Source organism: Cellvibrio sp. KY-GH-1, assembly GCF_008806975.1.
Lineage (GTDB): Bacteria > Pseudomonadota > Gammaproteobacteria > Pseudomonadales > Cellvibrionaceae > Cellvibrio.
This window is the reverse complement of record NZ_CP031728.1, coordinates 2305025-2418092: the sequence shown is the minus strand read 5'-3', so window position 1 is coordinate 2418092 and position 113068 is coordinate 2305025. Positions and strand designations below refer to the sequence as shown.

Here is a 113068-nt window from a genome sequence, read left to right as displayed (position 1 = left end):
AGTTGCGGATAGCGGATATGCGTGTCGTAGAGCTCAATGGAGTTGTATTTTTGCGAGTTGGTATCCGTCGGTGTGGCGTAGGCCGGGTTGAAGTTAACCAATTGGAAGCGGATACCAAAGTCCTGGGGTTGTGAATAATGGATATGAAGTTCCACATCATTGAAGCCGCTTAGGTCAATCCCGCGTCCGGTTTCGTCACTGGTCAGAATGAAGCTGATTTCGCAGTAGGGCCACGCGTAACTGGAAGCGATGATTTCGCAATCCAGAATCAATCGTTCCCCTTCGCGCGTTAGTTTGGCAATAGACGCACCGCCGTTGCCGCGGTCATCAATGGTTTCGATACGCACGCCGGCATCTACACCCAGCACCAGGGTTTTCTGTGGACCGAAATACTGCAGTAGTAATACGACAAGCGTGATGAGAATCAGGACTCCGAGCAGCCTGGCTTTCGTAATATCTTGCTGAATGGCCATCGCAATTGATCAACCGCAGTGAGTGTGTTCAGGTTAGTAAAGCACAGTTTTTTTCCCGCTCAAAGCGGCCTTTGCGTGCTGAAGAAAATAATTACTTTTTTATAACTTTTATAGGAAGTTTGAATGCATATTGATGCTTAAATTGTACAGTTTGGTGGTAAAAGGTAACACCTAAAGTGCTGATTCAAAGTGACTATTTATTTGCTAATAGTCACTTTGACCAACGTTGTCATTAGGTGTTTTTATGGGTTTTTACTATGATCCAGATTTTCGCGGATGCTATTTAGCAAACCATTGCTGTCGGTGTCGTGAGGCAATTGCCAGAACATAATGCCGCCCAATTTGTGTGCGCGGAGATACTTCACCTTTTCACCCAGTGAACGAGGGTCATCAAAGGTTGCGAAGATTTTTTGCGTTGCACTGTAGTAATAGGGCGCTTTGGCAATATCATCCCAATGGTAGACAAACCCCTTATTGGAAGGGTAACGGGCTGGGAATTCCTTAAAGCCGGCTCCCTCAATGTGTGCGCCTGTCTGATACAAACCGTTATTGGTTAGGGCGACCTCCTTCCAAACGCGCGCATAAAACGCCGCACCGATGACAATTTTTTCCGGCGCTACACCCAGGCGCAACAAGTGCTGCACGGCATTATCAGTGGAGTCCTTTTGTTGCGGAGTAGAGTAAAGCGCGGTGTGGTGACCGGTATGTGGTGTACCGCCATTGACTATGTCGTAGGTCATGAGGTTGACATTATCCAGAAGGGGCATAATCGTTTTCCAATCCACGGCCGTTGCCAGATAGTGATCAAAACCGCCTGCCGCAAAACTTAATTCGTAATGCGTACCCAGCGCCTTGCGCAATTCGCGCACCAGTTCGCTAAAGTTGTCGCGGTCGTGCGCTGCAAATTTATGGCCCGGGAAACCTTCTATAGTGGGGTATTCCCAATCCAGATCGATTCCATCGGCCTGGTACTCCCGGATGATTTTCAGAGTGGATTGTGCAAATGCCTGGCGATTGGCTGCCGAGTTAAAAATATCGGAGCAGGTTTCGCAGCCGCCCCAACCACCCAATGACAGTAGTACCTTCAGGTGGGGATATTGCTTTTTCAACGCTACCAGTTGGCGCATGGCCTGCTGGTCTTTGGCTGAATCAAAGCCCAACTGATTGCCCTTCAAATGGAGAAAGCTGTAGATAATGTGCGTGAGTTGATTAACGTTGTAGCGGCCCAAATCTGACCCGTCGCCCATGTAATAGGCAATAACTTTTACTGACGGGGTGGGTTGTGCGTTATTGGGTGATTGTGTGGTGTTGGTGGATGGTGATGGATTGGTCGATTGGGTTGAGGTGGCGCTGCACCCAAGCAACACCAAACCGAGCGTCACCAGTAGTGCGCATCGAAAAACGGGCTTCATAAATACCTCGTCGGTTAGCTAACAGTTGTATGTAGTTATCGTAAAAACGCGAGAGGCTGCTGCAGTGGTTGGTGTCTGCGTTTCTCGATGGTGCAGATCACTCGGTTATATTACCCGTTGCGTTTGCCGCTACCAGACAGGTATCAGGTAAAGTTAAATAAAGATAAATGAGTCGTAGAGACCTGAATATTTGCTGGTTTGGGTCATTGCGTATCATCTGGCAGGCGAGTTTAATGCGCGCATTGCCAACGTCCTCGCGATTGAAATCACTATGCTCTATGACGATTTATCCCCTGTATCGCTCGATCAATTGCTTATTGCCAGTAACTGGCAACAGCAGTACAAACTGATTATCCAATGGGGGAAATTAATAGGTACTAAATTGGACATTCGCACGCCGGAAAATCTCATTCGTGGTTGCGAGTTACCAGTGTGGCTGGTTTGTCAGCAGCGGGGTGGAAAATTCTATTTTGCGTTTGATGCAGATAGCAGTGTAATTAAAGGACTCGCTGCGCTCTTGCTAGTGCAGGTGAATGACAGGTCGAGAGATGAATTACGCAATCTCGATTTGGCAGGAACCTTAAAATCATTGGGTCTGGAAAAACATTTAACCCCTTCGCGCAATAATGGTTTGAATGGAATCATTGCGCGCATAGAAGAATTGTTGGCAAGCTAATCTTTCTCGGTTTGCTTTGCCAGGTAGCGCTCAATCGCGCGCGCGGCCGCGAGCATGCCGAAGGTGCTGGTCACCATTACACTGGAACCAAATCCGCCCGTGCAATCCAGCTTTACTCCGTCTTCCAGGTGCTGCTTGGTTTGGCAGACGCTGCCATCAGGTTTCGGGTAGACCATTTGTTCATCGGAATACACTGCATCCACCCGAAATTTGCGTTTGGTGTCGCGCGCAAAGTTAAAGTGGCGATATAACTGCTGGCGAATTTTGTGCAGCATAGGGTCGTTCTGCGCGCGCGCCAAATCATCCACCGTGATTCGTTGTAAATCGCGCTTGCCGCCTGATGAGCCAATCACGATCAGACGAATTTTTACGGCGGAACAATAAGCCACCAAACGCGCTTTCAAGTGCGCTGCATCTATCGCATCAATAATCACATGGTGCTGCGTGCCTAACAGCTGGTGAATATTTTGATCATCGATAAAGTCTTCCACTGAATGAACAATAATTTCCGGGTTGATGTCGCGCAGGCGTTCGCTAATCACCTGATTTTTGGATTTGCCGAGGTTGGAATGTAGCGCATGGGATTGGCGATTGGTGTTGGTAACGCAGACTTCATCCATTTCAATCAGGGTAAGCTCACCGACGCCCGAGCGCGCCAGCGCTTCCGCCACCCAGGTGCCTACGCCGCCCAGCCCGACAACGGCGAAGTGGGCATTGGTGAGGGCGGGCAGCGCGTCCTGACCATAGAGGCGACCTATGCCGCTAAAGCGTTGTAAGTAGGCTTGGGTTAGAGGTCTGGTCATGATTTGCGTCGAGGTGATTAAAAGTGGCGGCTTTTTAACGGAGAAAATACTCAAATTCAAGGCCTTGGCGGGTAAATCGGTGAGACGCTGCTACACTTTTTAAATCTTGTTATTGAATTGGTTATAACAAACCTATTTGTGTCTCTGGAGTTTGGCCTCCGAGAGTCGATCAGATACAGAAAGTTGAGTGCTTCATGAGTAAAACAGCCCTGGCGACCGCCTATTTGATTGACGATGACAGCATAACGCTGGAATTGATGAGTGGCATTATCGAACCCATAGGGGTAGAAACCGTCTGCTTTAGTGATGCCGAGGCCTTCCTTTCTGCTTACAGTCCAAAGCCCTGTGAATGTGTGATTTCCGACATGCGTATGCCTGGTGTGAGCGGATTGCAGTTGCATAAAGTATTGCAGCAGCGCTATCCGGTGCCCCCGCCCCTAATTATTGTGACTGGTTATGCCGAGGTAAGTGCCGCCGTGGAGGCAATGAAGCAGGGCGCTTATGATTTTGTGGAAAAGCCCATCAACGGCCATCAGTTCCTGGAAAAGCTGCAAACCGCACTGTCGCTCAGTCGCCAGTTGCATCAGCGACGGTTGGATTTATCGGCACGCGAAGCGCGTATCGCCCTGCTGACCCCCAAAGAGCAGGAGGTATTGCAAGCCGTGTTGGAGGGGATGCCGAGTAAAGACATCGCCCAGAAGCTCAATCTGAGCGTGCGCACGGTAGAAAACCATCGCGCCCGGATTATGGAAAAGCTGCGTGTGAATTCCGCGATGGAGCTGATGCGCGATTTTATGCTGCCGGCCCGTTAAATACGGTCTGTGTGGCGCGATTTCTCTCTTGGTTGAGGGAGAGTGACGCGCACATCCGCTTTCTTGTTAACCCTCTTTTTTAGTTGCTAACCCCGCGAGCGCCTTCCCCTGTAAACGTTTCCGTCATTTGTGTTCGGTGCCATTGGAGCATTCCGTTCTCTACTAACCCGGCGGCATTCGGGGTAACTAGGTGTTTTCCCCTAATGGCGGTGAGTAATTCTACTCTCACGGCTTTTTTGCCAATCCCCCACACTGTGAACCCATAAGAGAGTGTTTTTTGAGGTCACACAGGTCGGTAGCGGGTTCATTCATCAGCGTTGTTAAATCGTTTGGAGATAGAGGAAATCATTTGTGAACACTGAGATCAGCAGCTTTGCCTTCCACAAAATCCGCGATTATGTGCACCGCACGGCGGGGATTGTGATTGGCGCCGATAAAACTGCATTGGTCACTGGCCGCTTGTGGCGCCGTCTGGAATTGACTGGCCACTCCACCTACGAATCCTATTTTGCGTTTGTATCCAGTGCAGCGGGCGAGCAAGAGCGCCAGGTCATGTTGGATCTGTTAACCACCAACGAAACCTATTTCTTTCGCGAACCCGCGCATTTTGATTTTTTGCGGAATCAAATCATCCCCGAGCTTGGTCCGCACAAAATGCGTGTCTGGTGTGCAGCATCGTCTACGGGAGAAGAAGCACACAGCATCGCTATGGTGTTGAGCGATACCTTGGGCAAATGCGACTGGGATATTCTCGCTACTGATATTTCGGGCAAAGTGTTGGAAACCGCGCGCGCCGGTGTTTATCGCGCTGAGCGTATCAATCATATTCCAAAGGACTATTTGCAGCGCTTTTGTCGTCGCGGTATCGGCGATTATGAAGGTATGTTAGCGGTGGTGCCCTCACTGCGTTCGCGGATTTGTTTTGAGCAACACAATTTGTTGCATGAACGCGCGAGCGACGAGCAGTTTGATGTTGTATTTTTACGCAACGTACTGATTTATTTTGACCAAGCGACCAAACAAAAAGTATTGGATAATATTTTGAAACGTTTACGTCCTGGTGGTTGGTTGATCCTTGGTCACTGCGAAAGTTTGCAGGGCTTGAATGTTGGGGTAAAAGTCATGCGTCCGTCAATCTATCGCAAGCCAGAAGTAGCACAAGCATTACTAAAGCGCCTAGCCAGTTAATCGTCAATGCGGTCAATGATTGACTGGCGTTAAGCGTGCGAGTTGTTTACAAAAAATTAATTCTGTCAAACAGGAATTTGCTATCCTCCCGGCCAACGGAGAAAAAGAGCAAGTTATGATTTCGCTAAATACGTCTACCCAATTGAGCCAAATCGAGAATCTGCACACTGATCTTTTGCAGCAGGGTGTCATGGTGGTGGATGACAGCAGCATGCACAGGTACAGCGCGCATTTATGTTTGCGTGCATTTGGTATTCATCAAGTGTATGAGGCGGCCAACGGTAAGTTGGCACTCGACCAATTGCTGCAGCTACAACATTTACCCGCTGTTATGTTACTGGATCTGGAAATGCCAGTGATGGACGGTATTGAAGTATTGCAACAATTAGCGCAGCTGCCCAAGCGCCCGGCAGTGGTGCTTGCAAGTAGCTCTGACGAAGTTCTGATAAGTGCGGTAGCTACCATGGCCGAAGCGCTGGGTATTCACTTGCTGGGTTCGTTCCGCAAACCGGTAAACCCGAGTGATCTCGCCGATGCATTGTCTCGTTATCACGCCGGAGTGTGCGTACTGGATGAGCACGCCGCGATTGCGATTGAAACTACGTCGGAGCAATTAAAACTTGCACTCGATCGCGCCAAAATCCAGGTGCACTACCAACCGAAGATTAATCTGGAAACCCTTAGCTTTGCCGGTGTAGAAGCCTTAGCTCGGTGGAAGAATGCGCAGGGCGACTGGATTCCGCCGGGAGTCTTTATCCCGCTCGCCGAAGAACATGGTTTGATTGGCGATTTAACCCTATCGGTGCTTGATCAAATCCTGATGGATATGAACGAGTGGTGGGAGTTGGGTCAATATGTCCCTGTGGCAATTAATCTCTCTGCAAAATCCCTTGCGGAATTTAATCTGGCGAATGAAATTATCCAGCGCGTAATTCGCCAGGGTATCCCCGCACATTTTATTACTTTTGAAATTACCGAGAGTGCGTTGGTAATAGATTTGCCTTCTGCGCTGGCTACTATCAGCCGTTTGCGGTTGAAAGGTTTTGGAATTTCTATCGATGATTACGGCACTGGTTTTTCCTCTATGCAGCAATTATCGCGCTTTCCCTTTTCTGAACTAAAAATTGACCGTTCGTTTGTCGGTGGTGCTCCGGCGCGGCAGTACCTGCGCAATATTTTGAAATCTGCTATCGATATGGGGCAGCGCTTGGGAATTACTACTGTTGCTGAAGGCGTGGAAACCGAAGCCGAGCTACACTTGCTTAAAAGCCTGGGGTGTAAGCAGGCACAAGGGTTCCTGCTGGCGCGGCCTATGCCCGGGCGCGAGCTGCTGGCGTGGGTCGAACGGGATTTGCAAAGTAAACTGGAAATATGCCAAGCATCGCACATTGGTTAGCGCAACGATTTCAATTTCTCTCGCGGGTTAATCCCACCCTGATCTTTGCAGCGCTCGCTATAGCGCTGCTGTTTTTTTTTAGTTCCCTCGCATTACGCCACATCCATGCAAGTCAAGAGCGCGTTATTCGCGAACACCTACTCACATCCCTCGGTTCATTTTCTGAGTTGGTTAATGTCTGGCAACAGCAAAATATTGCCGCCATTCAAATGCTCGCTGATTCCGCTCAGGGAAGGCAACTGCTGCTGAAAGTTCTCCAGGAAGAAGGTAATAACCCTGCTACCCACCAGGCTTTGCGCGAATGGATATATCCAATTTTGTTGGTGATGGGCTTTGACGGCTTTTCGGTAATTAATGAGCAGCGCATTATTGTTGCAGCAAGCACGCCCGGTTACGTTCGACAACCCGTGTTGTTGCCAGAAACCTTGGAAGTACTCAGTAAAGCCTTGGTAAACAAACCGGCCATTTCGCGCCCGGTCACGGCGGTGCGCCCAATTGAAGGGCCGCGTGGCCAACAGCCAGCGGGCACACTCATGCAAAACATGTGTGTATCTTTGGAAAATCAAGGTGATTCCCACGGTTTTTTTTGCTTGCGTTTTAATACCCAGACCAGCTTCTTTCCCATTTTCCTTAAGGGGTGGACGGGGCGCTCCGGCGATATTTATGCAATCGACCAACACGGAAAATTTATTACTCCCGCGCGCTTTGGTAGCAAAGCCAAAGAGTTATTAACGCTGGAGCAGCAGCGTGAAGCGCGTTTGGGCACACCCGTAAGCATTCCGACGGACGATAATGGCAATGCCCCCCTCACCGAGATGGCAGATTTTTTAATTAATCACGAAGCGAGTTTAGTGCGTGTGGATTATCGGGATTACCGAGGTGTGGCGGTAGTCGGGGCGGGCCGCTGGATTCCGGAAATGGAGTTGGGTGTGATAGTGGAGCAGGATCTGAGTGAGGCCATGACCCCCTATTACGCATCGCGCAATATTATTGTGAGCCTTACCGCCGGTGCCATGGCGTTAATTCTGATACTCACGTTTAGTGCGCTCGCTAATCGGCGGCGTCTTGCTGCGCGTGAAGGGCGCTTTCGTTCGCTGCTGGATAACTTGCCACCGCCGGTGCATATGTTGTCTATGAATCACCATGTGATTGTTGCTAACCCATCGTTTTGCAAACTTGTAGGAATCGATAAAGCGGATTTGCTCGGGCGCGAATTTGACAAGCTGCCGATACCCACCTGGCTACGGCCATTGGTCGACGAAGAATTGCGTTGTTCTCCGGAGTCGTGTCGGTACGATGAAATTGTTGCATTAACAACTCGGGAGGATGAAGCGCGCTATTTTCGGATTGTCCGTTTTCCGGTTGAGTACTCGCGCAATCAACGCCCACAGGCCATTGCCAGTGTTTGGCTGGATTATACTGATCGTGTGATAGACAGCCAGCAACTGGAAGCGGTGAATCAAAACCTGGAAGATTTGGTGAATGATCGCACGCGCGAATTAATTATCGCTAAAGATCAGGCGCTCGCCGCTTCGAAAAGTAAAGCAGACTTCCTCGCCAATATGAGCCATGAAATTCGCACCCCCCTCAATGCGATTATCGGCCTGGCGCATGTCGCGCTTACCAGCAATCCGGATACGCGACAAAAAGTGTACCTGGAAAAAATTCGCGGCTCCGGCGAACACTTGCTGGAAATTATCAATGATATTCTCAGTTTTTCGCGCATGGAAGCGGGTAAGTTGGAGCTGGATCACAGTGAATTTTTAATTGATCAGTTGATTGATAAAACGCTCGATTTGGTTTGGGAGAAAGCTGCGGCAAAAAAACTGGAAGTCAAAGTAGTTATAGATCCGCGCGTCCCCAAGCTTCTGCTGGGCGACTCGTTGCGTCTGGGGCAAATACTTATCAACTTCTGTGCAAATGCGGTGAAATTTACTGACAAGGGTTTTATCAGTATCAGCGTAACCCAGGTTCGCGATTGGGAGAAAAAAGTTGAGTTGTTATTTGAAGTCAGAGACACCGGCATCGGTATAGCACCGGAAAAAATAGAACAATTATTCCAGCCCTTTCAGCAAGTTGATGCTTCCAGTGCGCGCCGTTTTGAAGGTACGGGGCTGGGGCTTTCAATTTGCAAAAACCTCGCAGAGTTAATGGATGGAAAAATAGATGTAAAAAGTGTGTTGGGGCAGGGTAGTAATTTTCGTTTGCGGGTGCAGTTGGAAAAAAGTCAGGAAGCAGATATTCCGCTGGTATTTTCCGCTGCCCCCTTGGGTCGTTCACCAACCCAACACTATGCGCCGCTCAATTGCCTCATACTGGTGGTGGAAGATAACCCGCTCAATCAGGAAATTATTCTATCGTTGCTCGATGCTATGGGCGCACAGGCACGCTGCGTCGACTCAGGGTTGGCCGCCATTACGGCGGTACAGCAGGATAATTTTGATTTGGTGCTGATGGATATTCAATTACCAGGTATGGATGGCGTTGAGGCTACTACCCGCATTCGTCAATTGGAAAAGGGCAAGCGTCTACCCATTATTGCCATCACAGCTAACGCTTTGCCGGGTGACAAAGAATCCTACCTCGCAGCAGGCATGGACGACTATCTCGCTAAACCGGTTGATCCTCCTGAGCTATATAAATTACTGGAACAGTGGGGGCACAGCTGTCGCCTGGCCGATACGGTGGTTCCCCCGGTGAGCCGCTTTGAATTTCTATTTAATGGCGGTATAGATACCGAACGGGCTTTGCATCACCTGATGAATAATGAAGCCTTATACAAACGTTTGCTGGAGCGCTTTGCGCGCGAGCGCGCCGAATTCCCGGCACAACTTGAAGCTTTGTTAGCAAATGATTTACCCTCCGCACTCAATCAGGTTCACTCGCTAAAATCCCTCGCTGGCAGCCTGGGGATGTTACAACTTGAATCCATCGCTTTGCATCTGGAAGAACAACTTCGCGCCGGCGCACCGGAAGCGCAACAGGTAGAAAAATTGAATGCGGAATTGTTGGCAATGGTGGAGTTGGTGACTTTGGGGTTAGATCTTAAAAGTTAATCTGCGCTAGGTTTCAAAATTCTCCACCGCATTTAATGAGAAAATAATTTAGCTTGTGGCGACGAAAATGATTACAACGAAAAATCTATTGCAAGATATTCCCGCAGATTTGAAAAATGAAGTATTCGAGATAATTGCTGCGTCTGAATCGGTGAAAGTTGAGCGAATTATTTCAAAGGGGCAAGTATCTAGTGAGTGGTATGACCAAGATCAGCACGAGTGGGTTTTGGTGTTACAGGGGAGTGGTGAGCTGTTATTTGCAGATGGCACCAGTGTTCGTTTGGGCGCTGGCGATTATTTGAATATTCCCGCACATTGCAAGCACAAAGTCAGTTGGACGCCTCCTGATGAAGTGACTATTTGGCTGGCGATATTTTATTCCTGAGTTTCGTCCACCCGCGTGGATTTTCTAAACAGCACTAAAAACGTGTAGCGAGTACTGGCGTCCGGGGTAACATTGCTGGGGCTTTTAATTGAGGTGCGCAGAGCCCGGTTAAAGTCGCAATCGGCACCGGTGATATAAGTAGCCAATTGTTTGCGCAGGCTGGAGTGCTCTTGCGAGAGATCGATAGGGCAATCCCTGTTGGCAGCAGCGGAAACGCTGGCGAATTCCAACCAATCCCGCTCGCAGATAATTAACACCAGGCAATTAGTTTGGTTATCACAAATTTCCCGGTTCCAGTCCGAACAAAGTTTCTCCAAATCCTCAGTGTGGTGAATGGTCTGGCCAAGCTGATCCAGCTCCCTGGCAAACAAATCCAGCGGATAGTGAAATTTTATCTCTACCGAATAAATGGGTGCTTTTATATCAAAGCCTTCCTTGGTAAGGGCAAATAGGCCAATATCCCGCCGGCTCAGGTTAAGCGCAGATTTATCATTTGCCCGCACATAGCCTCTTGGGTATTCTGCAATGGCTACCGTGTCATTGAGGGTTTTATTTAAACTCCGAACGAGCAAATCCCGGATATGCATTTCCTGTTTTAAATAGTAAAACTGTTCGTTGATTTCGAATAAGCCTCGTGAAAATGCTTGGCTGTTTATCAAGTCGACAATGGCTTTATCAAAGGTTTCCATAATCATGTGCGCGGCTTATTGGCTTTATAATAGGGTGATTTGCTGGCTAATCAGGTCTTGCCGATCGAGTTTATAGCTTAGCATGTGATTAAAAATCATGTGACTATAAATCGTGCGACAGTAAATTACGAACAATCCGGGGCAATACTGACGGCCGGTTGCTATGAATAAAAAATGGATATTTGGTAAACAAACGTGACGTTATTGAAACTATTTCTTGTTCCGCTTTTTATTGCGCTGGTTGCTGTTTCGGGCAGAGTTTGGGGCGCCGGTGTTGCCGGTTTGTTATCGGGCTTGCCAATTATCGCTGCACCTATTCTGTGGTTTATTTATTGGGAGCAGGGCCAGGATTTTGCCAGCGCCACGGCGGCGGCTACAGTGAGTGGCATTATTGCCTTATCAACCTTTTGTTTTAGTTATGCATGGTTGTGCGGTCGCTATCAATGGTCCTTGGCGCTGTTATTTTCCATTACTGTTTATTTTGCGGTGGCGTTCTTCGTTGGTCAGTTGAGCTTACCGCTGGTTGGTTCGGTATGCGTGGCTCTTTGTGTACTTTTGTTGCAAATCATTTTTTCGCCCCGCTTGGGTCAGCAGCAGCTTGTGGCTGCTGCATCGACAAGTGAGATTCTTTGCCGCATGGTGTTTGCCTTGTTATTAGTTGTCAGCGTGACACATTTCGCGGCCTGGCTTGGCCCCACGTATAGCGGGATATTTGCTGCATTCCCCATTGCGGGCTCCACCATTGCGTTATTTTCACACCGCAATCACTCGGCCGCCCATGCCATAAGATCGCTTAAATCGATGATGCAGGGTTTACTCAGCATGCTGGTGTTTTTTTATATTGTTGCAATTGCGACCAGTAGCTTTGGATTTTCTACGGCGCTGTTGCTTGCAGCACTAACTGCATTGGTATTGCAATTTGGAATCATTTTGTACGCGAAATCGCTATCGGTGGGTAAGCGCTAATGAATAACATATCCTTTGAAGATTCTTGGATATTTCTGGCAATGAAATATGCCGAAAATGAAAGCCAGGATTATTACACCAGGTTGATTGGTTATTGCGATTCTATTAATCACGCAATACCTGCCTATGGTGATTTTATCGCGACTTATAATAAGTTGCTGTATATAAGCGCCATCAAAAATGAAGAAGGTATGGTGAAAATTTTAGAGTTTGGTAATGCTATTTATGAGGCTGCTTTAAAGAAGCGCGCACAGGATAGCCAGCCGTGGGAGCTTGTCGAGTTAATTTGTACGGAACTAAAGCCCTACAAACTTAAATCAGCTTGTCGCCAAGCGCCCTTATCGGAACAGGAATACCTTGCTGCGATTGATCGATATAAAAATATTAATCTTTAATAGCTTATGTTGTTATGTTAAATGGTGAACAAATAAAAATGGATAAGTTTTTAGCATCTTCTGAATACATAGATTGGGATACTCCCGCCGTATTAGAAAAAGCGCAAGTGCTTGCAGGTGGAGCTGCAAATTCTAAGGATATTGCGCAGCGATGCTTTGAGTTCGTGCGCGATGAAATCAAACACAGTTGGGATTACCAGTTAAACCCGGTGACTTGCAAAGCATCGGATGTGCTTGCCCATGGAACAGGCTACTGTTATGCAAAAAGCCATTTGCTTGCGGCGCTTTTGCGCGCGAACGGAATTCCAGCGGCGCTGTGCTATCAACGACTGACTATTACAGATAACCCACCATTTTGTTTGCATGGACTGAATGCTATATACCTTGAAGACTATGGCTGGTACCGTGTGGATCCGCGCGGTAACAAAACCGGTGTCAGCGCTGAGTTTTGCCCACCCATCGAAAAGTTGGCTTTTCCAATAGTCAAATCGGGTGAAGCGAACTTTCCAGAGATTTTTGCTGAACCGCTACCTGTTATTATCACCGCGCTTACGAGTGCGCGCAGTTATCAGGATGTAGCCAATAACCTGCCAGATGTCGTTTCAATTTGAGGAATTATCAACCATGAATATTATCCCTAAAGTCGGAATCAACAATATCAAATTGGGTATGTCCCGCGCGGAGGTGCAAAACCTTCTGGGCGCGCCAGCGCTTAAAGAAAATCTGGCCGAAGAAGAAATTTGGGAGTTTGAAAACGGGTTGGAATTTTCATTTCAACAAGAAGATAGCTTTCGTTTAAGTTCAATCACTGTCATTGCAGACTCAGCTTTGCTGGATTCAAAACCTATTGTGGGTATCACTGAAGAAGAATTGGAAGATATTTTTCCATCGTTCCAGCTGGACGAAGACTTCAAGCAAGACGGCAAAAGTTACTACGCCGACGACCTGCAATTAATGGCCTGGGTGTTTGAGGGTGAAGTTTTTAACATAATTATTTTCCCGGAATACGATGAAACGAGTGAATTGCCGGTGTGGCCTAAGTAGGTCATTCGTCCAGTAACAAAAAGGATTATTAAATGATTAACGGGTACAAAATTAGTGCCAATAAAAATGACCTGGATTTTTCAGTGGTCTATCAATTTATCGCCTCAAGCTATTGGGCGAAAGGGATACCACAAACGACCATGCAACGAGCAATTGAAAATTCGTTGTGTTTTGGTGTTTTTACTGAGCGAAACCAGCAGGTTGGCTTTGCTCGAGTGATCTCAGACTACGCTACCTATGCCTATTTGGCAGATGTTTTTATTCTAGAAGACCACCGCGGCAAAGGACTGAGTAAATGGCTTGTAGCAGAAATACTGAATCATGCCGATCTGCAGGGGTTGAGGCGTTTTAATTTAGTCACTCGCGATGCGCACGGACTGTATGAGCAGTTTGGTTTTGCACGGTTGCAAACTACCAACGGCTATATGGAAATTATCAACTCGACTATTTATCAACAAGGATGAGATACCAGTTTGCGGGCCGCTTTGTGGATTGAAATCGGCTCCGGCTTATTTTTCGGTGTATTTTTCTTTACGCCCCTTAATTTCTTCTTAACTTTGGTCGCTTTACCGCTTTGGTACAACTTTTAATCGGGTACATCGTTATGCGCCACCAAAGCCGCTTGCAGTTTCGTTCTATTTTTCGGGTGAAAGTTAGCAATCCCAAAACCAATGCACTTATTGGTTATGTGGGCGATGTTTCGGAGCATGGGCTTAAGCTGTTGAGCGATACGCCCTTCGCGCAGGGCGCGCGTTTGCCGGTGCGCCTGCGTATGCGCGTCAAAGAGGATGAAGTGTTGCAATTTGATCTGGACGTCACCTGCAAGTGGACCGGCAGCAACCCCAAAACTGGATATTTTGAGGCCGGCTTCATTTTGGAGCAGCGGTCAGCGGAATTCACCTTATTGGTCGAGAAGATGCGTGTGCAGCGTGGCGAGACTGAAAATGGCGATTACTCTCCGGCTTGATTCATAAACCAGTTTTTTTCCCTTTATTAATCAGCGGTTTGGCTGGTTATCCCTATTACTGCTTAGCCAGTTATGGCTAATACCTATTTCTGCATTTACACGACAACTATTGCTGAGGGTATATTTTTTGCAATTTCATCGTGCTTTAGGCAGTTTTTCACACAGGTGCAATCTATAAACGCTAACTTGCACAATCTGTAATTATCTCGCCGTCCCGGCATCCTTCATGGAGGTTGATCGCTATGCGTCATCAAAATCGTCAACAATTTCGTTCTTTGTTTCAGGCAAAAGTCAGTAATTCCCGCAATGGTTCGTTAATTGGTTATGCGCTGGATATTTCCGAGTCTGGCCTTAAGGTGATTAGTGAGTCGCCCTTTGTGCCAGAAGAACGTTTGCACATGCTGATACAAGTTCGAGGAAATGAAATAGCGCAGTTTGATCTGGACGCAACCTGTAAATGGTCTGGCACCAGTGAGGATACCGGCTATTTTGAAGGTGGATTTTGTTTAGATCACCCGCCTATGGCTTTCGCATCTATGGTTGAAGCATTGCGTAATGGACTAGAACCAAATGAAGAGAAAATGCGCTTTTCAGCATAGTACCAGGTGCTTTACTGCGTCACCGTTACAGTAAATTGTGACCTAATTGCCAAGGAGGCGAGAGGATGTCAGGCACAATATAGTCCTTTTCTATCATGGACATTTCAAAGGAAGTTGTATGACATCGAGAGCGGATATTGTTGACGGTGCTGAAGCGAATGGACGCAAATATGGCCTTATCTATACCAGGAAGTGCGGGTGGGTGGATTTGGGACATGCAAACCCTGCTGGGGCTTTAGGTCTTTGGAACCAGATATTAAATGAAGCCACTAATGAAACTGCGTCTGAAGGTTACTTTAAGATTTCCTATAAGCAAATGATGGGACGGCCCTATTTCAAAGTAGGGGTAAGTAAAAATTTTTATATAAAAAGTGGGCTCAGCATTGAAGAAAAGAAGACAGTAGCACTTGCAATATTTATGAATGTTTCACATGCGTTTGAATCTTTACAAACTGAGTTTCCATTCAATAAATTTACGAATAGCGGGTTTAGTGCAGAGGATCTTGTCTCCAATTTAATTGGGTTTTACCGGGCTATTGAGCCGAATGGAATGCATTTACAAACCTGTGAACCAGTCAGTAAGAAAATTGCGCTATCGATTTGGGATAAATATGGTGCAGTTGGCGATATGAAAAATTACTCCACTTTCCCTTATTTATTTCCTATACCTCCTGCGTCTGGTGGTCCTATGTCGGTACCACTACCTTTTTTTCTCACCAAGATTAAACCAGCAAAAATAGGGAATCGTTTTAGGGAGTCTAGATGACGTGAAGTGGATAAAAATTATTTCGGGCTTGCTAATTACTGGTGTGATAGCGGTTGCGTACATTGCATCGGCTTCGTTCTCTGAACATAGAGAGTATAAATCCTACAGTTTAGACTATTGGATTTTAGCGCCGGATAATATTCGGGAATTGGCGAGGCTTTGCAAAAATAACCCTCATTTTATCTATAGTGCAGCGGATGGGGTTAAACCGACGGCGACAAGTTTAAATTGCAACCTGATTGATGACAGTCTGGATTATTTGACGCGGAATAATTTTGCAAAAATAGGTGAATCTGCATTTAAAAAGGGTGGTCAGGAGTTTGATATTATTCGTAACGATAAGGGTGAAATAGTTGGTGTAACTATGTTGGAGTTTTTATAGTTTTTAGCGATTCCATCATTTTAGTCACTGCTACAGCGTGCCTTGCTGTAGCTGAAGTGACAAAGCATACAATCCTACGGTTTACCCCAAACTCCCCATAATATTAACGCCGACTTTTTCCGGTATTTCATTTTGCGATAACACATGCAAACCGGGACTAAACACGCGCGCATAACGCGCAAGTAGTGGACGCAATTGTGGCATTACCGCAAGGATAGGTGGGTGACCTTCCTTGCGTAATTTTTCTTTGACTACCGGCATAGCGGTTTGCAATTGGTTGAGCAGGTTGGGTTCGACGGGAATATTATCCAAACTTACTGGTCCCGCTTGTTTGGCGATACTTAGTGCGCTGAGTAACGTATTCTCCAAATTATTATCCAATACGAACACAGAAAGCTCGCTGCGTTCCCCGGCAATGCTGGTGACAATGTTGCGACGCAGTGCGTAGCGCACATCGGCAGATAGTAATACCGGATCTTTGGTGCTTTCACTGCCTTCCACTAGCGCAGTAGCGATGCTGACGATATCGCGCAGTGAGACTTCTTCCAGTAATAGTTGGCGATACACACGGTGTTGTTGCGTGAGGCTTAACTGGTGTTTTAATGCATCAGCCAATTTCGGTGCTTGCTGGGTCAAACGTTGCAGTAGGTGATCTACATCATCGTGTTTAAATACTTCCGGCAAATTTGCGCGAATCACTTTATTTAAATGGGTGGCAATCACACTGGCGCAATCAATCACCTGATAGCCCAAATTTAATGCGCGCGATTTTTCGGCCGGAAGAATCCATACCACCGGCATGCGGTAGGCGGGATCGGTTCCTAAAATTCCATCTATCTCACCGTAGAGTTCCGGCGAGGGAATTGCCATCATGCGGTCGGCGTGAATTTCAGCTCCGTCAATTTTTTCGCCGTTAATATAAATATTGTACTGCGCCGCTTTTAAACGCAGGCTATCGCGAATTTGTACTTCGGGTAACAAAAATCCCAGGCTTTCCGATAAGGTTTGGCGTACGCCGCGCACCCGCTGGGCAAGCGGCGCGCCAGCGGCTTGGTTGACCAAACCTACCAATTTATAGCCGAGGGAAATGGATAGGGTTTCTACCGCAGGAATATCATCCCAGGCGAGGTTTTGATTTTGTTCCTGCGCCATTGCCGTGGTAATGGCTTCGGCTTGTTCAAGCGGATCGGCCGGCGCCGGTCTCTGCGATATTCGCCAGGCAATAAAACCAATGAGCCCTGCAAAAGTAAAAAATGCCAGGTGCGGCATGCCGGGAATTGCACCGAGCAAAAATAAAATACCTGCGACTGTGTAAAGTGTTGTTGGCGACGCTAATAATTGGCTCTCAACCTGCTCGGTAATTTCAGAGGCTTCATTAATGCGGGTAACAATAATCGCGGCGGCCGTAGAGAGCAGCAACGCAGGAATTTGCGCGGCGAGGCCATCACCAATTGCGAGCAATGCAAATTGCTGGAATGCCTGGGCGGCGCTCAGGTCATACATAAACATTCCGATAGCAAAGCCACCGAACAAATTAATTAATAGAATTAAAATGCCGGCAATGGCATCGCCACGCACAAATTTGGATGCACCATCCATAGCGCCGTAAAAATCTGCTTCTTTGGCAACTTCCTGGCGACGTTTTTTAGCATCTTCCTGCGAAATTAAACCCGCATTTAAATCGGCATCAATCGCCATTTGTTTGCCGGGCAATGCATCCAGGGTAAAGCGCGCCGTCACCTCGGAAATACGCTCGCCACCCTTGGTGATAACGATAAAATTCACGATCATCAAAATCATGAACACCACCATGCCGACAATAAAGTTTCCGCCAATAACGACTTCACCGAAAGCTTCAATCACTTTACCGGCGGCATCAGTTCCTTCATGGCCTTCCAATAACACTACGCGGGTAGACGCCACGTTTAAACACAAACGCATTAACGTAGTAATTAAAATGACCGTTGGGAAGAGTGAAAAATCCAACGGGCTTTTGGCTGACACACTGGTGAGCAATACCAGAATCGCCACGGCGATATTAAAGGTAAATAAAATATCCAACAGCAGCGGTGGCAGCGGCAGGATAATCATCGCCAGTATCGACAAAATCAGCAGTGGAATTCCTATGCGGCCACTGCGGAAATTGGAGCTGAATTGTTGGAGTGGATTCATGGTTAAGTCCTGTTGGCCATGCTGGCCGGAATCGGAAGGTTGCTTGGCAAAATGGGTTTGTTACGGCGGCCCTGGCGATAGGCGCGCAGGTGCAAAATATACGTCAGTACATGAGCGACCGCTGTGTAAAGCGGAGCGGGAATTTGCTGGTTAATACGGGTGGTGTGGTAAATCGCACGCGCCAAAGGTGGCATTTCCACCACTTCCAAATTATTGCTGGCAGCGAGTTTCTTCATGTAGAGCGCGAGTTCATCCACGCCTTTGGCCAACACATAAGGTGCCTTGGCTTTTTTCAAATCGTATTTCAAGGCGACGGCATAGTGCTCCGGGTTGACGATAACCACATCGGCATCCTTGATCACTTTATTAATCTGGCGCTGCAACATTTGCCGCTGTAATTGTTTAATGCGGGCTTTGACTTCCGGGCGGCCTTCCTGGTTTTTGTGTTCTTCTTTCACTTCCTGCTTGCTCATGCGCATTTTTTTGAGGAAGAAGAAGCGCTGCAAAGGAATGTCAATAAACGAGAAAAGAATAAATACCACCAGCAGGGCGAGGGTGGTGTTAAACAATAAACTGAATGCATTGCCGATAGCGCCGGGTAAATCGCTGCGTTGCAATTCAATTAAATGGGAGCTGGCTTCAATCACCAACCACCAAGCCGCCAGCAACAGCACGGTGACTTTGAGCAGGGACTTTAATAACTCGGTCCAATTTTGTGCAGAGACAATCTTTCCCAAGCCTTTGATGGGATTCATGCGGCTAAATTGCGGCATAAAATTCTTGCTGGCAAACACCCAGCCGCCAGGCACTAATGACAGGCTCACAACCAGTATTGGTGTGATTAACAAGGGCAGCAGTACTTTAATAAACAGAATAATATTTTCTGTTAGTAACAGTTGCAGGTCATCCAAACGAATAGTGGATTCATGGAAATTTACGTAAGAAAGACGAAAGCTCCCGCGCAGGCTTTCCGAGTAAAAACCTATGCTGTATTTCAATACCAATAGCGTTGCCAACAGCGATATAGTGGTCGCCAGATCTTTCGAGCGTGCGACCTGCCCTTCGTCTTTACTCTTTTTGAGTTTCTGGGCCGATGCCTCTTCTGTTTTTTCCTGGCTACTGCTGTCGTCGGCCATTTATCAGGCTCCTTGCAGTGCGAGGCCAATAGTGTCCAGCAGCTCACGCGTTAAGTGCAGGTAGCTATGTGGCATATTGGGTAAGGTCAGGTAGATACACAGCAAGCCCACCAGGATGGTGATGGGAAAACCGAGTGAAAAGAGGTTCATGGCGGGTGAAATGCGGTTTAATAAACCGAAACAAAATTGCACCAACGCCATACAAAATACGATCGGCAGGCTGATTAATACCGCCGCCGAAAAGGTCCAGGCAATACCGCGTAAAAATGCCTCAATGCCGAGATAATGCAAACCACCGCCCACCGGCCAGTGGATAAAACTTTGGTAGAAGACGCTGATGATTAATAAATGGCAATCGATAGAAAAAAATAAAAACACCAGCAAAATAAAATACAACTGGTAAATAATCGATGACGATGAAACGCCGTTAGTAGGGTCGTTATAGCGCGCCATGCTCATCCCCATCTGCCCGGAAATGACTTCGCCCACCAGCATAAAAATGGTAAACACCAGTTGCAGCATCAAACCTAAAATCACTCCGAAAATAATTTGCTCGAAGGTGGTCATAATGCCTTTGAGTGAAAGGGGTTCTATCTCCGGTGGAACGGGTAACATTTTTCCTAAAGCAAACGTCAGTACCAATGCCAGAAGTACGCGCACGCGAATGGAAACACTTTTGTGATTAAACAGCGGCGCCATGCTCAGTAGTGCGAGCAAACGGCAGAACGGCCACCAATAGGCTTGCGCATCGCGCAGCAATTGGCTGAGTTCAAAAATAGGCGCCGTGGTCATAGGTGCATTCATTGGCGTTAGCCAATTAAGGTTCCGGCTTGCTGGAAAATTTGCACAAACAAATCGCTCAGGGTTTGCAGAATCCAGTTGCCGGCAAATAACAACATGCCGAGGGTGATTAGCAAACGCGGTAAAAAGCTCAGCATTTGCTCGTTAATTTGTGTCGCGGCTTGAAATATGCTCACGATCAATCCACCAATCAAACTCGGCACAATCAGCACGCACACTACCAAACCGGTGATATAAACCGCGTTGGCAATTAACGTCGTTGCAGCTTCCGGAGTCATCATGATTATCGCCCTGCAAAAAAGGAGAATTGAAATTGTTGTGCAAAAAACGTTGCTGAAAAACAACGCTAAAACGGCTGAATACTCGTCGTCAGTGTGCCGACTAATAGCGTCCAGCCATCTACTAATACAAACACCATTAATTTAAACGGCAGGGAGATCATCATGGGGGAGAGCATCATCATCCCCATGGCCATAAGCACGCTGGCGACAATCAGGTCAATGACCAAAAACGGAACAAAAATCATAAAGCCAATTTGAAAAGCGGTTTTTAATTCGCTCAATACAAACGCGGGCAGCAGGACAAAAAAATCCAGATCTTTTAATTCATTGGGGCGCGCCTCACCGGACAAGGCGATCATGGTGTCGAGCGAGCTGGCGCTGGTTTGTGCGAGCATAAAGCGGCTCAGGATTTGTTTTCCTTCACCCAAACTTTGTTGCAAGGTGATTTGATCCGCTTCAAAGGGAACATAAGCCTTGGTGTAAATTTCGTTGCCGACCGGGCGCATCACCAACAGTGTCAAACATAATGCAACACCGATTAACACCGGGTTGGGCGGGCTCTGTTGCAATCCAATCGCCTGGCGCAAAATCGCGAGCACGATAATAAAGCGCGTAAAGCAGGTCATCATCATGAGCATCGCCGGCAAAAAACCGAGCAACGTCATCAGTACCAGGATTTGCAGTTTGACGCTCATCTCCTGGCCGTTTTCGGTGTCGGTAATATTCAGCAAGGTGATATCACCGCCCGCTGCAAACGACGGCGAGGGCAGTAATAACAGGGCTAATGCCGTAATGATGTGGAAGCAACGCATCATGAAGTCAGTCCGCTCAAACCGGCACCGGTTAATTCCAGGATGCGCAGCCCGTAGTTGCCATTCATCACGACCACTTCCGCTTTGGCGAAGAGTGCACCGTTGACTTTTACATCGAGCGGCTCACCGGCAAGCTTGTCGAGTGCGATTACGCTACTGACATCCACTTCCATTAAATCCTTGAGCGGTATTTCAGTGGATGCCACTTCCAGGGTTACGTTCACCGGAATCTTGCCGAAGAAACTTAAATCCTGCTGCGGCGCTTGCGGTGTGGGTGCGGGCGCATCAAATGGATTGTTAAAAGGGGCAGACTCCTGCATGGGCGGCAAGCCCAGTTCGCCCGCGCTCATCAGGTTGTCAAAGTCGTTGTCATTGAATTGGTTATTCATGATGTTTTCACGCTCTCCAGAGAGGTTAAAAAGAGTGCTCCATCGTCTTCAAACATGGCGCCGCGAAAGAGTTTTTCCTGGTTAATTTCTACATCGCAGCGCTCGCGCATGCGCATCATCACTACGTCGCCAACTTGTAATGCCAGCACCTGAGACAGGGGCATTTGCAGGGCGGCGATAACACAGTTGAGCCGGATCGGCAGATGGATGATCTGGTTGATCGGGTTAACGCTCGCCGGGGCTGGTGCCGGGCTGGTCATGCGATTGGTCAGCTCATCCACCAGTTGCGTATCCAGATAAATAAAGATGGATGACTGCTTGTTGGTGATATGGCTGTGGTAGCGGAACTCGGCAACATATTCCCATTGGGTGTCTTCGTAAGCGTTTTCCCAGGGCTTTAGATCGCCAAAGGTTTCACCGCCGAGCAGGGCGCGCGCAAAAATCTGGGCCACATCTATCCCCAGGCGGCTGCGCATGCGCTGTTCGGAAACGCTGACCGGCGTATCCCCTTGGTTGGGCAGGCCTATGCCGCCGTAGTAACACTCAAGCACTTCAGTTAGCAGGCTGCGCTCAATTGCAAAACCCACCTTGCCCAAGGCGCCGCGATAGAGACATTCGGCATCCTCGGCGCGCGCTTCATGGACTTGTACGCGGGTCAGTTCCAGGTTGATCCGGTAATTGCGCAGGAAATAGTCGCTGATCACCCGTGGATACTTATTAGATATCTCGTGGATGAACTGCGGAATCTTGTGATAGGGGCGGCCCAGCTTGTGCGGCTTTAACCGTGTCAGCTGGTCGGCGGCTACCTTGTGATGAACTTTGGCGTTAATCGTCATGGTGCTCTTCACGGTTGTCATGATGTTGAACGTCTGTGAGTTGCCTTTCTATTTACCTGGCTGGTGCGTATTGCCGGCGAGCAATCCGTAACCAGTCAGCCCAGTCCTTTTGTTGCAGTAAATCCCGGGACGATCAGGCACTGCGTCAAAGTGCTGCTGTGATGATCGTCACGAAGGCGAGTATAGGAGGGGGTTCTGCCGGAGATTAAATCAATAGATATCAAAAGCTGTTTTTGAGCGGGTTTTAGCCCGTTTGATTTCATTTGAGATCAAATGATTTAGTGATTTGAAGGGCTGTTGCTAATGTTCGAACACATGAAGTGGTTCACATATCTTCTGGTCTTGCGTCACATGTATCTATGTCAGCCCATAGCGCGGCTTGAAAGATAAAGGCGACCGAAGGGAAGAAAAACTTTAATGAAAAACCAATGAAAGCCAATAAATTCATAGCCAAAGTCTAATAGATGATTCTATTAGCTGATCCTAATCAGACAGGAAAGGTGATGACGGTGATGTCCACAAACCAGGCGACAATCAACACTCGCTTCACAGGCCGCAATGATCGATTTGCCGATGAGCGTCTGTTTGACGATAAAAGCTTCAAGCGGGTTCAGGTGGCGGAAGTTACCAGCGGCGCCAAGCCCGCACGCAAGGTGATGATTCTCGGTCGCCCGCGCGATGAGGCCTATAGCCAGTTAACTGCCAGCCTGGAATACACTGGCTGCCCGTTAATTCACTGCGCGGAATTTGGCGAGCTGAGTAGCGGGCTGATTGCCAGTGCCAATATGGTGTTTGTGTTTGTCAGCAGCTTCCCCGGTTCCAGCCTGTTTGCCCGCGTGGGTGCATTGATCGCTGAAGCTCCTCAGCTAAGCATTATTCCGGTGGTGGAATACGCCGATCAGGAAAAAGCGGCCGCCCTGCTGGAAATGGGCTGTGTGGATTATCTGCTCGCGCCCTTTAGCAGTTCGCAACTCACACTCTTGTTGCAGCGTTTGGAGTCCGCCCTGGCTGCAGAAGAGATTTTTGTCACTCGCTCGCGCGCTGGCCGCCGGTTGTTGGCGATGGCCCAGCGTGTGGCCATGGCGAATGCGCCCATCCTGATCACTGGCGAAACCGGAACCGGCAAAGAGATGATGGCGCGCTACATTCACCGCTTTTCAGCCGCGGACGATGCCCCTTTTATCGCGGTTAACTGTGCGGCGATTCCCGAGCAAATGCTCGAATCCCTGTTATTCGGTCACGAGAAAGGCGCCTTTACCGGAGCCACGGCGGCCCAACCGGGCAAGTTTGAATTGGCCAACGGCGGTACTTTGCTGCTGGATGAAATCGGCGAATTGCCGCTCGGCCTGCAAGCCAAGTTGTTGCGCGTATTGCAGGAACAGAAAGTAGAGCGCCTCGGCGGCCACAAAGAAATCCCCCTGAATGTGCGCATTATCGCCGCGACCAACCGCGACTTGCCGCTGGAAGTAGCTGAGGGACGGTTCCGTTCGGATTTGATGTTCCGGTTAGATGTTCTGCCACTCCACATCAGCCCGCTACGCGAACGCAAAGACGATGTGCTGCCACTGGCCAGCCGCTTGATTCGCAAACACGCGCCCCATGAACAGCGCGACGACCTTTTAACCCAAGCTGCCTGCGATGCGCTGATTGCGCACAACTGGCCGGGCAATGTACGCGAACTGGAAAATATGTTGCAGCGCGCCCTGGTGCTGCGCAATGGCTTGTTTATCCAGCCACAGGATTTGGGCTTGCGTGCGCCCACCGAAGCCAACATGCCGGCAATAGCATCGATCAGCGCCGAAGTCAGTGGTAAAGCCGCGCTGCGTGCCAGCGGCAAATGGGCTGAATACCAACACGTTATCGACACCATCCGCCGTTTTGGCGGCCACAAAACCAAGGCGGCGGAAAGCCTGGGGATGACCCCGCGCGCGTTGCGCTATCGCCTGAATGCCATGCGCGAGCAGGGTGTGCAGATTACGTTTTGATCCTGTTTTATCGATGTCCCTATTCTCAACCAGCATTAACTGACGCAGCGTCAACGAGGAATAAACCATGAGTTCAATTGTGCAAGTTCAACAGGAATTGCTTGGCCGCATGGACCAGATCAAGCAGGCAGCTAGCGCCGGCGGCCCCGCAACAGCCCCGGCCATTGCGCCGGCCAGCCACTTTGGTGTGGATGGTGCGCTGAACCTGGGTCTTGAACGGGCTGCAGGCACAGGCAGTGTTGACGTGGGCAACCAGGAAGGATTTCGCACCGCGTTTGAGGATGTCTTCAAGGCCGTAGATGCCCAGCAGCACAAGGCAAGCGCTATGGCCGAAGCGGTAGATTCCGGTGCGAGCGACGACCTGGTGGGCGCGATGGTGGAAAGCCAGAAAGCGAGTGTGGCGTTTTCGGCCCTGATGCAAGTGCGCAATAAAGTTACCGGCGCATTTGAAGAAGTTATGCGCATGCCGCTGTGATTATCGGGTGAGATATCAACATGGTTCAATTACTTAAACATCGCTTGGCTGCCACTAATTTCAAGCTGAGCCCGCGCTTGTCGCTCATGGCTCTGGCGGGAATCGCGGCGCTGGTGGCAATTGGTACAGTGTTTTATTTATGGCGTGACCAAAGCGCCTATCGCCCGTTATACGGTGCGGGCGAAGCCTATTCGGCCGCCGATGTTATGCAGGTGCTGGATACTGAAGCCATTGCCTACAACTTACATCCACAAACCGGGCAAGTACTGGTACGCGAGGATCAGATTGCGCGCGCGCGCATGCTACTCAGTGCCAAAGGTGTGCAGGCCGAGAAGCCGGATGGCTACGAATTATTTGATAAGGAAGAGCCGCTGGGCACCAGCCAGTTTGTGCAGGATGTGCGCCTGAAGCGCAGTATGGAAGGCGAGCTGGCGCGCAGTGTGATGACCATGAAAGGCGTGGAAATGGCGCGCGTGCATCTGGCGTTGCAAGAAAATTCCTCCTTTGTCGTGAGTAAACGCGACCCGGCCAAAGCCTCGGTGATCCTGCAAGTGGCACCCGGTTACAAACTCAAACCCGAACAAGTCAGTGCGATTGTGAACCTGGTTGCCAGCAGCGTGCCGCAGCTTGCCGCAAAAGACGTAAGCGTAGTGGATCAACACGGCGTGCTTTTATCGCGCGGCCTGAATGAAACCGCCGGCCCGGTACAGAGCTGGGACTTGGTGAATGACTACCAAACCAAAGCCGTAACCAATGTGGAAGAAGTGCTGGCGCCAGTGCTGGGCGCGGGTAACTACCGCATCAGCGTAGCGGCGGACGTGGATTTCAGTCAGCGCGAAGAAACCCTCCAGTCCTACGGCAATAATCCTCGTTTGCGCTCGGAAATCACCCGCGATGAAAGCGTGCTGGATCAGCTCGCGCTAGGCGTACCCGGTTCCCTGAGTAATCGCCCGGTGCCGCCGGCCGAGCAGGAAAACCAACCGGCCGATGGCGCAGCGGAAGGTGAGGTGGCTGCTGAGTCAGCAACAGAAAACAAAGCGGCGACCTCACTGCGCAAAGAATCCAATCGCCAGATGGAATACGACCAATCCGTCACCCACGTTAAACACGCACCTTTTGCCTTGCGTCGCCAGAGTGTGGCGGTAGTGATTAACGCCGCGACTGCGCCGGAAGGTGGCTGGACGCCAGAAGCGCGCACAGAGCTGGAATCCATGGTGAAAAGCGCCGTCGGTTTTGATGAGAAGCGCGGCGACCTGCTAACCCTGAGCGTGTTTCCGTTTACCGCGACCGAGGCACCGGTTGAGGCGTTGCCCTGGTGGGAGAGCAATCAAGTGTACGACCTGGCGAAGATGGGAGTTCTCGGGCTGGTCAGCTTGCTGCTGATCTTTATGGTGGTGCGCCCGGCCCTGCGTGATCTGATTCGCTCCAACACCCAAGTGTTGATGCCTGCACCGGAACCGGCCTTGAACCTGGCGATGGAACGCACCGAACCCCGAACTTTCGCAGGCGAAACCGGCCCGCGCATTTTGGGCGAATTTAGCCCGCTGGCCGAGATCACCTTGCCGGCGCCTGGGTCGGGGCTGGAGTTGCAAATCGAGCACCTGCAAATGCTTGCGAAAAATGACCCTGAACGTGTTTCCGAAGTCCTTAAACAGTGGATAGGCCGAAATGAAAGAACCCTTAACCCAGCCAGTTGATCCTGCCGCCGCTAACCCGGCGGCGCCTAATGCCATTCAGCCCCGTTCAAACCTGCGCAATATGAGCGCGATTGAACAGGCGGCGATACTCTTGCTGAGCATGGGCGACAGCGCCTCTGCCGGCGTGTTGCGCCATTTTTCGCGCGAGGAAATCGTCAGTGTCAGCCAGGCCATGGCGCGCCTGAGCAATGTGAAACAGCCAATGGTGACCGATGTGATTGGCCGCTTCTTTGACGACTACAAAGAGCAGAGCAGCATCAAGGGCGCCTCGCGCAATTATCTGTCGAGCATGCTGGGCAAGGCGCTGGGTAGCGACATCACCCGCAACCTGCTGGATAGCATTTACGGCGAAGAAATCCGCGCAAAAATGGCGAAGATGGAGTGGATTGACCCCAAGCAATTTGCCGCGCTTATCGCGAAAGAGCATGCGCAAATGCAGGCGGTGTTCCTCGCCTTTTTGCCACCGGCCATGGCCAGCGAAGTATTGGAATGCATGCCGGCCCACACCCAGGACGAGCTGCTGTTTCGCATAGCCAACCTCAATGAAGTAAACAGCGATGTAATCGCGGAATTGGAAGAGTTGATCGACCGCAGCCTGTCGGTGTTATCGACCCAGGGGTCGCGTGTGCGCGGCGTGAAGCAGGCGGCAGACATCATGAACCGCTTCAAAGGCGACCGTAACCAGATGTTCGAATTGCTGCGTTCGCACAATAAAGACCTGGTGGGCAAGATCGAAGACGAGATGTACGACTTCTTTATCCTCTCGCGCCAAAACCAGGAAGTACTGCAAATCCTGCTGGAAGCGATTCCGCTGGAAGAGTGGGTGGTTGCACTGAAAGGTGCTGAGCCGGCATTGGGCAAAGCAATTGCGGCGGCCATGCCCAAGCGTCAGGCGCAGCAGATGGAATCGATCAATCGCCGCCAGGGGCCGGTGCCTTTAAGTCGTATCGAGCAGGTGCGCAAAGACATTATGGCGGTGGTGCGCGATATGGCCGCTAACGGCGAGATCCAGTTGCAGCTGTTCCGTGAACAGACCGTGGAATAAGTTCCGCGAACAAACCGTGGAATAAGTAACGCGTGGATTAGGTTCCGCGAAGAAACCCTAGAGTTAGTTGAGGCGAAAGATGACGGTAAAAATAATTAAAGATTCAGGTAAAGGCTGGCGCCCATTCCGCTTTCCCCCGCGCGTTAGTTTTAGTCAAAAAGGTATGGCGGGCGAGAGCTGGGATGCCGACCCGGCAGCCCTGCAACGCGCCATTGCCGATGGCTTTCAGGAAGGTTCAGAAAAAGGTTATCAGCAGGGTTTAACCCAGGGGCAAGAAGAAGGCATGCGCGAAGGTTTTGCTATCGGCCGCAGTGAAGGATTGACCCGTGGCCGCGAGGAAGGGCGCACCGAGGGGCGGCAGATGTTCGAAACCGCCAGCCAGCCACTCGACCAAATCAGCCAGCACCTCAATGCGTTTATGGAAGATTTTGATCGCAAACGCCGCCGTGAATTATTGCAGCTGGTAAAGAAGGTAGCGCAGCAAGTGATCCGCTGTGAGCTGACTTTACACCCCACCCAACTATTAAATTTGGCAGAAGAAGCGCTTGCGTCCATGCCGGCAGATCAGGGCGATGTGAACATTCATCTGCATCCGGAAGAGTACAACCGCATCAAAGACCTCGCTCCCGGTCGCGCCGCCAGCTGGCGTTTGGTCGCCGATGAAAAACTCGCGCTGGGCGAATGCCGCATAGTGACCGCGCAAACGGAAGTGGATATCGGTTGCCAACAGCGACTGGATGCCTGTATCGACACCCTTGCTGAACACATGCATTTGGCCGAAGTCTAGCGATGAGCCCTTCTTCAGAATCGGGGGGCGCTCCCGTCAATTCATCACCGCTGAGCGATTTCAAGCTCGATGCAGCCCTGGCATCGCTCGATAGCATCCAGCTTGCCCGGGTAAGTGGTCGGCTGGTGCGCGTTTCCGGCCTGTTATTGGAAAGCCACGGCTGCCAGCGGATGACTGGCCAGCGCTGCTATGTAGAGCAGGGCGACGGCAGCATGCTGGATGCACAGGTGGTGGGTTTTAACCGTGATACGACTTACTTGATGCCCTTTAAAAAGCCGCTCGGTTTAGCTGCTGGTTCGCGGGTGTTCCCGGCTGATGACGACACCAGCCTGCATATTGATGATTCCTGGCTGGGGCGCGTACTCAATGGCTTGGGTGAACCTCTGGACGATTTGGGCAAACTCAGTGGGCGTGACCCGCTACCCATGGAATTACCCAAGGTAAACCCGCTGCGCCGCCAACCGGTGTCTGCTCCGCTGGACGTGGGGGTGCGCGCCATCAACACCATGCTTACCCTCGGCAAAGGCCAGCGGGTAGGGCTGTTTGCCGGCAGTGGTGTGGGTAAAAGCGTGTTGCTTGGCATGATCACCCGCCAGACCAAGGCCGATGTTGTGGTGGTTGGTTTGATCGGTGAGCGTGGTCGCGAAGTACAGGAATTTATCCTCCATTCATTGGGCGAAGAAGGTTTGCGCAAAGCTGTCTTGGTAGTTGCGCCGGCCAATGAATCGCCGCTGATGCGCATGAAAGCTACCGAGCTGTGCCACAGCATCGCCGCTTATTTTCGCGATCAGGGCAAAGATGTTTTGTTGCTGGTGGATTCATTGACTCGCTATGCCATGGCGCAGCGCGAAATCGCTTTGGCATTGGGCGAGCCGCCGGCTACCAAAGGTTATCCGCCCTCGGTATTTGGCATGTTGCCGGAACTGGTGGAAAGCGCAGGCAACGGTGAAAGTGCGCGCGGCAGCTTAAGTGCGCTCTACACCGTGCTCGCCGAAGGCGATGATCATCAAGACCCGATTGTGGATTGCGCGCGTGCGATTCTGGATGGCCATATTGTGTTGTCGCGCCGCCTTGCCGATGTTGGCCACTACCCCGCGATTGACATCGCCTCCTCAGTGAGCCGCTGCATGACGCAAGTGACTGACAAGCCCCATCAACAGGCCGCACGCCAGTTGAAGGAGTACTACAGCACCTACGAAAAAATCAAAGAATTGATTCCGCTCGGCGGCTATACGCCAGGCATGGATTTAAAAACCGATCAGTCGGTGCAACTTGCGCCTGCCATCGAACGTTTTCTGCGGCAAGACGTAGGACAGGGGGCGGAGCTGGAACAGTGTTTGGCGGAATTGAAAAATATTATTCGTTAGCCTGGGTGATCAACATGAACGGCGGTAGAAAATAATGAAAGAACAATTGGATACCCTCGGTCGCCTCGCCAGTTTGCGCGCAACCCGCGTGCAGCAAATGCTGGGCCGCGTGACCTATCAACAAAACCTGTGCCAGCGCTATCGCAACAACATTACCGGCCTCACACGCCTGTGTGGTTTTACAGCGCCCATGACCACACCTTTACAGCGCGATAACCAGCAGCAATACAAAGGCACTTTGTTGCGGATGGTGGAACTGCAGCGCAAGGAATTGGCCGTCGCGGAGGAAAACCTCGCGCGTATCCAGCTCGAACTAATGAACGCCATGCGCAGCGAGAAAATCGTTGCTCATGTGATAGATGCAAAAATGAACCAATGGCAGTTGCTGCTTAATCAGCAAGAGCAAAAAATTCAGGATGGACTGGCTGGTCAGGGCTGGTGGCGGAATCAGGGGTAATCTATCCCAACTGATTGAAATCCCTCCCGGCCTCCCTGGCTGCGCGCCCCGTTTCAAAGGGAGGGGCTTGTCTCCCCTCTTTGAAACGGGGCGCGCAGCCAAGGGGGCTGGGGGAGATTAAAAAATTCACCGAAGGATTTAAGTTATTGCGCGGGGCAGTCGCCCTTAGGCAATAACAGGGTCATTTTCAGGTAAAGACCCGAGCAACGAACACAATTGCAGGACTCCATTATGGAAATCAGCAGAAACATCAAAGCCGGTTACAGTGCTCCCGCCGAGCCTGTCGCAAGTACCAAAACCGAAGCAGCTGAACAGCCCAAAGTGGCCGCTGCTGGCCCAAAACCCGAGCCGCGCTTGGAGCAATTGCAGGAAGCCATGCGCGCATTACCGGAAATCGATCTGGATCAGGTAGCTGCCATCAAAAAGGCATTGGCCAATGGTGAATTGAGCAGCGATGTCAAAGTGCTCGCGCACAGCATTCTCGCCTACCATCGCGGAACCGATGTATGACCCGCAGTGAGCAGCTGGTACAACTGGCCGGACGCGACATAGAACTGGATTGCGCCGACTACCAGGGCTTGCAACGTTTAATGCAGGGCCTGTATGAACAGCTGCTGGTGCGCAACAGCGCGCAAATAGAATCGATTAACCAACAAATTATGGTACTGGTGGAATTTATCCGTGCGCGCGCTGAACGCCGCCGTAAAATTCTCTCGGCGTTTGGTTTATCGCCTTCCGTTCCTGGTGCAATGGAAAAATTATTAATGCATTGCCCCATACCCAACCGTAACACCTACCTTCAGCGCTGGAGTGAACTGGAAAAATTAATCCAGCTCACTAAGTCACTCAATGAGCGCAACGGCAAACTCCTCGCCATGCACAATGACATTCTCAATCAAATATTGGGTGGGAATGCGGCAGCGCAGGTTTATTCGCCACGATATTACTAAATCAATTCCGATTTAAGCATTTCGCAGAATTATTTGCTAAACCCTAGCATCGTTAATCGATCCAATGGGCTGCTCACTCCCGAAAAATGCTCGCCCAATACGTGAGTATAAATTTGTGTTGTTTTTACATCGTTATGGCCTAGCAGCTCTTGCACGTTGCGAATATCACAGCCGGCCTGCAATAAATGTGTTGCAAATGAGTGGCGAAAGCTATGGCAGGTCACGCGTTTTTTGTCGATACCTGAAGCAACAACCGCTTGCTGCAAGGCTTTGCGGGCAACTGAATCATGCAAGTGATGGCGACAAAGTTCTTGCGTGACCAAATTTTTGGTAAGGCTTGCGGAAGGGAACAAAAACATCCAGGCCGCAGACCGAAATGCGTTAGGAAATTTTACGCCAAGCAGGTGAGGAAATGAGGGGCCAATGCCACGCTTGTTGTCTTCCCGCTGTATCTCTAACGCGTGTTCAATCGCCTCGCGCAACGCAGGCACCAGTGATTTTCCCAGCAACGTTTGCCGATCTTTATTCCCCTTGGCATCGCGCACGCAAATTGAATGATGGGTAAAATCGACATCTTGCACCCGCAAGCGCATGCATTCGGTAATACGTAAACCACTCGCATACAACAATTCAAAAATAAGACGATTTCTTCCCTCCAGCTGCGCGAGAATACGCACCACCTCATCAGGTGTTAATACTACCGGTAAATGCCGTTGCTTAACCGCAAGCGTAAAGCCCAAATCCCCAAGCTCTTGTTGCAATACTTTCGCATACAAAAACACCAAAGCATTAAGCGCAACTTTTTGGGTATTTACAGCAACGTTTCGCGCTACCGCAAGCCAGGTTAAAAATGCCTTTACTTCTTCTTTACCCATTTCAGCCGGGTGGCGTTTTTGGTGAAATAAAATGAACTGGCGAGTCCAAAACAGGTAACTTTTCTCCGTGCGAATACTATAACCACGCAGCCGAATTTCACCGCGGACCATTTCTAAAAATGGACTGTGCTTGGTTTTCATAAGGTTAATTCCCTTTAAGATACTTATGGTTGGATATACAGTATATTGTTAACCAAAAAATGCCAATGCGCAAATTTCGCCTTTACACTGCGCGATATCCACTTCCAATTCCACTAAAAGCCCCCTATATTCAAGACCTTAGCGGCCAGACATAAGCGCAATACGCGCATGCTCTGGAATATTAATGCGCACGCGCGTATTTCCTATTCCAAAATCCCTGTTGTAAAAGGTTAATTTGTTTAGCTTCAAACGCTTAGGCGAAACACATAAGGGATTTTCTGAGGGGAGATAGCGCGCATGCGCGGTATACAAATGTTACATTCTCTTGGAATTGAGTCTTTAGTCATATGAATGGCAGCGAAAATAAAATCAAACCAAATAACAAGGCATGGAACATACTTGCAGCTTTTCTATTAATATTTTCCTTGGGTAGCATACAAATTGTACTTACTGCTCAGCAGGACCTGTTTCACTACATATTCAACATTGCCACAGTAGCTTTTGTTTTTGTAAGCTCAATTGGCGTTTTTGGGTACTCAAATAATAAGAAAATATTTAATCAACAGTTTTGGGTGAAATACTTTTATATATACGGCTTATTCTCTGTATTTTATAACTTTCATTGTTTTCAGCATCACAGTCTACCCAGCACTAGTGCGTCAACAATCAATACAGCCTTAAATATCGGGGTAATATCAATGCTGACCTTATATGCTTTATATCGCTATTCATTCACAAAAAACTCATTCTAATTAATGTAACAAAGCAATCAAACGGATGGATTTTTAAGTTGCACTTTTGCCATTCCGCTTCGCTACATTTTACGGCAAAAGTGCAACTTAAAAACCACCGTTTATCGCGGCGTTAGAAAGGGAAAGTATGAGCGACTATTGTCCTTACTGTAAAGCCAGGATTTCTTGGCGTGGGCCAAGAATCGAGACTTCAAATGTTCGAAGTGGAATATTAAATCAACGGGAACCGAAATATTTTTGTAACACCTGCAGCTCAGAACTGGAGCTAGTAAGGTTTAAGCTAGAAACAATTTTTGAAATAATGGTTATGTTTGGAGTTTGTTTCATTTCTCTTGCCGGATTTTTTGGCTTTAATGCTAAAAGCATTCTAGGTTACTCTGTTTATACACTAATATTTGTATTGGCCATTGTATGGCTCTATTTAATTCATACACATCAGCACTATAAGCTCAAAGAATAGTTATGCTAGTTTCTATTTATCAGTATCATATAATAAAGTTAGCTAACATTTATTAATATATTAAATTTGAAAATATTTCTAACAAGGCGTTGCAGCACGCCACTTCGTGGCTGGACAGTTTGTAAGTTGCGCTTATGTGGTTTTGCTTCGCAAAAGTATTCCACAACACACAACTTACAAACTGCCGCTGAACTTGGCGTTAGAACTGTCACTATGGAAGAACGAATAATTTATTGGATTGTTGCACTTTTAATCTGGATTCCTCTAGTAACTGATCAATATTTACTAGAGTACAAATCTATTGAGGGTGTTGTCACCCATATTGCAGAGCCTATTCGTAGTCAAAAAGGCTTCAAATCTGTTTCAGTAAAAATCAAAGAACCAAACGCTTTTGCTAAAGAATATTCGGTGAACCCTTCGGTTGCTGAAATGCTTTCCATAAACGTTAAAGTAACACTTCATGAATCCCGTCTATTGTTTCGCGTTGTTGGTATAGAGCAAAATGGAGTTTTGGCTTCTAATCGTAATGGCGGAATTAACATGGTTATTTTAGGTGCCATTTTTTTGTTGCCGCTATATTTGCTTTCGCTATCTTTTTTATGGCTATATCGTAAATTTAAAAGGTTCTAACAAGGCAATGAACCGGATGGTTTTTAAGTAGCATTTTTGCCATTCCGCTTCGCTCCATTTTACGGCAAAAGTGCTACTTAAAAACCACCGGTTATCGCAACGTTGTAAGGTAAAGGTTTGCAGTTTTTTATATCGCACTTGGAAAGTTTGTAGACCGTAAGCACGCGCGGTTATCTGAAAGTTTACCTGCCGTTCGGTCTGGCCTATGGTCGGTTAGTCGTAGTTCACGTCCGTTTCATTGGCGTGCTAAATTCACCGCAGTAATAGTTGGCTGTGTGGTTGGAAAATTAATAGTCGCGCTCGGCAAAAGCTCCATCAAGTCTGTGCGCTGTAAGAAATAGGTTGGTGCGGTTTTCGTAAAAGTATGTGCGTTGTAGCATCGGCATACGTTAAGCTTACAACAAGTCGTTTAATTCGCGCACTGCGTGCGCTGGGACAGTTTGTAAGTCGCGCGTTTAAGCGAATCGCTGCGCGAAGTATTTCGCCAACGCGCAACTTACAAACCGCCCATTAACTTTGCGTTACAAAGGGCAAGAATTAAAAGCTACAGCTACGGAAACATCGAAGAAGGAAAAGCTAAAATTTCTTGAAGAGTGAAAGCTTTGGGTATTCCGCTTCGGCTAGTCTTCTATTCTTAGCCAATTAAAGAATGAGAATTTTTTTGTTACATGCTTCGGCAAGTGCGTGGTTTTTAGCAATTGAAAGAACGAAGGTTTTATTTCCACGTTGCTAAGCAGGTTTAGTTTTCTAATCGTTGTGGTATTTTTAGTTTTTTATTCATACTGCTTCGGAAATTTTGGTTGGCGCTCTGCGAGAAAAAGCGTTTTTAGTTTTTCATGAACCAAACCAAAAACTATTATTTGTAACAAGGCGTTGCAGCGGACGCTTTGTAAGTAGCGCTTATGCAATATCGCTGCGCGAAGTTTATCGCAACGCGCCACTTACAAAGCGCCCCTGAACTTAACGTTAGGCAGCATCATAAAATAGAGCATCGTTATGGTCGAATTCAAAAACGTTCCGGGCCGTTATTCAACTGACGAAGAAATGGCCAGTGCAAGGCAAAAAGCAGATGTAGATCATGTGGAAACCACGCATGGTAATTTCTGGTCAACATATTTGCATAAAAATGGTAAGTACTATTTAGAGTTCGATATTGGGAATTTTTCTTCAAAATTTGTAGCTGGTGAAATAACTGAATCAGAGTACATTGCTCTCAAAGGTGATTTCTCACTATTTGAAAAAATTAGAAATGCTGTAGATTTAAAAATGGTTATTGAGAAATAGTATTGAAAACAATTTACTTAATTATCTATTAAATCTCTATTTGGCTATTTCACCTTAATAGCAATATGCCTAACAAATCGCTGAAGCACCGCGCACTCCGTGCGCTGGACAGTTTTTAAGTCGCGCTTTTGTGGTTTTGCTACGCAAAAGTATTCCACAAATTCACAACTTAAAAACTGCCGCTTAGCTCGGCGTTGAAGCTGTAGAAAAACCCCAAAAATCGATTGTTTTTCGTTAAAATGGCGCATCCCCTCAGGAGTGCGCTTATGCCAAAGTTTATTCCTTACAATCATGATCAAAATGCGATGGTGGTGATTAATTTTCGCGACCAGTTGCAACCCGGCACCTTCGAGCACGCTATTCATTACTTGATTCATGAAAAGCTCGATCTTTCTATCTTTGATTACGCTTACAACAACAAAGATGGCGGTAGGCCTGCGTATAACCCTGCCATTTTACTCAGTGTTGTGTTGTTCGCTTACTCCAAAGGTATTACGTCCAGCCGCGAAATTGAGTGGTGCTGTACGAACAATATTATTTTTAAAGCGCTTTCTTGCGATACCGTTCCTCATTTCACTACTATCGCCAGTTTTATCAGTAGTCATCCGCAAGCGATTGAAGCGCTGTTCGAACAAATTCTGTTGGTTTGTCATGAGCAAGGATTATTGGGCAATGAGCTGTTTGCGATTGATGGTTGCAAAATGTCCTCTAACGCCTCCAAGGAATGGTCGGGAACATTTAAAGAATTGCAGCAGAAACGCGCCAAATTAAAAAAGTTGATTCGGCACCATATGCGGGAGCACCGCCGTATCGATAAAACCGAATCTGCCGATGCAGAAAAGCAAAGGCGCACCGCCCAGACAATCGAAACCTTAAGTAAAGCGCACGATAAGATTGATAAATTCCTAAAGACAGCAGCCCCACGGATGGGGCAGGCGAAACGGCCGACTGAAGTAAAAAGCAATATTACCGATAATGAATCAGCCAAGATGACGACCAGCAAAGGTACCGTCCAGGGTTACAACGGTATTGCAGCAGTTGATAAAAAGCACCAGATCATTATTGATGCCCAAGCCTTTGGCGCAGGCCAGGAGCACCACACCTTACAGCCTGTTATTGAAAGTATTAAGGTGCGTTACCAAAAACTGAAATTTGCGCACAATATCTATCGCAAGCAGACACTGGTTACAGCGGACACTGGCTTTGCTAATGAGGCCAATATGGAATACCTCTACACCCATAAAATTAATGCTTATATTCCAGATAATAATTTTCGCAGTCGCGACCCAAAATTTGCTGAGCAGAAAGCGAAATATGGCAAGCGCAAGCCCATCAAGAAAATAAAAACCCGTTATAAAGAAGTCATTCCGGCTAGTGAATTCCACTTTGATGCATCGACAAAAACCTGCATTTGCCCAGCAGGGGAAACCATGTGGTTAAAGCGTGAAGGGACGGATCGTTATGGCAAACATCAAAAGTTGTATTTTGAAGGAAGGCTCAGCAAGTGCCGGGTATGCCCGCTAAAGGAACAGTGCATGCAAAACCCGGATTCAGCCAATGATCGAACCGGGCATGGGCGGCAGGTGTCCTTTATTATTGATAAGGAAACCAAAAACAAATATACCGAATGGATGAAGTCTCGGGTCGATAGCGAATTTGGCAAAATGGTTTATAGTCATCGCATGTCCACGGTTGAGCCTGTGTTCGCTAATATCGGCACAAACAAAGGGCTAAAGCGCTTCAGTCTACGTGGCAAAGCCAAAGTTCAGGGGCAATGGCAGTTGTTTTGTATGATCCACAATATAGAAAAGCTCGCGAATTATGGTGATTTGACCAACGCGAAGCGAAAATAAGAACGAATATAGGCAAACAACTCGCTTTTTCAAAGCGCAACGCAATTAATGAATAAGAGCAATTGAAAATCCAAGAACAGTTAGGCAAAGTTGGCTAATTAATTATTAATCAATTAGCTGTAAGTAAATTCAGTGGTTGTTGGGTTTTTCTACGGCTTCGTTGAAGCTGTAGAAAAACCCCAAAAATCGATTGTTTTTCGTTAAAATGGCGCATCCCCTCAGGAGTGCGCTTATGCCAAAGTTTATTCCTTACAATCATGATCAAAATGCGATGGTGGTGATTAATTTTCGCGACCAGTTGCAACCCGGCACCTTCGAGCACGCTATTCATTACTTGATTCATGAAAAGCTCGATCTTTCTATCTTTGATTACGCTTACAACAACAAAGATGGCGGTAGGCCTGCGTATAACCCTGCCATTTTACTCAGTGTTGTGTTGTTCGCTTACTCCAAAGGTATTACGTCCAGCCGCGAAATTGAGTGGTGCTGTACGAACAATATTATTTTTAAAGCGCTTTCTTGCGATACCGTTCCTCATTTCACTACTATCGCCAGTTTTATCAGTAGTCATCCGCAAGCGATTGAAGCGCTGTTCGAACAAATTCTGTTGGTGTGTCATGAGCAAGGATTATTGGGCAATGAGCTGTTTGCGATTGATGGTTGCAAAATGTCCTCTAACGCCTCCAAGGAATGGTCGGGAACATTTAAAGAATTGCAGCAGAAACGCGCCAAATTAAAAAAGTTGATTCGGCACCATATGCGGGAGCACAGACGTATCGATAAAACCGAATCTGCCGATGCAGAAAAGCAAAAACGCACCGCCCAGACAATCGAAACCTTAAGTAAAGCGCACGATAAGATTGATAAATTCCTAAAGACAGCAGCCCCACGGATGGGGCAGGCGAAACGGCCGACTGAAGTAAAAAGCAATATTACCGATAATGAATCAGCCAAGATGACGACCAGCAAAGGTACCATCCAGGGTTACAACGGTATTGCAGCAGTTGATAAAAAGCACCAGATCATTATTGATGCGCAAGCTTTTGGCGCGGGCCAGGAACACCACACCTTACAGCCTGTTATTGAAAGTATTAAGGTGCGGTACCAAAAACTGAAAATTGCGCACAATATCTATCGCAAGCAGACACTGGTTACAGCGGACACCGGCTTTGCTAATGAGGCCAATATGGAATACCTCTACACCCATAAAATTAATGCCTATATTCCAGATAATAATTTTCGCAGCCGCGATCCCAAATTTGCTGAGCAGAAAGCGAAATATGGCAAGCGCAAGCCCATCAAGAAAATCAAAACCCGTTATAAAGAAGTCATTCCGGCTAGTGAATTCCACTTTGATGCATCGACAAAAACCTGCATTTGCCCAGCAGGGGAAACCATGTGGTTAAAGCGCGAAGGGACGGATCGTTATGGCAAACATCAAAAGTTGTATTTTGAGGGAAGGCTCAGTAAGTGTCGGGTATGCCCGCTAAAGGAACAGTGCATGCAAAACCCGGATTCAGCCAATGATCGAACCGGGCATGGGCGGCAGGTGTCCTTTATTATTGATAAGGAAACCAAAAACAAATATACCGAATGGATGAAGTCTCGGGTCGATAGCGAATTTGGCAAAATGGTTTATAGTCATCGCATGTCCACGGTTGAGCCTGTGTTCGCTAATATCGGCACAAACAAAGGGCTAAAGCGCTTCAGTCTACGTGGCAAAGCCAAAGTTCAGGGGCAATGGCAGTTGTTTTGTATGATCCACAATATAGAAAAGCTCGCGAATTATGGTGATTTGACCAACGCGAAGCGAAAATAAGAACGAATATAGGCAAACAACTCGCTTTTTCAAAGCGCAACGCAATTAATGAATAAGAGCAATTGAAAATCCAAGAACAGTTAGGCAAAGTTGGCTAATTAATTATTAATCAATTAGCTGTAAGTAAATTCAGTGGTTATTGGGTTTTTCTACGGCTTCGTTAGGCAAATGAAAAAATGAATATATCTCCTGAAAAGCTAAATGAATTATTAGTTTATTGCAAAGAATTTGCGGAAATCATGCTTAAAGATTCTGGTGAATTTTATCCATTCGGTGCTGTATTAAATATGCATAATGAAGTTGGTGCTGTGGGTGCGCACAACGGCAGTGAACATCCAAATTCAGTTGAGCTATATAAGCTTCTTATAGAGGCGTTTTCACAACAAGTTGCGAAGTCGGAAATATTAGCTGCTGCAATTGCCTGTAATGTAAACATTCCTGCAAAATATGAACCTGCTGCTACTGATGGAGTAAGGGTTCAGTTGGAATGTAATGGTTTTTCTAGGTATATATATTTTCCATTTAAGCTAAAAAAGAAAGGTCTATTTAAACGGGTTTATGAGGTGAACTTTCTCGAGCCAATACCTGTTGAAATTAACCCTGAAATATTTTGAAAATGCCTAACAATCGTTGCAGCATCGCAGATCCCAATTGTCACGGTGATTCTATGGTTTTAGAAACGTATAACGAAAAAACCTGCGGCTTTGAGCTTAGTGAATTTGCAGAGTTGTTTGAATAGTTCAAGCTCGGGGATAATCGGCGTCAAGACCGCGAGACAAATCGTAGACACAATTTGCACAGTACAGCTGTCCTCAGAGATACCTTGGTTGAATCAACAACCGCAAGGTAGGATTCAACAATCAATGCACAGTTGTAGTAAATAAATTGCTATTACCTGGAATAACAAGAGCCGTATGACGCGAGAGTGTCACGTACGGTTCTGTGAGGGACTGACGGGGAGGTTCCGTTGGTCTACTCGACTAGCGTCTTTGTGGTTTAGCGTTACTCACCTTACCAAAAAATCCAACTTCAAATTCGTTGAAGAAAGCGGTCTTGGGGAATGAAATACATCACTTCGCGTCAAAGAAAAAATATATCACCGCTTACCGGTTGTATTATTCAATTTGAAATGTCGAAGCTCTTTCCAAAGAAAAACGATTATGGAACGGCTTCATTTGATGAATTGGTTCCAGAGTTGGCGGCGTTGGGTATTCGTACCCTTGGAGAGTTTAAGGGGCTAATGAAAAAGCATCGTCGCCAACTTATAGCAATAGATCGGGATCGACTCTGTAGTCATGAGCAAAGTTTCTATGCTGAGTCTTTTGGTAAAGAGTTTGTGAAAGATGCCCTAAGGCGGCAGTATTGGTTCGCCTATCCCGCTTTGGTGCGTATAGCAGTAGAAATCGAATTCGGTCCGTCTGCTTCGCTGTCTGAAGAATAGCTCTATTAATTTAGCACAGCCCGCGGGCTACTTATTACGACGCCAAATCTCGGACTGTGAATCTGCGAATGTGCAACACAATGGTTAACCATGGTTCACGTGGTTGACGGCTTTAAATTTAATCATCCTCACCGTTAATAAAGTCGCAGCGCAAATTAAACCAAGAATTAATGCCGTCCAAAAACCGGGGGCGCCCATCGGTGCGGTAATCCAGTCTTTGAAGGTGAGGGTGTAGCCCAAGGGTAGCGATATTCCCCAGAAGGAAACCAGCATAATAATCATTGGAATTTTTGTATCTTTATAGCCGCGTTGTACCCCCATCATCGTCACCTGGATAACGTCGGCGATTTGAAAAAGTGCACCCAGTACAAATAATTGTGCAGCAATTTTTTGTACAGCTATGTCTGAAGTATAAAGGCTGGCGAGCCAGTCGCGACCTATGAATAGAATTAATGCGTTGGTACAGCCAATAGCGGCAGCCAATAACAGTGCGCTGCGAGCGAGCAGGCGCGCTTCATCCTGGTCTTGCGCGCCTACCAGGAAACTGATGCGCAGTGTGAGTGCGATGCACATGCTAAGCGGTAACATAAAAATCAGTGAAATGACATTCAACACTATTTGATGACCCGCCACCGTTTGCGCCCCTAGCGGTGCGAGAAACAAGGCAATCATGCAAAACATACTGACTTCAATAAAACTGCTCAAGCCAATGGGCAAGCCGAGCTTTAATAGGCGTTTTATTTCCACACGTGCCGGTGCCACCCAATTGGCGAGCAGATGAAATTGTTGATAAATCTTGCTGGTGTTTAAATAGATCAATAAGCCAGCCGTTGCCGCCCAGTTGGAGATGCTGGTAGCCCAGCCGCAGCCAATGCCACCCATGGCGGGTAATTGAAATACCGCGAAATCAAAACCGTAAATGAATATGTAATTGAGCGGCAAGTTGAGCAGAGTACTCAGGAGTGAGAAAAACATAATCACTTGCGTGTGCCCAAGCCCATCGGTTAGGCCGCGCAACGCTGTTAATAATAAAAGTGCGGGCACGCCCCATGCAAAGGCTTTTAAATAGCCGTCGGCAACGAATGCCGTTTTTTCATCCAGTTGCAGCAATTCGAGGACTGGTTGCAAATGGGTTAAAAATAAAATCATTAACACCATTCCAACCAAAGAAATATAAATTCCTTGCCAACAGGTGGGCATAATTTTTTGCCATTCTTCGGCGCCGCGGTGCCCTGAAATGGTGGGTTGCATAGCGCCGAGAATGCCGGCAAAAAATAACAGGGTTGGCACCCACAAGCTGGTGCCAATACCCACACCAGCTAAATCTTCCGCGCTGGCGTGCCCGGCCATGACAGTGTCTATTACACCATTAGCCATTTGCGCCAATTGTGCGATTAAAATAGGTGCGCCTAGTAATGCGAGTTGTTTCCACTCCAGCAGAATCCTAGCGAGAAGGCTAAGTTGATGGTTTGGCAATTCTTGTGGTGAAGCTGAGTGCTCTGTCATTGTCCAATCATTCGATAAATAGTGGAATCATACGCTAGCTGCGTTTGGCAGTAGAATAGGCTTGGAGTTCGATGGGTTTAGGAACACGAAAAGTTATTTTTCGAGTTCGCTAAATTCAGCTATTCTAGCCCACTCTTATTTCCAAGGTTATGAAAAGGTGCAATATGTCAGATCAGTTGGAGGCTTTGCTTCAACCTAGTTTAAATAAGCGAACCCCGACGGGTACCCTTTATTCAGCTGGTTCTCACGTAATCGTGGGTTTTTTTGGCGGCCCACTGGCTATGGTTTTATTTTCCATGTGGGGGGCTCACAAAATTCATCAGCTGGGGAATAAATTGTATTTGTACCTAGGGTGTCTGGCATTGGCCTTGATAACCTATGGTGTTTTATTCTGGTTGTTGATGCATGGATGGCCTGAGATTTTGAACTTGCGGTCGAGCTCGGGTAAATCAGCAGATCTGATCAGTACTCTGTTTGCAGTTGGATTGTGTGGGCTAATGTATTTGGCGTTAAAGGACTATTTTCGAGTCGGCGAATTAGTAGCTGACGGCGCTCCGTCCCCTTGGGTTGCGGGCGCATGCGCAGTTTTCTTTGGTTATGTTTTGAATAAGGCCCTTTTTATCATTATTCCAGGGGTGGGATTATGAGCGATGTTAATTATTCGGAAATCTATTCGCTCATTCAAATGCGGCGATATTCCCTTGCAAAGCAGGAAATTGCTACGGCAATGGCGCAGGAGCCAGGTAATGCCCATTTGTTCTATTGGGCAGCTTATATTGCCTGGTTGGAAGATGATGAGGATTATGGCCTTGAGCTAACTGAACGTGGATTGTCGTTGGCTCCTGACGATATTCAGTTGTTGCATATTCGCTATAAGCTCCTTGAAAGCGCAAAATTTTACGAGGATGCGGAAGAGATAATTATTCTGCTAATTCGATCATTTCCACGTAGTGCAGATTTCCTCAGTGATTATGCTCGCTTGATGCTCATTACATTTCATGTGAAAAAGTCCAGACTTTTATGCAATGAGGCCTTGCGCATAGACCCGGAAAATAATAATGCCAAAATAGTTGACTTGTTATTAAATCTGGTGGCTGGGAAGTTATCCAATGCACAAGTGCAACTGCAAAGTTTGTTGCAAGATAATCCCGAGAGTGAGCGTTACCTGCGATTATTATTAATGGTGCTGATAGATAGAAAGCAGTTTAAATCCGCGCTGACGTTGGTGCAGGAGTTGATTCGTAAAAACCCAAGTGACTCTTCCCTGATTGAGGTCGCTATTGATTTGCGCCGACTAACTCATTGGTCAGCGCTGCCCTTATGGCATATCAACCGATTTGGCTGGCCCGCTGCGATGGGGACCTGGGTTGGCTTTATTGTATTACTACAAGTCGATCGACACTCAGCAGTTCCTGGTATGGGTTATATAGTGATCGCCTATTTGCTGTGGGCTGTTTATTCATGGATACACGCGCCCATTATTGGCCGTTGGATTAAATTCAGAGGTATTTGATGAGTGATTTCTTAATAAAATTGAGCGAACAATTATTGGTCGATCCCTTTAATGAGGAGTTGCGATTTAATTTTGCTAAAGCTTTGTTGGAGGCTGAAAAAATTGCCGACGCGAAAGTGCAACTAGAACTGTTGTGCAAACAGAGTCCGAACAACCCTGAATACCTACGTGAACTGGATAAGTTAGTCAAACCTGCCGTTGCTGAAAAAACGCCAGCCAAACTGGCACTTGTTAGTAATCATTCATTACCGGATAGGTCCAATGTAATTAGTATCGCCAGCGGTAATTCAGTTAGGTTTGCCGATATTGCTGGAATGTCGGAAGTAAAAAAAGTTATCAAACGAAAAATAATTGATCCGTTTATAAATCCTGGATTGTTTGAGCGCTTTAAAAAGAAAACGGGCGGTGGAATATTGTTATATGGTCCGCCCGGTTGTGGTAAAACGATGATTGCCAGAGCTATTGCTACCGAATGCAAGGCTGCGTTTTATGCGGTTGGCATTAGTGATATTTTAAATATGTATATTGGACAAAGTGAAGCTCAACTGGCAAGTATTTTTGAACGTGCACGCAGTTCAAAGCCAGCAGTGATTTTCTTTGATGAGTTGGATGCATTAGCGTATTCCCGATCAAAGGCAAATAGCGATTGTACGCGCACATTGGTTAATGAATTTCTCAGTCAGTTGGATGGCGCCAGTGCTAACAATGATCAATTGTTGATTTTGGGTGCAACCAATATGCCTTGGGATGTTGATGATGCGATGAAGCGCCCCGGGCGATTTGATCGACAAATTTTTGTGCCACCGTTGGACGATGACGCCAAGGCTGAATTATTAAAAATTAAATTAGTGGACGTTCCCTGTGAGCCACTGAACTATTTGGAAGTGGTACGCTTATGCAAATATTTTTCCGGCGCAGATATGGATGGTTTGATTGAAGAGGCTAAAGATATTGTTATCGATGATATATCCTCTAGCCAGCAAGTACGTGAATTGCGTCAGGAAGACTTTATTAAAGCGGTGGATCGAATTGTACCAACTACATTAGATTGGTTGAAAACAGCCGGCAATTTAGTTAAGTACGGAAATGCAGGTGGTGTGTATAAGGATGTTGAAGCGTATTTACGTTCGGCTAAGCTTTATTAACGTATTATCCGTTTTAAGTTTGATTTATAAAGAGCTCCGCAGGCTGCTATTTAGGTGTGGAGCCCTTTAATTGTTACTTTCCTATCCACTGGATCATTGGCAATGCTGCTGGATGGTCTGCAATTTCAATACGGGTTTGGCTGGCATAGGCAATATTCAATTGCCGGAACAAGCTGGCATTGCACCAATCCAGGTTGAGGATATGCGCGATAATAATCCGTATCACACCGCCGTGACAGATCACCAATTGATGTGCTGTGCTGGTCTCGCTGTGAATTTTTTGCCAGCCGCGAATAACCCGCTCGGCAAAGTCTTGCAATGTTTCTCCGTTAGGTGCATGGGCCGTTGCGGGTGTTTCCCAGAACTGGCTTATGGCTTGCCAGTGTTGCTCGGTGAAATAGTCAAATGGAATACCATCCCAGTGGCCAAAATTCATTTCTTTGAGTTCGTCGAGAATTTGCAGTGGTAGTTGTTGCGCGAGCGAAAATGCTTTTGCTGGGCGTGCGCAGCGAATTAGTGGTGAACACACAATATGGCTTACTGGAGTTAGTTGGTGCAATGCATGAATATTGTGATCTAACTCCTTCAGACCTTGCGTGCTGCAGGCAATATCTGTATGGCCGTAAAGCGCGGCTGGGCCATCCACTGCGCCGTGGCGAATCAGGGTAATTATGCGTTTGCTCATGGTTGCACCTCTTTTAATCGCGGTTCTTTAATTGCTGCGCTTAAATTACCGCTTTTTAATTGCTGCCTTTCAATTGAAGGGGCAGACCTGCTGCAATAAAAAATACGCTATCGGCTACCTGCGAGATTTTTTGATTCAGGCGGCCCGCTTCATCGACAAAGGTGCGGCTAATTTCGCCGAGCGGAATTATGCCAAGGCCGACTTCATTGGCGACAAAAATAATATCCGCCGTAGGGAATTTAATCGTTTCTGCCAACGAATCAAATAACGCCGAAAAATCTTGTTTGGGGAAATGAAACAGCTGATTGTTGAGCCAAAGTGTCAGGCAATCCACCAAAATGGTTTGCGGTTTTTGCACTTCTTCTTTTAATACGGTAACTAAATCAAGCGAGCATTCGCGCACTTGCCATTCGCTTGGACGCTGTTGTTGGTGATGGGCGATACGTGCGGCCATTTCTGCGTCCGATGCGGTGGCAGTGGCGATATACAACACAGGTTTGTGTGTGTTGATGGCGAGTTGTTCTGCATAGCGCGATTTGCCGGAGCGGGCACCGCCAAGAATAAGCTGGATCATAATGCGAGTAACGTTCCGTAAATTGTTAATTCACTGACTTGTTGTACTGCGCCAAGCGTATCGCCGGTGTAGCCACCGATTTGCTGGTTTAAATACCACTTTGCCAATAGGCGCACTGTTATTAATGCTGTGAGTAAAGCACAAGCATGCGTCGGTGACAAAAATAACAACGCGGGCAGGGCGGTGAGCAACAAAATACTTAAATCAAATTTGCTTAATCGATTGGCGAGTGGCTTGCTTTTGCTGGTGTCGTTATCCGTTACATACTGCATATCGGCAATCAGGCTAACCGCTGTTGCGCGCGAAAGTGGGTAGGCGATAAGCAATGCAACAATAATGTCGTTGTTTTCGCTTAATAATAAATATTTTCCGATTAATGCCATGACCAATGCGGATGCACCGTAAGTGCCTATGCGGCTGTCTTTCATTATGGCGAGTTTTTTCTCGCGCGCAAATGCGCCACCAAAACCATCAGCAGTATCTGCCAAGCCATCTTCATGGAAAGCGCCTGTGAGTAACAGACTGAAGCTCATCGCCAGCCACAGGCTAATGGTTTCGGGAAATAGTTGTTGCGCGACAAAGAATGCTGCGGCAACTAATGCTCCAAGTAACCAGCCCACCAGGGTTAAATAGCGGCTGGATTGGTTAAGTTTTTCTGGTGAATAGTCCACCCAGGCAGGCATGGGAATGCGGCTAAAAAAGCCGAGTGCGAGAAAAAATAAATTGAGTTGGTTTTTCAAACTTTCACGCCTGCGCTTTCAAACGTTGCCATTTGATTATAAAAAGTCACTGCCGATTGAATCAGTGGCAATGCCAGTGCCGCGCCTGTGCCTTCACCTAAACGCAAGCCCAAATTTAACAATGGTTTCGCGTTGAGTAATTTCAACATTAATTGGTGACCGGCTTCGTGCGACTCATGGGCAAAAATCATATAGTCGCGTGCGTTGGGGTTAAATTGTACGGCGAGCAATGCGGCAGCTGTAACAATAAAGCCATCCACCAAAATAATTTTTTTAGCTTGCGCGGTAGCGAGCATAGCACCGCAAATTTGTGCAATTTCAAAGCCGCCCAATTCAGCCAGGATATTCAGTGGTGATTTATCGCGCACGCGCGCTACACCTTGTTTTACCAATTCAATTTTTTTGCTGAGTTGGTCCGCATTTATGCCGGTGCCCAGACCCACACATTTTTCTACCGGTTCGTCACTAATGGCGGCCAGAATCGCGGCGGCGGAGCTGCTGTTACCAATTCCCATTTCGCCAAAGGCGAGTAAGTTTGAGCCAGCGTTTATTTCCTGTTCGGCCAGCAATTGGCCGAATAGTAGTGCCTGACGCGCATGGGCTTCGGTCATTGCCGGTTCCTGGGCCAGGTTGCGTGTGCCGGCTGCAATACGCTGGTTGATCAAGGCGGATGGCTCCGGGTTGATCGCGTATTTAATACCGGCATCGATCACTTTTAACGGCAGGTGATTGGTGCGGCAGAAACAGTTAATGGCCGCGCCGCCGGCGAGAAAATTCTTCACCATCTGCTGGGTAACGCTGCTGGGGGCAATGCTGACACCTTCATCCGCAATACCGTGGTCAGCGGCAAATACCAGCATTAGTGGGCGTTCAATACTCAGGCGCTTGTGTTCCTGGATAAGTGCAATCTGCAGGGCCAGCGCTTCCAGTTGGCCCAAGGCACCCAGGGGTTTGGTTTTTTGGTCGATGTGGTTTTGTATTTGCGGGATCAGTTGGGTATTTAACGGGTTGATTTGCCATTCAATAGTCATAATCCGGTTCCTTTTTTTCCAGCCCGGCAAGTTAGCACATTCATTGCCAGGGAATGGTTAAAACTCGTGAGCTTTTAGGTGCGCCGCGCAAAACTCGGCGTATAATCGCGCCGCTTTTATCCCTTCGTGCTTATTTGTTTCCCTCTGAATTCGGAGCCTGCCATGTTTGAAGTTCTGCCCCTGCTGCCCAATGACCCGATTTTGGGGTTGAGTATCGCCTACGCTAATGACACTAACCCCAACAAGGTTGATCTGGGTGTCGGTGTATATAAGAACGATGCTGGCGTTACGCCGATTATGAAAGCCGTGGCCGAAGCGGAAAAACTGCGTATTGCGCGCGATACCACCAAAGCGTATACGCCGCCGGCGGGAGTTCCAGGTGCGAATGAAGTATCGACCCGTTTGGTGTTTGGCGCGGGCCACCCGGCGGTGGAGGCGGGGCGTGTGCGCACTGTGCAGGCACCCGGTGGGTGCGGTGCCCTGCGTGTAGCCGCCGAGCTGATTCAACGGGCCAAACCTGGCGCAAATTTGTGGGTGAGCACTCCTACCTGGGCCAACCATATCCCACTGCTCGGTTCCGCCGGCTTGAAATTGCGCGAGTATCCCTATTACGACTATGCGAGCCACAGCATCGATTTCACTGCGATGTTGGCAACGCTCAATGAAATTCCACGCGGTGATCTGGTATTGCTGCACGCCTGTTGCCACAACCCCAGTGGTGCGGATCTGACCCGCGCGCAATGGGATCAGGTGGCCGATGTGCTGGTTGAGCGCGGTATTATCCCCTTTGTGGATATGGCCTATCAGGGCTTTGGTGAAGGCTTGGAAGAAGATGCCTACGGCCTGCGTATGTTGGCGAACCGTGTACCGGAAATGATCGTTGCCAACTCCTTTTCCAAAAACTTTGGCTTGTACCGCGAGCGCGCGGCCAGCCTGAGCTTGGTGTTTGCCGATACCCTACAAGCCGATGCCGGTTTCAGCCAATTATTGAATGTTGCGCGCGGTATTTACTCCATGCCACCTGCACATGGCTCGACCATTGTAGATATCATCCTGCACAGCGATGAACTCACCCAGGTATGGCAAAACGAACTCACCCAAATGCGCCAACGCATCGCCGGTTTGCGCAGCCATCTGGTGCAATCCTTAAACGGTTTGCAGCAAGCGCGCGATTTCAGTTTTATCGCCCAGGAGCGCGGCATGTTTTCGTTTTTAGGTTTAACAGTAGAGCAGGTACGCAAACTGAAAGGCGACTACAGCATTTACATGACTGATACCAGCCGTATCAGCGTTGCCGGTCTCACCACGGAAAAAATGGATTACGTAGCCAAGGCGATAGTGGCAGTACTTTAATAGCCGGGGCTCAGAATCAAGCAGTATGAAAAAGGCCTAGAGGATTGCCTCCAGGCCTTTTTTTTCGATGATATTTAATAATCTCAAGGAAGAACCATTAGGTTTGTTATCGCCAGACTCCCATTTTTGTAGTGCAGATGTACTTACGTTGAGCACGGCAGCCAATACTGCTTGACTGAGGTGCTCGCGCAAACGCAAGGCTTTAATTTGTTGCGGGGATATTTCCCGTACTTCCAGGTTGCGCAATTGCTGGTATTCATTCATACGACGAGCGCTAATAACGCCAGCCCTGTGTAACCCCGTTGCGGTTTCCTGTAATTCATCCAGTAAACGGCTATTGTGCTTCTTCATAATGTATCTCCAGCAGTTCACCTGTACGCAGAACTTTTTTTAATTCCAGATCATTCATTGCTAAAAGATCTTGCGCGAGTTGCTGCAAATATTTCAGTTCGTGGGGAGAAATATTGTCGCGCTCATTTTTATTAAATCCAAAAATAAAAAACCAGCGATCCTTCAGGTGGGTGGCAATTAATGTTCTTGCTCCAGCGCGCTTTCCCCGTCCAGGAATGGCAATACGCTTTTTAAAAACATCCCCACCCAGTCGCGCATCAATAAGTCCTCGTTTCATTTCATTAACAGCATTGCAAAGTGCTTGATCTGTCAGCTCCGTAGCGCACCAGCGGTTGAATGTTCTGGTTTTAAAAAGTCTATCCATGGCTTAAATCCATTATCTTCCGTTTAAAAACTGTATCATCTGGTGATATAGTTTTGCAACCCGATTAAATCCTTATGCCCTCCTAACGGCGAGGCTGCTAAGCTCTCGCCTATGAACCGATTCTTCTCCCGTCACTATTTGCAGCGCTCTGCCACCGGTCTTGCCATTTGGGGTTTAGGCTGGTGCGTGTTGCTGTTGCTGGATCAGCATTTTGATTTGGCCAATTTGAGCCTGGTGTTGGTGCTGACATCGGCTATTGCCGCACTATGGTTACCCTTAAGCCTCACGCTGGTTGTGAGCATCATTGCATTGATGGCATTTAATTGGAGCTTTGTACCACCGCGTGGGACCTTTGCGATTGATTTGTACCAGCACGCGTTTTTGTTGCTGGCGCTGTTGGTGGTGAATGCGATTGTGGCGGGTTTAATGGTATCGCTACGTGAACAAACTCGCCGTGCAAAGGCTCATGCGGATGCTGCTGATGCACTGCGTCGCTGGGGAGAGCGATTGCGTGATGCGCAGGCACCGGTTGAATTAGTGGGCGAGTTACAACAACTCTTGACACAGCTTAATGGAGCGCCGGTTTTTATCGCGTTGGATAACACCGGTGATACCGTACCCTTAACAAATGGCGCAACACAATTAACTAAGGAGCAGTGCGATGCATTGCACTACTGCCGTGACAATAACCAGGCTATTGGGCCTGGCACTGGGCGTTACCAGGAATTGGCAAATATTTATTTGCCGTTGCGTGGCAGAAATCAGGCTGGTGGTGCAGCGATGTTAGCGGCGAGTTTGATTGAACAACCTGAACACTTTGCGCAGGCACAAGCGCTGTGCGATCAAATGGGCGCTGCCTTGGAACGGCAATACATGTTGCAGCGCGAACAGCGTGCGCGCGATCAAGTGCAAGCGCAAAATTTGCGCACTACTTTTCTCGCGGCCATCTCTCACGATTACCGTACACCGCTCGCCACTATTATGGGCGCGGCCTCATCGTTATTGGAACAGGATGAGCGTTTGCATCAGGAGCAGCGCCGCCAATTAACACAATGCATTTTGAATGAAGCAGATCGACTGCGTCGCCAGACCAGTAATATGTTGCAGCTCGCCCGATTAGATGGAATTAAAGCCGTTGGTGCCGCGATTAACGCGGATTGGCAATCCGCCGAAGAAATTATTGGCAGTGTTTTGCAGCGTGTTCCTGCGGATTATCACGCGCGGATTGAAACCCGGATACAACCAGATATGCCGTTGATCTGGGGCGATGCATTATTGTTGGCGCAGCTGTTGGAAAATTTAATCGATAACGCATTTAAGTACGGACCTGAGCGAGGCGCAATAAAATTAATCGCACGCGCAGATCAACAAACGTTGGTGCTCGTTGTGGAAGATCAGGGCCTAGGAATTGTGCAAAATGATTTTGAACAATTACTGGAAAATTTTCAGCGTGGCGATCATCGTCAATCGGGCGCGGGGATTGGCCTTGCACTCTGTCAGGCGATAGCGCGTGCCCATGGTGGGGAATTTATACACGCGAGTGCTGTTCAGAGTTCACGTTTTGAGTGCCGCTTACCCTTGCACACGCAACCGGCGATTTCCGGAGAACCTCGATGAGTTTGCGTTTATTGTTAGTGGAAGATGATCGCGAACTGCGAGGAGCCCTTCGCTCGTCATTGATAGTGGAAGGTTATGACGTTATTACTGCTGCAAGCTTGTCGGAAGCCCATGCAATCTATGGGCAAACACAGCTGGACGGTGAACATAAAACCCCGGCGTTTGATTTAATCCTGCTGGATTTGGGATTACCTGATGGCGATGGTAGCGAATTTTTGAATCGTTTACGTCGCCGTCAGAATACGCCGGTCATTATTATTTCCGCACGTGAAGCCGACGACCAAAAAATTAATTTGCTTGATGCCGGTGCCGATGATTATTTGGTAAAGCCTTTTAGTATCGGTGAATTATTGGCCCGTATTCGCGTTGCGATGCGGCATCGCGGCGCACATCTTCGCCCCGCTATTACTCGCTATGAATATGCGGCATTGTCTGTCGATTTGGCCAATCACAGTGTGACTAAAAATGGCGCGGCCATTCATCTCACTCCCACTGAATTTAACTTATTAGCGCGTTTGGTACGCAGTGCCGGGCAGGTGGTAAATCACCGCCAATTACTGCTGGATGTGTGGGGTCAGGAATTTATTGATCACACCCATTATTTGCGTTTGTATATGGGGCAGCTGCGCGCAAAGCTGGAACAAAACCCCGCGCGCCCTGAATTTTTATTAACGGAACCCGGTATTGGTTATCGTTTGTTAGATGCTACTGATATTACGCCTGGTTCAGCGTAATTAAAGTTCATACTTATGCGATCCTGATATCGCCTTGTACATACTGCCTGTGTATTCATTGCCCACTGCATATTACACAGGTAGTTGTTATGACAGACTCTTCCGTATCGACTTCATCACTAGCGAGCGCTGCCGAATCGGCGCTGCTTCATTCCACAACGCCCGCCAAACAAAGTCTCGCCGCACTCAGCCTGGCGGCCATCGGCGTGGTGTATGGTGATATTGGCACCAGCCCTCTCTATACCGTAAAAGAAATTTTTGCGCCGGCCACCGGTGTACCCTTGGATGCGCAACATATTATTGGTGCTATCTCTACCATTTTTTGGGCGTTGATGTTGGTGGTGATGATTAAATATGTGCTGCTAATTCTGCGTGCTGACAATCGCGGTGAAGGTGGCTCGCTCGCACTCACGGCGCTCGCTGCACAAACGGTGAGTAAGCAACCTTATTTACGGCGCGGAATTTTATTAATCGGTCTATTTGGTGCAACGCTGTTTTATGGCGATAGCATTATCACGCCGGCCATTTCTGTGTTGGGGGCCATGGAAGGTTTGGAAGTAGCAACCCCCGCACTCAAGCCTTTGGTTGTGCCAATTACGCTCGCGATTTTAATCAGTTTGTTTCTGGTGCAGCGTTTTGGTACGGGGGTTATGGGAAAAGTATTTGGGCCGATTGTCACTGTATGGTTTTTAATGCTGGCGGTATCCGGTGTTGCTCACATTATGGCGCAGCCGATGATTCTCACGGCGTTAAATCCGCTGGAGGCTTGGCAATTTATGACGGGACGCGGATGGTTCGTGTTTGCGGCGGTAGGTGCAATTGTACTGGCGCTCACCGGTGCAGAAGCGCTCTATGCCGATATGGGCCACTTTGGTCGCAAGCCGATTCAAATCGCCTGGACTTTTTTAGTGTTGCCATCGCTCGCGTTGAATTATATGGGGCAAGGGGCACTGCTCTTGGCGGATCCCGCAGCGATCGCCAATCCATTTTATAAATTGTTTCCGCAAACGTTAATTTGGCCTGCGCTGATTATCGCCACGCTCGCTGCAATTATTGCGTCGCAAGCTGTTATTTCCGGCGCTTACTCAATGACACGCCAGGCGATTCAGTTGGGGTTTTTGCCACGCATGGCGGTGCTGCATACCTCCGCGCGTGAGGCTGGGCAAATCTATATGCCGGCGGTCAATTGGATGTTATTGCTGGGCGTTATTGCTGTGGTGTTATTTTTTGGAAGTTCATCTGGCCTTGCGGGTGCTTACGGTATTGCGGTGACGGTCACTATGGCGACCACGACACTGCTCACATTTTTTGTGGTGCGTGGTCGCTGGAAGTTACCCTTGCCAATCGCGTTGGGCGCAACTGTGTTTTTTTTCGCGCTGGATATTTTCCTGGTTGCGGGTTGCGCACTGAAATTTTTTGATGGCGGCTGGTTTTCGCTGCTCGTCGCCGCGCTGTTATTTTTAATTATGAGTACCTGGCAGCGCGGCCGTGCGATTGTGATGCAGACTATTCACCGCGAGGGCGTGGAGTTGAAACCTTTTTTGCAAACCTTGCGCCCGGAAGAAATCCAGCGTGCCGCGCGCACCGCGATTTATATGGTGGCTGATGGCTCCACTGTGCCTCAGGCATTGCTACACAATTTAAAACACAATCAGGTTTTACATGAGCGCAATTTAATTCTCACGGTGCAGTTTGCTGACGAGCCCTGGGTTAGCGAAGCGTCGCGTATACAGATGGAAGTGTTGGGTAATAGTTTCTGGCGAGTAACCTTGACCTTTGGTTTTATGGATGCGCCCGATGTGCCGCGTGCACTGAAATTATGTGAGCAGCACGGATTAGTGGTGCCACACTTCCAAACCAGTTATTTTTTGAGTCGAGAATCAATTGTCTCTACGCCCGGCAGCGGTATGGCACCTTGGCGCGAACGGTTATTCTCAGCCATGACTCGCAATGCCGGCGGCGTAGTGGAGTTTTTCCGTTTACCCGATAACGCGGTGATTGAGCTGGGAACTCGGGTGCAAATCTAATCCCGCCACTCTGCTGTACAAGGGCGAATCGTGTGTAGGTTTGCCCTTGAGCATTTGAAATTGACTCCAGGGTCATCGATTTTTTTTAAATTAAACATTTCCTGCTAACAATCCTTGCTTCTAGCGCCCACCTGAAACCCGGTAAAAACGTGGCTCTGCACCAATTATTAAAATTTGCTATTAGTTTGTTATTAAATATAAATTTAACTAATTGATAGGGTTTGGGCTAAGGTTGTCTTGTCTTAAAGATCATCAACACTGGAGCAAGCAATGGATAACAACCAACCCAAATCGAGCGGTAAGTGCCCATTTTCCCACGGCAGCGTGACTGCTACTGGTCAATCCAATACCGCTTGGTGGCCGAATGCACTTAACCTTGACATCCTTTCTCAACACGACAGCAAAACCAATCCGCTCGGCGCTGATTTTGATTACGCCGAAGAGTTCAAAAAGCTCGATCTGCAAGCCGTTAAAAATGACCTTAAAGCCCTGATGACCGACTCGCAGGAGTGGTGGCCCGCTGACTGGGGGCACTACGGCGGTTTGATGATCCGTATGGCGTGGCACTCGGCCGGTAGCTACCGCACCGCCGATGGTCGCGGTGGTGCAGGTACCGGCAACCAACGTTTTGCTCCGTTAAATAGCTGGCCGGATAACGGCAACCTGGATAAAGCCCGCCGCATTTTGTGGCCGATCAAAAAGAAATACGGCAATAAGCTTTCCTGGGCTGATTTGATGATCCTCGCAGGCAATATGGCCTACGAGTCAATGGGATTAAAAACCTTTGGTTTTGCCGGTGGCCGCGCCGATATATGGCATCCGGAAAAAGATATTTACTGGGGCTCGGAAAAAGAATGGCTGGCGAAAAGCGGTGGTGAGGGGACTCGCTACTCTTCATCAGAGCAAGGGGGTCAGCGCGATCTGGAAAATCCTTTAGCTGCTGTAATGATGGGTTTGATCTACGTAAATCCTGAAGGCGTAGATGGCAATCCAGACCCATTAAAAACCGCGCAAGATTTGCGTGTGACTTTTGCGCGCATGGCGATGAATGACGAGGAGACCGTCGCCCTGACTGCTGGCGGACACACGGTGGGTAAAGCCCACGGTAACGGCAATGCTGCCAACCTCGGGCCAGATCCAGAAAGTGCCGATGTTGAAGAGCAGGGCTTGGGCTGGATGAACCACAAAACCCGCGGTATTGGCCGCGACACTGTGACCAGCGGTATCGAAGGTGCCTGGACCACTAACCCCACCCAATGGGATAACGGCTACTTCAAAATGCTGTTGAATCACGACTGGGAACTGACCAAGAGCCCAGCCGGCGCATGGCAGTGGAAACCGGTCAACATCAAAGAAGAAGACATGCCACGCGATGTGGAAGACCCCAGCATTCGCTGTATGCCCTTGATGACCGACGCCGATATGGCGATGAAGATGGACCCGGAATACCGCAAAGTTTCCGAGCGCTTCGCCAACGATCAAGCCTATTTTTCGGATGTATTTGCGCGCGCCTGGTTTAAATTGACACACCGCGATTTGGGGCCAAAAGCTCGCTACTTGGGCAGCGATGTACCGGCTGAAGATTTGATTTGGCAGGACCCAATCCCGAAAGTGGATTACACCCTGAGCGATGCCGAAGTTGCCGATTTGAAAGCAAAAATTCTCGCCAGTGGTTTAAGTGTGTCGGAATTGGTTGCAACTGCGTGGGATAGCGCCCGTACTTTCCGCAGTTCGGATTTCCGCGGCGGTGCCAACGGTGCGCGCATTCGTTTAGCGCCGCAAAAAGATTGGGAAGGCAATGAGCCTGCACGTTTGCAAAAAGTGTTGGGCGTATTAGCCGGAATCCAATCCGGATTAAGCAAAAAAGTCAGTATCGCCGATTTGATTGTACTGGGCGGCAGTGCAGCGGTTGAGAAAGCGGCGAAAGATGCGGGCGTAAATATCACTGTGCCTTTTGCAGCCGGTCGCGGCGATGCTACTGATGCGCAAACCGATGCTGAATCCTTTGCTCCGCTTGAGCCAATTCACGACGGTTTCCGCAACTGGGTGAAAAAAGATTATCTAGCGCAACCGGAAGAAATGTTGCTCGATCGCACGCAGTTAATGGGCTTAACCGCACCGGAAATGACGGTGTTAATCGGCGGACTGCGTGTACTCGGCACCAACCACGGTGGCAGCAAACATGGCGTATTTACCGATAAAGTCGGCGTATTGAGCAATGACTTTTTCGTGAACCTGACCGATATGGCCTACCAGTGGAAACCTACCGGTAAAAACAGCTACAACATTGTTGAGCGCAAATCTGGCAATGTGAAGTGGACTGCAACCCGCGTCGATTTGGTATTTGGTTCCAACTCAATTCTGCGCTCCTACGCTGAAGTTTATGCGCAGGACGATAACCGCGAGAAGTTTGTAAAAGACTTTGTGGCGGCTTGGGTGAAGGTTATGGATGCGGATCGTTTTGATTTGAAATAATGAGTAACAAAAAAGCAAAAGCCCGGTTAAACGCCGGGCTTTTCTTTTTAGGTGAAAAAATCCAATTTAATTCCGTCTTTTCAGCAAAAAATCGATGGAAAGCTTATCAGCGCCGTGGAGGATGATATACACAGTCCCCGCGCACCATATGCCATGTTGTAGCAATGCTGTGGCTGATAGGTCAGGTAAACTCAGGGCTGCAACCAGGTTTACGACAAACAATCCTGAAGCGGCAAAACGGGTGAATAAGCCCAATGCTAATAAGATCGGGAACAAAAGTTCACCGCCTGTGCCGAGATACGCCGCCGTTTCCGGAGGCAGTAGCGGAACCTGATATTCCTCTTCGAATAGAAATAGCGTTGAATCCCAATCGCGCAGCTTGGTTAGCCCGGAACGGAAAAAAATCTGAGCAATGTAAAGCCGGATGAGCAGATTAAAAAAACGTTTGCTGACCGCCAGAATGGGCGCTAGCTTTTGTTCAAAATGATAGTAGTGATTGATAATCATGAGATGCGATCCTTTAAAGCGTGGGTTGGTAATGGATAAAATTCTGCGATCCAGCCATTGGTTAGGGCGTTGGGCAGCCAGGAGGTAAAATCAAAGTCTGTGTTTTCTACGTCGGTGAGTGCGACGAGTAACGAGTTGCCTCTTAAAATCGAGCTTATGAATGTGTATTCGCTATGGCGAATTGGCGTTAGGGTAGCTTTCCAATATGGACGTGAAATAAGTATGCATGCCGGTGATGCACTGGGGGCGGCTAACTTTTCCCGCGCTCTTTCCGACCATTCTGAAAAGTCTTCATCCTCTTGATGCATTTTCCAGATTTCAAACGCAGGGTGGTAAGTCCATAGAAAACGAATGTTGGTATTGCATTTAATTCCGATCTGCGCCGGATTCAGCTCGCTGAGCAGGGTAATCGATGCACTCGCAAACCCGGTGCTCTCGGCGCGCTCCACACCGTGAATGCACCAATCCAGGAGCGCGGATTCGGGCAAATAGGCTAGGTGCGAAGTGGAAATTTGATTCGCAATAAACTCTGATAATTCTTCTCCCCATTCGCCCCAGTCGGAAAATCGATTGGGATAGGCGAGTAGAAACTCACGACTGAGTCCACTAAATCCCTCTCCGAGCAATTTAGCAACAGTTGGAAAACTAATGGCGAGCGCTCGTTCAGCTTGGGCCCAACGATTGCGTTGATACACCGCGATGCGTGGATTAAGTGAAAGACCGGGGCTACAGATTGCCTTCAACAAGGCCTCTTGCGCGTTGGGTGTGTTTGCCTCATTCATGATGTAAGGCCTGCTGCGCAAATTCGCGAATTTTTTTCGCTTCCTGCAATAATTTCTCCCAGGTGGGAAGTTGTGTATCCCACTCCAGTAATGTCGGGCGCGGACCAATTAGCGTTAGTGCCTGTTCATAGGCATTCCAAACCGGTGGCGACACTTCTTCACTATGGTCATCCACCATAATTTCTCCGGGTTCGACCGCTGCACAGCCGGCGAGGTGATATTCACCCACATACTCAGGAGGAATTTGGCATAACCAATTGTAGGTGTAATGATCAATTTGTTTTTCTTGTTCGTTAACTGCATTAACAACCAGATTGTTCAGGTCGATGAGCAGGCCGCAGCCTGTTCGTTTACAAATTTCTACCAGAAACTGCGGCTCGCTGTACTCACTGGAATGCGAAGAAAACCAATCTGCCGGTACGTAGCTGCAAATGTTTTCCAATAAAATTATTCGTCCTAATGCGTCTTGAACCTGGTTAATGTTTCGCTCAAATGCAACGAGCGATTTTTCGGTAAATTCTACGGGTAGTAAATCACCGCTGTGAATTGACTGGCCATTAATATCCGCAAGGGTAAAGGCGGCGTGGTCAGAAAATAGCAGTGGATCGAAGTGTTCATTGAGTTGCTTGATATTTGCCAAGTGTTTCGCGGATACCCCCGCGTAAGAACCTAGCCCAAGCGCGGTTCCGTGAATGCTCAGCGCATATTGTTCGCGTACATCGGCCAACACCTTGGCCGCTAGCCCACCGCGAGCAAAGAAATTTTCCGCGTGAACCTCAACAAAATCCGGTAGTAATGATGGTGATGGATTTTCATGGTTGAGTGCGGCTTGGTAGTGTTGACTACGTAGACCAACACCTACTGCGTGTGGGCTCAGGCGTCGCCCTGGTAATTGAGTAAACGTAGTCATGATTTCTGATCCTAAACAGGGAACGATAAAATTATTTAGCGGATTGTTGTTGCTTCAGTTTTATCTCTGCTTGCTCTTTTGAAAGTCCGCCCAGACTTTCGCAAGTTCCTTTGGCCACTAACATCCATTCACCCGGGTCATTATCTGTCGTTGCCATACCTGCACAGGAATGTGAGCCGCTCAGGTTGGCGCAGTCATTTTGCGCCGCTTTCGCGATTCCGTAGCACTTTTCCTTTCCGCTGTTATCCGCAAAGCTTGGGCTGCTCAAGCCGGCCGCCAATACAGCGGCGAGCGCGGAGGCAATAATTAATTGCTGTTTCATAGAATGTTTCCTTTTTGGCAGGGCTCTGCTGAATTATTTCAGCAGAGCAATGTGTGTTAATTACAGTGAAGCAGCCGGTTTGTCTTTAATGGTTGGCCATACTTCATAAGCGGTTTTTAAATTGCCCGGAACATCGGATAACCATTTTTCCTGAACTTGTTTGTTCAAGTTCAAGTAGAGTTTTCCTTCAACAATTCGCCACGCCGTTGGATCTACATCCAATTTTTTATTCAGCGCTACACCCATTGCACAGTGACCGCCAAACTGTGGTGCATATTTTTCAGGAGCGGCGCGAAACTTATCGCGATTCTCTGCACTTACAAATTGATAAATGGTGTTTTTGTATGTTGCAGTAAATTGAGTTGTGCCCTGGGTTGGTGTGCTTTTAGTGAAATAAGCAACAGTGTCGTAGCCATGGATAGCTACATCGTTTGCATCGGCATTTGCATCCGAGTCAGCAGCAAAACTGTGACCCGTTAAAAAAATACCTACAGCAATAAGAAAAGTTTTGAACGTTTTTGAGCTAGACATTTTTGATCTCCAGATTAATTTACGGTGAGTGCTAACTGCACAGGAGTCATATTGCCAATGATCAATTTGGTGTTGAATACCTAAAATTTGCAATTGATTGTTCCCAAAATTGAAATAATAACGGCGCACTGGTTGGGCTAACGCCATTTATTGTTACCCGGTTTATTGAGCCTGCTGACCTAAGCAGCGATTCGGCTATCCGCGCGCGTAGCGGTAGAAATAGGCGAACCGCTATCCGTTGAACTGAGCTTGCAGCGATAAGTTGAAATGCGTGTGGAAATAAGTGTCGGGATAGAAACGTGATAACTTTGTGATATGCGTGTGATGATTGCCCCTGATTCTGTGGGCAATCTACCTGTGCTAATAACATTCACAGGAGCGCACTATGAAAAAGAAACTTTTCGCTGGTTTAATCGCATTCACACTTGCCTCATCAACCTTTGCTGTCGAGTACAGCGTAAAAATTGAAAACCTGACTCACGGAACCTATTTCACCCCTCTTTTAGTTTCCGCACATCCCGCCGCGGCAACGCTGTTTACCAGCGGAATGCCGGCCTCTGCGAACTTGCAAACAATGGCCGAAGGGGGCGATATCAGTGGCCTTGACGCCGACTTTGTCGCAGCGGGCGCAAAAAATATCGTCAACCCTGCTGCCGGTTTGCTAATGCCAGGTAAATACACCATGGCTGATTTAGGTGATCCGGGCGTCGCTAATACACGCTTGTCGATTGCGGCGATGCTGCTGCCAACGAATGATGGCTTTGTCGCACTCAACAACCTCACTTTGCCCACGCAACCGGGCACTTATACCTATCTGTTAAATGCCTATGACGCGGGAACCGAAGCGAACGACGAAATACGTGGAAGTGGTGCCAAAGGCATGGCAGGGATGCCAGTTCCACCACCATTGGAAGCATTGGTAGGCAAGGGGGGAACAGGCGTTGCTACTACCGCTGAGGGTTTCGTACATATTCATCGCGGTGTATTGGGTGATCACAACCTTGGCGGCGGAACCAGTGACATAAATGCATCCAGCCAGCGCTGGTTAAACCCGGTTGCGCGTGTAACCCTCACGGTTAAATAAGGAGCGCTACCATGAATTATCAATGGTTTGGTTTTATTGGTATGGCGTTGGTGTTGAGCGGTTGTGGCGGAAGTGATTCAAAAACCAATCACACAACGTCTAGCACTATGGCGACGAGCAGCGCGATGGCGAGTAGCGCAATGACGAGTAGCATGATGGCAAGCAGCACTGAATCCAGTAGCAGTGCTCTGGCCAGTTCCAGTGCGATGGCAATGACCCGTTTGAGTTATTCAGTGAAAGTCACCAATCTCACAACAGCGCAACCTTTATCTCCCTTTGCGTACGCGCTGCACAAGGCTTCATTTAAGCCCTTCACCGTTGGTATGCCGGCAAGCATGGGTGTTGAAGTCATTGCTGAATCCGGCGTAACGGCGGATTACCTGAGTGAAGCGCGCGCCGATGTAGCTGTGATTATTGCCGATGCCACCACGGGGATGACCGCCCCCGGTAATTACAAAGAGTTCACGCTAACGGCCATGGTGCCCACGGCTGAAGAAAGCGAGTTTTATCTGAGCGTGCTGAGTATGTTGGTGAATACCAATGATGCGTTAACCGGTTTAAATAGTTTGGCTCTCAACCAGCTCGCGATTGGTCAGAGCCGAACGATTGACGCACTCAGTTACGATGCGGGGACGGAAAACAATACCGAACTTCAAGCCAGTATTCCGGGCCCCGCCGCCGGTGGTGAAGGATTTAACGCGCAACGTGATGACATTGCCAATCAAGTGACTCTGCACCCGGGCGTGATCACGCGCGATGACGGCAATACCGATTCTGTGTTGACCCAAATGCATCGCTGGGACAACCCGGTGGCGCGCATTACGATTACGCGTTTGGCCCCATAACGGCATGTTCGCCTGATGTTATAGGTTTATAACATCAGGCATGTTCTCTGCGTCGTGCATTTTTTTTAGCGCAACTGAAACAAACCTGCGCGTCGTGCATCTGTATCCGACACTTTTCAGAGGATTGATTATGTTCGCGTCCAAGGTTACTGCATTGCATCCAACACCCCAGCGCCGGTTCTTAGTGGTAGAAGATGAAACCGATCTGGGCAATCTGATCAAACTCTATCTGCAAGATTTTCAAGCAGAAGTCGTTGTGGTTGAGCGCGGTGACCTTGGTCTTAAAATGGCGCTGGAGGAACACTGGGATCTCATGATTCTGGATTTGCGTTTACCCGGTATGGATGGCTTGGATATTTGCCGTGCGATGCGCAGTAATGGCGTAGACTTGCCACTCATTATGCTAACGGCGCGCTCCACCGAGTTGGACCGTGTGCTCGGGCTTGAGTTAGGGGCAGATGATTACTTAACCAAACCCTTTAGCTCGCTGGAACTGGCCGCGCGTGTACGCGCATTGCTGCGTCGCAGTAGCCGCTCACCTCAACTAGACACGCAAGAGCCCGACACCATCAAGGTTAAACAATTGGTGCTTGATAAGCTCCAGCATCGTGTGTTGCTCAATAATCTCGATATTGAACTCACAGCGCGTGAATTTGATTTGCTGTGGTTTTTTGCAAGCCATCCTGGCCGCGTATTTAATCGCAGTGAATTATTAGACAAGGTGTGGGGCTATGGTCACGAGGGTTATGAGCATACTGTCAACAGTCATATCAATCGCTTGCGCGCGAAAATAGAACGCAACCCATCTGCACCGGAATATTTGCTAACGGTTTGGGGTGTAGGTTATAAATTTTGCGAGCATCAACCTCTATGAAACGCCTGGCCCCTGGTCTATTTTCCAATTTGTGCGCACGTTTGGCGCTCGCATTTGTCGCACTATTTTTAGTATTGGGCATTGCATTTTTAGCGCTCACCCATTGGAGCAATAATCGTTACTATCAAGAAGTAACGCAAAATCTGAATCAAAGTTTGGCCATGTATATTGTGCAGCGCGCGCCCTTAATTCAGAACGGTATTGTAAATACAGCAGCGATGACCGAATTAGCCACGCTGGTGATGACCGTCAACCCGATCGTTGAGGTATACCTGCTCGATCCTGGGGGCAAAGTACTCACACACACACTGCCAGCCGATACGCAAATTCGTGCGGAAATTTCCACTCAGCCTTTGCAGAATTGGCTCAATAAATCGCAACCCTTTCCGATTATGGGAGACAACCCGCGTGCAGGGCAGGGCGAGCGCGTGTTTTCTGTTTGGCCGGTAATGGATAACGAACATGTAGCGGGGTACCTGTACGTCATCCTTGGTGGACAAAATATGCAAAGCCTCAGTGAGTCGCTGCGCGGAAGTTATATTTTGAAACAGAGTCTCGCGGGGCTGGCAGTCATTTTGTTATTCGCCATTATTAGCGCCGTTTTAATTTTTGCGGTGCTTACCAGCCCGCTGCGTCAGCTCGCTCAGCAAATGGATAATTTTCAACACCAGGAATTGCATTTGCGAGAAACCACTTCTGAACCCAATACCAATATTCGCGATGAAATAGCCTATTTAAGTTCTGCCTTTACGGCCATGAGGAACCGCATTCAGGAGCAAATGCGAAAACTGGAAGATACAGATCGGCTGCGCCGCGAACTCATCTCCAATGTCTCTCATGATTTACGCACTCCGCTTTCGTCAATGCAGGGCTATTTGGAAATGCTGATGCGCCCCGCGATCACCGCCGAAGAGCGTCACGCCTATATGGACATTGCGTTCAAACACTGTCGCCGTTTGACGCAACTGGTGAAGGAGTTATTCGAATTAAGCAAATTTGACGCAGGGCGAATTACTCTGGAGTTGGAAAATTTTTCGCTCGCCGAGTTGTTGCAAGACGTTGTACAAAAATATTCGCTCACGGCGCAGCAGAAAAATATCGCGCTCTGTGCGCCACACACCAACGAGCTCTACGTGGTCAATGCGGATATCGCCTTAATCGAGAGAGTGTTGGAAAATTTAATAGACAACGCATTGCGCTATACGCCAGAGAATGGCCGGGTAGAAATAACACTTTCAAAAACCGCCAGTAGTGTGGAAATTGGTGTGCTCGATAATGGTATCGGCTTGTCCGACGAAGATATTCCCTACATTTTCGAGCGCTACTATCGCGCGCAAAAACCAGCGGAGCTTCATCAGCAAAGTACTGGGCTAGGCTTGGCAATTGTTAAAAAAATTCTGGAGTTACACGGTAGTGTTATCGTTGTAGAGTCCAAGCAGTATCAGGGAGCCTGGTTTAAGTTTCCGTTGCCACTGCAGCAATCGTTAAATAAAGCGGTTGCTTGATAGCTTGGAAAAAGAGGGGGCACTGCCCCCGGCAGTGCTTTTTAGGGCGCGTCTTTGGCCTTTAACCTGCCGCCTTGATCCAATTTTACCAGGTCGTCAAATCCGCCAATATGTTGATCGCCAAAAAAAATTTGTGGGACGGTTTTTCGTCCGGTTCGTTCCAGCATGGTTTCAAAATCAGTGCGCGATTGATCAACGCGAATTTTGTTGATGTTGGTAATGCCGCGTTGTTTAAGCAGTAATTCCGCCGCCGCGCAATAAGGGCAGGCTCCGGTTGAATAAAGGGTAACTTCCGACATGGGATATTCCTCAGATGTTAATAGAAAAAGGTTGTTAGCAATAAAGGGTGTTGGTTCGATAACAGCCGGGGGCTGATGCAATACTTCAGCAGCTTGCCGTTGTGGCCATTATTAATGGGCGACATTTTGGTAGGAATAGCCATAAACCTTAATAGATTATTCCTGAAGTAGTAATAATCACCTCATCCGCAATACCCCACCTATTTCCCCAATATGCTTATTATTCTCATTTTAGAAATAGAGTTTTAGATTTTTGACCTATTCTCGTTATTTATGGAAATTGGCAATCTGAGCGCATTACTTAACCCGGCTCGATTGAGGTTTCTATGACTGTTCATTACCTGAAAACACATCTCCCTTGCAGTTGTTGCGAAACCCACATGCCGGCGGCGCCCCTGGTGGTATTACCGAACGGCAAGCCTGCTATTCCCCAGCATTACCTGCAGTTTGAGCAAACGCTGTTGTCTCTCCAGGAAATTCTGCAAGACATCGAAACCTTGCCACAATTTTTATTATTTGCAGATGAGGATTCCGGTGGGCTTTATCTGCAAGTAGGCATGATTGGTCGAGAAAATTATGACCGTGGCGAAAACCTGCGTCAGCAAAAGTTGGTTTACGGACGCAAATGGCGAATCGATTCAAATACACCCACGTCAGAGATTATCCAGACTGCGTATCTCGCCGTTAAAAAGGCCCGTGAGCACGAAATACGTGAATTACTGACGCTGGTGGATCTAGCCAGTGGAAAAACCAGTGCGCCGTTCAGCACCCATCAGGATTTACCCTTGATGGCTAATAATTCCGAGCTTGTTCAGCCGGTGCCGCGTTTTACGGGGGATGAGTTGACGGTGTTACAACAACTATTAACCTATTGCCGGTTTGGAGAGCGTTCTATTGAGATAGTGGATCTGTTGCCGCACAAGCAGCATTTTATTCTCGATCTTAAACTTGGGAATACTCCTGTTGTGCGTCGCGTTGAAGGAGAAATGCCAGAATTTAATGAAATGGAATTTAGCGTGATTGTCGGCAGTTTAAAGCCTGAACAGTTCCTTCATGAATTAATGGAAACATTTATTCGTTTTAGCGATGTATTTGTGGCAGAAAATTTTCGCTACAAAGAATTCAAGCGCTTTAGTCGTGACGTTGATCCAGTAGGCATAGCGGCGCTATCAGTGGCCTCCCGGCCTTACGCCCGCGATATGGAAAATGCCCAATTTGCGACGCATTTTCGCAATCTGAATTATCAAACTGATGCGAGCCGTGTTCCCAAATTGGGGCAGGGCGCATTAGCCGATAAAAATCGTTCCGCTATTTTCAGCGTGAATAAATTACTGGGTCACTTGCCGGCCGATTTAATGGAAACCGGGCTTTCCGGTGTCGGCGTGATTGCCAAATGAAAAATATCGGGGCGTGCGTAGTGTCCGGCAACATCGAGACTGCGGCGCGCCTGAGTAACCTGTGCTACATCAATGTCGGCGTAAAAAACGCCTCGCTCGCAATTCCAGGGGCCAGCGATTATTTTTCCATTTGGGGCGACAACAAGTGAATCGCCAGGGTTAACCCACTCGTTAGGCTCAGGGTAAGCCCCTGTAAGTGCGAGAATGGGTTCGCTCAAATCTCGCGCTTGAAATGCATTGTTCGCGCTGATGACCCAGCAGCCACTTTCCCGTGCGATGTGTTGCATGGAGCTAATCCAAACGTCGCCGCTGTCGTACGTAGGCGCGACGTAGATTTCTATTCCCTGCGCATAAAGCGCATATCTCGCCAAGGGCATGTAGTTTTCCCAGCAAATTAATGTACCCAGTTTACCGGCGGTGGTTTGAATGGCCGAGAGGCTATTTCCGTTGCCTTGGCCCCATATCATCCGCTCTGCATTGGTGGGCATTAGTTTGCGGTGTTTGTTGATGAGTACCCCTTCGTTGTTAATAACCACCGCGGTGTTATAGAGCGTGGACTGGCTTCCGCACGCGTCGCGTTCATTGAGGCCGCAGATCAATGTTATGTTGTATTTTTTTGCGGCATTTAACACGGGGGCCAAGTCATCGTTACGGAGGTTACATGCTTGCTCAACCAATTTATTGTACAGCTCTGTGCAGGGTGCGCTGTCCGAACCTGGACGCAACCGCCAAATCCAAACCGGATAGCCGCCGATAAATGCTTCTGGAAAAACCAGCAGCGAAGCTCCGTTGCCTGAGGCTTCTTTGACAATTTCTACAATCTTATCAATGCACGCTGCTTTGTTTAAAAATAGTGGTGGAACTTGTGCTATGGCAATTTTCATGGTCGACATCCGGATTGTGCATGATAGAGCGATTCTACCGCTTATTTGTTTACGAATATTGATCTGGAGTAATTTTGAATATTTACTCTACCAACTATTTATTAGTTGAGTGATTTATCCGCCCGCAATTGTTCAACCATTAAATCGACAAAGCAGCGAATTTTGGCAGAGGCGTGGCGGCCTTCGCGGTGCAAAATGTGGATGGGCGAAGGTGATAATTCGTAGTCGCTCAAAATAATTTTTAATTCGCCGCGCTCTAATTGTTTCGCTATTTGATAAGACATCTGCCGCGCAATGCCGAAACCTGCAACCGCAGAATCAATGGCGGCATCGTTGGTTGAAACGTTAAGTCGAGGCCGAATACGCACGGTTTGTTCCTGATTAAATTTCCATTCAACGTTGGGGTTAACGCCACTCGCTGATGCGATTGTGTGTTCCAGTAAATCTTCGGGGGTTTTTGGGATACCCATGCGTGCCAGGTAATCGGGCGATGCACAGAGCACGCGCCGCACGGTGCCAACGCGAATTGCGCGCATGCTTGAGTCCGCGAGTTCGCCCACACGGATGCCGACATCCAGGCCTTCTTCCAACAGGTTTACCACCCGGTCCACATAGAGTGCACTTAGATCCATCTTGGGATAGCGATTCAGGTATTCAATCACCCCAGGCTGCACATACATACGGCCAAATACTACGGGCGCCGTGATGGCAATGTGCCCGCTGGGTTCGCCATTGATACCGGCGGCAGCGTCATCGGCCTCGGTTATTTCGCTCAGGATGCGTTTGCAATCCTCCAGGTAGCGCTTCCCGGCATCGGTGACCCGCACATAGCGCGTAGTTCGTGTCAGCAGTTTTACGCCGAGCCGCGCCTCCAGGTCTGCTACTGCACGGGTTGCAACCGGGGGTGATATCCCCAGTTTCCGCGAGCCTGAGGCAAATCCTTCGGTTTCCGCCACCGCCACAAATACCTGCATCTCTACAAATCTATCCATCGCATACCTCAGGGACTTTATTGTTTCAAAAATGGAAATAATGAATTGCTTATTGTGCGTATTCTTCTTCAGTTGGGCAATGGGCAAACTGGCTTCACTCGCTAAGCAATATCCAGCAAGGCGTTTTTTAAACCTGAAGTCTTAACCCTAATCAACGATTGAAATGAGGAAATATCATGAGCCGTATTACTACTGTAACTTTCGAAACCGCGAACGACGAACAGAAAGCGCTGTTGGAAGCCATCCAACAGAAATTGGGGATGGTGCCCAACTTTTTGAAAATTTTTGCGAACTCTCCTTCAGCGCTGCGTGCATTTTTAGGTTTGCACGCTATTGCTGGTGAGGGCAGTTTGGATCTGCAAACTCGCGAGCGTATTGCGCTGGTAGTTGCGCAAGAAAATTCTTGTGAATACTGCGTATCTGCCCATACCGCTATCGGTCGTAAAGCGGGCTTGACCGGCGCTGAAATGGAAGCGAATCGCGCGGGCACCAGTCAGGATGCTAAAGCCGCGGTGGCTGTGAAACTGGCGCGTGCGTTGGTTGAACATCAGGGCGATATCACCACCGCTGATCTGGTTGAAGCGCGCAACGCGGGTTACACCGACTCGGACATAGTGGAAATCATTACCCATGTTGGCATGACGTTGCTCACCACCATCTTAGGTAAAGCAAGCCGCGTGGAAATTGATTTTCCGAAAGTAGGCTTGTAATACCCTGGCTCAACGTTAACTCTAACTGCGATTATTATCCGGAGGTTTGTTATGGCTCGTGCATTTGCTGATATCACTTTTACCGAAAGCGTTAAGGCGGCGCAGAGTTTATATGGCAGCCGGGAAAGTAATCGCGGTTTTGAGTTGGCTGACGACCCGCGCAATACGCTGGGTGAAGCGGAGGCAGAATTTATTGAAGCGCGCGATAGTTTTTATCAAGCCACTGTTGGAGAAAATGGGTGGCCTTATGTGCAACATCGCGGTGGGCCTGTAGGTTTTGTAAAAGTTCTGGATGAGCGCACGCTGGGGTATGCCGATTTTCGCGGTAATCGCCAATATATTAGTGTGGGGAATATTAATTCGGATGAGCGAATCAGTTTGATTTTTATGGATTATGCAAATCGTCGCCGAATCAAAATTTGGGGTCGCGCCAAAGTTGTTCATGAGTCGGAAAATATGGAGTTAGTCGCGCGCCTGGAGGATGCACATTATCGCGCGCGAATAGAACGTGCAGTCATTATTCATGTGGAAGCTTATGAATGGAATTGTCCACAACATATAACACCGCGCTATACCGAAGACGAGGTGCGTGAGTTAGTAAAGCATTTAAGCGAGCAGCAGGCCGCGAGCGCCAAACCGGTTGCAGCACAGTTAACTGAGTTGGGCTCGGGCCAATTGCCCTTGGTAATTACCGGTGTGCGTCAGCTTACTCCGCGCATTCGAGCGTTCGAATTACGTTCAGTGGATGGCGGCGATCTTCCGCCGGTCACGGCAGGTTCGCATTTGAAAGTACCGGTCTTGATGGCGGAGGGAAAAACGGAGTGGCGCCACTACTCGATTAGTTCAAATCCGGCGCGGCGCGATATTTATGAGATTGCAGTACAGCGCGACGATAATGGGCGTGGCGGGTCGGTGAATATTCATGCGCAATATGCGTTAGGTTTGGTGTTGCAATGCGATCTTCCGCGCAATAATTTTGTTGCGGAGTTGGCTGCAAACAATGCGGTGTTGATTGCCGGTGGAGTGGGTATTACTGCAATAAAACCAGTAGTACAAGCTTTGGCCGCGAAAGGTGTTCGTTGTGAACTGCATTATGCGGGACGCAGTAAAAATGAAATGGCATACCAGGATAGATTGCAACGGGAACTGGGAGCAGATTATCACGGCTATTACGCCAGTGAGGGGCAGCGTTTGAATGTAGCGGCGACTTTGGAAAAACTACCGCGTGACACTGATGTCTATGTGTGCGGTCCGCAAAAATTAATCGATGAGGTTTTTGCTGTTGCCGCGAACCTGGGTATAGATAAAGCGCGAGTTTTCGCTGAGCGATTTGGCGTGCAGCACAAAGCGACAGATCAGGCCTTTAGTGTTGAAGTTCAAGGCCGAGATCAGCTTATCGCCGTGGGTGCCGATGAATCAATACTGGAGGCCATCGAAGATGCCGGGCTGCCGATCGGATCAGAATGCCGTGTTGGAAATTGTGGTCAGTGTGTGGTCAAAGTATTAGCCGGAGAAGTTGAGCATAGGGATTCGGTATTATCGGATGCAGAAAGGGCGGAGGGAAAAATGTGCAGCTGCGTATCGCGTGCGCTCAGCGACAAACTAGTGATTGCGCTTTAAAAACAAAAAGGCCGACGAATTGCTTCATCGGCCTTTTTTATATTTCAGTGCTCGGCGACTTACTTCAATTGGAATTCAAATTTTTTGAACGTGAAATTCATTTCTTTGAATGTCTCTGGTGGTGGATTGGGTGATGTATCCGTCCAGCCACTTACTTGTCCGCGTAACACTGCGTTGGTGCGTGTCTCACCGACTACAAGCAGATTATTGATTACCAAGTTTGCAAATGAAGACGCTTCTTTAGCTACATCGCCTTGAAAGTACTTGAAGCTTGTGGCAGGAACTGTAACTCTCACCCACTGATCTGCATAAATGTCCTGGTCGATTTCAACCGTTACCGTTGCACGTTGGTTATTGCTGGTTTCGAGAGTCAATCCAACGTTAACCTTACCGCCTTCGTTATTATCGATAAACGCGAGGTTAGTTAAATAGGTGCTGTAAATGGATTTGAGCGACGCAGGCGTGTGAACCTTGGTTTTTTCGCTATTTACGCGAAGGTCCACAACCAATTCTTTAATATCGCCAAACTTATGACCGAAAGATGTAATTGTTCTTCCGAATCCGTTGGCGTGTTGACGGTGCCAGTTGGCAATTTTCTTGACCAAAATTGAATTGATTGTGTCGACACCATTACAGCCGTTGGTTACAGCGGCATTAACAGGAATGTTATATGCGGAAGCGTTTTGACTGATATTGTCCCACTCATTTGGAATAGGCGTGCTGTTTACCGTTCCCACGTGGTTCCAATTGTAGAAGCTCAAACTGGATAAACTTTGGTTTTGAATTCCGCCATCGTAATCCGCAAAAATCGCAAAGGTTTTGTTGGCAGCGCTTACGTTTACGCCACAGTTGTCGATCTTCGCAATCGCATAGCCGTTAACGTTGGTCGCCGCTTGAGTCATTTCGCTGCCTTCGGCCAGGCTGGATGCACTGCTGCTGGAGGGGGCCATAGAGCTAGCGGGGGTGGAGCTCGCCGGCGCTGAGCTCGACGGTGTTGAACTCGCTGGAGCGCTTGATGATGCCTCAGAACTTTTGGCAGAACTGGGGATCGGGTTTGAATCGGGCTTGCTACTGCCTCCCCCACCTCCGCCGCCACAGGCAGTCAGGCCGGCAAACATTAAGGAAAGGGTGAAGGTTTTCATCAGGGATTGCATAGTAATTCCAAAGCTCCGTTGTTGTTATCGTGGGAGAGTTTCAGGGCTGTTAAGTGGGCTTGTTGTGCGTGGCGGGAAGGCGTCGTGTAAGCGCTATCTTTGCGAATCTTGCTGTTATTGTCAGATTAGATAAGGCCAGCGGCGGCACTATAACTCTTGTATGGTTGGTGGTAAATGGTATTTGTTTGCGCTAACAAAGATCGCATAAAAAATATCACGACGGTTTAATTTTTAGGATGCGCATCCGCTAGTTCGAGGTCGGAGGCCGGCCTTAGGCACCATAGTCAGAGGCCGGTGTGGGCGAGGTTATTGTTGCTGGCGTACTTTCTGTGGGTTGGGGTTGTTGGCCATGGTCATTTGGTCGACCACCAGGCGATCCGGGGCTTCGGCGTTTTCCGCGATCTTTTCAAGCTCCGGGTGATCCAATTTGAGTACTGCTTTCTGCAGAATCAGCGTATTGGGGTAGGTGATCAGGTTGCCATCTTCGCGCTTGAGGATCACATGAAACAGGGTGATTTCCACAATCACGCCGCGCATATCATCGTCCTTATCCAGCACTTTAATGCGATCACCCACTTTATAAGGAAAGCCAAAGAAGATGATCATGCTGGCGGTTACATTGCTCAATATCGACCACTGCGCAAACATGGCGATACCCACAACCGCAAAAATCGAGGATAAAAAAACCGAGATCTCGCTGTAGCCCAAGCCGAGGATTAAACACACCACGACTATGCAGCAGAACACCATGCCAATGTTCATCAGGCGCGTCATGTAAAGCACGCGTAGATCGCCCAGTGCGCGACGCACACTGACATCGTGAATGATTTTATCGAGCAACTTCGATACGGCGTAAAAGAAGAGCACGCAAGCGGCGACAATCAATAATTTGGAGAATATGCTGTGACTGGTAATTTGTTCGAGTGTGGCGAAAATACGATCCACAATAACACCTATGAGTTACAAAAAATGGTTTTGCCCGTCTTGGCTTTTGGTTGACCAACTCACTTGGGCTTGGTCAGTCAGGCGACGGCTGGCATTATAGTAAAAACCAGTGAGACTGAACGAGCGCAAAATGACATCCAGTGACTTTTCTCCCAAACATTCGCAGCCCAATCAGCGGCAACCCTTGTTATGTATTGCCCATCGCGGTGGCCCGCAAATGGGACCAATGCCCTTACCGGAAAATAGTTTGGCAGCTATATCTCGGGCGCTCACCCTGGGGGTGTATGCGGTCGAAATCGATGTATTTCAAGTCGAAGGTGAATTATTGGTTACTCATGACCGGCGTTTAGGGCGCGTGGTGTCAGGGCAGGGAATTATTACGGATCATTCGTTAGCTTATCTGCGCGAACAGCGCCTGGAAAACGGCGAGCCTATTCCAACGTTGCAGCAAGTGTTGGAGTTGGTAGGCGATAAGGCGCTGCTTAATATTGAAATCAAAGGGCAAAATTCTGTGCCGGCATTAAAACGTATTTTGCAGGATTATATTGCTACCCATCAGGGTAATTACGAGCAATACGCAATATCCAGTTTTGATCATCAACAATTGCACCAATGCCTGTGTGAAATGCCGCAGGTAAAGCGCGGTGTACTGATTGAAGGGATTCCGCTGGATTATGCCGCCTGCTGTGAGCCACTCAAAGCTTATTCATTCAATACCCATTTGAGTTTTCTTTCGCCCGAATTACTTCAGGATGCGCAAAAACGTGGTTTAAAAAATTGGGTTTACACGGTTAATCACACCGAAGATTGGCAATACGTGCAATCGCTAGGAGTGGATGCAGTGTTTACCGATAAGCCGGATAAATTAATGGAATTTAATCGTGCGTAACATTTGGATTTCCGGCATTTCATATATTCGGAGTACCATCAATTATGGCGATTCATCATTTTCATTGTTTGATTTTCCGCTGCGCGGCGCTTTTTTCTCAATATACACTTCCGGTTTTTTGATCGGTTCCAGGTCGATTAATTTATTAGTAATTCCTTCAAAAATAGTGCCCCACAACTCAGTGTTGGGTTTTTTGTTTTTTAAATAGCGAATGTATCTGGCGCCTAGCCAGATACAGGCAAAAAATCCAAACACCAACCCTAATAACACATACTCCCGAAAATTCATTTTCTGGCTCCTTGATAAACAAGTATTTGTCATTGATCGTCATATAAAAATCAGTGCTAGCTTCATATTGGGTAAGTCCCACTGAATTCAAGTGGGGGCGCCTTAGGGATATGGAACCACCTCGGTTTGAGTAAAGTGTAAAGGCGGATGAAGGATCAGGAGATCTGGGCTATGCTCAAGCGCAATCTGTGGTCGGTTATATCGCTACCGCAAGCTATAAAATATTAATAACAATCGAACTAAATTACCTTGGCGCGCTTACTTTAATAACACTAACTATTTTCAGAGCTGCTATGAAAACAAAGCGTAGGTTTACATGTTGGTCATTGTTTTTTGGATGTTGGCCATTAATGAGTGTGGTTTGGTTATCCAGCGGATTAGTTGCCTGTGGCGGTAGTGGCGGTAGCAGTAGTAACGGCGGCAATCATCAAGGCCAGGCATCCTCCTCTGTCATTGCTGTGGCATCGTCGGTTGCGCTTTCGTCGTCGAGTGCAGCAGCGACAACCAGCCAAATAACGTCCAGTGCTGTTGCGTCCGCAAAAAATCCTACGCCCGACTTAACCGCTGACCCGGCATTGCCGTTAAAAGGCAGCCCGGCCTACAACGACGCCAAAGAAGCGGTACGTTTTCTTGCGCAAGCGACCTTTGGGGCTACCGCAAAAGATGTCCAGCGAGTAATAAGCCTGGGCAAGAGTGGTTGGTTGGAAGAGCAATTCAATAAACCGCAGACCAAACACCTTGCGCTACTCGACAAACGATTTACCGAAATTGGTTTGGTGGTGCAGCCTGAGAAGGATGACAACGAAGAAGGCTATTTGCGTGATTTGCAGCGTAGCGATATCTGGTGGGAGGTCGCGCTCTGGGGCGATGATCAGTTACGCCAGCGAATTGCCTATTCGTTAAGTCAGATATTGGTGATTTCGAATGTCTCTGATGTGCTCTACAACGATACGCGTGGCATCGCCAATTACCAAGACATTCTAGCGCAACATGCTTTCGGCAATTATCGAGATCTGTTAAAAGCGGTTACGCTCAACCCTATGATGGGTGAATACCTAAGTATGATCCGCAATGAAAAAGCGGATACAACGCGCAACATTCGCCCTGATGAAAATTACGCGCGCGAAATTATGCAGCTTTTTTCCATTGGCTTGGTGCAATTGAATTTGGACGGAAGTATTAAACTGGACGCACAAAATAATCCCATACCCACCTATGACCAAACCACGGTTAAAGAATTAGCGCGCGTATTTACCGGTTGGAATATGGCCACGATCAACGAATGGTGGGAATGGACAGAGTCGGGGGCAAGCGAAATTTTGCCGATGAAGCCGTTCAATAATTACCATGATTTTAATGCGAAAGTATTATTCGGCAATCAGACAATTGCTGCCGATAAAACGCCGGAGCAGGATATCGATGCAGCACTGGATATTTTATTTTCGCACGCCAATGTTGCGCCGTTTATCAGCAAGCAACTCATCCAGCGATTAGTGACCAGCAACCCCTCGCCAGGCTACGTAAGTCGTGTTGCCAGCGTATTTAACAATAACGGCAAGAATGTAAAAGGCGATATGAAAGCAGTCATTAAAGCTATTTTGCTGGACGACGAAGCGCAAAATGGCTACAAAACTGCACCCAACACCTTTGGAAAGTTGCGCGAGCCGATTTTAAAAACGGCACACCTCTGGCGCGCATTTAAGGGAACCGGAACTCCATCCCAATTAAAGGGAGAAAGTGTTACGGGTAAGCGGGTTCGATTTTATGGATCTGGTCGGCTAATGGGACAGCGCCCCTTTGGTTCACCGTCGGTATTTAATTTTTATCGACCGGATTACCAGCATCCCGGTGAAATAAAAAATAGCAATTTAAATTCCCCTGAGTTTCAAATTCACACTGAAAGCATGATTATGTCGCAGGTGAGTACCTTGAGTAACGCGACCTTCTGGCGCGACACTCCCCACGATTGGCTGGAGCCAACCATCGATGGTTTATGGGATGCGTTTTCGCCGCGCTTGCATTTGGATCGTGAGCGCGAACTCACCAACAACCCGGCAGAATTATTAGATCATTTAAACTTGCTATTAATGGCGGGCCAGATGAGTCAGTCTATGTACGATGTTATCTTGAATCATCTAAATGCAAACAAAGTGGACCCAACCTGGGGGCCTGAAGGTCAAACCTGGCAGCGCGATACCATGATTTACGAAGCATTGTTTTTGGTGTTGGCCTCCCCTGAATATGCAGCGCAACGGTGATGCAATGAAACCTATAAATCGACGCATTTTATTGCGCAACGCTTGCTCCGTGGCTCTTGGCTCCGGTGCACTTTATGCCAGCAGCTCATTCGCTGCTGCCGGTGCTCAATTTCAGTTAGCGAATGCCCTCACGCAGCCCGCTGATGACTACAAGGCATTGGTATGCATTTTCCTTTTTGGGGGAAATGATGCTTTTAATATGTTGGTGCCGCGTAGCGATGCCGAATACAACGTTTATAGAGCCTCGCGCCAAACTCTTGCGTTGGAGCAGGGAAGTTTGTTACCGATCAATACGCCGCAAAATGCGAGTCTACAGCTCGGTTTGCATGCAGCCATGCCGCAGGTGCAACAGCTATTCAATTCAGGTAAGTTATCATTTGTGGCGAACGTTGGTGCGTTAGTGGAGCCGGTTACTCGCACTAGCTATCAGAGCAATAAAGCGCTATTGCCACCACAATTATTTTCCCACAACGATCAGCAAACCTTTTTACAGAGCTTGCAATCCAGTGCGCGCCGCAACGGTTGGGCTGGTCGCGCTGCAGATGCCATGTCATCGGTAAATGCCAATAAAAAGCTGTCGATGAATATTTCACTGAGCGGCTCCAATATTTGGCAAAGTGGTGCGAGCGTTACGCCCTATTCAATCGACGCAGGTGGCATTAAAGAATTAGAAAACTTTAATACCAAAGCGACTGATGCGCGTGAGCTAAGTCGTATTCAGATCTATAAAACTTTATTGGCGCAACAACAGGAAAACATTTTCCAGCGCGAATTCGCACGGACCCAAACTATCGCGTGGGACTTGGCCGGAGAAGTAAAAGCCGCCCTGGATGCTCAGGCGCCGCTACAAACCGCATTTCCCGCGAATAATCCCTTGGCTAATAATTTAAAAATGGTGGCGCAGCTGCTGTCTGCACGCAACGCACTGACGGTAAAACGCCAAACATTTTTTATTGGAATAGGCGATTACGATACACACGGCGATCAATTGCGTCGCCATGTGCTGTTGCTCGGCCAGTTAAGCAGTGCGCTGGATGCCTTTTATAAGGCAACCGAAGAACTGGGGATCGCAAGTCAGGTAACAACCTTCACAACGTCCGACTTTGGTCGCACCCTCACCAGTAACGGTGATGGCACAGATCATGGCTGGGGTAGCCACCAAATGGTAATGGGAGGGGCGATTAACGGCGGGCGCATTTATGGCCAATTTCCCGAACTGATCATTGGTGGCAAAGACGATATCGGTGAGGGACGCATTATTCCCACCACCAGCATGGATCAATATGCGGCGACACTTGCGAATTGGTATGGATTGCCCAGTGGAAATTTTTCTGATGTATTTCCCAATCTGGTGCGTTTTAATGGTGTGGATCTTGGCTTTTTTAAGAGTTGAGAAGTGTTAAATGTTTAGCGGAAATATGGCCCGCCATAAAAAGCGGGCCCTATTTTTATTTTGCTGTGCAGGTATAGTTCCAATTCGAAACCACAAAATTACCGTTCATTGCACCGCATCTTCTGCCGTTCCCTTCCATGCAGCTGTTATCCAGGTAATTGCAGTAGCCTGAGAATAGTACTGTTCCTGATGCAGGCGCAGAGCTTGATGATGAGCTGCTGGATGAAGTGGTAGTTACAGGTGTTGAAGTGAAAAAGCTTGGCGATTCGCAGCTACCGGAGTAGCTGTAGCCTGAGGCAGTGCTAATAACGCACTGTTGCAGGTAACCGTTGTAAAATGTTTTTGTTCTTGTCGCTATGTGGTTTGCGCCAACTATTTGCGAACCATTATAGAGGTATTGCAGGCACACTTCTGCATTTACCCAGGTGCCACCGCCACCGCCACCGCCTGCGTATTGCCATGTACAGGATACGGGTGCGGCAGATGCGGAAAATCCGGTTGTGATCAATCCCAGAAAAGCTATTGCCTTCAGCATTCTTGAAAAATTCATTTTTTGTCCTCGTTATAAATTAAAGTGTTCCCGAGCTAGCTCTACTTCCTCGGGAGCATGAGGATGTTTTCAAAAAGCCAAATTGTCAATTTGCATATAATTGCTTATGTGCCAAAATCTTCTTTGCGAATTATTCGAGTGATTCCAGATTCATTTTTTGAGATCAATCAGGCAGTTTTCAGCTTTTGTTTTTATTAATAAAAAATTAATTTGGTATTGTTTCATCAGTCAGTGAGAGTATTTAATTTAGTGAGAGCAATTTGATGAGTGGTGTAAAATTTTTTTCCCAATGTCTCTTGTCGTCATATTTAATTTTTTTAGGAGTCTCCACCGAAGCTGCGCAGTTAGTATCGCCAGATAATTCCAATTATTTATACACCGGGCGCGTGGATTTTTCTGATAAAAAGGCCCCGCAAGTTTCCTGGGCAGGGACTAGCATTAAAGCCAATTTCACCGGTACCTCACTGGCGATTAAGCTGGATGACCAGTTGGGGAAAAATTACTTTAATATTTTTATCGACGGCGAAACTCAGCATCCCTATGTATTGGAGGCGAAGAAGGGCGAGCAAACCTATGTGATCAGTACCGCATTGAAAGCGGGCAATCACGGTGTGGAAATCTATAAACGTACTGAAGGTGAAGAAGGCGCGACGGCATTTAAAGGACTATTACTGGATGAAAATGCCAAGTTGTTGGCGCCACCTGCGCGTCCTACGCGGCGGATGGAAATTTATGGTGATTCGATCAGCACCGGAATGGGTAATGAAGGTGCCGATAATGGCATGGATCATTTGCTCAGTGAAAAAAATAATTACTGGGCTTACGGCGCGATAACGGCGCGTAGCCTGAATGCTGAGTTACACACCATTTCGCAAAGTGGTATCGGCATTATGATCAGTTGGTTCCCATTTATTATGCCGCAGTTTTACGACCAGTTAAGTGCGGTGGGAAACAATGATAGTCGTTGGGATTTTTCCCAGTGGACACCGGATCTGGTAGTGGTTAATTTATTGCAAAACGATTCCTGGTTGATTGATCGCGAAAAACGCTTACAACCGGTGCCCACCGATGCACAACGCGTGCAGGCTTATATCGACTTCGTGCGTAGTATTCGCGCCAAATACCCGAACGCTTTTATTATTTGCGCGTTGGGTAGTATGGATGCAACGGCGACACCCAAGTGGCCTGGCTATATTAGTGCCGCCGTTGAGCGTATGAAAAAGGAAAATAACGATCAAAAACTGGATACTATATTTTTTGACTTTACCGGATTTGGTGGTCACCCGCGCATTGCTCAACATAAAGCCAATGCAGAAAAATTAACCGCGTTTATTAAACAAAAAATGAATTGGTAAGCGTACAAATCTTGCGAACTGAAAACAAAAAAGCCAAAGGAGTCCTCCTTTGGCTTTTTTTATTGCGCTTGGTAGTGCGTTATTAATTCACGTTCACGCCAAAGAGATCGCGGTAGATAATGCCAACAGCAACGTATAGCCAAGGTAAAACCCAGATAAGGCCGATGAATAATGGCAATGAAGCAATAATAGCGATCAGTATGGCAAGAAGTCCAAAGCCGAAAAAGCGGAACCAGCAAGGGGTGATTCCTTTACGTGAGGTCTCTAGCGCATCCCAAATTCCCAGATTTTTATTGACTAACAATGGCAACGCGAGTGCATAGGCAATCATCAAATAGATTCCGGGAATGACCAACAATACGAAGCCAATGGCGATTAACACCATCATCAACAAGTAGGCAAAGAACAAGGGCAGGGTTTTGGGGAAATAGTCAAATACCATAAATGCGCTTACAGGCTGGCCTGAGGCGCGTTTGATTCCAATCATAAAAAGACCAGCGCCGAGCGGTGCGCTCACCAACAGTTGTGCAAGCTGTACCACAACCATCAGAACAATTGAGGTGGTTGCTGATAGTGCCGCTGCGCCGGCGGTCACTATACCGCCAACAATAGAAACGCCAAATACAACGGCCATATAGAGTAGAAATGCTCCCCACATGGTTGCTTTAAAACCGTTGGTCAGCTCCCAGGCTTCTGACAGTACTGAGCCAATTTGCCAATTGGGATTTAACGGGTGATCGCCTGCCGCAGAGGGTTGATTGAGGTCGGACGCGGGGGCTTCATAAGGATTGGTTTGTGACATTACATACTCCGTGTATTGAAATTAAAGGAGCTGCAATTAATAGATATTTGTTACAAGAAGTCAATTCCAATGCCGATAGCACGCATTTTTTGAGGGGTGACAGGAGAAAGTGCGACAAAATTTGTCAGTCTGTGAGTCGTAAAGTGACTGGCCTACGGACGGTGTTACCCGCGCCGCTGTTTGAGCGGCGTGGGCATGGTTCGTCATTAACGTTTCAGATCCAGCAAACGGAAATAGGCGCTTTTGGGTTGCTGTTGGCGATCAAATAGGAGTGGGTAATTAGTGCGGCCCTTGATGGGGAAGTCGTTCAGCCAGCTGGCATCGTCGCTCACACCCCAGAAAGTAACGCGATCTACTTTATCGCGATGCTTGATTAAAATCTTAAACAGGGTTTCATAGGCTTTTGCGAGCTTTTTATCGATATCTTTTGGCAAGCCTTTGATGTAAGGATCGCGCTCAGGTTTATAGTCGAAGCGGGTAGAGATTTCAGCAACGGGTAAATTCCATACCGAGGGTAATACATCAATATCCAATTCGGTGAGATGGATTTTTAAGCCCAACTTGGAATAGGCGAGTATGCTGTCTTCAAAATCTTTCATTTTGGTTTCCAGCCCCACGTGTGCTTGCATGCCCAAACCATGAATGGGCGCGCCGCGTTTTTGCAAACGCGTCAGCATCTCCAGGGTTGCTTTGCGTTTATCGGCGCGTTCATTGTTGTAGTCGTTGTACATCAGGTGCGCTTTTGGGTCTACTTCATGAGCGAGATTAAAGGCATTTAGCAAAAAATCGTCGCCCATAATTTTGTACCAATGGCTATCGCGCATTTTGCCATCATCACCCACTGCCTCATTGACCACATCCCAAGCAGCGAGTTTGCCTTTGTAGCGTTCCACAATCGTGGTGATGTGTTCCTTTTGCTTTTTCGCCAATTCTTCTTTAGAGATGTAGTTGCCATCTTTGTTTTTAAACACACTGTCGGGAATCTGGCTGTGCCAGCCCAATGTGTGGCCAACCATATGTAAATTATGTTTGCTACCGAAGTCTATAAACGCATCGGCGTCTTGCCATTTCCAACTGCCATCTTCATTACGCACCTCACCCCATTTCATGCAATTTTCCGGCGTGATCGAATTAAAGTCTTTATTAATCAGCGCAACCAATTTCGGATCTTGCGCGCGAATAATATTTACGCTCAGGGCGGCCCCAATGAGGAAATCGTCTTTATAAGCTTCTTTTAGCCCGGTTGCCGCCGCCGCTTTTTGGGCGGCTTGTAATTTGGCAGCACCAATAAGCGCAGCAGTACTGCCGCCCAGTGCCAACAAGTGTCTGCGTGAAATATGCATTGTGATTATTCCTCGGTTGATAATAGTTAACGAAATCTATGCCTAGTTGTTATTAGCGGCTGAGGTATTGAGATCAGCCGCCGCTGTTTGTTGGTCTGCATCGGAAAGCGTTTGCGGATCGAACCAGAGTTCGGGTCGATCCACCGGCGTTTCCTTAGAGAGTAGTGGATTATCCAATTTAAACAATTTGCGATTTTTCATATTGGCCTTTTGCATGACATCTTGAATGGCTTTATCGCCATAGAAAACCTTGTCAAATTCACCATTCGCGATTGCACGCGCAAAGCCGGTTTCCAAGTCTTTTGCCAGTGACTGATTATCCGGTGCGACAAACAAATAGAAGGGCATGCGGTAATAGAGCATCAAGCTTTTTTCTACAGCCAGTTCCATATTAGGGCGCGTTTCCAGTTCGCCAAATGGTTCGTTTACGCCGCGCGGGAAGGCATCAAAGCGGCCGCCTTCCACCATATAAAATAAACTGGGGTATTTATTGGTTTTAATTACGTTAAAACCATTTGCCTCCAAAATTCTGCCATCGGCCCAGGTGCGCCCCTGACCAATAGTCAGCTTTTTTAATTCTTCCAGGGTTTTTACGTGGGAAAATTTGGCTTGATCATTTTTATTAATAATGAAAATTCGGTAGCCCAATAAGCCCTTGAACAGAGGGATTCGTATAGGGCGCAACTGTGCCTCGATATCGCTGTCGGAAGACGCCCAGCAGACATCCAGCAATCCTTTACTACGAACTTCTTCATTGGTGCGGGTTTGAGTAAAATTTTCGTGGCTGATTTCCAGCTGGTAATTCGGGTTGTCGCTGTGGGCTATTGCGAGCTTAAGCATTTTGATCGCATAGCTGGCATTGGGATCGCTGAAGTCGTTGACCCGCAAGATTTTATCTGCCGCCAGGAGTTGGCAGCTGGCGAACAAGCAAACAAATAGGCTGATTATTTTTATCATTTCACAGGGCTCTACAGGAAGGTGCTGTTGATCTTGGTTATGCTTGATTGCCGCGTCATCCTTTACACTTATTAAGTGGGTATTCTTGTATACCAGTGTTATATTTGCAATGACTATAAGATAGCAGCAGATAGATAATAATCCACGGGAGAAGCACGTGCGCCGCATATTTCAATGCAATCTATTCATTCTCTTAACGTTTTTTTTCACTTTCACAGTGCCAGTTCAAGCGGAAGATGGTTATGACCTTTGGCTGCGCTACCCGCCAGTGGTGGAGCCTAAATTACGCAAGGCCTACCAGCAGCAGCTGGGTGACATAGTGGTGGAAGCAGCTTCTCCGGTGCTGGTGGCGGCAACCAGCGAACTGCAGCGCGGTTTAGGTGGGTTGTTGACCAAGCCAATTGCCGTTGGCAAAAAGCTTACTAACAAGGCCTTGGTAATAGGCACCCCAGCTAACTCCCCGTTAATAGCCTCGTTGAATTTATCGACGCGCTTGGCGGTGTTAGGCAACGAAGGCTACTTAATTGAGCAGACGCAAATAAATAAGCGGGATGTAACCGTTATTGCCGCTAATTCCGACGTGGGTGTGCTTTACGGTAGTTTCCAGTTGCTGCGCCTATTGCAAACGCAACAATCCATTAAAAAAATTTCCTACACCAGTGTGCCCAGGTTGCAACACCGGGTGATTAATCATTGGGACAATTTGAACCGGGTGATTGAACGCGGTTACGCTGGTTTATCGTTATGGGATTGGGGAACATTGCCAGACTATAAATCGCAACGTTATGTGGATTATGCGCGCATCAATGCCTCGCTAGGTATTAACGGTACAGTGATCAATAATGTAAATGCAGACCCACGCGTATTGAGCGATCAATTTCTGCAAAAAATTGCTGCGCTTGCCGATGTATTTCGCCCGTACGGGATCAAGGTTTATTTGTCCATCAATTACAATTCCCCGCGATTATTTGGCGATTTGGAAACTGGCGATCCGCTTGATCCGCGCGTTGCGAAATGGTGGCAAGAGCGAACCAAAAAAGTCTACGAATACATTCCGGATTTTGGCGGTTACTTGGTGAAGGCTAATTCAGAAGGCCAGCCCGGCCCGCAGGATTACCAGCGCGATCACGCCGATGGTGCCAATATGCTCGCGGCCGCATTAAAGCCCTATGGTGGTGTCGTGTTTTGGCGGGCATTCGTCTATCACCCGGATATTGGCGATCGTTTCCGTGGTTCTTACGATGAATTCAAACCCCTGGATGGAAAATTTGCCGATAACGTTATCCTGCAAGTGAAAAATGGCCCCATCGATTTTCAACCGCGCGAACCTTATTCCGCGCTATTTTCCGCGATGGAAAAAACTAACATGATGATGGAATTCCAGGTCACGCAAGAGTATTTTGGTTTTGCTACACACCTTGCGTATCAGGGGCCATTGTTTGAGGAATCGCTGCGCACTGAAACCTATGCGAAAGGCGAAGGCTCGACGATAGGTAACATTCTGGAAGGAAAAGTATTTAACACTCAGCGTGCGGGCACAAAGCACACTGGTATGGCGGCAGTGATTAATCCGGGCACTGATCGCAACTGGACCGGTCATCCATTTATACAATCCAGCTGGTATGCGTTTGGTCGCATGGCGTGGGATCACCATATGTCTGCAGAGGCTGCCGCAGAAGAATGGTTGCGCATGACTTTCAGTAACGATAAAAAATTTATTGAGCCGGTAAAAAAAATGATGTTGAGCTCGCGCGAAGCGGGCGTTAATTATCGTTCACCACTTGGGTTAACCCATTTGTATTCCCAGGGCGATCATTATGGCCCTGCGCCCTGGACGGCAACTATGGAACGTGCCGATTGGAATGCAACCTATTACCATCGCGCCGCGAAAGACGGCATTGGCTTTAATCGCACGCAATCGGGTTCCAATGCCGTAGCACAATACCCACAAATTCTTGCTAAACAGTACGCTGATGTAAAAACAGTACCGGAAGATTTGTTGCTCTGGTTTCATCACGTAAGTTGGGATCACAAGATGCAATCCGGTCGTAGTCTGTGGGATGAATTGGTCCACAAATATTACGAGGGGGTAGAGCAGGTGCGCAGCATGCAGCATGAGTGGGATGCGCTCGAATCCTTTATTGATGCAGAACGTTTCGCACAAGTAAAAGCCTTACTGAAAGTGCAGGAACGCGATGCTGTGATCTGGCGTGATTCCTGTGTCCTTTATTTCCAAACGTTTTCCGGCAAGCCGATTCCAACGGGTTATGAGCAACCAAAGCATGATCTGGAATACTATAAAACCCTGGCGCGCACGCGCTATGTCCCCGAACCTTGGCATCCCGCCAGTTCCAGTCGCGTACTGAAATAAAACGCACGCCCCTAAACGCTGAATTAACCCTATCAAAAGTTATTTGCCCCCCAATTGGGGGGTAACTCTTTCGTTCATATTCGTTAATCTGCATTAACTTGCACCCACCTCACCTCTATCAAGATTAGTCATAGAAATATCGCTGTTATATAAGCATTGCTTTTGTCGAAACCTGTATTTACTTGGAATAAGTATCAGAAGGCTCTGAGGAGACGGCTATGAAAATAGTTAGCTTTTCGCTTGAAAACGGCAATCAATATTTTGGCAAAATCGACGGCCAGCGCTTTTATATCGGCAGTCGCGTTTCTTATGAGGGAAATAAGGGCCTGATGAATCTAAAGGGCACTGCCGTTCAGAAATACGACAGGAACCTGTATCGCGACACTTATGGGTTTTGGGCGGACTTCATTCATCCGACGGCGATTGCCGAAGGTGCACTGTTTCATACGTTAAATACTTACGACAAAGCTCATTTTACCTTTTCATTTTTGCAATACGCGGCTCATGTTCCCAACGGTGATTTTGTTGTCTACTTCCGAAAACTTTTAGCGTTACCGTTGGCGAAAGACTATTTTCCTGATCTATCTATTGTTAATAATAGAATTTGTAAAATGTCAGACCACGGCGCCATTCCAATAGAGTCTGATACATCGACTGAATTATTAATGGATTATTTAAATCCCTCGCTAAAAGAAGTTGAAGATACCGAAGTCATTCAAGCGGCCAAGTTTGTTCACTGGGCGCAAAACGACAAAGCCAACCGCGACGTGCAAATTGATATAGGTATCAATCACTTCAAAAATAAAATGCGGACCTATGCCACGCAATACCAACTGGATGGTGTCTTAGACACGGTTTGCTTTTTGGTGGCAGACATAAGGCACCAAGGCCGCGCCAAAACCCCCGCCATCATTGCTGCGCTACAAAGTCCAATACCTATCGAAGCCTTATTAAACCTCGGTGAACCAAAATATCACGAGCGCGTAAAAACACTGCGCGCGGAAATTAATCGGTTAACAACAGAGGGAACCTTTGGGGTGAGGAAATATAGTGTGGAGCGGGAGGAGTTTGTTTAGCATTTTGCAGCTAACACATTCAATAAATAGGGGAAAAAGATGGATGCTGAATCGCTCAATGTACTTCTACAATTTTACTCGTCTAACACTGCAAACGAAGCCAATCTTTGGATGATGTATGTTGCCGCAACGATTGCTTGTGCGGGATATGGTGTTACATCAAACACCCTTACAAGCATAAAAATGGCTGTTGCAGCGAGTATCGGCTTTTTAGCCTTTGCATATGGACAATACACCATGGTAAATGAAGCAATTTTTCTAAGGGAATTGCTTGTGATCAATCTTGCTCCTGCGAAAAGCAGTCCTATTGGTCCTTTTATTACGGAATTATCTGTGCGAGGGTTAACGATTCAAGGTGCGATTAAAACACATGCGGTGGTTGATGCATGCGTTGTGTTTCTAATTATGTATCGACCAGTCGCGGAGTTATTGAAGGTGTATTTGGAACGTCGAAAAGTAATGCCAACTTCGTTGATTGATAAGTAAATGTATTTTTGGTGTTTAAAAGGAAAATTTATGGCTACCCAGAATGAGATTTTAATAAAAGAATATGAGTCATTACGTACAGAAGTTGTTGATAGAGTAGGTATTGCATTTACCCAGCTCGGTTATTTTGGAGCCGTAGTTGCATTTGCATTTCCTGCTACAAAATCTACAGGTTTTGATCCTTGGGCTATTGGTTTGGCGGTGCTTGGAATGGTTTTGCTATTGCTGGTTTCAATTACTAATTGGGTGTGGGTTTCTAGAATTGCAGATCACTTACGTGTTCTCGAGGGAAAGATAACAGATGATTGCGGAGAGCTACCTCTTAAGTGGGAAAGGATAGCAAAGAAAATATCACTTTGGGTCCTAATCCCACCCAAAAAATACCCGAATGATAATATGATTTGTAAATGCTGTAAAAAATCCAAATAAGTGAACGACCTGCATTATCGCTTTCATCAGGTATCCCCTACGCATTCCGTGTTTTCCTAATCGCTCATCAGCCCTGCCTTGTACATAGACAAGGCAGTTAATCCCGCACAGCGATAATTTTATGGAAAGCATGGTTAACTTCCCTTAACTCAGGTAAGGTCGCGGCTAGCCATTGGTTAACCGTTGTTAGGTTTTGAAAAGCGGCTGGGATGCACAGCTATGTGCCAATTACTAGGTTGAATATAATTTATTAAGGTTGCGAGTATGTTGAACGGTAGAATCTTTTTTAAAGGGAACCCTTGGCCAGAAGGTCATCCGATTAAAAAATTTGAGCTAATCGCAAGAGAAATTAACGGCGATGTATGGTTTGCGGTTGAGCTGCAGAGTGAAAATTATTACTCGGAAAGGAATATCGACGATGATGAGAATTCTGAGTATGCAAGTGATTGGGAGGCGCCCATCGTGTGGGGTAATTTCCATCGGTGCTCAGTGTCCACCGATGAGTCGCAAGGTTTCAAAGTGTGTGCGGTGCCTGATTACAATAAGGAATTTCTTGATGGTTTTGAAGTAGAGGTAGATACCCACATCGATTTTGATGAGCATGAGTGGGATGATTTTACCTTTCGCATTTATTTGCTTGGGCATGACGCCGTAACAAAGCATAAATTCAGATTTGAGCGAATTGACGGTGGGGATCTTTTCAGGGTTATTTGGACGGGAAAGATTGCTCTGGCCTATGTGGGCGAATATGAATTCAAATATGATTTTTGCGCGGATATCTCAAATGTTCCCTTTCCCACACTAAATCCGGCCTCGTAACTATAGTGGCACTTGGGGTAGCTGGGGGTTTGCAAGTGGCTACCGAGTGCGCGTGCGGAGGTGGGCAGTAGGTAAGTTGAGATTTAACCTGAAGAGTTTCCAGAGCTTTTAACTACGATGAAAATGTATATGTTTTTTGTGTTCGCAGCGCTTGGCGTGAGCGCACCACCCGCATTGGCGAACTATCCCTGCCCAAGTGGCCCTGGGCCCGGTGAACAGCAAATCGGCGTTGGAGGTGGCTCCCATGGCGTTGCCGCCGTTCCTCTGTGCGTGGAAATTAACAATGGAGGAAGTAACGCTGGTGGTGAGTCTACGGCAGGTGGGTATGCGGGTTATAGATGCGACGGCTGCAATATTTTTACCGACCCCAATGCTCCGCCCAGTGAAGATGCCATCCGCACTGCTATCGAAAACGAAAAGCAGGCTGCCAGAACTTTGGAAATCCAAAAGAAATTGGCGGAATATGACGCAAAAGAGAAAAAACTGTTGGAAGGGCATCCTGCGCATAAAGCCTACATGCAAGGCGAGTGGAAAATTTTTCAAAGTAAAAAAGATTCCGCGCCCGGCGACAATTGCGTTGCCAGTTGGAGCAAAAAGGGTAGCTCGGTCAGTATTGTTGGGCCCGGTAAGGCATATCAAGGGGGTATGTTGATCTTCTTTAGCACGAACATTCCTCGGCCATTGAACACGCAAACGGTAGCCGTAACCCTTAAACAGTCGAAATACACACCGCAGTCGGTGAATGCGTTGAATTTCTCCATTCCGAATATTCAAGCCGGCGCGATCGGCCTCACCGTGCCAAACATAGATGCGGCGCTGAACACCATGCTGGATATAGAGCATTTTACTGTTGAAATGGATGGGCGTACTGTTGCAGATATTGATTGGACCGGTGGCTTGGCCGCACGAGACAAGTTGAGCCAATGTGTCAGTAAACGCTAGTAGGTGCGCTGAGGTTGCGCACAAGCCAATTAACTAAAGTGATATGAAATACTATGAGCGAAGAAATGGATTCTAAAGGGCTATCCCAAGACGCCAGGATAAAGTTAAGGGTAAATAACTTGTTTTTTACTATGGCTTTCTTAGGTTTTTTCGCTTTAGTGTTTCAGCTTCTTGCAAGGATTAGTCCTTTCTTTACCTGTTTAGGTTACCGCTACTTACAAACTGCGGTGAATACAATATTAAGGAATCAATGAACATCAACCAAATTTCAAATTACATTTTAATATGCGTGGTTCTTGTTGTTTTTACCGGCGCGGGTATGTATCTATTACACGAAAGGTACTATTCGGAGCAATGGAGCCAATTTTCTGGATATATAGTTGATGACGAGGAGCTAAGGGGGTTCTTCTCTTGTTCTGGGAGTGGCGGTATGAGTTTCACTGATATTGGCAATACTGGTATTTCAACTGAGTATCGTCATAGAAAAGCACAAATACGTGAGCCGATATATGTGGAATTTATAGGTAGGGTCGCTGGTGCTGGTGGTTCCGGTCGGGGGATGGCTGGCGAGCCATGGGAATAAAACGTAGAAATTAAAAGCTTAACGAGAATAGAGAAAATATTTCCAGAAAATTGCAAAGCAAAAAGACCTACTGAAATTACAATTAGGTTTGAATAAGGTTTTTAACAATTTACTTCGAAAACTAAGAGTGAATAAGATGAGCGTGTTTGAAAACTTCAAGCTCCTAAAAATGGATATGATTGAAAAGGGCTGGATTATTGATGCATTCCCATTCAAATTCAAAAATCATGACTACATCGTGTTAGCCAAGTTGTATGAGGAGGGTGAAAAAAAGCCCCAATACGCCCTCATGAAAGTGGAAATATTGAAACGCTACAATATTGATGAGCGCCTAATTGCCCCAGTAAATGTTAATGGCTTTCTCGTCGATGCAAAACTATTAAGAGAATTTTTCAATATAGAATATGGGGAAAACCTTGGTAACCTATTAAGTCAGTTTAATGAATATTTTTCCAAATTTATTCCAGCGCAAATGAATTTAGTTAAACCACAAGAACTTGAGCAAGCGATGATTTTATCTTTGTCAAAAAGTGATAGTCAGGATCCAAATAAATTGTATTGCTATGCGGTTAAAAGAAATCCTGAAGGTCAAAAAAGAACCCCTTTTAATGACAATAAAACTAGATTGCTCAGACCTAACTTATACTCGGAGTTTGAGAGCGATTCTTCGATAAGTTTCTGTTATTCCACTGATGTCAATGACGCAAAAATAGATGCTGAAATAATAGCGGGCTTTACTAACAGATAAAAATGTGTCATTGGTGTTAAAACATTGAATATAACAAGCGACTGTGATGTCAAAAGGCGGCAAACCGCCGCCTTTGCCTCTCTACATCGCCCCCTGTTTCCTAAGATGCCCATCAATCCTGCCCAGCACATAGGCAAGGCTGTTAATTGCGCGCGGTGGTAATTTTATTTGCTCGTTAACTTGCGCAAACAACAACTCTAATACACACGCCTGACTCCACAGCTGATAAATCGCATCATCATCCGTTTTGCTCGGCAAGGGCTTGGCGATGGCGGTGAGGAATTTGCCATCGGGCGAATGAATTTCCAGCCGGGATTGTTGGAAAAAAGTGTATTGGTTTTGATCGAGTTTAATAACGCAGGTAGCGGGGGGAACGAGGGGAGAAGTAACATTATCCATAATAAAAATCTCGTACAGGTTTTGTTTAAACCACCACCACAAGGTGAGATTTATGGGGGCGGACTGAACGGGGTTCTCACCACCGGCACAAAACCAACACCGGCCCACCCGAAGGTGGCCCCGCCCAGCCCGCCATAACAAAAGGCATAGCTGTACGAGGACACAAAATGCTCATCGCATCCTGTGCCGGCTTTGTGAACGGGGGTGAGAATCCCGGCTGCGGGACTTACCGCAGCGCGGGCAGGTTAGGGGATGAAGGTAGGGTTGTCAACGCAGCAAGGTAATGCGCTGTAATTTATGCTGGCGCTGAATGTGGCTATGGTCTTTAATCGAAGATAGTGGAACAAAGGAATTCTATAGGGCTCAATGTTCCACTGTTATGGATGCTAATCTTGGAGGAGCATTCAACATTATTTATATTACTCCGGAGCGACAAGCTGTGAGTGGTGTCGGTGTTTCAGAGTGGAGGTGAGCGAAAAGGAATTGGGTGTTCGCAGGTTGTTTTTTTTACAGTTGTTGCGTAGCTATTAATGACGAGTTAATGGGGTGTACATTAAAACTCTGGTTGTGGAAGTTGTTTGATCTCAAAGCCTAGAGTATTTTCTGGTTAATTACTGGCTATGGATTTTTACGGCGATAGCCATTCCATTTATTAGCTTGAATATGTTGATTAGCTTCCGCGGAAAAACGTGGCGTTGAAAAATTTCAGCAGTTCATAGTTCTGCTTAACCGGAGGTTAATATAAAATTTGATGGTCATTGTTTTTACTATGGTGAGTTTCTAAATGGGGTTTGTTAGGTTGATTTTTATTAATAAGGACTAAAAGCTTTTTTCGGTTATTGAATTGGATTATTGATCTCTTTAACAATTTAGTTCGACGGGTATTTTTATGTGAGTAATTTCAGTTAGTCCCGTGTTTCTGATTGAAATGCCAGTGCGTCAACTATTAAAGGAGGAGTCGAGGTGGTTGAAATTGAAAATGGAGTGGATCCTTTAACGGGAAAGCCACTTGGATGTTTTTTAAATACAGAAAAAGTTGTCCCCCAACTGGATTTTTTGACGACTTTAGTAGATTTTTCAGAATCATCGCGTGCCATTATTGAAGGGCAGCACAATTTAGATAAATTAGCCCTGATTTCAGTAGTTAAAGGTGACAGTAGAATAGTCGAGAGTTTTGGCTCATTAATCTACTTAACACCTGAAGACTTTATTTCCGATACATTTTTTTATAAAGAAAAAAGTCGTACCGCGCAAAAAGTGTTGTACCACATTAGGCATCGCGCATATAAAAGTGGCGTTTTAGTAATTGTTGATAACTGTAATGATATTAATATCAGAGCTCTGGAGAGGTTCAAAAATTACTTAAATGAATCAGGGGGACTTGCGAGGTCAAAGTCTAAATTAGTACTTTTATCAAAAAAAGGTGCTCGCATCCGGGGGGGCGCATGTCATGAGGAGCCTTTACCAGTTAATTCTATCGGGTCAGCAGTATTTAGCTTTAAACCTTCAAAAGCTAACGCAACTGAAGTTGCTCAGGTTATTTCTGAATTTTGTCAGCTTTACAAAGACCTGACTGGCGATAGCATATCAATTGAAGGTGTCTATAGTGAGTTCGTCGGTTTGGAGGACAAACGATAATGTCTTTCAAAAATTTTGAGAGCGAAGATAAGGTTGTTTATGTGGAGTTGTCAGGCAGTAATCCTGATCAATGGAAAAGAGTTGGTGAAACCCTAGTCGGTCTTCTCGAGAAACTATCAAGTAAAATTGATGTAGTTTCGGGCATCGAAGCTTCTTCTTCCGGCGAAGTTGCAAAGGATATATCCAAAATTGCTAACAGATGGGCAAAGGAAAAATTAGACGCCCCATCGTTACAAAATGACTCTTTAAAAGCTGATATTCTTAAGAAGATGGCAGAAGCCGAGAGAACGAGAAGTGAAGCTCATAAGATTAACAGCGAAATTAGGAATAAGGAGGTTTTGGTTGCGTTGGAAGCGATGGAGAGATTAATTGAAATTCAACAAAAAATGTCCCTTTTAGGGATAGAAATTCATAAAGCCTACCCACAGAAAATGCCAACGGAAGTTGCTGCTAACCTTAACAACATAATCCCGCCTGCCGCTGATAGCGGTTGCTGATTTTACGCGTTACAAAATTTATAAGGAATCTTATGTCCACCCCTAAAGTATTCATATCTTATTCGCACGATTCTCAAGACCATAAAAAATGGGTTCTAGATTTAGCTACTAGACTTAGAAATAACGGTATAGATGCAATAATTGATCAGTGGGAATTACGTCCTGGGGATGACCTTCCTCATTTTATGGAAACTCACTTGACGGATTCCGATTATGTGGTGATGGTCTGTACAGAAAATTACGTTGAAAAAGCCAATAAAGGAACTGGCGGTGTCGGCTATGAAAAAATGATTATAACAGCTGATCTGCTTTCTAATATTGACTCCAATAAGATAATTCCAATTATTCGACAATTCGGCACTAGTAATGTGCCTACCTTTATTAGAACTAAATTATTTCTAAATTTTTCAAATAATAATGAGTACGAATTTTGTTTCGATGAGCTTGTTCGAACGTTTCATGATGCCCCTCTTTTTAAGAAGCCTGAGATTGGTAATAACCCATTTACAACAGTTGAAAGCAATTTGGTGGAAAGGACGGGGGATCCCATGCGAGAAGTCATGGAGTTTATTGTTTCTGATTTTGAAGATGGTAAAGATTTTACCTATTACAAAGTATTAGTTGGATCGATAAAAATGTCACGGGTGATGCTAGATATTGTGATCGCTGATGCTGAAAGTAGAGGCTATATATCCCGCGACTTTGACGGTGATATTGTTTTGCGGCCAGAAGGAAAAAAATACGCAGTGCAGTATAAGTTGGTAAATTTATGACGCGACAATAGATGAACTAATTGTTTTTTGAGAGATTCATTTTGGTCGATTTCTTTGCGGGCTAACATTTACGTAGTAAATGCCTCACTTATAGTCAGAATAGTTATTGAATGCCATCAGATAAAAATCCCGGCTGTAAAAGGAATACTTTGATGGCGCAGTTGGTATTGCTATTGGCTTTTTGTTTTTAGTGGCGGGGTATTACATCAGCAAATATCTCGCCCCTTACTGAGTAACCCGAAAGTTGGTGATCAAATTCAAAACGTACTACTAACCACCCCAGCCCCTACCACCTTAGCCTCTATCGTTTTCCCGCTCGATAAATTCTTCACCCGAATAATTTCCCCTTCTCCTCCTTTCTCCAATGCCTCACCCGGCATGGAGGCGGAAATGCCATCGCGGTTGGCGATGATTTTTATTTTTTCGCCGCGTTTTATTAATTGCGGTTGGTCGATTAAATCCGGGCTGAGGATTTGATTGGCGCGGATGCGGCGCTTGGCGCCCATGTTGGTGACTTGGTCGAGGCGGTGGTAGAAGCCGCGGGGGCTGCGGGTGATGTCGTTTTCTTGCAGTTTTAGTTGGTTGCGTTGAATGGTGTCGCCGCGATTGATCACACTGGTGCTGATAACGACCGGTAAAAATAATTGCACATCGCTGCTGACTTTTATGAGCCAGCCTTTAGCGCCGGCACATTCCAGTGTTAATTGTTGGCGAGCGAGTTTTGTTGTGGAGCCGCCGCTCACGTGAATTTCTGTGGGGCAGGGGGCGAGTTGTTGGGTGCGAGTGAGTGGGGTGTTTTCTATTGCCAGACGCAGGCCTTGCCAACCATTTTCTTTGGCCTGTTGGTTCATCAGGGTTTGTAGATGTTGATGAATTGCCTGATCGATTTGTTGCTCAAGTGTTTGTTCTGCTTTTTGCCCCGGTTTTTCTCCTGCAATCGCACAAGTCGATAGTGCGACGAGGAAAATAAAAGGGGAAATTTTACTTCCGCCTGTTTTTCCCCTTTGGTTCCCATGCGGAAATGTCGCTGACATTTTTGCGCAATATCTTTTTAAAAAATCCAATGAAATCAATTTGATAAGCCTCGTTTAGTCTCTGGGCATGGTTCCTGCTAAAGCTGTGCCATATCACTCCCTATGAGCGTTTGGATTATGAGTATAGATATTGATAAGGCCCTGGGTGTGCACGCACAGGCGCTCGATTTGCGTGTGCAGCGCAGCGAGATTCTTGCGGCGAACCTCGCCAATGAAGATACGCCCGGCTTTCAGGCGCGCGATCTGGATTTTGCGCGCGAGCTGCAACGTGCGGATTCGCCGTTTGATATTGGCGACATCAGTGCGAGTGCAGATGGAAAAGCTGTTCCGCAATTGATGTATCGCACACCCATGCAGGCATCGCTGGATGGCAACACCGTGGACCTGAGCATGGAGCAATCCAATTTTTCCAAAAACTCGATGGATTTCCAAACCAGCCTGACCTTTCTGAACATGAAATTTCAAGGCTTAAAACAAGCAATAGAAGGGCGCTGATTATGGCTTTTGATGCAATTTATAAAATCGCCGGCTCGGCGATGGGCGCGCAAACCGTTCGCCTGAACACCATCGCCAGTAACCTGGCTAACGCCGATTCTGCGGCAACTCGCCCGGAGGATGTGTACCAGGCGCGCAAGCCGGTATTCGCGGCGATTTACAACAACGACCAGATGACGCGCAGCTTGGGAATGGGCGGTGCCAGTGTGCAGGTGTTGGATGTAATTACCGCTGGCAATGAGCCGCAGCGCCGCTACGAACCCAACAACCCCATGGCCGATCGCGATGGCTATGTCTTCTACGCCGATATCAACCAGATCGAAGAAATGACCGACATGATGGCGGCCACGCGCAACTACGAAACCAACGTGGAAGTGCTCAATCGCGTGAAAGGCATGCAGCAGGGTTTGCTGAAGTTGGGAGAAGCCTGATGACCACAGTTTCGAATAACACCTCGGCGAACAATTCCTACGGTATCGACCAAGTAGCTGCGAACACGGTGAATGTGAGCGATGCCACGCAAATGGAAAACAACTTCATCAGTTTGATGGTCGCGCAGATCCAGAATCAGGACCCGACCAAGCCCATCGACAGCACCGAGTTCCTCAACCAGTTTTCGGCCATGAGCCAGGTGAAGAGCATGGAAAACATGACCAGCCTGAGCAAAAGCAACCTGGTGTTGATGGATAACCTGCAAACCCTGACTGCTGCTGGATTGGTTGGGCAGGAAGTGAAAGTGGCGGTGGATAGCCTGCAATTGGGCACTGAATCGGTAAAAGGCCAGCTCAAGTTGGAACATGCAGCGGGCGCGGTGGAAATAAAACTCACCGATGTGAATGGCGTGAGTAAAACCATTCAGTTGGGTTCACAAGCACCGGGTTTGGTGCCGGTGGAATTCAATCCCGCCGCGCTGGGGTTATCACCCGGTAAATACACCCTGGAAATCACCAGCGACAGTGGCGAATACCCGACCCTGGAAGTTAATGGTCTGGTGAGCAATGTGCGCGTGAGTGCCGATGGCCCGGTGCTGGAAGTGGCCGGTGCCGGTGCAGTGCCTTTCTACAAAATTACGGAATTCGGTCAGGCTCCGCTTGCCGGGTTGCTTTAGTCAAACCTTGAGGAGAAACCCATGAGTTTTAATATCGCCCTGACCGGCCTGAGCGCCGTCAATGACCAACTGGACACCATCAGCAACAACATCGCCAACGTCGGTACTACCGGCTTTAAATCCTCGCGCACCGAGTTCGGCAGCATCTACGCCGACAGCCAGGCGATGGGTGTGGAAGTACTGGGCCAAACCCAAAGTATCAGCAAGGGTGGCTCCTTGGTATCGACCGGTCGCGACCTGGATCTGGCGATTTCCGGCGGTGGATTCTTTGTAACCAAAGCCTCTACCGGCAACCTGAATTACACCCGCGCCGGTGTATTTGGCACCGACAAAAACAATTTCATCACCAGTGCTGGCGGCCAGCGTTTGCAGGGTTATCCGATTGATGCCAACGGCAATCTGCTCACCGGCACCATGAGTGACCTGCAATTGCAAAACTCCAACCTGCCGGCGAAAGCGACAGACTCGCTCGCCTTTGTGATGAACCTGGATGCCAATGAAACGGTGCCCACAGTGGCGCCGTTTAACCCGGCCGATGCCGATACCTTTAACTCCACTTACACCACCAAGGTGTTCGATTCGCAAGGTAAAGAGCACACCCTGACCCAGTATTTCGTGAAGACCGGCGCCAACACCTGGAACAGCCACTACTACGCCGATGGCGCCGCCGTGGGTGCCCCGCAAGCGCTGACGTTCAATACCGCTGGCCAGCTTACGGCCCCGGCGGCGCCAGTAACCGTCACCTTTACCCCGGCCGGGGTTGACCCGGTGGCGGTAGCGATTGACTACAACCGCTCCACCCAAACTGGCTCCAACTTTGTGGTAACAACCAACCGCGCCACCGGCTATGCCTCTGGTGAGCAAATTGGTATCGCGGTTGAGAAAGACGGAAAAGTCTACGCCAACTACAGCAATGGCGAGCGCATGTTACAGGGCCAGGTAGCGCTGGCGAACTTCGCTAATCTGGGCGGATTGCAAAACGAAAGTGGTACCAACTGGAGCGAAACCTCCGAATCGGGTGCCCCGTTGATTGGCATTCCCGGTATCGGTGTATTTGGCGAGCTGAGAACCGGTGCGCTGGAAAACTCCAACGTGGATTTGACCCAGCAACTGGTCGGTTTGATGGAAAGCCAACGCAACTATCAAGCGAACACCAAGGTGCTCTCTACCGATAAAGAACTGACCCAAGTGCTGTTTGGCGCAATCTAGGAAAGGCCTTGGGCCAAGTCCTTAACGGTAAAAAATCAAAGGTAAACATTTATGGATCGCCTCGGCTATACCGCCATGACTTCTGCCAGCCGCACGCTGATGTCCATGCAGGTGCGCGCTAACAATCTGGCTAACGCCAGCACCGACGGCTTTCGCGCCGACCTGGAGCAGGCGCGCGCTGCCAGTGTGAAAGGCTACGGTTACGACAGTCGCCATATGGCGCTGGCGCAAAACAACGGTGTGGATCTCACCCCCGGCGCCCTGATTGCCACGGGTCGCGACCTGGATTTTGCCATCCAGGGCCAGGGCTTGATCGCGCTGGAAAGCGGCAATGGCGAGGTCTACACCCGCAACGGCAATATGCAGATAGACGCCTCCCAGCGCCTGACTATTAATGGTCGTGCGGTACTGGGCGAGGGCGGCCCGATTGTGTTGCCGGAATACGACAGCGTGCATATCGGCTCCGACGGTGTGGTGTCGATTAAGCCACGCGGCGAAACCCTGATGGCGGAAGTGGATCGCATCAAGCTGGTGGATGTGCCGGCGGCGGATCTCGCCAAAGACGAGCAGGGCATGTTGGTCACCAAAAGCGGTGCGCTGGCCGAGCCGAGCGATACCGTGGTGCTGAGCTCCGGCCATTTGGAATCCAGCAACGTCTCCGCGATTGAAGAGCTGGTGGCGTCCATGAGTTTGAATCGCCTGTTTGAAACCCAGGTCAAGATGATGAAAGCGGCGGAAGACCTTTCCAACGCCGGTAACCGCATGATCCGTGGCAGCTAATCGTAAGAGGAGAAGAGTTATGAGTTCAGCATTATGGGTCAGTAAAACTGGCCTGGCCGCGCAAGACAAGGCCATGGCGACCATCGCCAACAACCTCGCTAACGTCAACACCACCGGCTTTAAAAGCGACCGCGCGGTATTTGAAGATTTGTTCTACGCCATCGAACTGCAACCGGGTGCGCAAGCGGATCAGGTCAATACTGTGCCCTCTGGCATCCAACTGGGCAGTGGCGTGCGCATCGCCGGTACCCAGAAAGTGTTTACCGAAGGCAACGTACAAACTACCGGTCAGCCGATGGATTTAGCGATTATCGGCAGCGGTTTCTTCCAGGTGGAAGCGCCTTCGGGTGAAGTCCTCTATACCGAAAGCGGCCAACTGCAATTGAACGCTGAAGGCGTCATGGTAAACGCGCAAGGGCTGCCATTAGTGCCTGCAATTGAAGTCCCTGCCGGTGCCAGCCGTTTTACCGTGGGTAGCGACGGTGTGGTCACTGCCGTGTTGCCGGGCGATACCAATCCAGTCGAGTTGGGCCAAATCACGCTGGTGAATTTCGTTAACCCGGCGGGTTTGGAAGCCCTGGGTGGCAACCTCTACAAGCAAACCGTGGCCAGCGGTGAGCCGGTAGAAGGCGTGGCGGGTGAGGAAGGTTTGGGCACCATCAAGCAGGGTGTATTGGAAGGTTCCAACGTGCAGGTGGTGGAAGCCATGGTGTCCATGATCGCCATCCAACGCGCTTATGAAGCTAACGCAAAAGTGTTGGATGCCTCTTCCAGCATGCAGCAATTCCTCAACCAAAACGTGTGAGTCGTTGTTGATGAAATCATTCGCCTCGCTGTTCACTTTTCCGGTCGCTTTGTTCGCCGTGCTTACTCTGAGTGGTTGTCAGCATTACGCCAAAGTGACTGGCGAAGACACCGACGACTACCAGCCGCCCGCCCTGGATTACAGTCAGCCGGCGGCCAGTCGTGGTGGCTTGTTTCGCTCTGGCTATTCCTCGGGTTCACTGCTGCAAGACAAACGCGCCTTGCGCGTGGGCGACATACTCACCATCGTGTTGGATGAGTCCACCCAATCCAGCAAAAGCGCCGGCACCAGCTACGGCAAATCCTCTGATGTGGGCATAGGTGTGCCGCGTGTGCTGGGCAAAGATTACCCGGATGCGGAAACCTCCATTTCCAGCTCGCGCGACTTTAGCGGCTCGGCCGAAAGTTCCCAGCAAAATGCCCTGCGCGGCGCCATTGCGGTGACTGTGCATCAGGTGTTGCCCAACGGCACATTGTTCGTTAAAGGCGAGAAAACCCTGAAGTTGAATCAGGGCGATGAATTTATTCGGTTAAGCGGTTTGGTGCGCCTGGACGATATCGACAACAACAACCAGATCAGCTCGCGCAATGTGGCCAATGCCCGTATTTCCTATGCCGGGCGCGGCGCGCTGAGCGAAAGCAACCAGGCTGGTTGGCTGACCCGTTTCTTTACCAATCCATTGTTCCCGCTCTGATCAATGCCGGGCCTGGAGCCAGAATTTATGCGTATTTCTCTTTCTTATTGTCGCCTCGCCGCTGGTGCCTTGTTGCTGGCGATGCTGTTTATCAAACCCGCGCACGCGGTGCCGCTGATGGATGTGGTGGATATCGAAGGTATCCGCACCAATCAGCTGGTCGGCTATGGATTGGTAGTTGGTCTGGATGGTACCGGCGATAAAAACCAGGTGAAATTCACCAGCCAATCCACCGTAAACATGGTCAAGCAATTCGGTATCAACCTGCCGCCGAATGTGGACCCCAAATTGAAAAACGCGGCCGCGGTGATGGTGACGGCAACCATCCCACCGTCTTACGGGCCGGGCCAAAAAATTGATGTGACCGTTTCTTCACTGGGCGATGCGAAAAGCCTGCGCGGCGGGCAATTGTTGATGACCCCATTGATGGGTGTGGATGGTGAGACCTATGCGCTGGCGCAGGGTGCGCTCATCGTCGGCGGGTTAAATGCCCAGGGAGCAAGCGGCTCCAGCGTGGCGATCAACACCGCCAATACTGGTTTGATTCCCAGTGGTGCAACGGTTGAACGCTCCATCGCCACCGATTTTGCCGAGCGCAAAGACATTATGTTGAACATCCGCGAACCCAGTTTCCAAACCGCCACCAAAGTGGCGACGGCGATCAACAACAAGTTCGGCGCGAATGTCGCCACCGCGTTAAATGGCACCCAGGTTTCCTTGCAGGCGCCGCTCTCTGCCAACCAGCGCACCAGTTTCGTGGCCATGCTGGAAATGCTGGAAGTAGACACCGGGCGAGTGCGTCCGAAAGTCGTGTTCAACAGCCGCACCGGCACTGTGGTAGTGGGCGAAGGCGTGCGTGTCAAAGCCGCCGCCGTAGCTCATGGGTCGCTGACCGTGACCATTAATGAATCCTCGCAAGTCAGCCAGCCGGGGGCCTTTTCACGCGGCCAAACGGCGGTAACGCCGCAGTCGGATATCGCCGTAGACCAGGAAGCCAACGCCATGTTCAAGTGGCCGGAAGGCGCGAGTCTGGACAGCATTATCAGCACCGTTAACAGCCTGGGCGCCACCCCGGATGATGTGATGAGCATCCTGCAGGCGCTGGAAAAAGCCGGCGCCCTGAATGCTGAATTGATTGTGATTTAAAGAAATCTCCCCCGGCCCCTCTTAGCTACGCGCCCCGTTTCAAAGAGGGGAGTCAAGGCTCCTCCCTTTGAAAAAGGGAGGCTGGGGAGGGATTAAAAAAACAGGAACATGTTCGATGAGTATCGTCTCCCTCAATAACTCCACGAATCCATTGGCTGCCAGCAGCCAGATTGCCGGACAGTCTGTAAATGGACAGAAGCCAGCGCTGGATATGGCCGCCGAACAGTTCGAAGCCATGTTCTTACAGCAAGTGCTCAAGCAAATGCGCAAGGCGGGTGATGTGCTGGCGGCGGACAACCCGCTGCGCAGCCGTGAAATGGACACCATGCGCGATTTTTACGACGGCGTGCTCTCCGAAACCCTGGCGGGCAAGCGCCAAACCGGTATCGCCGACATGCTGGTCAAGCAGCTTTCCGGTAATTCCACTGCCTCATCCTCAACTCAGCCGCTCTCGGTTGTTGAAGCCGGTGAACAAGCACAAACCGCCGCTGTGCCCGAGCGTCGCTCAGCGGCTATGGATTCCAACGCATTCAGCCTTGGCAACCTGCGTTCTAGTTGGCAGCGCGGAGTCGCGCTTGGAATTGATGGTTTGGAGAACATTTGGGACAAAGGTTCGGCCCGCTTTAAAACGCTGGTGGATTCAGTGATTAACCAGGAGTCCGGCGGCAAGGTGGATGCGGTTTCCAACAAAGGCGCGCTCGGCATTATGCAATTGATGCCCGACACCGCACGCCAGATGGCGCTGGAGTTGGGGGTGCAGTTCAACCTTAATCGCCTCACGCGTGATGCCGACTACAACAGGCAATTGGGTACCGCCTTTTTGGGCAAGATGCTGGAGCGCTATGACGGCGAGCAAGCACTGGCCCTGGCCGCCTACAACGCCGGCCCCGCGCGGGTGGATGAATGGCTGGAGCGCAACGGCGACCCGCGCCTTGGGCAGATCAGTATGTCCAGCTGGGTGCGTCAAATTCCGTTCAAGGAAACTCGCGAATACACCAGCCGTATTCTGTCCGAGCTGAGTCAATCGGCGCCTGAAAACTCGGTGCAAATTCCTGTTTCTTCAGGAGAAAAATCATTTAATCGCGCCGCCAATCCGGTCGCCTTGAATGAAGTAATAGAGACTTATCGCCCATCGTCCGATGCCCAGCCGTGGCGCTCTTTCACCTTCGGTGAAACCCTCGGCGAATAGGCGCTAGCGCCCGGCGACCAACAGGATAGAACACTATGTCACTTTATAACCTCGGTTTAAGCGGAGTGCGTGCAGCCCAGGTGGGTATCGCCACCACCGGCCAGAATATCGCCAACGTCAACACGCCCGGTTTTAGCCGTTTGCATACCGTGACCCAATCGTTGGCTGGCCCCGGTGGCTTGAATGTTGGGGGTGGGGTAGAGGTGAGCAGCATCCGCCGCATGGCGAGTGACTTTCAAAATCAGCAGCTCTGGCGTGCCACGACCGAGCAAAACTATTACGGCGCTCGTCAGGATTATCTCACCGCCCTTGAGTCACTTATGTCCGGCGAAGGCTCCAGTATCAGTATCGGCCTGGACCAGTTTTTTGCCGCACTCAGCGAAGCCAGCGCAACACCTAATTCCATCGCCCTGCGCCAGCAAGTGCTGGCCGAAGCGGGCAACCTGGCTCAGCGCTTCAACGGCTTGAGCAGCAATATCAACGCGCAGGTGATGGCGCTGCACGAACAACGCACCGCGATGTCCGCGGAAATCAACGGCCTGACGGATAACATCGCCAAGCTCAACAAGAAGATTGTGGAGACCGAAGCGGTCAAGGGTGATACCACCGCATTGCGCGATCATCGCGACAGCCTGGTGAAAGACCTCAGCAAATTTGCTTCGATTCGCGTCAACGAAACTCCTGACGGCGGGCTCAATGTGTCCCTTTCCAATGGCCAGCCGCTGGTATCGGGTATTTCTGCCGGCCAGTTGCAAATCAGTGTTTTGGCAACTGGCGAACAGCAAGTCTCCCTGGCGTTTTTGGGAACCACTTTCCCGCTCAAACAAGATGGTTTCGGTGGTGGTTTTGGTGGCCTGTATGACACAGAATACAGTGACCTACGCCCGACCATGGATGCCCTGCATGAAATGGCGGACCAGTTTGCGACCAAGATAAATAGCACCTTGCTCACCGGGTTTGACCTGGCCGGCAACCCTGGAACCGCACTGCTAACTTACGACCCAACCAGCGCTACCAAACTCTTGCAGGTGAATGCCTTAACCCCGGAAGCGTTGGCTTTTTCCGATACATCCGGTGAGACCGGCAACAACGAGGTATTGCTAGATCTGCTCGCGATTAAAAACCAGAACATCACGGTAAACGGCAGCTCGGTCAGTTTGAACGACGCCTATACCGGGTTGCTCGGAAAGGTCGCCAGCGACAGTCGCCAGAACCAGGCGGATTTGAAATCCACCACGACTGTGACCCAACAGGCGCAATCCCAGCGCGACAGCGTCAGCGCGGTGAGCCTGGATGAAGAGGCGGTCAGCCTTATGACCTATCAGCAGGCCTATCAGGCCAATATGAAAGTGATCTCCACCGCCAACCAATTATTTGATGACATGCTGGCTGCCTTCTAAGGCTGGTCGCGCAGGAATCCAAGGGGTACAGAATGCGTATTACCAATCCACAAATTACCGCCACCATGCACAACTCCATGAATGGGAATTCGGCCCAGTTGGGCAAAATTATGCAGCAGTTGGCGACCAACAAGCGCATGTTGTTGCCGTCGGATGATCCCATTGCCAGCGTAAGGGTCATGCGCGTACAGCGCGAAGAGGCGAGCCTGGATCAATACAGCAAGAATATCGACAACGTGTCCGCCAGCCTGTCAACGCAGGAGGTGAACCTCAAGTCCATCTCTAACGTAATACTCAATGTGCGCGACCGTTTGCTCTGGGCAGCGAATGGTTCTAATACCAGTGAAGACCTGGCGGCCATTGCCGGTGAGTTGGAAAATCTGGAAAAAACCCTTTTTACGGCAACTAACGTGCGCGATGAAGAGGGGCGCTATTTATTCTCTGGCACCTTAAGCGATACCCAGGCGGTTACTTATGACGGCGTGACTGAAACCTATTCGGTGACCGGCAATGACAAGTATCGCCAGGCGGCGGTTGCCAACGGCGTATTGGTGGAAGAGAACGTAACGGCCATGAACATCTTCGGCGCCGGCATGAATATGCTCAACGAGCTGCACGCGGTAGTAACCATGCTCAAAGACCCGCTGCTCAGTGCCTCTGACCCGGCAGTCGGGGCGCAAATCCGAACTACAATTGATCAGTTGGATGTAACCCACAGTGACCTGCTGGGCAACATCACCGAGCTGGGCGGCCGTCAGAATACCCTGACATTACTCAGCAATAGCAATGATGAAGTTTCGCTGGTTAACCAGAAGATTGAAGGCGAGTTGTCGCAATTGGATTACGCCGGCGCGACTATCGACTTGAACAACTATCAACTGGCGTTGCAGGCCACCCAAAAGACCTATTTGAAAATCAATGAGCTTTCGCTCTTCAGTTTGTTATGAGTAAGTAGCGAGTAAGCGAGGCTTGCTGGTAGCAGGTGACAATGGATGAAAATCGACAAACAGACCGCAATCTCCAGCGCGCTTGAGACCAGCAGTCAGGCCTATAGCCGCACGCGCCTGAACCCCGCGCCGGGGCGCAATGCGACTGCCCCTGCGCAGGATGCCAGTTCAGTGGAGGCGGGGGCCGCTGAAGCGCGGCAAACGGCAAGACCATCGGGCAACAGCGGTGGTTTTAACTTGCAGCTCAACCAACAGCTGTCGTCCATGCAGGCAACCGACCGCTACCTGGGGGATTTGGCGGAGCAGTTGTCGTCGCTCAACCTCAGCATCAGTCGTCAGCTAAGCTCATCCTTTACCAATGAGCGCGATGCGATCAGCAAAGGTTTGCAGCAAGTTAACAGCCTGCTGGGTGAGCGCAGTAAACGCACCAGCCAAAGTCTGGATGCAAATTTTATCCTGCGCCTTAACGAACCCCTACGCAGCCGCTTTACCCTGCCGGGAATGGAGTCGCTGGAAGCGGTTAAACGCTCGGGTAAAGAGACTCTGGTCATTACCGGTGGGCGCGCCTTACCGGAACCTCTGGCGGTCGTGCTGGATGATGGCATGAGCGACGAGCAACTGTTGCGCAACCTCAATGCCGGACTCGGTAGCGCAGGAATTCGCGTTGAGCTGGATGCGCAGGGCGCGCTGAAATTCTCTATGCCGGAAAATGACTGGCAGGCGTTAAAGAACCAGCTACGGGTAAATGGCGATGGCAAACTCTTCCCGGTTACCGGTAGCCAGATCAGTCCAAAGGAGGAGGGTTTGTTGGGTTTTGATCCCAACCTGACCCAGGCTCAAACCCAGGAAAGCCAGCGCGAACTGCGCCAGTTACTGGACTCAGTAGTCGCCGCACTGGATCGTATTGGCACTTTGCGCCAGCAACTCAGCCAACGTCAGGATGATGTACGCGAATTTCTCGCCCGCCAGGAAAGCCAGGATGAAAAACAATGGGCGCTCAATTTTGCGAGCGCGGTGTTTAACATCAATGGGCGCAAGGCTTCCAGCTATTCGGTAGTGGCGCACACGGTGATTGCACAGGCGCAACTCTCGCGCTTTGCAGTGGTAAGCCTGCTGTCTTGATTTGATTCATTAACACCTATTTAGAAAACCCGACTCTGGATCGGGTGCGGGTCTGTTCACGCCTACAAAAAGGCGGCGACCACGACAATATCAACTACGCAAAAGAGGTTTACATCATGAGCGGCCTTGAATCGCGCTCCCATGACATGAGTGCGGATACCGATTGCTCTTTTGTCGCCGCCGAACCCGGAGGTATTCAGACCTGGGGAAACCTTGTAACATCGATGGGAATGTTAATAACAAGGCGATGGCGGAGGAAGGCAATGGTATATGTAGAACGCGATGGGCAAGGGCGTTTGCTGCGGGTGGAGCAACAGCCATTTGAAGGCGCCGAACATATGGCCGTAGAAAGCGAAGAATTGCAAAACTGGCTGAAAGTGAAAGAGGAAGTGAAAGCGCGTTTGGAAAGCCTTCACTCGTCTGACCTTGAATTGGTACGTGTGCTGGAAGATGTGATTATCGTACTGGTGGATCGCGGTGTAATCCAGTACACAGATTTACCCGCTGCCGCGCGCGAAAAACTCGACCAGCGCGCCGTCGCCCGCGCCGACCTGGAAGGATTGAACACCATCCTGAAAGAGTCCGGTGAATAAATCGCTGCAACCGCTTAAATGCAAACCCCGCCCTGTGCGGGGTTTGTTGTTTTTGGGGTTATCGTTTTAATTTAAAACAACATATGTATTGTTTAATTGATAAAACAGCATATATGCTGTAATTTTAAAAAATACAACATAAATATTGTGGTGGGCATCATGCGGAGCAAACTTAGTAGCGTACAAGATGTTGGCGATATCATCGAAGCTCAGCGGACAAAACTGAACTTGAGTCAGGCAGACATGCTGCTAAAAGCCGGTATGAGCCAGCAGCAGATCCAACGGATTGAAGCTGGGGCGAATATCACCGTGAAAACACTTTTGCACCTTGCAGATGTGCTTGGCTTGGAAATAAGTATTTCTTCGAAGGGGGAAAAAACGGCTCCTTCCTTACCTCCGGAAAAACAGCAACTGGCCGATTATCAGAAACAAATTAGGTTGCAAACCAAGAATTATGTCGGGATAAGGGAACCATCTACGGTAATGAGATTGTTTGGTCATATGCTGGATAAAGATGATGAGTAATACCAGTACAGTTCAAGCCCTCAAGCTCATGCTACATGGTGTTTTTATCGGTGTGTTAACGCATCACAGTTCAAACAGAAATGTGCTGTTTTTTAATCCTGAGTATGTAACTGCAGTGAAAGGGCGTCCGACGTTTACGCTGCTACAGCGAATGAATGAGCAGTATCTGCAAAAACCGATTATCAGTAGTCAAAAAGTTGCGCCAGTAATCTCCAACCTGTTGCCTGAAGGTGCGATGCGGGAGTGGGTGGCAAAATCGCTGAAGGTGGATATCAATAATGATTTTGCTCTGCTCGCCCATTTTGGAATGAGTTTACCAGGTGCGCTCATGCTGGAACGATTGGCTCCTGGTGAAATTCCAGATTGGGTGGAAGAAAAAAACAGCGGCAGGATTATTGCCGTGAAAACGTCAACGGCAGATGAAGTGTCCTTGGCAGGTGTTCAAATAAAATTCTCCGGCAATAAAAACAAAGATGGCCGATACAACTTACTCCCATCAAACGACAATACGTTAATTATAAAAACGCCCTCTACTGTCTATAGAAACGTCCCGGAGAATGAATATTCTTCAATGAAATTAGCGCAAGCGATTGGTGTGATAATCCCCGAGATAAATCTGGTTCACCTGGGTGCGCTTGATAACTTACCTGATATTCAATTACCTAATGAGCAGTACGCCTACACGATAAAACGTTTTGATCGAGTCGAAGGGTTGGGAGATGTATCCAGGATCCACATGGAAGACTTCGCGCAAATTGCGGAACTTTATCCCCATGAGAAATATGAAGGAGTTAATTACGAAATAATTGGGGGCGTTATTTATCGATATTCGGCGCAGCCACTTGCAGACATTCAGCAAATGGCAAGACGGCTGCTTGCAAATATCTTGCTGGGCAATGGCGATGCCCACTTAAAGAATTGGTCGATGATCTATCCAGATAAAATTGGTGCGGTACTGTCGCCAGCCTACGACATAGTGTCCACGATGGCTTATATGCACGGCGAATGCGAAGTGGCGTTTAGTATGGGCAGGGAAAAAAACTGGTATAAGTTAAACATGACTCACTTTGAACTCTGGATAAAACGCATAGATGTACGTTGGCCTGCTATTAAGGCACATCTACAGGATGCCATGGTTATGGCCAGAACAACCTGGCCTATGCTGTTGGAGTCTTTACCGATGGCCGATAATCACAAGCAAAAACTAAAAGAGCATTGGGGAAATCTTCAGGGCGATTTTAAAATTAACAGTGAGGTCGTGCGTTAATATGTTGTCGTTATTAAGAAATCGCGCCGGTAGTCAGGCCGGTAAAGTGACCATGGTTGAATTATTTTTTGATCTGGTATTTGTATTTGCCATTACCCAAATCTCCCATTCATTGCTCGCTAATTTAACGCTCGATGGTGCCATCAAACACGGTTTGTTATTGCTTGCGGTTTGGTGGGTGTGGATTTACACCTCCTGGGTTACCAACTGGTTGGACCCGGATCGCTTTCCGGTGCGTATCTGTTTATTTGCGCTCATGTTGGGCGGTTTGATCATGTCGGTTTCCATTCCCGATGCGTTCGGCGAGCGCGGATTATTTTTTGCGTTTGCTTATGTATTTATGCAAGTGGGGCGCACCGCATTTTTTCTTTACGCCATTCGCCATAGCGCACCGCATTTTGTGCGCAGTTTCCAGCGCATTTTTATCTGGTTGTGTGCATCGGCTATTTTCTGGATCGCCGGTGGCCTTGCTGAAGGCGAGCGGCGTTTTATCTTGTGGTGTATTGCGTTTTTTATCGAATTTATTTCGCCGGCCTTACTGTTCTGGGTGCCGGGTATGGGTCGTTCCAGTACTACCGATTGGGATGTAGAAGGCAACCATATGGCCGAGCGCTGTGCTTTATTTGTGATAATTGCGCTGGGTGAATCGCTGTTGGTGACGGGTGCCACCTTTGCCGATCAACACTGGGATTTCACAGTAATTGCTGCGTTTCTGGTAGCAGTGTTAGGCTCAATCGCACTCTGGTGGATTTATTTCGATAGTGGAGTGGAGCGCGCGCACCATCGCATTTTGCATTCGCAAGATCCCGGCGGTCAGGCTCGCCTTGCCTATACCTATCTGCACGCACCGATTATCGCCGGCATTATTGTCTGCGCCGTTGCCGATGAGTTGGTGCTCGTGCATCCGGGTCATGCATCTATCGCTGGATTATTTGCCGTTATCGGTGGTCCGGCGCTGTATTTAATTGGCTGCGCTCTATTTAAATGGGTAACCAATGACCGCCGCGCACCACCCTTATCGCACCTTGTTGGTTTATTCGCATTAATTGGGCTGGTTCCAATGGCATTAGTACTGCATTGGTCGGCTTTGGCAATGAGTGCTGCAACCACCACCATTTTAATTGTGGTGGCCGCTTGGGAAAATTGTTCACTCAAGGCGGAGGTAAAATGAACCAGCGAATACCAGATACACTTTGGTACAATTTGACCGTATTTGGTTAACAGTTTCGATCTAAGGCTCCGTAAACTCTGCCAAACGAAAACGAAATTTGGCAGGAGCCAATATGAATTATTTGCACAATATAATAAGTCAATTCTTATCAGCAGCAATCTTGGTCTCTTGTAACGGTTACTGCCTTGCCGATGAATCTCAGCCGAAAGATCAACAAAAATCTGACAAAAATAGCCGTGACGGTTACAGCCTTTCCATTGGGCTTGGCTATCTGAACATTGAATCGCCCATATATATTGAAGAACAAGTTGATGGTTTGAAATTGGTAATTGATGGCCGCTATCAATGGAAGGGCTTTTTTGTAGAGCTGGCCAACGATCCGGCCCGCGATAAAAATCTTCCTGCTGCAGGTTACAATTTTTACAGTACTGAGCATTGGAATCTGGATGTTATAGCGGCAGCAGCCACCGGTCGCACCGAGTCCAATTACTACGTTGATGGCCAGGCAAAGCAGATATCAGGTGAGCCTACCAGAGGTTTTGGGTTCAGGGCGCAGGGCTCCTGGGGTAATTCCATTGTGCAGATGGTTGCATTGCCCTATTTCCATGAGGATTTTCGATCAGATAGCGCGGTGGACTATGCTTCGTTGTGGGTCGGCCACCGTTGGCAAATTAGGAACTGGAGCCTGAATGGTTTGCTTGGGGCCGTATATAAATCCAGCGGTTTGTTAGATCACCATTATGGAGTGACAGAAGATGAAGCTGATAAAATATTCCGGGCCTATGAACCCTCGTCAGGGACTGATTACACGGCCCACATTGATTTGAGCTACCCCGTCAGCAAAAACATACTATTCCAGATCTATTCCAGACATACCCAGTATTCTGATGCTGCATTGGATAGCCCGCTGATAGAACTTGCGCGTAAATGGGAAGGTCGTCCTGAACGCGAGCGTGAGTTCGGCATCCTTTTGAATTATGTGTTCTAAGGGTGAACTGACATGAAAAATAAATATCAGTTTATCTCTATTGCTTCCCTTTTGTCTGTTTTGCAATCCACCATGGTGGTTGGGCAGGATCCCAATGAATCAATGGAGTTATCACTTAAACCAAAAGAATGCGTTGTATTTAAAGAAGGCGATAAGTGTTATGCGAGTGTCAAGGTTAAGTGGAGTTCGAAAGACACCGCTGCTGTGTGCCTATATCGCACACCGGGTCAAACTAAACTGGAATGCTGGACTGGTGTTAGTGAGGGGCAGTTTTCAGAAAGCCTGATTATGAGCGAGCCAGTTCAATATTACTTAAGCCCGGAAAACAGCTCTGAAGTATTGGTCAGGGAAACATTAAATTTATCCTGGGTTTATAAAAAATCGAGCAGGCCTGAACACACCTGGCGGCTTTTTTAACTAGCGTAAAAAATAAAAATGATGAATCAATCGCCAAAATCAATCCTCATTGTGGAAGATGATACCGAGCTGCAACAGTGGATTTCTGAATATCTTACCGGGAAAGGTTTTCATTGTTCTTGCACTGAGAATGGCGCAGATGCTGTTAAATTGATTGCTGATATCCAACCGGATGTGGTTTTACTGGATGGTGCATTGCCGGGCCTTGATGGTTTTAAAGTCTGTAAAATAGCAAGGTCATTTTATGGCGGCGCCATCATTATGATAACCGCCAGGGATGAGGAGATCGATGAAGTATTGGGGCTAGAGGCCGGGGCAGATGATTACCTGATAAAACCCATCAGGGCTAGGGCATTGCTGGCACGAATTCAAAAATTACTCGACAAAAAAGTAGTAAACGAATCCTCCCAAACGCTGAGGTTTAATAGTCTGGTTATTGATCCTCACTCACAATCAGTATTTTTGGCTGGTGTTGATGCCAGGCTTACGTCAAAAGAATTTGAAGTGTTGTGGGTTTTAGCGGCGCATGCCGGTGAAATTGTTACACGCGATACCCTGCTCAAAGAGTTAAGGGGCTATGAATTTGACGGCATAGATAGATCAATCGATTTGCGCATTTCGCGGGTAAGAAAAAAACTGAATGACCCTGGTGATGAACCCTATCGCATAAAAACAATTTGGGGAAAAGGTTATCTCTTTGTGAAAGACGCCTGGTAAACGCTTCTATGCTGACTCTACGTACACTTACGCTTTCCCTGTTGATCACTGTTGTAGTTGCTTCCGTTGGCGCAGGTCTGTTATTGGATAAACTCTATGCCGGGCTATACCCAAGTGAGCAGGCTGGTAAGGGATTAACAGAATCGCAATTGCAAGTTGTAGGCTCACAGCTTTCTGGTGTTTTGCGCAGGTTTGAAAATAAGGAAAGTTTTCTGCAAGCCTGGCAAGCTGACAACACCTTTCTTACGCTGGAGTTAATCAGTCGGGACGACATTGGAATGCCTGAAGAGCTGTTTCGGGTGTTGGAGGAAAGGGGTGATATCACTTTATCTTCTGCAACAAGCAGTAATTATTATTTTCCTGCTGGCAACAATAACTATTATGTTCTGCGCGCTCCATTGATTAGTCATAATAAACCCTCCGGCTGGCTGCCTATCCTATTTACTGTCGTCTTTTATGCGTTGCTGATACTGATTGTATTTGTGTGGCTATTTCCACTGGTTCGCCGCTTACAAACCTTACGGTTATCTGCAAAAAAGCTGGGAGAGGGTGACTTGAGTGCACGAATTACCCCAAGTGTCGTTTCTTATATAAAAGATATCGAACTTGAATTTAATCGCATGGCGCTGCGGATTGAGGAGCTGGTATCGGATATTAGCTTGTTAAGTTCCGCTATTTCTCATGAAATGCGCGCGCCGTTGGCCAAGTTGCAATTTGGCCTGGATGCATTGCGGGAAGAGGATGATGCGGAAAAGCGTCTTATTTATCAGGACCGCCTTGATAAAGTAATTGTTGAAATGACTGATCTCATTGAAACCTTATTGAGATATGCGCGATTGGATAAAAATATCGCACAACTACCTAAAAATGAGGTTGACCTGCATTCGCTCTGCACTCACCTTGCTGCATCCCCGATTCAGGGTAACCCTGGTGAGCATGACTCGGAACCCGCGCAACCTATAATCAGCATTGGTATTGATGATAATTTTTACAGCGTAAATGGCGATGCATTTTATCTGAGCTTGCTGTTGGAAAATTTGCTGTCCAACGCGATTAAATACGGTCAAGGAAAGATATTAATCAGCTTGCAACGGAAGGAGGGAAAAATACAATTCTCGGTTGAGGATAATGGTCCTGGCATAGCTGAGCAATTCAAGCAAGATATCTTTAAGCCGTTTATCCGCGGCGAGGAAAATAAAATTGCAGGTGTGCGGAGGTTGCCACCAAAAGGCCATGGTCTTGGCATGGCTCTTGTTAAACGCATTGCGGATTTGCACAATGCGCAGATCGAAATTGCAACCTCAGAAACATTGGGGGGAGCAAAATTTTCAGTTATTTTTCGTGAGCCACTAAATAAATAGCCTGCATTTAATAGCTGTATTTGTAGCTACAAATTGATAAAACCTGGTACAGCTTTAAATTGCCTAACAATTTATGTTATCCCTTCCGAACAATTAAAGGGATATCAAAAATGTTTATTGCTGCAAAGAAAATTATTACCATACAATCTGCAACAGCGATAGGCTGGCTTTGTTTGCTATTGTTAACGGGTTGCTCCGGTGATAACGATAAATCAAGATCAAGCTCATCTGGGCCAAGTTCCTCTGCTGCCAACTCATCAGTGCCTAGTTCTGCTTCATCTAGTGTGTCCTCATCAGTATCAAGCTCTTCATCATCAAGTTCTCCGTATGTAGGGCATTGGTATGCGCCTGCATACGGTTATATTGCGTCGGTGGTTGAGGTGGGAGCGGTTTATACGGTTAAAACCTACAGTACCACCAAAAATTACTGCATCCTACAGAAAGTAGTTTCTGGCTTATCCCTTGATAAGCTCAAACAAAGTTACACCTATTCAAATACTGTGAAAGAGGTGCTGGTTGAAAATAAAGGATACTATCCGCCTGGCGTTGAATATGAAAAAGTACAATCGCTTCCAGTGGTATGCGAAAAAAATCTACAAATATTAAAATCAAATACTGGTTATACCTTTGATGCTAAAAAAGACTTTGAAATTTTCTGGCAAACATTTAATGAGTTGTACATTAATTTTGAACTAAGAAATGTGCGTTGGGATGATGTTTATCAAGAGGCTGCAGAATCCGTCGGAAATATTAATGACGAAGAAGAATTATTTGAATTTCTCAGCACCCTTGTCTCCCCTTTAGGTGACGGGCACGCAGTGATAATCAGAGCACCACTGAGTCCGGATTTGGATAAAAGTATAACGGTGGCCCTGGAAAATGAAGATATACCGACTTTTAGTGCGTCTACACAATTGACCCTGTATGAAAAACTATTAAATGAATATAGGCAAATGTTTGGGTTTGATGGTGAATTGGCCAGCGCACAAGCTGTAGCGGCCGAAAATTATATTGTTGAAAATTTTGGTAAAATTATAGGTATTATTTTTGATTATGCGGACCAAAATGCTGATATTAAAGTGAAGGCAGCGGGTGAAATTGCGTGGTTTAAAACAAGCAATAATATAGGGTATTTATTTGTCGGTTCAATGGCGGATTACACTTCGGGAAAGTCAACGCTTGTTTCTGACATTGCAGCTGATGTTGCTATAGCAGAAGCCGCTATCAATGAAGCCTTGGTGGATCTGGAGGACACCGATGGCCTTATCGTTGATGTTCGCTTTAATGGTGGTGGCCAAGATCAGGTTGCACTCAATTTTGTCCGTCATTTTATGGGCCAGTCACAAGTGGTCTACTCTAAATCTGCAGGGCGCGGCGCTTGGGCAACACCGGTGAAAAATGTAGTGCTGGACCCGCACAAGGAAAATATTTATTTAAAACCCACAGTAGTGCTAACGAGTGGTGATACCGCGAGTGCGGCAGAGTTGTTTACTATCGCTATGGCGTCCTTACCTCAGGTTACGATTATCGGAGAGCCAACAGCCGGTGAGTTTTCCGATATCCTCGTTAAGCGT

The 113068-nt window shown here is 48.0% G+C and carries 117 protein-coding genes (2 of these 117 cut by a window edge); 81 read left to right on the top strand and 36 right to left on the bottom strand.

The window, feature by feature from the left end:
- On the bottom strand, positions 1–473 hold the start of the coding sequence (locus D0C16_RS10550) for a GGDEF domain-containing protein (RefSeq protein ID WP_151032350.1). 859 nt of this gene lie to the left of the window's left edge; 473 of the gene's 1332 nt are visible here — the first part of the coding sequence; the start codon lies at positions 471–473; its stop codon lies beyond the left edge, outside the window.
- A 242-nt stretch (positions 474–715) separates the two neighbouring features.
- Positions 716–1885, bottom strand: a complete 1170-nt coding sequence (locus tag D0C16_RS10545; RefSeq protein ID WP_151032349.1) for a glycoside hydrolase family 18 protein — start codon at positions 1883–1885, stop codon at positions 716–718.
- A 190-nt stretch (positions 1886–2075) separates the two neighbouring features.
- Here D0C16_RS10545 and D0C16_RS10540 point away from each other — a divergent pair, with 190 nt between their 5' ends.
- The gene (locus tag D0C16_RS10540; RefSeq protein ID WP_225318979.1) at positions 2076–2561 is read left to right on the top strand and encodes a SufE family protein; all 486 of its coding nucleotides are present in this window, start codon (positions 2076–2078) and stop codon (positions 2559–2561) included.
- Here the strand turns inward: D0C16_RS10540 and tcdA are convergent.
- Positions 2558–3364, bottom strand: a complete 807-nt coding sequence (gene tcdA / locus D0C16_RS10535; RefSeq protein WP_151032348.1) for a tRNA cyclic N6-threonylcarbamoyladenosine(37) synthase TcdA — start codon at positions 3362–3364, stop codon at positions 2558–2560. The two genes, D0C16_RS10540 and tcdA, sit on opposite strands and share 4 nt — an antisense overlap.
- 194 nt (positions 3365–3558) lie before the next feature.
- Here tcdA and D0C16_RS10530 point away from each other — a divergent pair, with 194 nt between their 5' ends.
- The 5 genes from D0C16_RS10530 (at position 3559) to D0C16_RS10510 (ending at position 10201) form a co-directional block, all read left to right on the top strand.
- Entirely contained in the window at positions 3559–4176 is a 618-nt protein-coding gene (locus tag D0C16_RS10530; RefSeq protein WP_151032347.1) for a response regulator transcription factor, read from the top strand.
- A 351-nt stretch (positions 4177–4527) separates the two neighbouring features.
- Entirely contained in the window at positions 4528–5364 is an 837-nt protein-coding gene (locus D0C16_RS10525) for a protein-glutamate O-methyltransferase CheR (protein ID WP_151032346.1), read from the top strand.
- A 115-nt stretch (positions 5365–5479) separates the two neighbouring features.
- Complete coding sequence (locus D0C16_RS10520) at positions 5480–6760, top strand: EAL domain-containing protein (protein WP_151032345.1); 1281 nt, start codon at positions 5480–5482, stop codon at positions 6758–6760.
- Positions 6736–9816 carry an ATP-binding protein gene (locus D0C16_RS10515; protein ID WP_151032344.1) on the top strand — a complete coding sequence of 1027 codons (3081 nt, stop codon included), beginning with the start codon at positions 6736–6738 and terminating at the stop codon, positions 9814–9816. Before D0C16_RS10520 ends, D0C16_RS10515 begins: the two co-directional genes overlap by 25 nt.
- Positions 9817–9883: 67 nt before the next feature.
- Positions 9884–10201: a cupin domain-containing protein gene (locus D0C16_RS10510; protein ID WP_151032343.1), complete on the top strand. Its 318-nt coding sequence runs from the start codon at positions 9884–9886 to the stop codon at positions 10199–10201.
- Here the strand turns inward: D0C16_RS10510 and D0C16_RS10505 are convergent.
- Complete coding sequence (locus D0C16_RS10505) at positions 10192–10896, bottom strand: hypothetical protein (RefSeq protein ID WP_151032342.1); 705 nt, start codon at positions 10894–10896, stop codon at positions 10192–10194. The two genes, D0C16_RS10510 and D0C16_RS10505, sit on opposite strands and share 10 nt — an antisense overlap.
- A 189-nt stretch (positions 10897–11085) precedes the next feature.
- Between D0C16_RS10505 and D0C16_RS10500 the strand changes: the two genes are divergently transcribed.
- The 9 genes from D0C16_RS10500 (at position 11086) to D0C16_RS10460 (ending at position 16009) form a co-directional block, all read left to right on the top strand.
- The gene (locus D0C16_RS10500; protein ID WP_151032341.1) at positions 11086–11856 is read left to right on the top strand and encodes a hypothetical protein; all 771 of its coding nucleotides are present in this window, start codon (positions 11086–11088) and stop codon (positions 11854–11856) included.
- Entirely contained in the window at positions 11856–12251 is a 396-nt protein-coding gene (locus D0C16_RS10495) for a hypothetical protein (protein WP_151032340.1), read from the top strand. Before D0C16_RS10500 ends, D0C16_RS10495 begins: the two co-directional genes overlap by 1 nt.
- A gap of 38 nt (positions 12252–12289) precedes the next feature.
- Complete coding sequence (locus D0C16_RS10490; protein WP_151032339.1) at positions 12290–12862, top strand: transglutaminase family protein; 573 nt, start codon at positions 12290–12292, stop codon at positions 12860–12862.
- Between the two features lie 13 nt (positions 12863–12875).
- A complete protein-coding gene (locus D0C16_RS10485; RefSeq protein ID WP_151032338.1) occupies positions 12876–13295 on the top strand; it encodes a hypothetical protein in 420 nt (139 codons plus the stop codon).
- An 83-nt stretch (positions 13296–13378) separates the two neighbouring features.
- Entirely contained in the window at positions 13379–13759 is a 381-nt protein-coding gene (locus D0C16_RS10480) for a GNAT family N-acetyltransferase (protein ID WP_225318978.1), read from the top strand.
- Positions 13760–13899: 140 nt separating this feature from the next.
- A complete protein-coding gene (locus D0C16_RS10475; protein ID WP_151032337.1) occupies positions 13900–14262 on the top strand; it encodes a PilZ domain-containing protein in 363 nt (120 codons plus the stop codon).
- 242 nt (positions 14263–14504) lie between these two features.
- Entirely contained in the window at positions 14505–14861 is a 357-nt protein-coding gene (locus D0C16_RS10470; protein ID WP_151032336.1) for a PilZ domain-containing protein, read from the top strand.
- A 118-nt stretch (positions 14862–14979) separates the two neighbouring features.
- Entirely contained in the window at positions 14980–15627 is a 648-nt protein-coding gene (locus D0C16_RS10465) for a DUF4056 domain-containing protein (RefSeq protein ID WP_151032335.1), read from the top strand.
- 1 nt (position 15628) lies between these two features.
- Positions 15629–16009, top strand: a complete 381-nt coding sequence (locus D0C16_RS10460; protein ID WP_151032334.1) for a hypothetical protein — start codon at positions 15629–15631, stop codon at positions 16007–16009.
- An 81-nt stretch (positions 16010–16090) separates the two neighbouring features.
- Here the strand turns inward: D0C16_RS10460 and D0C16_RS10455 are convergent, their stop codons facing one another.
- The 7 genes from D0C16_RS10455 to D0C16_RS10425 all read right to left on the bottom strand — a co-directional run bounded on the left by D0C16_RS10455 (position 16091) and on the right by D0C16_RS10425 (position 22457).
- Complete coding sequence (locus D0C16_RS10455) at positions 16091–18181, bottom strand: flagellar biosynthesis protein FlhA (protein WP_151032333.1); 2091 nt, start codon at positions 18179–18181, stop codon at positions 16091–16093.
- 2 nt (positions 18182–18183) lie between these two features.
- A complete protein-coding gene (gene flhB, locus D0C16_RS10450) occupies positions 18184–19317 on the bottom strand; it encodes a flagellar type III secretion system protein FlhB (protein ID WP_151032332.1) in 1134 nt (377 codons plus the stop codon).
- A 3-nt stretch (positions 19318–19320) separates the two neighbouring features.
- Complete coding sequence (gene fliR / locus D0C16_RS10445; protein ID WP_151032331.1) at positions 19321–20109, bottom strand: flagellar biosynthetic protein FliR; 789 nt, start codon at positions 20107–20109, stop codon at positions 19321–19323.
- Between the two features lie 17 nt (positions 20110–20126).
- Complete coding sequence (locus tag D0C16_RS10440; RefSeq protein ID WP_151032330.1) at positions 20127–20399, bottom strand: flagellar biosynthetic protein FliQ; 273 nt, start codon at positions 20397–20399, stop codon at positions 20127–20129.
- Between the two features lie 65 nt (positions 20400–20464).
- On the bottom strand, positions 20465–21214 hold the full coding sequence (gene fliP, locus D0C16_RS10435) for a flagellar type III secretion system pore protein FliP (protein WP_225318977.1): 750 nt from the start codon (positions 21212–21214) through the stop codon (positions 20465–20467).
- A complete protein-coding gene (gene fliN / locus D0C16_RS10430; protein WP_151032329.1) occupies positions 21211–21600 on the bottom strand; it encodes a flagellar motor switch protein FliN in 390 nt (129 codons plus the stop codon). Before fliN ends, fliP begins: the two co-directional genes overlap by 4 nt.
- Positions 21597–22457, bottom strand: a complete 861-nt coding sequence (locus D0C16_RS10425; protein ID WP_225318976.1) for a FliM/FliN family flagellar motor switch protein — start codon at positions 22455–22457, stop codon at positions 21597–21599. Before D0C16_RS10425 ends, fliN begins: the two co-directional genes overlap by 4 nt.
- 491 nt (positions 22458–22948) lie before the next feature.
- Here D0C16_RS10425 and D0C16_RS10420 point away from each other — a divergent pair, with 491 nt between their 5' ends.
- The 9 genes from D0C16_RS10420 to flgN all read left to right on the top strand — a co-directional run bounded on the left by D0C16_RS10420 (position 22949) and on the right by flgN (position 31199).
- Positions 22949–24421, top strand: a complete 1473-nt coding sequence (locus tag D0C16_RS10420) for a sigma-54-dependent Fis family transcriptional regulator (protein WP_225319034.1) — start codon at positions 22949–22951, stop codon at positions 24419–24421.
- Between the two features lie 67 nt (positions 24422–24488).
- Positions 24489–24896, top strand: coding sequence for a flagellar hook-basal body complex protein FliE (locus D0C16_RS24680; protein ID WP_151032328.1), 408 nt, complete (start codon positions 24489–24491; stop codon positions 24894–24896).
- 20 nt (positions 24897–24916) lie between these two features.
- Positions 24917–26593, top strand: a complete 1677-nt coding sequence (gene fliF / locus D0C16_RS10410; RefSeq protein ID WP_151032327.1) for a flagellar basal-body MS-ring/collar protein FliF — start codon at positions 24917–24919, stop codon at positions 26591–26593.
- On the top strand, positions 26565–27638 hold the full coding sequence (locus D0C16_RS10405) for a FliG C-terminal domain-containing protein (protein ID WP_151032326.1): 1074 nt from the start codon (positions 26565–26567) through the stop codon (positions 27636–27638). Before fliF ends, D0C16_RS10405 begins: the two co-directional genes overlap by 29 nt.
- Positions 27639–27717: 79 nt before the next feature.
- The gene (gene fliH / locus D0C16_RS10400) at positions 27718–28425 is read left to right on the top strand and encodes a flagellar assembly protein FliH (RefSeq protein WP_151032325.1); all 708 of its coding nucleotides are present in this window, start codon (positions 27718–27720) and stop codon (positions 28423–28425) included.
- Between the two features lie 2 nt (positions 28426–28427).
- Positions 28428–29792 (top strand): flagellar protein export ATPase FliI, encoded by a 1365-nt coding sequence (gene fliI / locus D0C16_RS10395; protein WP_151032324.1) that lies wholly within the window; start codon positions 28428–28430, stop codon positions 29790–29792.
- A 34-nt stretch (positions 29793–29826) separates the two neighbouring features.
- Complete coding sequence (locus tag D0C16_RS10390) at positions 29827–30249, top strand: flagellar FliJ family protein (RefSeq protein ID WP_151032323.1); 423 nt, start codon at positions 29827–29829, stop codon at positions 30247–30249.
- Between the two features lie 231 nt (positions 30250–30480).
- On the top strand, positions 30481–30759 hold the full coding sequence (flgM, locus tag D0C16_RS10385) for a flagellar biosynthesis anti-sigma factor FlgM (protein WP_151032322.1): 279 nt from the start codon (positions 30481–30483) through the stop codon (positions 30757–30759).
- The gene (gene flgN / locus D0C16_RS10380) at positions 30756–31199 is read left to right on the top strand and encodes a flagellar export chaperone FlgN (RefSeq protein WP_151032321.1); all 444 of its coding nucleotides are present in this window, start codon (positions 30756–30758) and stop codon (positions 31197–31199) included. Before flgM ends, flgN begins: the two co-directional genes overlap by 4 nt.
- A gap of 29 nt (positions 31200–31228) precedes the next feature.
- Here flgN and D0C16_RS10375 read toward each other — a convergent pair whose 3' ends face one another.
- A complete protein-coding gene (locus D0C16_RS10375; protein WP_151032320.1) occupies positions 31229–32215 on the bottom strand; it encodes an integron integrase in 987 nt (328 codons plus the stop codon).
- A 1425-nt stretch (positions 32216–33640) separates the two neighbouring features.
- Here D0C16_RS10375 and D0C16_RS10370 point away from each other — a divergent pair.
- From D0C16_RS10370 to D0C16_RS10345, 6 genes are all read left to right on the top strand, one after another.
- Positions 33641–34057: a hypothetical protein gene (locus tag D0C16_RS10370; RefSeq protein WP_151032319.1), complete on the top strand. Its 417-nt coding sequence runs from the start codon at positions 33641–33643 to the stop codon at positions 34055–34057.
- A gap of 996 nt (positions 34058–35053) precedes the next feature.
- Complete coding sequence (locus tag D0C16_RS10365) at positions 35054–35341, top strand: hypothetical protein (protein ID WP_151032318.1); 288 nt, start codon at positions 35054–35056, stop codon at positions 35339–35341.
- Between the two features lie 266 nt (positions 35342–35607).
- Complete coding sequence (locus D0C16_RS10360; protein ID WP_151032317.1) at positions 35608–37194, top strand: IS1182 family transposase; 1587 nt, start codon at positions 35608–35610, stop codon at positions 37192–37194.
- A 232-nt stretch (positions 37195–37426) separates the two neighbouring features.
- Positions 37427–39013: an IS1182 family transposase gene (locus tag D0C16_RS10355; RefSeq protein ID WP_151032316.1), complete on the top strand. Its 1587-nt coding sequence runs from the start codon at positions 37427–37429 to the stop codon at positions 39011–39013.
- A 176-nt stretch (positions 39014–39189) separates the two neighbouring features.
- Positions 39190–39627 carry a hypothetical protein gene (locus D0C16_RS10350; RefSeq protein WP_151032315.1) on the top strand — a complete coding sequence of 146 codons (438 nt, stop codon included), beginning with the start codon at positions 39190–39192 and terminating at the stop codon, positions 39625–39627.
- A gap of 446 nt (positions 39628–40073) precedes the next feature.
- A complete protein-coding gene (locus D0C16_RS10345; protein WP_151032314.1) occupies positions 40074–40454 on the top strand; it encodes a hypothetical protein in 381 nt (126 codons plus the stop codon).
- An 84-nt stretch (positions 40455–40538) separates the two neighbouring features.
- Here D0C16_RS10345 and D0C16_RS10340 read toward each other — a convergent pair whose 3' ends face one another.
- A complete protein-coding gene (locus tag D0C16_RS10340) occupies positions 40539–41960 on the bottom strand; it encodes an MATE family efflux transporter (RefSeq protein WP_151032313.1) in 1422 nt (473 codons plus the stop codon).
- 164 nt (positions 41961–42124) lie between these two features.
- Here D0C16_RS10340 and D0C16_RS10335 point away from each other — a divergent pair, with 164 nt between their 5' ends.
- From D0C16_RS10335 to D0C16_RS10325, 3 genes are read left to right on the top strand one after another with little or no spacing between them, the layout of a single operon-like run.
- Entirely contained in the window at positions 42125–42607 is a 483-nt protein-coding gene (locus D0C16_RS10335) for a hypothetical protein (protein ID WP_151032312.1), read from the top strand.
- Positions 42604–43473 carry a lipopolysaccharide assembly protein LapB gene (locus D0C16_RS10330; protein ID WP_151032311.1) on the top strand — a complete coding sequence of 290 codons (870 nt, stop codon included), beginning with the start codon at positions 42604–42606 and terminating at the stop codon, positions 43471–43473. Before D0C16_RS10335 ends, D0C16_RS10330 begins: the two co-directional genes overlap by 4 nt.
- Positions 43473–44618: an ATP-binding protein gene (locus D0C16_RS10325; protein ID WP_151032310.1), complete on the top strand. Its 1146-nt coding sequence runs from the start codon at positions 43473–43475 to the stop codon at positions 44616–44618. The genes D0C16_RS10330 and D0C16_RS10325 overlap by 1 nt, the downstream gene beginning before the upstream one ends.
- A 73-nt stretch (positions 44619–44691) precedes the next feature.
- Here D0C16_RS10325 and D0C16_RS10320 read toward each other — a convergent pair whose 3' ends face one another.
- From D0C16_RS10320 to cobT, 4 genes are read right to left on the bottom strand one after another with little or no spacing between them, the layout of a single operon-like run.
- Positions 44692–45303 carry a histidine phosphatase family protein gene (locus tag D0C16_RS10320; protein ID WP_151032309.1) on the bottom strand — a complete coding sequence of 204 codons (612 nt, stop codon included), beginning with the start codon at positions 45301–45303 and terminating at the stop codon, positions 44692–44694.
- 55 nt (positions 45304–45358) lie between these two features.
- Positions 45359–45877 carry a bifunctional adenosylcobinamide kinase/adenosylcobinamide-phosphate guanylyltransferase gene (gene cobU, locus D0C16_RS10315; RefSeq protein WP_151032308.1) on the bottom strand — a complete coding sequence of 173 codons (519 nt, stop codon included), beginning with the start codon at positions 45875–45877 and terminating at the stop codon, positions 45359–45361.
- The gene (locus D0C16_RS10310; protein ID WP_151032307.1) at positions 45874–46617 is read right to left on the bottom strand and encodes an adenosylcobinamide-GDP ribazoletransferase; all 744 of its coding nucleotides are present in this window, start codon (positions 46615–46617) and stop codon (positions 45874–45876) included. The genes cobU and D0C16_RS10310 overlap by 4 nt, the downstream gene beginning before the upstream one ends.
- A complete protein-coding gene (gene cobT, locus D0C16_RS10305; RefSeq protein WP_151032306.1) occupies positions 46614–47648 on the bottom strand; it encodes a nicotinate-nucleotide--dimethylbenzimidazole phosphoribosyltransferase in 1035 nt (344 codons plus the stop codon). The genes D0C16_RS10310 and cobT overlap by 4 nt, the downstream gene beginning before the upstream one ends.
- Positions 47649–47810: 162 nt before the next feature.
- On the opposite strand from cobT, the gene D0C16_RS10300 reads away from it, so the two are divergent.
- Positions 47811–49001 carry an amino acid aminotransferase gene (locus tag D0C16_RS10300; RefSeq protein ID WP_151032305.1) on the top strand — a complete coding sequence of 397 codons (1191 nt, stop codon included), beginning with the start codon at positions 47811–47813 and terminating at the stop codon, positions 48999–49001.
- Between the two features lie 36 nt (positions 49002–49037).
- Here D0C16_RS10300 and D0C16_RS10295 read toward each other — a convergent pair whose 3' ends face one another.
- A complete protein-coding gene (locus D0C16_RS10295; RefSeq protein WP_151032304.1) occupies positions 49038–49352 on the bottom strand; it encodes a DNA-binding transcriptional regulator in 315 nt (104 codons plus the stop codon).
- On the bottom strand, positions 49336–49716 hold the full coding sequence (locus D0C16_RS10290) for a type II toxin-antitoxin system RelE/ParE family toxin (RefSeq protein WP_151032303.1): 381 nt from the start codon (positions 49714–49716) through the stop codon (positions 49336–49338). The genes D0C16_RS10295 and D0C16_RS10290 overlap by 17 nt, the downstream gene beginning before the upstream one ends.
- 111 nt (positions 49717–49827) lie before the next feature.
- On the opposite strand from D0C16_RS10290, the gene D0C16_RS10285 reads away from it, so the two are divergent.
- The 4 genes from D0C16_RS10285 to katG all read left to right on the top strand — a co-directional run bounded on the left by D0C16_RS10285 (position 49828) and on the right by katG (position 56569).
- Entirely contained in the window at positions 49828–51333 is a 1506-nt protein-coding gene (locus D0C16_RS10285) for an ATP-binding protein (protein ID WP_151032302.1), read from the top strand.
- Positions 51330–52067: a response regulator gene (locus D0C16_RS10280; protein ID WP_151032301.1), complete on the top strand. Its 738-nt coding sequence runs from the start codon at positions 51330–51332 to the stop codon at positions 52065–52067. Before D0C16_RS10285 ends, D0C16_RS10280 begins: the two co-directional genes overlap by 4 nt.
- Before the next feature lie 89 nt (positions 52068–52156).
- Entirely contained in the window at positions 52157–54094 is a 1938-nt protein-coding gene (locus tag D0C16_RS10275) for a potassium transporter Kup (protein WP_151032300.1), read from the top strand.
- Between the two features lie 270 nt (positions 54095–54364).
- Entirely contained in the window at positions 54365–56569 is a 2205-nt protein-coding gene (gene katG, locus D0C16_RS10270; RefSeq protein ID WP_151032299.1) for a catalase/peroxidase HPI, read from the top strand.
- A 66-nt stretch (positions 56570–56635) separates the two neighbouring features.
- On the opposite strand, the gene D0C16_RS10265 is transcribed toward katG, so the two are convergent.
- Genes D0C16_RS10265 through D0C16_RS10245 form a run of 5 tightly spaced genes read right to left on the bottom strand, consistent with a single transcriptional unit; the run spans position 56636 to position 59621 of the window.
- The gene (locus D0C16_RS10265; protein ID WP_151032298.1) at positions 56636–57076 is read right to left on the bottom strand and encodes a DoxX family protein; all 441 of its coding nucleotides are present in this window, start codon (positions 57074–57076) and stop codon (positions 56636–56638) included.
- Positions 57073–57858, bottom strand: coding sequence for a DNA-binding domain-containing protein (locus tag D0C16_RS10260; RefSeq protein WP_151032297.1), 786 nt, complete (start codon positions 57856–57858; stop codon positions 57073–57075). The genes D0C16_RS10265 and D0C16_RS10260 overlap by 4 nt, the downstream gene beginning before the upstream one ends.
- Positions 57851–58768, bottom strand: a complete 918-nt coding sequence (locus D0C16_RS10255) for a DUF692 domain-containing protein (protein ID WP_151032296.1) — start codon at positions 58766–58768, stop codon at positions 57851–57853. Before D0C16_RS10255 ends, D0C16_RS10260 begins: the two co-directional genes overlap by 8 nt.
- A 31-nt stretch (positions 58769–58799) precedes the next feature.
- A complete protein-coding gene (locus D0C16_RS10250) occupies positions 58800–59090 on the bottom strand; it encodes a DUF2282 domain-containing protein (protein WP_151032295.1) in 291 nt (96 codons plus the stop codon).
- A 60-nt stretch (positions 59091–59150) separates the two neighbouring features.
- Positions 59151–59621 (bottom strand): YHS domain-containing (seleno)protein, encoded by a 471-nt coding sequence (locus D0C16_RS10245; RefSeq protein WP_151032294.1) that lies wholly within the window; start codon positions 59619–59621, stop codon positions 59151–59153.
- A 385-nt stretch (positions 59622–60006) separates the two neighbouring features.
- On the opposite strand from D0C16_RS10245, the gene D0C16_RS10240 reads away from it, so the two are divergent.
- From D0C16_RS10240 to D0C16_RS10225, 4 genes are all read left to right on the top strand, one after another.
- Positions 60007–60705, top strand: a complete 699-nt coding sequence (locus tag D0C16_RS10240; protein ID WP_151032293.1) for a spondin domain-containing protein — start codon at positions 60007–60009, stop codon at positions 60703–60705.
- Between the two features lie 11 nt (positions 60706–60716).
- Positions 60717–61550 (top strand): spondin domain-containing protein, encoded by an 834-nt coding sequence (locus D0C16_RS10235; RefSeq protein ID WP_191968686.1) that lies wholly within the window; start codon positions 60717–60719, stop codon positions 61548–61550.
- Positions 61551–61680: 130 nt separating this feature from the next.
- A complete protein-coding gene (locus tag D0C16_RS10230; protein ID WP_151032292.1) occupies positions 61681–62424 on the top strand; it encodes a response regulator transcription factor in 744 nt (247 codons plus the stop codon).
- Complete coding sequence (locus D0C16_RS10225; protein ID WP_151032291.1) at positions 62421–63929, top strand: HAMP domain-containing sensor histidine kinase; 1509 nt, start codon at positions 62421–62423, stop codon at positions 63927–63929. The genes D0C16_RS10230 and D0C16_RS10225 overlap by 4 nt, the downstream gene beginning before the upstream one ends.
- Before the next feature lie 41 nt (positions 63930–63970).
- On the opposite strand, the gene grxC is transcribed toward D0C16_RS10225, so the two are convergent.
- Positions 63971–64228, bottom strand: coding sequence for a glutaredoxin 3 (gene grxC, locus D0C16_RS10220; protein ID WP_151032290.1), 258 nt, complete (start codon positions 64226–64228; stop codon positions 63971–63973).
- Positions 64229–64554: 326 nt separating this feature from the next.
- Here grxC and D0C16_RS10215 point away from each other — a divergent pair, with 326 nt between their 5' ends.
- The gene (locus tag D0C16_RS10215) at positions 64555–65625 is read left to right on the top strand and encodes a hypothetical protein (protein ID WP_151032289.1); all 1071 of its coding nucleotides are present in this window, start codon (positions 64555–64557) and stop codon (positions 65623–65625) included.
- Here D0C16_RS10215 and D0C16_RS10210 read toward each other — a convergent pair.
- Together D0C16_RS10210 and D0C16_RS10205 are read right to left on the bottom strand one after the other, a co-directional pair.
- The gene (locus D0C16_RS10210) at positions 65565–66509 is read right to left on the bottom strand and encodes a carbon-nitrogen hydrolase family protein (RefSeq protein ID WP_151032288.1); all 945 of its coding nucleotides are present in this window, start codon (positions 66507–66509) and stop codon (positions 65565–65567) included. The genes D0C16_RS10215 and D0C16_RS10210 overlap by 61 nt on opposite strands.
- A 101-nt stretch (positions 66510–66610) precedes the next feature.
- Positions 66611–67501 (bottom strand): LysR family transcriptional regulator, encoded by an 891-nt coding sequence (locus D0C16_RS10205; RefSeq protein WP_151032287.1) that lies wholly within the window; start codon positions 67499–67501, stop codon positions 66611–66613.
- Positions 67502–67677: 176 nt separating this feature from the next.
- On the opposite strand from D0C16_RS10205, the gene D0C16_RS10200 reads away from it, so the two are divergent.
- Positions 67678–68211 (top strand): carboxymuconolactone decarboxylase family protein, encoded by a 534-nt coding sequence (locus tag D0C16_RS10200; protein ID WP_151032286.1) that lies wholly within the window; start codon positions 67678–67680, stop codon positions 68209–68211.
- Positions 68212–68262: 51 nt separating this feature from the next.
- Positions 68263–69831: a 2Fe-2S iron-sulfur cluster-binding protein gene (locus D0C16_RS10195; RefSeq protein ID WP_151032285.1), complete on the top strand. Its 1569-nt coding sequence runs from the start codon at positions 68263–68265 to the stop codon at positions 69829–69831.
- A gap of 59 nt (positions 69832–69890) precedes the next feature.
- Here the strand turns inward: D0C16_RS10195 and D0C16_RS10190 are convergent, their stop codons facing one another.
- Positions 69891–70985 carry a hypothetical protein gene (locus tag D0C16_RS10190; protein WP_151032284.1) on the bottom strand — a complete coding sequence of 365 codons (1095 nt, stop codon included), beginning with the start codon at positions 70983–70985 and terminating at the stop codon, positions 69891–69893.
- A gap of 306 nt (positions 70986–71291) precedes the next feature.
- Positions 71292–71930, bottom strand: a complete 639-nt coding sequence (locus tag D0C16_RS10185; protein ID WP_225318975.1) for a mechanosensitive ion channel domain-containing protein — start codon at positions 71928–71930, stop codon at positions 71292–71294.
- A gap of 130 nt (positions 71931–72060) precedes the next feature.
- Here D0C16_RS10185 and D0C16_RS10180 point away from each other — a divergent pair, with 130 nt between their 5' ends.
- A complete protein-coding gene (locus D0C16_RS10180) occupies positions 72061–72819 on the top strand; it encodes a glycerophosphodiester phosphodiesterase (protein WP_151032283.1) in 759 nt (252 codons plus the stop codon).
- 42 nt (positions 72820–72861) lie between these two features.
- Here the strand turns inward: D0C16_RS10180 and D0C16_RS10175 are convergent, their stop codons facing one another.
- Positions 72862–73107: a hypothetical protein gene (locus D0C16_RS10175; protein ID WP_151032282.1), complete on the bottom strand. Its 246-nt coding sequence runs from the start codon at positions 73105–73107 to the stop codon at positions 72862–72864.
- A gap of 350 nt (positions 73108–73457) precedes the next feature.
- On the opposite strand from D0C16_RS10175, the gene D0C16_RS10170 reads away from it, so the two are divergent.
- Positions 73458–75365, top strand: coding sequence for a DUF1800 family protein (locus D0C16_RS10170; RefSeq protein WP_151032281.1), 1908 nt, complete (start codon positions 73458–73460; stop codon positions 75363–75365).
- 4 nt (positions 75366–75369) lie between these two features.
- On the top strand, positions 75370–76758 hold the full coding sequence (locus D0C16_RS10165) for a DUF1501 domain-containing protein (RefSeq protein WP_151032280.1): 1389 nt from the start codon (positions 75370–75372) through the stop codon (positions 76756–76758).
- Positions 76759–76813: 55 nt separating this feature from the next.
- On the opposite strand, the gene D0C16_RS10160 is transcribed toward D0C16_RS10165, so the two are convergent.
- On the bottom strand, positions 76814–77308 hold the full coding sequence (locus tag D0C16_RS10160) for a hypothetical protein (RefSeq protein WP_151032279.1): 495 nt from the start codon (positions 77306–77308) through the stop codon (positions 76814–76816).
- A gap of 263 nt (positions 77309–77571) precedes the next feature.
- On the opposite strand from D0C16_RS10160, the gene D0C16_RS10155 reads away from it, so the two are divergent.
- Complete coding sequence (locus D0C16_RS10155) at positions 77572–78663, top strand: SGNH/GDSL hydrolase family protein (protein WP_151032278.1); 1092 nt, start codon at positions 77572–77574, stop codon at positions 78661–78663.
- 82 nt (positions 78664–78745) lie between these two features.
- Here D0C16_RS10155 and D0C16_RS10150 read toward each other — a convergent pair whose 3' ends face one another.
- The 3 genes from D0C16_RS10150 to D0C16_RS10140 all read right to left on the bottom strand — a co-directional run bounded on the left by D0C16_RS10150 (position 78746) and on the right by D0C16_RS10140 (position 81765).
- Entirely contained in the window at positions 78746–79465 is a 720-nt protein-coding gene (locus D0C16_RS10150; RefSeq protein WP_151032277.1) for a hypothetical protein, read from the bottom strand.
- Positions 79466–79671: 206 nt separating this feature from the next.
- Positions 79672–80808 carry an endo-1,4-beta-xylanase gene (locus tag D0C16_RS10145; protein ID WP_151032276.1) on the bottom strand — a complete coding sequence of 379 codons (1137 nt, stop codon included), beginning with the start codon at positions 80806–80808 and terminating at the stop codon, positions 79672–79674.
- A gap of 42 nt (positions 80809–80850) precedes the next feature.
- Positions 80851–81765, bottom strand: coding sequence for a diguanylate cyclase (locus D0C16_RS10140; RefSeq protein ID WP_191968685.1), 915 nt, complete (start codon positions 81763–81765; stop codon positions 80851–80853).
- A 157-nt stretch (positions 81766–81922) separates the two neighbouring features.
- Between D0C16_RS10140 and D0C16_RS10135 the strand changes: the two genes are divergently transcribed.
- The 8 genes from D0C16_RS10135 (at position 81923) to D0C16_RS10105 (ending at position 89219) form a co-directional block, all read left to right on the top strand.
- On the top strand, positions 81923–84136 hold the full coding sequence (locus tag D0C16_RS10135) for an alpha-glucuronidase family glycosyl hydrolase (RefSeq protein ID WP_225318974.1): 2214 nt from the start codon (positions 81923–81925) through the stop codon (positions 84134–84136).
- Between the two features lie 218 nt (positions 84137–84354).
- A complete protein-coding gene (locus tag D0C16_RS10130) occupies positions 84355–85212 on the top strand; it encodes a hypothetical protein (protein ID WP_151032275.1) in 858 nt (285 codons plus the stop codon).
- A gap of 39 nt (positions 85213–85251) precedes the next feature.
- Positions 85252–85698: a hypothetical protein gene (locus D0C16_RS10125; protein WP_151032274.1), complete on the top strand. Its 447-nt coding sequence runs from the start codon at positions 85252–85254 to the stop codon at positions 85696–85698.
- A 30-nt stretch (positions 85699–85728) separates the two neighbouring features.
- Complete coding sequence (locus D0C16_RS10120) at positions 85729–86127, top strand: hypothetical protein (RefSeq protein WP_151032273.1); 399 nt, start codon at positions 85729–85731, stop codon at positions 86125–86127.
- Between the two features lie 264 nt (positions 86128–86391).
- A complete protein-coding gene (locus tag D0C16_RS10115; protein WP_151032272.1) occupies positions 86392–86946 on the top strand; it encodes a hypothetical protein in 555 nt (184 codons plus the stop codon).
- Between the two features lie 129 nt (positions 86947–87075).
- Positions 87076–87888: a hypothetical protein gene (locus D0C16_RS10110; protein WP_151032271.1), complete on the top strand. Its 813-nt coding sequence runs from the start codon at positions 87076–87078 to the stop codon at positions 87886–87888.
- 430 nt (positions 87889–88318) lie between these two features.
- The gene (locus D0C16_RS24010; RefSeq protein ID WP_191968684.1) at positions 88319–88471 is read left to right on the top strand and encodes a hypothetical protein; all 153 of its coding nucleotides are present in this window, start codon (positions 88319–88321) and stop codon (positions 88469–88471) included.
- Between the two features lie 136 nt (positions 88472–88607).
- Positions 88608–89219, top strand: coding sequence for a DUF6037 family protein (locus D0C16_RS10105; protein ID WP_151032270.1), 612 nt, complete (start codon positions 88608–88610; stop codon positions 89217–89219).
- 81 nt (positions 89220–89300) lie between these two features.
- On the opposite strand, the gene D0C16_RS10100 is transcribed toward D0C16_RS10105, so the two are convergent.
- Entirely contained in the window at positions 89301–89618 is a 318-nt protein-coding gene (locus tag D0C16_RS10100) for a hypothetical protein (protein WP_151032269.1), read from the bottom strand.
- A gap of 963 nt (positions 89619–90581) precedes the next feature.
- On the opposite strand from D0C16_RS10100, the gene D0C16_RS10095 reads away from it, so the two are divergent.
- Genes D0C16_RS10095 through D0C16_RS10085 form a run of 3 tightly spaced genes read left to right on the top strand, consistent with a single transcriptional unit; the run spans position 90582 to position 92526 of the window.
- Positions 90582–91256: a hypothetical protein gene (locus tag D0C16_RS10095; protein WP_151032268.1), complete on the top strand. Its 675-nt coding sequence runs from the start codon at positions 90582–90584 to the stop codon at positions 91254–91256.
- A complete protein-coding gene (locus D0C16_RS10090) occupies positions 91256–91753 on the top strand; it encodes a hypothetical protein (protein WP_151032267.1) in 498 nt (165 codons plus the stop codon). The genes D0C16_RS10095 and D0C16_RS10090 overlap by 1 nt, the downstream gene beginning before the upstream one ends.
- Positions 91754–91785: 32 nt before the next feature.
- A complete protein-coding gene (locus tag D0C16_RS10085) occupies positions 91786–92526 on the top strand; it encodes a toll/interleukin-1 receptor domain-containing protein (protein WP_151032266.1) in 741 nt (246 codons plus the stop codon).
- Positions 92527–92783: 257 nt separating this feature from the next.
- Here D0C16_RS10085 and flgA read toward each other — a convergent pair whose 3' ends face one another.
- Positions 92784–93560, bottom strand: coding sequence for a flagellar basal body P-ring formation chaperone FlgA (gene flgA / locus D0C16_RS10080; RefSeq protein ID WP_151032265.1), 777 nt, complete (start codon positions 93558–93560; stop codon positions 92784–92786).
- 117 nt (positions 93561–93677) lie between these two features.
- On the opposite strand from flgA, the gene flgB reads away from it, so the two are divergent.
- From flgB to D0C16_RS09975, 21 genes are all read left to right on the top strand, one after another.
- Positions 93678–94055, top strand: coding sequence for a flagellar basal body rod protein FlgB (gene flgB, locus D0C16_RS10075; protein WP_151032264.1), 378 nt, complete (start codon positions 93678–93680; stop codon positions 94053–94055).
- 2 nt (positions 94056–94057) lie between these two features.
- A complete protein-coding gene (gene flgC / locus D0C16_RS10070; RefSeq protein WP_151032263.1) occupies positions 94058–94486 on the top strand; it encodes a flagellar basal body rod protein FlgC in 429 nt (142 codons plus the stop codon).
- Positions 94486–95163: a flagellar hook assembly protein FlgD gene (gene flgD, locus D0C16_RS10065; protein ID WP_151032262.1), complete on the top strand. Its 678-nt coding sequence runs from the start codon at positions 94486–94488 to the stop codon at positions 95161–95163. The genes flgC and flgD overlap by 1 nt, the downstream gene beginning before the upstream one ends.
- A gap of 21 nt (positions 95164–95184) precedes the next feature.
- Positions 95185–96372 carry a flagellar hook protein FlgE gene (flgE, locus tag D0C16_RS10060; RefSeq protein WP_151032261.1) on the top strand — a complete coding sequence of 396 codons (1188 nt, stop codon included), beginning with the start codon at positions 95185–95187 and terminating at the stop codon, positions 96370–96372.
- A 51-nt stretch (positions 96373–96423) separates the two neighbouring features.
- The gene (locus tag D0C16_RS10055; RefSeq protein WP_151032260.1) at positions 96424–97152 is read left to right on the top strand and encodes a flagellar basal body rod protein FlgF; all 729 of its coding nucleotides are present in this window, start codon (positions 96424–96426) and stop codon (positions 97150–97152) included.
- Positions 97153–97171: 19 nt separating this feature from the next.
- On the top strand, positions 97172–97957 hold the full coding sequence (gene flgG, locus D0C16_RS10050; RefSeq protein ID WP_151032259.1) for a flagellar basal-body rod protein FlgG: 786 nt from the start codon (positions 97172–97174) through the stop codon (positions 97955–97957).
- A gap of 10 nt (positions 97958–97967) precedes the next feature.
- Positions 97968–98651, top strand: a complete 684-nt coding sequence (gene flgH / locus D0C16_RS10045) for a flagellar basal body L-ring protein FlgH (protein ID WP_191968683.1) — start codon at positions 97968–97970, stop codon at positions 98649–98651.
- A 27-nt stretch (positions 98652–98678) separates the two neighbouring features.
- A complete protein-coding gene (locus tag D0C16_RS10040; RefSeq protein WP_151032258.1) occupies positions 98679–99797 on the top strand; it encodes a flagellar basal body P-ring protein FlgI in 1119 nt (372 codons plus the stop codon).
- Positions 99798–99912: 115 nt separating this feature from the next.
- A complete protein-coding gene (locus D0C16_RS10035; protein ID WP_151032257.1) occupies positions 99913–100986 on the top strand; it encodes a transglycosylase SLT domain-containing protein in 1074 nt (357 codons plus the stop codon).
- A 35-nt stretch (positions 100987–101021) separates the two neighbouring features.
- A complete protein-coding gene (gene flgK, locus D0C16_RS10030; protein WP_151032256.1) occupies positions 101022–102386 on the top strand; it encodes a flagellar hook-associated protein FlgK in 1365 nt (454 codons plus the stop codon).
- Between the two features lie 32 nt (positions 102387–102418).
- Positions 102419–103333: a flagellar hook-associated protein FlgL gene (gene flgL, locus D0C16_RS10025; RefSeq protein WP_151032255.1), complete on the top strand. Its 915-nt coding sequence runs from the start codon at positions 102419–102421 to the stop codon at positions 103331–103333.
- 45 nt (positions 103334–103378) lie between these two features.
- Positions 103379–104455, top strand: coding sequence for a hypothetical protein (locus D0C16_RS10020; RefSeq protein WP_151032254.1), 1077 nt, complete (start codon positions 103379–103381; stop codon positions 104453–104455).
- Between the two features lie 263 nt (positions 104456–104718).
- Positions 104719–105048, top strand: coding sequence for a tryptophan synthase subunit beta (locus D0C16_RS10015; protein ID WP_151032253.1), 330 nt, complete (start codon positions 104719–104721; stop codon positions 105046–105048).
- Between the two features lie 159 nt (positions 105049–105207).
- Positions 105208–105573 carry a helix-turn-helix domain-containing protein gene (locus D0C16_RS10010; protein ID WP_151032252.1) on the top strand — a complete coding sequence of 122 codons (366 nt, stop codon included), beginning with the start codon at positions 105208–105210 and terminating at the stop codon, positions 105571–105573.
- Positions 105563–106840: a type II toxin-antitoxin system HipA family toxin gene (locus tag D0C16_RS10005; protein ID WP_151032251.1), complete on the top strand. Its 1278-nt coding sequence runs from the start codon at positions 105563–105565 to the stop codon at positions 106838–106840. Before D0C16_RS10010 ends, D0C16_RS10005 begins: the two co-directional genes overlap by 11 nt.
- Position 106841: 1 nt before the next feature.
- Positions 106842–108011 (top strand): low temperature requirement protein A, encoded by a 1170-nt coding sequence (locus D0C16_RS10000; protein ID WP_151032250.1) that lies wholly within the window; start codon positions 106842–106844, stop codon positions 108009–108011.
- Positions 108012–108123: 112 nt separating this feature from the next.
- Positions 108124–108999 (top strand): MipA/OmpV family protein, encoded by an 876-nt coding sequence (locus D0C16_RS09995; RefSeq protein ID WP_151032249.1) that lies wholly within the window; start codon positions 108124–108126, stop codon positions 108997–108999.
- A 12-nt stretch (positions 109000–109011) separates the two neighbouring features.
- The gene (locus D0C16_RS09990) at positions 109012–109416 is read left to right on the top strand and encodes a DUF3019 domain-containing protein (protein WP_151032248.1); all 405 of its coding nucleotides are present in this window, start codon (positions 109012–109014) and stop codon (positions 109414–109416) included.
- An 18-nt stretch (positions 109417–109434) separates the two neighbouring features.
- A complete protein-coding gene (locus tag D0C16_RS09985; RefSeq protein ID WP_225318973.1) occupies positions 109435–110133 on the top strand; it encodes a response regulator transcription factor in 699 nt (232 codons plus the stop codon).
- 8 nt (positions 110134–110141) lie between these two features.
- The gene (locus D0C16_RS09980; protein WP_151032247.1) at positions 110142–111494 is read left to right on the top strand and encodes an ATP-binding protein; all 1353 of its coding nucleotides are present in this window, start codon (positions 110142–110144) and stop codon (positions 111492–111494) included.
- Between the two features lie 110 nt (positions 111495–111604).
- Positions 111605–113068, top strand: partial view of a S41 family peptidase gene (locus D0C16_RS09975; RefSeq protein WP_151032246.1) — the 5' portion only. It continues 183 nt past the right edge of the window; only the first 1464 of its 1647 coding nucleotides appear in the window; it begins with the start codon at positions 111605–111607; its stop codon lies off the right edge, out of view.

What these genes read in the sequence shown, in the direction of transcription:
- D0C16_RS10455 (WP_151032333.1), bottom strand. Translation starts at nt 18,181, where the DNA reads ATGAATCCACTCCAACAATTCAGCTCCAATTTCCGCAGTGGCCGCATA.
- fliP (WP_225318977.1), bottom strand. Translation starts at nt 21,214, where the DNA reads ATGATGCGTTGCTTCCACATCATTACGGCATTAGCCCTGTTATTACTG.
- flgC (WP_151032263.1), top strand. Translation starts at nt 94,058, where the DNA reads ATGGCTTTTGATGCAATTTATAAAATCGCCGGCTCGGCGATGGGCGCG.
- flgM (WP_151032322.1), top strand. Translation starts at nt 30,481, where the DNA reads ATGGAAATCAGCAGAAACATCAAAGCCGGTTACAGTGCTCCCGCCGAG.
- D0C16_RS10040 (WP_151032258.1), top strand. Translation starts at nt 98,679, where the DNA reads ATGCGTATTTCTCTTTCTTATTGTCGCCTCGCCGCTGGTGCCTTGTTG.
- flgD (WP_151032262.1), top strand. Translation starts at nt 94,486, where the DNA reads ATGACCACAGTTTCGAATAACACCTCGGCGAACAATTCCTACGGTATC.
- D0C16_RS10545 (WP_151032349.1), bottom strand. Translation starts at nt 1,885, where the DNA reads ATGAAGCCCGTTTTTCGATGCGCACTACTGGTGACGCTCGGTTTGGTG.
- D0C16_RS10345 (WP_151032314.1), top strand. Translation starts at nt 40,074, where the DNA reads ATGAAATACATCACTTCGCGTCAAAGAAAAAATATATCACCGCTTACC.
- D0C16_RS10140 (WP_191968685.1), bottom strand. Translation starts at nt 81,765, where the DNA reads ATGATAAAAATAATCAGCCTATTTGTTTGCTTGTTCGCCAGCTGCCAA.
- D0C16_RS10280 (WP_151032301.1), top strand. Translation starts at nt 51,330, where the DNA reads ATGAGTTTGCGTTTATTGTTAGTGGAAGATGATCGCGAACTGCGAGGA.
- flgA (WP_151032265.1), bottom strand. Translation starts at nt 93,560, where the DNA reads ATGTCAGCGACATTTCCGCATGGGAACCAAAGGGGAAAAACAGGCGGA.
- D0C16_RS10290 (WP_151032303.1), bottom strand. Translation starts at nt 49,716, where the DNA reads ATGGATAGACTTTTTAAAACCAGAACATTCAACCGCTGGTGCGCTACG.
- D0C16_RS24010 (WP_191968684.1), top strand. Translation starts at nt 88,319, where the DNA reads ATGAGTTTCACTGATATTGGCAATACTGGTATTTCAACTGAGTATCGT.
- D0C16_RS10285 (WP_151032302.1), top strand. Translation starts at nt 49,828, where the DNA reads ATGAACCGATTCTTCTCCCGTCACTATTTGCAGCGCTCTGCCACCGGT.
- flgG (WP_151032259.1), top strand. Translation starts at nt 97,172, where the DNA reads ATGAGTTCAGCATTATGGGTCAGTAAAACTGGCCTGGCCGCGCAAGAC.
- D0C16_RS10485 (WP_151032338.1), top strand. Translation starts at nt 12,876, where the DNA reads ATGAATATTATCCCTAAAGTCGGAATCAACAATATCAAATTGGGTATG.
- cobT (WP_151032306.1), bottom strand. Translation starts at nt 47,648, where the DNA reads ATGACTATTGAATGGCAAATCAACCCGTTAAATACCCAACTGATCCCG.
- D0C16_RS10405 (WP_151032326.1), top strand. Translation starts at nt 26,565, where the DNA reads ATGAAAGAACCCTTAACCCAGCCAGTTGATCCTGCCGCCGCTAACCCG.
- D0C16_RS24680 (WP_151032328.1), top strand. Translation starts at nt 24,489, where the DNA reads ATGAGTTCAATTGTGCAAGTTCAACAGGAATTGCTTGGCCGCATGGAC.
- tcdA (WP_151032348.1), bottom strand. Translation starts at nt 3,364, where the DNA reads ATGACCAGACCTCTAACCCAAGCCTACTTACAACGCTTTAGCGGCATA.
- D0C16_RS10110 (WP_151032271.1), top strand. Translation starts at nt 87,076, where the DNA reads ATGTTTTTTGTGTTCGCAGCGCTTGGCGTGAGCGCACCACCCGCATTG.
- D0C16_RS10105 (WP_151032270.1), top strand. Translation starts at nt 88,608, where the DNA reads ATGAGCGTGTTTGAAAACTTCAAGCTCCTAAAAATGGATATGATTGAA.
- D0C16_RS10225 (WP_151032291.1), top strand. Translation starts at nt 62,421, where the DNA reads ATGAAACGCCTGGCCCCTGGTCTATTTTCCAATTTGTGCGCACGTTTG.
- flgE (WP_151032261.1), top strand. Translation starts at nt 95,185, where the DNA reads ATGAGTTTTAATATCGCCCTGACCGGCCTGAGCGCCGTCAATGACCAA.
- D0C16_RS10035 (WP_151032257.1), top strand. Translation starts at nt 99,913, where the DNA reads ATGAGTATCGTCTCCCTCAATAACTCCACGAATCCATTGGCTGCCAGC.
- D0C16_RS10010 (WP_151032252.1), top strand. Translation starts at nt 105,208, where the DNA reads ATGCGGAGCAAACTTAGTAGCGTACAAGATGTTGGCGATATCATCGAA.
- D0C16_RS10475 (WP_151032337.1), top strand. Translation starts at nt 13,900, where the DNA reads ATGCGCCACCAAAGCCGCTTGCAGTTTCGTTCTATTTTTCGGGTGAAA.
- D0C16_RS10440 (WP_151032330.1), bottom strand. Translation starts at nt 20,399, where the DNA reads ATGATGACTCCGGAAGCTGCAACGACGTTAATTGCCAACGCGGTTTAT.
- cobU (WP_151032308.1), bottom strand. Translation starts at nt 45,877, where the DNA reads ATGATCCAGCTTATTCTTGGCGGTGCCCGCTCCGGCAAATCGCGCTAT.
- D0C16_RS10340 (WP_151032313.1), bottom strand. Translation starts at nt 41,960, where the DNA reads ATGACAGAGCACTCAGCTTCACCACAAGAATTGCCAAACCATCAACTT.
- D0C16_RS10335 (WP_151032312.1), top strand. Translation starts at nt 42,125, where the DNA reads ATGTCAGATCAGTTGGAGGCTTTGCTTCAACCTAGTTTAAATAAGCGA.
- grxC (WP_151032290.1), bottom strand. Translation starts at nt 64,228, where the DNA reads ATGTCGGAAGTTACCCTTTATTCAACCGGAGCCTGCCCTTATTGCGCG.
- fliN (WP_151032329.1), bottom strand. Translation starts at nt 21,600, where the DNA reads ATGAATAACCAATTCAATGACAACGACTTTGACAACCTGATGAGCGCG.
- D0C16_RS10100 (WP_151032269.1), bottom strand. Translation starts at nt 89,618, where the DNA reads ATGGATAATGTTACTTCTCCCCTCGTTCCCCCCGCTACCTGCGTTATT.
- D0C16_RS10130 (WP_151032275.1), top strand. Translation starts at nt 84,355, where the DNA reads ATGAAAATAGTTAGCTTTTCGCTTGAAAACGGCAATCAATATTTTGGC.
- D0C16_RS10300 (WP_151032305.1), top strand. Translation starts at nt 47,811, where the DNA reads ATGTTTGAAGTTCTGCCCCTGCTGCCCAATGACCCGATTTTGGGGTTG.
- D0C16_RS10375 (WP_151032320.1), bottom strand. Translation starts at nt 32,215, where the DNA reads ATGAAAACCAAGCACAGTCCATTTTTAGAAATGGTCCGCGGTGAAATT.
- D0C16_RS10090 (WP_151032267.1), top strand. Translation starts at nt 91,256, where the DNA reads ATGTCTTTCAAAAATTTTGAGAGCGAAGATAAGGTTGTTTATGTGGAG.
- D0C16_RS10150 (WP_151032277.1), bottom strand. Translation starts at nt 79,465, where the DNA reads ATGTCACAAACCAATCCTTATGAAGCCCCCGCGTCCGACCTCAATCAA.
- D0C16_RS10325 (WP_151032310.1), top strand. Translation starts at nt 43,473, where the DNA reads ATGAGTGATTTCTTAATAAAATTGAGCGAACAATTATTGGTCGATCCC.
- D0C16_RS10205 (WP_151032287.1), bottom strand. Translation starts at nt 67,501, where the DNA reads ATGGATAGATTTGTAGAGATGCAGGTATTTGTGGCGGTGGCGGAAACC.
- D0C16_RS10215 (WP_151032289.1), top strand. Translation starts at nt 64,555, where the DNA reads ATGACTGTTCATTACCTGAAAACACATCTCCCTTGCAGTTGTTGCGAA.
- flgB (WP_151032264.1), top strand. Translation starts at nt 93,678, where the DNA reads ATGAGTATAGATATTGATAAGGCCCTGGGTGTGCACGCACAGGCGCTC.
- D0C16_RS10250 (WP_151032295.1), bottom strand. Translation starts at nt 59,090, where the DNA reads ATGAAACAGCAATTAATTATTGCCTCCGCGCTCGCCGCTGTATTGGCG.
- D0C16_RS10005 (WP_151032251.1), top strand. Translation starts at nt 105,563, where the DNA reads ATGATGAGTAATACCAGTACAGTTCAAGCCCTCAAGCTCATGCTACAT.
- D0C16_RS10320 (WP_151032309.1), bottom strand. Translation starts at nt 45,303, where the DNA reads ATGAGCAAACGCATAATTACCCTGATTCGCCACGGCGCAGTGGATGGC.
- D0C16_RS10115 (WP_151032272.1), top strand. Translation starts at nt 86,392, where the DNA reads ATGTTGAACGGTAGAATCTTTTTTAAAGGGAACCCTTGGCCAGAAGGT.
- D0C16_RS09985 (WP_225318973.1), top strand. Translation starts at nt 109,435, where the DNA reads ATGATGAATCAATCGCCAAAATCAATCCTCATTGTGGAAGATGATACC.
- D0C16_RS10515 (WP_151032344.1), top strand. Translation starts at nt 6,736, where the DNA reads ATGCCAAGCATCGCACATTGGTTAGCGCAACGATTTCAATTTCTCTCG.
- flgL (WP_151032255.1), top strand. Translation starts at nt 102,419, where the DNA reads ATGCGTATTACCAATCCACAAATTACCGCCACCATGCACAACTCCATG.
- D0C16_RS10465 (WP_151032335.1), top strand. Translation starts at nt 14,980, where the DNA reads ATGACATCGAGAGCGGATATTGTTGACGGTGCTGAAGCGAATGGACGC.
- D0C16_RS10235 (WP_191968686.1), top strand. Translation starts at nt 60,717, where the DNA reads ATGAATTATCAATGGTTTGGTTTTATTGGTATGGCGTTGGTGTTGAGC.
- D0C16_RS10165 (WP_151032280.1), top strand. Translation starts at nt 75,370, where the DNA reads ATGAAACCTATAAATCGACGCATTTTATTGCGCAACGCTTGCTCCGTG.
- katG (WP_151032299.1), top strand. Translation starts at nt 54,365, where the DNA reads ATGGATAACAACCAACCCAAATCGAGCGGTAAGTGCCCATTTTCCCAC.
- D0C16_RS10530 (WP_151032347.1), top strand. Translation starts at nt 3,559, where the DNA reads ATGAGTAAAACAGCCCTGGCGACCGCCTATTTGATTGACGATGACAGC.
- D0C16_RS10275 (WP_151032300.1), top strand. Translation starts at nt 52,157, where the DNA reads ATGACAGACTCTTCCGTATCGACTTCATCACTAGCGAGCGCTGCCGAA.
- fliR (WP_151032331.1), bottom strand. Translation starts at nt 20,109, where the DNA reads ATGACCACGGCGCCTATTTTTGAACTCAGCCAATTGCTGCGCGATGCG.
- D0C16_RS10160 (WP_151032279.1), bottom strand. Translation starts at nt 77,308, where the DNA reads ATGAATTTTTCAAGAATGCTGAAGGCAATAGCTTTTCTGGGATTGATC.
- D0C16_RS10295 (WP_151032304.1), bottom strand. Translation starts at nt 49,352, where the DNA reads ATGAAGAAGCACAATAGCCGTTTACTGGATGAATTACAGGAAACCGCA.
- D0C16_RS10355 (WP_151032316.1), top strand. Translation starts at nt 37,427, where the DNA reads ATGCCAAAGTTTATTCCTTACAATCATGATCAAAATGCGATGGTGGTG.
- D0C16_RS09980 (WP_151032247.1), top strand. Translation starts at nt 110,142, where the DNA reads ATGCTGACTCTACGTACACTTACGCTTTCCCTGTTGATCACTGTTGTA.
- D0C16_RS10170 (WP_151032281.1), top strand. Translation starts at nt 73,458, where the DNA reads ATGAGTGTGGTTTGGTTATCCAGCGGATTAGTTGCCTGTGGCGGTAGT.
- D0C16_RS10175 (WP_151032282.1), bottom strand. Translation starts at nt 73,107, where the DNA reads ATGAATTTTCGGGAGTATGTGTTATTAGGGTTGGTGTTTGGATTTTTT.
- D0C16_RS10365 (WP_151032318.1), top strand. Translation starts at nt 35,054, where the DNA reads ATGGTCGAATTCAAAAACGTTCCGGGCCGTTATTCAACTGACGAAGAA.
- D0C16_RS10055 (WP_151032260.1), top strand. Translation starts at nt 96,424, where the DNA reads ATGGATCGCCTCGGCTATACCGCCATGACTTCTGCCAGCCGCACGCTG.
- D0C16_RS10145 (WP_151032276.1), bottom strand. Translation starts at nt 80,808, where the DNA reads ATGCATATTTCACGCAGACACTTGTTGGCACTGGGCGGCAGTACTGCT.
- D0C16_RS10240 (WP_151032293.1), top strand. Translation starts at nt 60,007, where the DNA reads ATGAAAAAGAAACTTTTCGCTGGTTTAATCGCATTCACACTTGCCTCA.
- flgN (WP_151032321.1), top strand. Translation starts at nt 30,756, where the DNA reads ATGACCCGCAGTGAGCAGCTGGTACAACTGGCCGGACGCGACATAGAA.
- D0C16_RS10125 (WP_151032274.1), top strand. Translation starts at nt 85,252, where the DNA reads ATGGATGCTGAATCGCTCAATGTACTTCTACAATTTTACTCGTCTAAC.
- D0C16_RS10245 (WP_151032294.1), bottom strand. Translation starts at nt 59,621, where the DNA reads ATGTCTAGCTCAAAAACGTTCAAAACTTTTCTTATTGCTGTAGGTATT.
- D0C16_RS10370 (WP_151032319.1), top strand. Translation starts at nt 33,641, where the DNA reads ATGGAAGAACGAATAATTTATTGGATTGTTGCACTTTTAATCTGGATT.
- fliI (WP_151032324.1), top strand. Translation starts at nt 28,428, where the DNA reads ATGAGCCCTTCTTCAGAATCGGGGGGCGCTCCCGTCAATTCATCACCG.
- D0C16_RS10425 (WP_225318976.1), bottom strand. Translation starts at nt 22,457, where the DNA reads ATGACAACCGTGAAGAGCACCATGACGATTAACGCCAAAGTTCATCAC.
- D0C16_RS10180 (WP_151032283.1), top strand. Translation starts at nt 72,061, where the DNA reads ATGACATCCAGTGACTTTTCTCCCAAACATTCGCAGCCCAATCAGCGG.
- fliH (WP_151032325.1), top strand. Translation starts at nt 27,718, where the DNA reads ATGACGGTAAAAATAATTAAAGATTCAGGTAAAGGCTGGCGCCCATTC.
- D0C16_RS10470 (WP_151032336.1), top strand. Translation starts at nt 14,505, where the DNA reads ATGCGTCATCAAAATCGTCAACAATTTCGTTCTTTGTTTCAGGCAAAA.
- D0C16_RS10360 (WP_151032317.1), top strand. Translation starts at nt 35,608, where the DNA reads ATGCCAAAGTTTATTCCTTACAATCATGATCAAAATGCGATGGTGGTG.
- D0C16_RS09990 (WP_151032248.1), top strand. Translation starts at nt 109,012, where the DNA reads ATGAAAAATAAATATCAGTTTATCTCTATTGCTTCCCTTTTGTCTGTT.
- D0C16_RS09995 (WP_151032249.1), top strand. Translation starts at nt 108,124, where the DNA reads ATGAATTATTTGCACAATATAATAAGTCAATTCTTATCAGCAGCAATC.
- D0C16_RS10520 (WP_151032345.1), top strand. Translation starts at nt 5,480, where the DNA reads ATGATTTCGCTAAATACGTCTACCCAATTGAGCCAAATCGAGAATCTG.
- D0C16_RS10330 (WP_151032311.1), top strand. Translation starts at nt 42,604, where the DNA reads ATGAGCGATGTTAATTATTCGGAAATCTATTCGCTCATTCAAATGCGG.
- D0C16_RS10085 (WP_151032266.1), top strand. Translation starts at nt 91,786, where the DNA reads ATGTCCACCCCTAAAGTATTCATATCTTATTCGCACGATTCTCAAGAC.
- D0C16_RS10510 (WP_151032343.1), top strand. Translation starts at nt 9,884, where the DNA reads ATGATTACAACGAAAAATCTATTGCAAGATATTCCCGCAGATTTGAAA.
- D0C16_RS10495 (WP_151032340.1), top strand. Translation starts at nt 11,856, where the DNA reads ATGAATAACATATCCTTTGAAGATTCTTGGATATTTCTGGCAATGAAA.
- D0C16_RS10020 (WP_151032254.1), top strand. Translation starts at nt 103,379, where the DNA reads ATGAAAATCGACAAACAGACCGCAATCTCCAGCGCGCTTGAGACCAGC.
- D0C16_RS10210 (WP_151032288.1), bottom strand. Translation starts at nt 66,509, where the DNA reads ATGAAAATTGCCATAGCACAAGTTCCACCACTATTTTTAAACAAAGCA.
- D0C16_RS10350 (WP_151032315.1), top strand. Translation starts at nt 39,190, where the DNA reads ATGAATATATCTCCTGAAAAGCTAAATGAATTATTAGTTTATTGCAAA.
- D0C16_RS10255 (WP_151032296.1), bottom strand. Translation starts at nt 58,768, where the DNA reads ATGACTACGTTTACTCAATTACCAGGGCGACGCCTGAGCCCACACGCA.
- D0C16_RS10195 (WP_151032285.1), top strand. Translation starts at nt 68,263, where the DNA reads ATGGCTCGTGCATTTGCTGATATCACTTTTACCGAAAGCGTTAAGGCG.
- D0C16_RS10190 (WP_151032284.1), bottom strand. Translation starts at nt 70,985, where the DNA reads ATGCAATCCCTGATGAAAACCTTCACCCTTTCCTTAATGTTTGCCGGC.
- D0C16_RS10265 (WP_151032298.1), bottom strand. Translation starts at nt 57,076, where the DNA reads ATGATTATCAATCACTACTATCATTTTGAACAAAAGCTAGCGCCCATT.
- flgH (WP_191968683.1), top strand. Translation starts at nt 97,968, where the DNA reads ATGAAATCATTCGCCTCGCTGTTCACTTTTCCGGTCGCTTTGTTCGCC.
- flhB (WP_151032332.1), bottom strand. Translation starts at nt 19,317, where the DNA reads ATGGCCGACGACAGCAGTAGCCAGGAAAAAACAGAAGAGGCATCGGCC.
- D0C16_RS10155 (WP_151032278.1), top strand. Translation starts at nt 77,572, where the DNA reads ATGAGTGGTGTAAAATTTTTTTCCCAATGTCTCTTGTCGTCATATTTA.
- D0C16_RS10505 (WP_151032342.1), bottom strand. Translation starts at nt 10,896, where the DNA reads ATGATTATGGAAACCTTTGATAAAGCCATTGTCGACTTGATAAACAGC.
- D0C16_RS10120 (WP_151032273.1), top strand. Translation starts at nt 85,729, where the DNA reads ATGGCTACCCAGAATGAGATTTTAATAAAAGAATATGAGTCATTACGT.
- D0C16_RS10230 (WP_151032292.1), top strand. Translation starts at nt 61,681, where the DNA reads ATGTTCGCGTCCAAGGTTACTGCATTGCATCCAACACCCCAGCGCCGG.
- D0C16_RS10000 (WP_151032250.1), top strand. Translation starts at nt 106,842, where the DNA reads ATGTTGTCGTTATTAAGAAATCGCGCCGGTAGTCAGGCCGGTAAAGTG.
- D0C16_RS10260 (WP_151032297.1), bottom strand. Translation starts at nt 57,858, where the DNA reads ATGAATGAGGCAAACACACCCAACGCGCAAGAGGCCTTGTTGAAGGCA.
- D0C16_RS10015 (WP_151032253.1), top strand. Translation starts at nt 104,719, where the DNA reads ATGGTATATGTAGAACGCGATGGGCAAGGGCGTTTGCTGCGGGTGGAG.
- fliF (WP_151032327.1), top strand. Translation starts at nt 24,917, where the DNA reads ATGGTTCAATTACTTAAACATCGCTTGGCTGCCACTAATTTCAAGCTG.
- flgK (WP_151032256.1), top strand. Translation starts at nt 101,022, where the DNA reads ATGTCACTTTATAACCTCGGTTTAAGCGGAGTGCGTGCAGCCCAGGTG.
- D0C16_RS10390 (WP_151032323.1), top strand. Translation starts at nt 29,827, where the DNA reads ATGAAAGAACAATTGGATACCCTCGGTCGCCTCGCCAGTTTGCGCGCA.
- D0C16_RS10420 (WP_225319034.1), top strand. Translation starts at nt 22,949, where the DNA reads ATGTCCACAAACCAGGCGACAATCAACACTCGCTTCACAGGCCGCAAT.
- D0C16_RS10200 (WP_151032286.1), top strand. Translation starts at nt 67,678, where the DNA reads ATGAGCCGTATTACTACTGTAACTTTCGAAACCGCGAACGACGAACAG.
- D0C16_RS10490 (WP_151032339.1), top strand. Translation starts at nt 12,290, where the DNA reads ATGGATAAGTTTTTAGCATCTTCTGAATACATAGATTGGGATACTCCC.